Here is an 89190-nt window from a genome sequence, read left to right on the forward strand (position 1 = left end):
CGGCGCTGATGGACGCCTACGACCCGGAGCGCAAGATCGGCCTGGTGCTGGACGAGTGGGGCACCTGGTGGGACGTGGAGCCGGGCACGAACCCCGGATTCTTGTTCCAGCAGAACGCGATGCGGGACGCACTCGTGGCGAGCCTGCACTTCGATGTGTTCCACCGGCACGCGGAGCGGCTGGTGATGGCGAACATCGCGCAGACGGTGAACGTGCTGCAGGCGATGCTGCTCACCGATGATGACGGGGGCCTGGTGCGGACGCCGACGTACCACGTGTTCGAGATGAACAAGGGACACCAGGACGCGCAGGCGCTGCCGGTGCACGTGGTCGAGGGTCGCACCTACGATCTCGACGGTACGGCGATGCAGCTGGTCTCGGCGTCGGCGTCGGTGAAGGACGGGCGGGCGCTGGTGTCGCTCAGCAACCTCGATCCGGAGGCGGCGCTCGACGTCGTCCTCGACCTGCGCGGCGCGTCGTCGTGGGAGTCGTCGGGACGGTTGCTGACGGCATCGAAGCCGCAGACGCACAACACCGTCGCCGCCCCGGACGCGGTGGCCCCGGTTCCGCTCGAGGTGGAACCGGAGTCGCGCGGCCTGCGGGTGACGCTCCCGCCGCACTCGTTCGCGACGGTCAGCTTGACCTTGTGACCGGGATCTGGAACTCGTGCACCCAGTTCGCCGGGTTGTCCATGTCGAACTGGAGCGTGACCTCCCGGGCGTACCCCTGGCTCCGGTAGCCGTTGTCCTCGATCCAGCGGGCCAGCGTCTGCATGCTGCGATCGGCCTCCATCATGTCGCCCTGGTGGACGATCGTGGCGGCCTGGGTGAGCTCGGGGAGCTCGAGGATGTCGACGTCCGCCGCCGTACTGGTCTCTACGGGTACGGCGGCGTGCACGCGGATCGTCTCGTTCCCGGCGTCCTCGTAGTACGCGACCGGCGAACCGCACGGGTCGATACCGGCCGCGCCGAGGCGTTCGAAGAGCTGGCCGAACAGGGGCTGGAGCACCGGGCCGATGTCCGCACCGTCGTAGCTCGGTGAGATCGCGGACAGTTCGGCGACCCGGGTCGCGGCGATGGTTTTCAGGACGACGTCGTCGGTGGGCATGTGACCTTCCCTCTCGATGAGCCGGAGCCTCGCCTCGACGCTCGTCAGCCGGGCCGCACTACGGGCCAGCTCGTCCTCGAGTTGCGCCTGCCGCAGCCGCAGCATGCCGCGCAGTTCCTCGGCCGACAGCTTGGCGTCGACGATCTCGCCGACCTGCTGCAGGCTGAACCCGAGGTCCTTGAGCGCGACGATCCGGTTCAGCCGGCTGAACTGGTCGGCCGAGTAGTACCGGTACCCGGTGGCCTGGTCGACCACGGCCGGCCGCAGCAACCCGAGCGCGTCGTAGTGCCGCAACATCCGCGCGGACACCTGTCCGAACGCCGCGAAGTCTCCGATGGTGAACATGCAGCCACCTTCCGGCTTGACACAGTGTGAAGGTCAAGCGTGCCGTCGCACGACCGACTTTGAGCCCCCACCAACCATCTTCCGGCCTGCGAAACGGTTGGTGAGGGCTCAAAGAGAGGGGTCAGGAGGTGACGCGGGTGCGGCGGTCGCGGATCGCGGCGAGTGAGACGGCGGTGACGGCGAGGGCGACGCCGCCGGCGCCGAAGCCGGCGACCAGGGTGCCGCGGCTGCCCAGCCGGGCGTCGCACTGCATCGGCGTGATGCCCTTGTCGGGCTGGAAGACCGATCCGCAGGCGTCCCCGCCGGCGTGCACCGGCCGGACGGCGAGCACCACCCCGACGATCAGCAGGACCGCACCTACTGCGCCGAGGACCTTGCTCAGCACCGGCCGCCCTCTCCGGACGAGAGGCGTACGGCAGCCGGGACCGACCGCGGACGGCGGGTCAGCTCCAACATACGCACGCGCACGCTCCCTGGCAGGTCGGTCAGATTTGATCAAATCTAACGCAGCTAGCAGGCACCGTTGAAGCCGGGCGGCGCCCGCAAGTGGAATCTTCACCCAGTTCTAACGCTCTCCGGCCCGCGGCGGTTCAGTTAATCGAGCACGGTGACCAGGGACCCGCTCGCGCGGCCATGGGCGACGTCGGCGAGCGCCTCGTCGACGGCGCCGAACGGGACAACGGTCGTGTGCGCCGTCACCGGCAGCCGCGCGATCAGGCGGAACAGTTCCTCGCCGTCACGACGCGTGTTCGAGGTGACGCTGCGCAGGTCGCGCTCGTGGAACAGGTACCGCTCGTAGTTCAGCCCCGGTACGTCGGACAGGTAGATGCCGGCGACCGCCGCGGTCCCGCCCGGCTTCAGCGCCTCGAGCGCGTACGGTACGACATCGCCGGCCGGAGCGAACACGATCGCCGAGTCCAGCGGTGCCGGCGGCCGATCGGCAGTCTCGCCGACGAAGGCGGCGCCGAGCTCCGCGGCCAGGGCACGGTTCCCCTCGCCGCGGCTCATCACGAACAGCTCGGCGCCCTGGGCCAGCGCGAGCTGCGCGGTGAGATGGGCGCTCGACCCGAAGCCGTAGATGCCGAGCCGGCCGCCGGGCGGGAGGTTCGCGCGGAGCAACGAGCGGTAGCCGATGATCCCGGCGCACAGCCACGGCGCGAGTTCCGCCGCGGGCCGGTCGGCCGGCAGCGCGTACGCGTAGTCCTCGGGCACCACGGCGTACTCCGCGAAGCCCCCGTCGGCGTCCCAGCCCGTGTACGTCGACCGCGGGCAGAGGTTCTCGGCGCCCTGCCGGCAGAACTCGCACACGCCGCAGGTCCCGCGCAACCAGGCGATCCCGACACGGTCCCCGGCCGCGAAGCGACCGCCCGGCCCGACGACGGTGCCGACCACCTGATGACCGGGGATGACGCCGGGCCGCTTCGGCTCGAGGTCGCCCTCGGTCAGATGCAGGTCCGTCCGGCAGATCCCGCACGCCTCCACCTTCACCAGGACCTCACCGGCGCCGGGCTCCGGGACGGTCCGGCGAACCTGCTTCAGCGGACCGCCGTCGATCGGTCCGGGACGATCCACCGCCCACGCCTGCATCTGGTCCATACGTCCATCATGCGACGCGCCGGAGCGCGCGCTCGCGACGCTCGGCGACTCGAGGCGTCAGGGCAGGATGGTTCGGAGCAGGCGGCGGGTCAGGCCGCCGTCCGCGAGGCCTAGCTCGACTAGATCGTCGAAGACGTGCTGGTCGGCCGCGGCGGCCCGGATCCCGGCGTCGAGGATCCGGTCCGAACGGCTGAGCTGGGCGACCACCGCGGTGTCGCGAAGGTGCCGGGACAGCAGGCGGGACGTGCGACGGCGGTACGGCGTCCCCGCGTCCGGGCTGCCTGCTCGGAGGGCGTCGGCGATCGCGCGGCCGGCGAGCAGACCGGTCGCGACCGCGTAGTAGATGCCCTCCCCCGTCATCGGGTTGATCAGCCCGGCCGCGTCGCCGGCGAGCAGCACCGGTCCGCGGTGCGGCCGCCACGTCCAGCCGGCGAGCGGCAGGTGGTGTCCCCACCACGACTGCCCGCCGTCGGTCGCTCCCGGCAGCAGCTTCTCCAGGTTGTTCAGCAGGTCGGTCCGGGTCGGGCGGGTGCCGGCCAGGAGTTCGCCGTACCCGACGTTCGACCACCCGTCGCCGCGGTCGAAGGACCACGCGTACGACGGCTGCCGGCCAGGCCCGTACGCGATCACCTGGCTCGCGGCCCGCGCCGGCGGGGTCGGCGCGTAGCCGCGGATCGCGAGCGCCACCGGGCCCGACTTCAGGCCGAGCTCCCGCCGTACGACGGAATGCGCGCCGTCGGCCCCGACCACGAAGCGGGCCTCCAGGTCGTCGACGCCGACCGACCCTGGCCGGATCGCGAGGCCGCGGACCCGGCGGCGGACGAACTGCGCGCCGGCCGTACGCGCGGCCTCGACGAGCCGCTGGTCGAAGACGGTGCGCGGGACCACCCACGTCGGCCGGGACAGCTCGCGGTCCACCCCCACAGCACCCCGGTTCAGCACGAAGCGCCGTACCGGGGTCCAGTCGTCGAGGATGCCGGTGACGCCGACGCCGGCCAACAGGTCCAGGACGTGCGGCGCGATGCCGTCACCGCAGGCCTTGTCCCGGGGGAACTCGTGCCGGTCGAGCAGCAGCACCGACAAGCTCGGGTCCGCCGCCAACGCCCCGAGCGCGGCCGAGGCCCCCGCCGGCCCGGCTCCGACAACCACCAGATCCCACACAGACACCCTCCCCTGGTCGGGCCCCAGTCTCGCAGTTCCGGGCACCGTCCGCGCGCCGGCCGGAGACGCCGGACAGGGGTCGACGGCACAGGGCCTAGGTGCCGGGGCGGCGGCCTGGTTTGCTGACACGGCGCACGGTGGTCCGGCGGGCGCGTGGAGTGTGCGATCCGACGGGGCCGGAGCCGGACACCGGGCGGGCCTCGTCGAGGTCGACGATCTTCGGCGGCGGCGGGACGAAGACCGCGACGGTCTCCTCCTCGTCGACGGCCGCGGGCGGCTCGACCGGCGGGGCCGGCTTGGCGCGCGCGGCCGACTCCTTGCTCACCCGCGGCCTGACGGCGGCGACCGCGGGCGCGGCGAGCGGGCTGCGGGGCGGGCGGCGATGCGGGAGCCGGGTCCGCAACTCGATGCCGAGCACATCGATCAGCTTGCGGCAGGCAACGATCGAGAGCGCGACCGCGAACACCGTGCACCCGGCGAACAGCACTGCCTGGCCGCCGGCCGCCCAGTTCGACGGGTCGGTCCGGGTCATCGCCGCGATCATCGCGACGACTATCGCATTGGTGATGCCGAAGGCAACGGCCACGCCGACGGTCCGGAGCACGACGCGTCGATCCAGCCCGACATCGTCGGCCGCCGCGACCAGCCCGGCGATCAGTCCGGCCAGCACCGGCACTGTATAGACAAGTGCGAGCGTCAGTCCCGGACTCGCGACCAGGTAGAAGACGTCGAACACCAGCGCGGTGCCGGTCAGTGCGGCCGCGAAGCACACCACCATCGGCGGATACGCGCGCAGCACCGCGACCGCGTCCGCGGGCACGGTCCTGAACATCCGCAAAGCCAACCGCAACGACTCATCCCCTCGTCTTCCACCCATTGTGCAGCTACCTGGCACCGTCGGTGAGACTCAGCGCCCAGCGAGTCGCCGGCGAGGTGTGGACGGAGGGGAGGTCACGCCGGCCCGTCGCAGTTTTCGTCGACGACGGACCGGCGGAACCTCGAGTTGTGTACTGCGGACCCGCGACCGCCTAGGCGGCGGCCTGGAGCGGAGTCAGCTTCTTGCGGAGGTCGTCGAGGATCCGGCGAAGGACCCGCGAGACCTGCATCTGGCTGACGCCGATGTCCTCGCCGATCTCGGACTGCGTCCAGCCCTCGACGAACCGCAGCTGCAGGATGCGGCGGTCCCGTTCGCCGAGATCGGCGAGCACCGGCTGCAGCATCTCGACCGTTTCCAGCTGGTCGATGCTCGCGTCCTCGTCGTCGGCGACCACGTCGGCGAGCGTGAGCTCGGCGTCGGCCTCGGCGGGCCGGTCCAGCGAGAGGACGTTGAAGCACCCGCGCGCCGCGAGCGCCTGCTCGACCTCGGTGACCTCGACCTCGAGGTGATCGGCCAGTTCGGCCGGGGTGGGTTCGCGGTTCAGCTGCTGCTCCAGCTCCGGCAGCTTGTTCGCGATGGTGCCTTGCATCTCCTGCAGCCGGCGTGGGATCCGCACCGTCCAGGCGCAGTCGCGGAAGTACCGCTTGACCTCGCCGCGGATGGTGGGGATCGCGAACCCGATGAACGGGGTGTCGGCCTCCAGCCGGTAATGGTGGGCGGCTTTCACCAGCCCGAGATACGCGACCTGCTCCAGGTCGTCGGCCTCGGCGCCCCGGCCGCGGAAGCGGCGCGCGATGCCTTTGGCCATTTCGAGGTTGAGCTCGACGACCTGTTCGAGAATTTCCTGACGCTCGACCTCGTCGGTGCTGGCAGCTCGCCGTTCCATCAGTTCCCGGGTAGCTGCTTCGCGGGCGGCCCGATCCGTGGGCGCTCCGCTGCGGGTGGATTCCCGCTCGATGGTGTTGATGACCATTGGTATGACCTCGCGACTGTCGTCACGGCGTGGCACTTCGCTGAACCACGGTCATGCCTGCACCAGGAACCGTACCCCACAGTTCTGGAAGTCATGCACAGAAGTTTTCCAACGGTCGGGCAACGGCTCTGCGACAGCCGGGCAACGGTCACCGATCGCGACCGGATCACCGGCCGAAACGCTCGCTTCACGGCACCACGATCACAGCACGTAAGGCAGCGGACACGTGAGCCCAAACCGTGTACGATGCAAATGCAAGGCCAAATGCACGTGCATATGCCAAGGACGTACGGAAGGTGCAGCTGATGACTGCGATCTACAACGGCATGCCCGGCGACTCGAACAGCGAGCTGATCTGGCGCAAGAGCCAGCGCAGCGGCCCCCAGGGCAACTGTGTCGAGGTAGCGAAGCTCCCGGACGGCGGTGTGGCGGTGCGCAACTCGCGCTTCACCGACGGCCCGGCGCTGGTGTTCACGAAGGCAGAGATCGAGGCGTTCCTCGGCGGCGTTCAGGATGGCGAGTTCGGCTACCTGATCTGAGCAGGACCCGGCACCACTGAGCAGCACAAGAGCAATACAGAGAAGTACAGGGCACCACAGAAGCAAGGGCCCCTTCGCCAGGCGAGTGACGAAGGGGCCCTTTCCTGTGCCCGGAGACCCGCGGGCCCGGACGGGGCCTCGCGCAGCGGCGTGACGACGCACAAAAACGCCAGGACCGACTCTCCGGCGAGAGTCGGTCCTGGTGTGCCCGAGGGGCGGGTACGGACTTACTGGACGGTGAGCGGCCAGAGCTGCTCGCTCGGCAGCTCGGAGGCCTTCCCGGTCGCCGCATTGTCAACGGTGATTCGCAATCCGGTGAACTTCGGCGTCATCACCCGCTGGTACCGCGACGCGCGGTCCGGCTCGGCGACGTACTCGGCGATCAGGTGATCACCCAGCCAGATCCGCACCATCTTCCGTCCTCCTGCTGCTCTGTCGGTGGTCATGGGGCCAGGCTCACGATCGGGTCGCCGTCGAGTTGGCGGACGCCGCGCAACCAGCCCTCGAAGGCCCAGCGCTGTTGCTCGGGGCAACGCGCGACCAGGTCCTGGATCTCCCGCTCCGTCAGCTCCTCGGGCGCACGGCTGCCGGCCAGCGCGGCGGTCTGCTCCACAACCTCACTGTCGTCGTCGTTCATCGACTCGGGTTCCCCAACCAGTCATGCCAACGGGGGGCCGTCGGCGCTCTGTAGGACCGGCCTGCCGGTTCACGCGATGTCACTTTTCGCGAGATCCAGCTCACCTTCTGTGCATGAAGCAATCATGGCGTCGGCACGCGACGAATGCAAGCGCCCGATGCACGTGCATCCGCACGTTTTCCATTTCGAGACCAGATTGGGCCTGTTTGCGCCTCAGCGAGGTGGGATGAGGCGCCGCCGAACGGTGTTCGACGGCGCGTCGGACCGCTAGTATGTACTGACAAAACAGGCGAACCACTCATCGGCTAGGCTTACGCTCCGTGATCGCCGATCCGGAATTGCCGCTCTTTTGTAAGAACTTCGGCAGATCAGCGCTCCGGCGTGCGATGATGTGCGTCTGCGGGTGAGGTTGCCGATGGAGACCGCTGGGGCCGCTGGGAGGTGGGTGTGACCGAGTCGGGCGCGCAGAGCGGACCGACCGCGCTGCGCATCATTCTCGGCGGGCATCTACGCCGGATGCGGGTGGCAGCAGGGATCAGCAGATCCGACGCGGGGTGGGAGATCCGGTCGTCGGAGTCCAAGGTCAGCAGGATGGAGCTCGGCCGCGTCGGCCTCAAGGAGCGCGACGTCCGCGACCTGCTGACGCTGTACGGCGTCGACGACGAGGAAGAGCGCGAGCGTCTCCTCGCGCTCACCCGGGAGGCGAACAACCCCGGCTGGTGGCACCGGTACGGCGACGTGCTGCCGAGCTGGTTCCACTCCTACCTTGACCTCGAGGCCGCGGCGCAGCTGATCCGTGTCTACGAGCTGCAGTTCGTCCCGGGTCTGCTGCAGACCCCCGACTACATCCGCGCGGTCATCCAACTCGGCCGCGGACTGATCCCGGCCGAGGAGGTCGAGCGCCGGGTCGCGCTGCGGACCGGCCGGCAGAGCGTCCTGACCCGCCCGGACCCGGTGCGGATCTGGGCAGTCGTCGACGAGGCGGTGCTGCGCCGGCCGATCGGCGGCGTGAAGGCGATGGTCCAGCAGCTCGACCACCTGATCGACGCGTCGCAGTACCCGAACGTCACGCTCCAGGTGATGCCGTTCAACGTCGGCGGCCACGCGGCCACCGGCGGCGCGTACAGCATCCTGCGGTTCCCGGAGCAGGACCTCCCGGACATGGTCTACATCGAGCACCTCAGCAGCGCCCTGTACCTGGACAAGCTCGAGGACCTCGATCAGTACACGGCCACCATGGAAGCCCTCTGCGTCGCGGCCCCGCCGCCGAACAGGACCCGCGACATCCTCACCACCATCAAGAAGGACTTCGAGTCCTGACCTCGACGATCAGGTGTTGTCGGTCAGCCAGGTGATCAGGGGTTTGGTGGCTCGCCAGTCTGCGCGGATCCGGTCGGCGAGGTCGGCGGTGTGGATGACGGGTTCGAAGCCGTAGCTCTTGCCGACCGTCAGGGACTTGTGGCGGAGCAGGTCGATCCGGGGGTGCTCGGGGTCGTAGCCGCGAGGGCTGGTCTTGAGCTTGTCGCCGCCGACCGTCCAGCCGGCCCTCGTCAGTTTGGCGAGCAGCTTCTCCAGTTGCTTCCCGCGGCGGTCGTCGTCGATGGCGGTGCGGACCCGGGCCAGGCGCTCCGACGACGCCTCGTAGAAGCCGGCCGCGACCCGGACGCCGGGTGCGGAGACCTGCACGTACCACCCGGTGGACGGCGCGACGTCGATGAACGCGCCCTGGTGGGTCTTGTACGGCGTCTTGTCCTTGGCGAAGCGGACGTCACGGTACGGGCGGAAGAGTTTCGCCATACCGAACTCCTCCTCGAGCTCGGCCAGCAGCGCGGCCATCGGCGCCCGGACCGACTCCTCGTAGACGTGCTTGTGCTCCGTCCAGAAGGTCTTGGTGTTGTCCATCTCGAGATCGTCGTAGAAGTCCAGCGCCGCAGCCGGAAACCCGGTAAAACTCATGCGGTCACGATAGTTCTCCCGTCCGATCCGACGGACGGCAGCCTCAAGCTCTGAAGAAGGCGCGGACGTCGGCGGCCAGCAGCTCGGGCACCTCGAGCGCGGCGAAGTGGCCGCCCCGCGGATGGCTGGTCCAGCGGACGACGTTGTCGGTGCCGGCGACCTTGTGCCGCAGCGGGATGAAGTTCTCGTGCGCGAGGTCGAGCAGCGCGGTCGGCGTCCGCGACGGCTCGGGCGGTTGACCCCAGTACGCCGCCTGCGCGCGCTCGTAGTAGATCGCCCCGGCCGAGCCCGCCGTCCTGGTCAGCCAGTAGAGCATCACGTTGGTGAGCAGCAGATCCCGGTCGATCGGGACGTCCGACCAGGTCGCGAACTTCTCCGCGATCCAGGCCAGCTGCCCGACCGGCGAATCGGTCAGCGCGTACGCCAGCGTCTGCGGCCGGGTCGACTGCAGGTCGGCGTACCCCTGCTGCTCGGACGCGAACTCCTGCTGCCGCCGCCACGACGCCCATGTGCGCTCGCGCTCGGCGGCGTCCAGCGGCGCGAGCTCCGCCGGCGTCGGCTCGGCCGTCGCGCCCGCGCCGGGGATCAGGTTGAGGTGTACGCCGAGCACCCGTTCCGGATCGATCCGCCCGACCTCGCGGGAGATCGCCGCGCCCCAGTCGCCGCCCTGGACGCCGTACCGCCGGTATCCGAGCCGCGTCATCAGCTCGGTCCACGCGCGCGCGACCCGGGTGAACTCCCACCCGGGCTCGCGGGTCGGGCCGGACAGCGTGAAGCCCGGGATGGTCGGGAGGATCAGGTGGAAGTCGCTCAGCAGCGGTGCGACGGAGGTGAACTCGACGACGGAGCCCGGCCAGCCATGGGTCAGCACCAGCGGGATCGCGTCCGGCGACGACGAGCGGAGATGCGCGAAGTGCACGAGCGCCCCGTCGATGACGGTGGTGTACTGCGGCCACTCGTTCAGCCGCGCCTCAGCCGCCCGCCAGTCGTACCCGTCCCGCCAGTAGCCGGCCAGGTCCCGCAGATACTCCAGCGGTACGCCGCGCGACCAGCCGGCGCCCGGAAGCTCCGACGGCCAGCGCACCAGGTCGAGTCGTTGCCGCAGGTCGTCCAGCTCGCTGTCCGGCACGTCCAGCCGGAACGGTTCGATCGTCACCCCGGCACCCTGACGCACCGGGGCGAGGTTCGCACCTGGTTTCAGGCGCTGACCTTCTCCTGCGCGCGGTCGTGGACGACCTTGATCGCGACGGCGCCGATCAGGCAGAGCACGCCGGCGCTGATCACGACCGTGGTCAGCGTGCTGGCGCCGCTGAGCGCGTTGTCGCAGGCCATCGGCGTGATCCCGCCGGCCGGCCGGAAGGCCGAACCGCAGTCGGCCCCGCTCGCCGACACCGACCGGAATCCGAGCAGCGCGCCGCCGACCAGCAGCACCAGGCCGGCCACGCCGAGAATCTTGTTCAGCGAAATCACGGTGAGACCGGCTCCGCTGATCGCGGGCATGCCGACGGCATGCCCCATGAGCCCCGTTGCACCTCGTTCACTCCTGCCTTCGTCGGACCACCCAGGTTCGACGGTACGGTCCGGCCCGCGATCGACCCACCCGAGCAGCCGGTCAGCACTGATTCTTCACACAGTCCTTACTCAGGACATGACCGGTTGTGACGGTGATCTCAGATCAAACGGCGGTGACTCTCAACCGAGACGTTCCTCCAAATGAACGGTGATCTCGTCTCCGGGCTGCTTGCCGAGCAGGGTTCGCAGCTCGCTCCTGACGGGCAGTTTGTGCGTACCGTCACCGAGCGCCATGAACGAACTCTCGAACGGGTGGCCGTCCATCGTGCCACGCACCTTGACCAGTCCGCGCGTCCCGAAGTACGCGGCCGAATCCGGCATCTGCACGTAGGTCCAGCCGCCCTTGGCGTCGCTCTTCAACAGCGGCGCGGTGAAGGTCTTGTCCAGCTTTCCGGTCTTCTTGCTCATCGTGAGCTCCTCTCTACACCCTTGGGTAGAGACTGCGGACGCGGTTTCGACATCTGCCGCCAACTTATTCTGGGCAGCGTGCAGATGACGATCCGCCGGGCCGGGCGGGACGACGTACCGGCCGTGCTGGCGCTCCTCGACGAAGCGACCGAATGGCTGGTCGCGCGCGGCCGGACCGACCAGTGGGGTACGGCGCCGCACTCGACGAGCCCGCGGCGGGTCGAGCAGATCACCGGCTTCGCCGACGACGGCGGCCTCTGGGTCGGTACGGCGGACCATCGGGTGGTCGGCGCGCTGGCCGTGGGCGCCGCGCTCGACTACGTGCCGCCGGCCGCCGAGCCGGAGCTGTACGTGCGGCTGCTCGTGACCGATCGCGCGTCCGCCGGGCAGAACCTCGGCGGGACGCTGCTCGACCACGCGCGCGGGCTCGCCCGCGCAGCAGGCGTACGGCTGCTGCGGGTGGACTGCTTCGCCGGCGGTGACGGTGCACTGGTCCGGTACTACGAGCAGCAGGGCTTCACGCGCGACACCGCGTTCGCCGTACCGCGCGTCAATGATGTGGATTGGCCGGGTCAGGTGCTGGTCCAGCGCCTGTGACCGCGCGGTGGACCGCACCGTGCGCGTCGCTGCAGTGCTCCGGGGCCTCGGCGCCGGCGTGGTCGACCTGGAGCGTGGAATGCGTCAGATGGTGGCGCTCGGCAAGCAACTGCTCGATCCGGACGCGGATCTGGTGGCAGTCGAGGCCCTCGGCAACCAAGATGTGCGCGGACGCGGCCGGCTCGCCGGAGGTGATCTCCCAGACGTGCAGGTCGTGCACCTCGACCACACCCGGCACCGCGCAGAGCTCGGCGCCGAGCGCCTGCGGGTCGATCGCGGCCGGCGCAGCTTCGAGGAAGATCCGGCCCGAGTCCCGGACCAGTGAGACGCCGGCCTTCAGCATCAGCACCGCGACCACGAACGCCGCGATCGCGTCCGCCCGGGCGAACCCGGTGAGCAGGACGACGAGACCGGCGATGGCGGTCGCGACGAACGCGAAGAGGTCGTTGAGGATGTGCTGGAAGGCGCCCTCTACGTTCAGGCTGGAGCGGTTCGCCTTGCTGATCAGCCAGGTGGCGAACAGGTTCACCACGATGCCGACGACGCCGGTGATCAGGACCAGCGCACCCTTCACCTCGGGCGGGTGGATCAGCCGGCTGACGGCCTCGTACACGAAATAGACCGCGAGCAGCAGCAGCGTGATGCCGTTCGCCTGTGCGGACAGGATCTCGACCCGCTTGAAGCCGTACGTGAACCCGCCGGCCGGCGGTTTGGCGGCGAGCCGGATCGCGAGCAGTGCCAGCGCGATGGCGATCGCGTCGGTGAGCATGTGCGCGGCATCGGTGACGAGGGCCAGCGAGCCGGCCGCGACGCCGACGATCACCTCGGCGATCATGAAGCCGACGATCAGCGCGAGCGCGCCGCTGAGCAGCTTCCGGTCCGCGTTCGCGCTCACGCCGTGCCCGTGGCCGTGCCCGTGTCCTGCCGCGGCGCCTTCCCCGTGGTCGTGACTCATGCTTGCGACCGTTCCGGGTGGATGGCGTCGGTGTGCTCGGTGTGCGCGACCGCGAGGTCCAGCAGCATCCGCACGTGCGCGTCGTCGAGCCGGTAGAAGGCGTTCCGCCCGTCGCGCCGGACGGCGACCACGCGGTGCGCCCGGAGCAGCCGGAGCGCGTGCGACGTCGCCGACTCGCTGAGGCCGGTGATCGCGGCGAGATCGCAGACACACAGCTCCCCGTCGAGCAGCGCGACGAGCAGCTTCAGCCGCCGCGGATCGCCGAGCAGCCCGAACACGTCGGCCGTGTCGACGATGTCCTCCTCGCCCGGCATCCTGGCATTGACGCTCGCCACCCGCTCCGGATCGACGAGCCGCACACTGCAGGCGTCCGGCTGCACATCTGCAGAACTCTTCATATATTCACGGTAGGCCAAGAAGCCGGCCCCCGGCAACACTGACCCCATGAACGGTTACCCAGAGGTCGCAGCCGGCGAGCGGCAGACGCTCGAACAGTTCCTGGACTTCCATCGCGCCGCCGTGCTGCGAACGCTCGACGAGGTCACCGACGCCGAGGCGGCCACCCGGCCGTTGCCCGCGACCGACCTGACCGTCGGCGGCATCGTCAAGCACCTCGCCGCGGTCGAGGACCTGTGGTTCAGCCACAAGTTCCTCGACGTACCGTCCGCCGAACCGTGGCGGTCGGCGCCGTTCGACCAAGACCCCGACTGGGAGTTCCACTCGGCCGCCGGCAACACGGTCGCCGAGCTACGCGACCTGTATCGATCAGCGTGCGCCACCAGCCGCACGATCACGGCGGGCGTCGAGTCGCTCGAGCATCTCGCCGTACGAGGGTCGTTCGGTGGGCAATTGGTGAGCCTGCGGTGGATCTACCTGCACATGATCGAGGAGACCGCGCAGCACCGTGGGCACCTCGACCTGCTGGTGGACGCAGTCCGTCAGCAGAGGTCGAACTGGTAGACACCCACCGCGCGGTCACTTCAGTCGCTTGCGAACAGGTCGAAGAAGGGCGGGAAGGTACCGAGCAGACCGAGGGCGATCAGGATCACGGCGGTGAGCAGCACGGCGCGGCTCATCACCGCGCGGCGGCGCAGCGTCGCGTGCAGGACGGCCCAGCTGAGCAGCCAGACGGCGACAGTCAGGATCGTCTTTCCCGACAGCGGACCGACCCGGTTGTACCAGTTGAGCCAGTCGCTCACCGACGTACTCATCTCCGCAACGGTCGTCACAACACCCAGCGTGAGGGCACCGATCCCGACGGCCAGCACGGCGGCGGCCGCCGGTCCCTCCGGCTTTCCGGGGGTCTCGTCGACCTCCGCGGCGCTCCGCGTCGGTTCCTCCACCACCTGCTCCGCGGTCCGCGGATCATCGAAGTCAGTCATGATCAGCTCCTCATTGCACCGGTGCGACCTTGGTGATCAGCGCACCGAAGGTTCCGGCGACCGCGGCGGTGGCGAACGCCGTGATGAACAAACCCATCGCGACGCGGCGAAGCCGGTCGTTACGCGCCAGGCCGGCTCCGTAGTAGAGCACCAGGAACGCGGCCGTGGTGGCGAGCATCGGGCTGAGCCAGGCGAGGTGCTCTTTCCACTCCATCCCGAACGTGTGCCATCTCTCGGTGTTGGGGTCGGCGAGCAACACCGACCGTGGGCTGGCCGGGTTCTTCTCCCGGTACCAGGGATAGACGATCCACGTTCCGGTGATGACGGTGCCCCACGCCGCCACTGCCATCGACGACACACCCAGCCGGAGCCGACGCGCCGAGGTCCGGATGCCGGCCGTTGTCTCGGCTGCGGGCCGCAAGGCATGCAGCTCGGCCAGTCCGCCCGCGAAACCCAGCAGGAACAGTGCGCCGAGCACCATCCCGTGAATCAGGCCCCACCACTCCCTGCTCGTGAGTTCCATCGCCGCTTCCTCCCCCTGCGACTGTTGGTCCTCTCATCAAGCGGCCGGTGGTCAGGGCCAACCAAGGATCTTGGGTCCCGTCCTGCCGGGACCAAAGACCCATTTCGCGGGGGACCGAGCCTGACCGCTCACTCGTAGCGGAGCGCGGTCGCGGGATAGGTGCGGGAGGCTTTGACGCTGGGCAGCCAGGTGGTCAGGATCGTCGAGATCACCACGACGACGAGGATGATCCCGAGCGCGGTCCACGGCGGTTTCAGTGCCAGGTTCTCCATCCCTGGCTGGTCGGCCGCGTCGGAGATGACGTTGGCTGCGACCACCAGCCCGAGTACGGCGCCGACGACCACTCCTGTCAGCGTGATGAACAGCGACTCGACCAAGAAGGTCATCTGGACCATCCGCGCCTGGAAGCCGATCGCCCGCAGTACGCCGATCTGCTGGCGCCGCTCGACCACCGAGCGGGCGCTGATCACGCCCAGCGCGGCGACGCCGATCACCAGCCCGAGGCCCAGGAATCCCAGGATCAGGTACTGGAAGGTCAGGCTCGCGCCGACCGCGTCCCGCTGCGCCTCCCGCTGCGCCGTGGCCTGCATCCCGTTGTCCAGGAACGCCGACTCCAGCTGCTGCGCCACGACCTCGGGGTCGGCGCCCGGAGCGGTCCGGAAGTACCAGACGCTCGGCGCCGCCGCCGCGCCCAGCGGCGCCACGGTCCGCTGCGCCGTCGAGATGCCGACCATGGCGAGCGGCACGGTGTCGGCCAGGACACCGATGACCGTGAGCCGGAGGGTCTTGCCGGACTGGATGTCGCGGACCTCGATCGGCACGGGCCGGAAGCTGTCGTCCTCCAGATGGAACCCGGTCAGCCCGAAGTCCGAGACCTTCGGCGTGCCGAAGTTGTCGCGGCGCGGCACGGAGTACGCGTCCACGACGGCCAGCCCGGGATGGGTGGCGACCGCGTCCCAGACCGCACGGTCGGAGCCGTACCCCGCGGCCCTGATCGCGAAGCCGTACGTCGTCGACCGGGTGAACTCGTCGTCGAGTCCCCTGAGGACGTACCCGCGGAAACCGCTCTGCCCGGCCTGACGAGCCTGCACGGGCAGGTACGACTGTCCGGCGACCGCGGTGATGTCGGAGCGGTCGATCCCCGGCGCGGTGGACAGCGCCTGGTTCATGTCCGTGATCGGGGTCAGCGGTGAGGTCTGCGCGGTGACGTCGTACCCGCCGCCGAAGGTCTCCTCGTCGTTGTACGCCGCCACGAACGAGCCGGAGGTGGCCGATCCCACCACCAGCGTGAACACGACCAGCATGAACAGCCCGATCGTCGCGCCGGTGCGGAACCGGGTCCGCAGCGGCTGGGCGATCGCCGTCCGGACGACCGGTGCGGCGTGCCGGGACCGGCCGAAGACCCACATCAGCGCGGACTGCACGGCGGTCGCGTTGTAGATCACGACCATGGTCGCGCCGGCCACCAGCAACAGCCCGGCCAGGACGAAGACCGAGAACCCCATCCGCAGCCCCGGCACGAGCTTCTCGTAGACCCAGAACGGCAGCAGGTTCCAGACCAGGACGCCGAGGCCCGCCACGGTGTAGGTCAGCCGTTCGCTACCGCCGAGGAGGCGGATCAGCGGAACCAGGGCGAAGATCACCAGGGTGCCGCCGGCGAGCAGCAGTTCGGCGCTCTTGCCGCGATACGACAAGGCGATGAAGGCGGTGCCGAGCAGGAGCGTCCAGGCGACGTGGACACCCCAGGACCTCCGGCGGCGCCGTCTTGGCGGCTGCGGAAGATTGCGGACCGCGCTGACGATGTTGAGCCGGCTGACCCGCCACGAGGCGATCAGCACCACCCCGAGGGTGAGCAGCACCCCGAGGGCGAACGAGACGATCAGGCTGGTCAGGGTCAGGTGGTACCGGATCGTGACCATACCGGGGCCGGACAACGCGCCGGCGATCGCCCGGACCATGCCCACCGACAGGGCGAGCCCCAGCACGGCGCCGACGACCGCGGCCAGGACGTCGTACGCGACCCCCTCGAAGACGAACATCTGCACCAGCTGGCGGCGCTGGGTCCCGATCGCGCGGGCGGTACCCATCTCACCGCGGCGCTCCGCGGCAAGCATCACGAAGACCAGGAAGATCAGCAGGACGCCGGCCGAGACGGTGAACGTGCCCATCGTCGAGAACATCGACAGGAAACTGGCGCCCTGCTCGTCGGCCTGGTCGAGCCCGTCGCGCTTGACCGGGTCGACGAACAGGCCGAGCGTGGCCGTCGTCGGCCGCAGCGCGGTGACGACCTCGTCGGTACGATCCGCGCCGCTGATCTCGTTGCCGTCGTTCGACACCAGGATCTGCTGGACACCGGACCCCACGCCGAGCAACTGCTGGGCGGTCCGCAACGGCATCAGCAAAGCACCACCGTCAGTGCCGGCGCCGTCGTACGTGACCACTCGCGCGACGGTGAGCCGCTGCTGACGGCCGCCCGCGAACACCACGAGCTCGTCGCCAGGGGCGGCCGCGAGGTCGTCCGCCGCCTCGGCGTTCAGGTAGGTCTGCCCGGCCGCGAGTTCGTCCAGCCGGAGGTTCTCACCTGATGTCGAACGGATCCGCCCGAAGACCGACGCCGGGTCGGTCGCGAACAGGGTCACGCTCGGCTCGCTCGTCCGGCTGCGCGCGTTCTGGACGGCGATCGACGCGCTGATCGCCGGCGCGACCGCGTCGACGGCCGGGACCCGCCCGGCCGCGGCGATCACGCGCGCCGCCTCGGTCGCGGTCAGGAAGCGGGCGCCCGCACCCTGGCCGAGCGTCGCGATGTCCGGTTCGTCGGTGGAGCGTGCCGAGATGATCTCGTCGGTCTGGCCGTACGTCGTGATCACCGACGTCCGGACCGTGTGCGAGATGATGTCGCCGAAGCCGAGGGCCGAGGCGATGATCATCGTCCCGAGCATCAGCCCGCCGACGATGATGGCGGTCCGGCCGCGGCGCCGGGCCATGTTGCGGACGCCCAGTTTGAACAGCACCCGGTTCCGCACCGCCAGTGCGGCCACGACGGCCAGCGTGACGACCACCAGCAGGCCGAGTACGACGGCCAGCGCCCTGACCGGAATTCCGAACAGCTCGGTCATGGCCGGCACCCCCTCAGTTCGCGGCAGGGGCGGTGGCTTCCACGGACGGCAGCTCGGCGAGCGCGATCTGGTAGCGCTCGCGTCCCGGCGGAGACCGGAAGATTGTCGTGTAGCGCTCCAGAACCTCGGCGTAGAAGCCTTGGGAGCCGGCCGCGTCGGCGGCCTCGGACGTCTCCCAGAAACTGATGATCGCGCCCAGGCCCTCCGGCGTGGCCATCACCAGCACGCCCGCGTACCCGGGCTGCTCGTGCAGCTCCGGGAGCACCTCGGCCCGGAACCGCTCGACCGCCGACGCGGTGTCGATCCGGACGGTGTCGATCTCAAGCAACGTGAGACGCGTGAACATGGCTGGGCTCCCTCCGTTCGTTCACGACCTGCTCGTCGACCACCCGGCCGTCGAGCATCCTGATGATCCGGTCGGTCCGCCGGCCGACGGCGATGTCGTGGGTCACGATCAGGAAGGTCAGGCCCCGCTCCCGGTTCAGCCGCCGCATCAGCGACGTGATGTCCTCCGCCGACTCGCTGTCCAGGTCGCCGGTCGGTTCGTCGGCCCAGACGATCGCGGGCTCGTTGACCAGGGCCCGGGCGATGGTGACCCGCTGCCGCTCGCCACCCGACAGTTCGTCCGGGACATGCGCGGCGCGGTCGGCCAGGCCGACCAGCTCGAGCGCTTCGATCGCGCGCTCGCGGGCGGGCTTCGGCGCCTGCCCGGCGAGCAGCAGCGACAGTTCGACGTTCTCCACCGCCGACAGCACCGGCATCAGGTTGTAGAACTGGAAGACGAACCCCATCCGCTCGGCCCGGTACCGGGTCCGCGCCCGGTCCGGCAGCTCGGTCAGATCGACGCCTTCGATCAGGATCCGGCCCCCGTCGATCTCGTCCAGCCCGGACAGGCAATTCAGCAGGGTGGTCTTGCCGCAGCCGCTCGGGCCATCACGGCGGCCATCTCGCCGCGCCGCAACTCCAGGTCGATGCCCTGGAGCGCGTCGACCCGGACCTGCCCGGTGTCGTACGTCTTCCGTACGGCGGTGGCAGAAACGATGACGTCGCTCGTGGTTTGCTCGGTACCCGACGGCCGACCGGCCCGGCGTTTCAGCATGGTGGTCCTCCTCACGGGCGCGGGCGGGAACGAGGGTTCGTTCCTTCCAGCCTTGGAGCCCCGGCACGCACCGGTCAGGGACGAACGTCCCGCGTACGACCCGACGAAGGTCCGTTCCGGACCGTCCGGGCCCGCCCGCGGCGGGCCCGGACGGTGATCACGCCAGCGACACCAGGTCGAGGTAGTCGTCGGACCACAGGTCCTCGGTGGCGTCGGGGAGGATCAGGACGCGGCCGGGGCGCAGAGCCTCGATCGCGCCCTCGTCGTGGGTGACCATCACGATCGCGCCCGGGTAGCTGCCGACCGCGCCCAGGACCTCGTCCCGGGAGGCCGGGTCGAGGTTGTTCGTCGGCTCGTCCAGCAGCAGCACGTTCGCACTCGAGTGGACCAGGCCGGCCAGGGCCAGCCGGGTCTTCTCGCCACCGGACAGGACGCCGGCGGGCTTGTCCACGTCGTCACCGCTGAACAGGAACGAGCCGAGCACGTTCCGCACCTCGCCGTCGGTCAGCCCGGGCGCGACCGTCGCCAGGTTCTGCCGGACGGTGCCGGCCAGGTCCAGCGTGTCGTGCTCCTGCGCGAAGTACCCGAGCCGCAGCCCGTGACCTGGTACGACGCGGCCGGCGTCCGGCTGTTCGCGGCCCGCGAGGAGCCGGAGCAGCGTGGTCTTGCCCGCGCCGTTCAGCCCGAGGATGACGACCCGGCTCCCCCGGTCCACGGCCAGATCCACACCGTCCAGGACCTGCAGGGCGCCGTAGGACTTCTTCAGGCCGACCGCGGACAACGGCGTCCGGCCCGACGGGGCCGGTGCCGGGAGACGGATCTTGGCGACCCGCGCGGCCCGGCGTACCGGTTCGAGGCCGCCGAGCAGCTTGTCCGCGCGGCGGGCCATGTTCCGCGCCGCGACCGCCGTGTTCGCACCAGCCTGCATCTTCGCCGCCTGGGCGTGCAGGACCGCGGCCTTGCGCTCGGCGACCGCACGCTCGCGCTGCCGGCGGCGCTCGTCCACGTCCAGCTGCTCGAGGTACTTCGTCCAGCCGGTGTTGTGGATGTCGACCGTCAGCCGCTGCGGGTCCAGGTGGAAGACCCGGTTGACCGTTGCCTTGAGCAACTCACGGTCGTGGCTGATGACGATCAGCCCGCCGGGGTAGGCCAGCAGGAACTGCCGCAGCCACAGCACCGAGTCGGCGTCGAGGTGGTTGGTCGGCTCGTCGAGCAGCAGCACGTCGTGCTGGGCGAACAGGATCCGCGCCAGCTCGACGCGACGGCGCTGACCGCCCGACAGTTCACCGATCGGCTGCTCGAGGGCACGGTTGGGCAGTCCGACGCCGGCCGCCAGCCGGGCCGCTTCGGCCTCGGCCGCGTAGCCGCCGCCGGCCTGGAACGCCGCCTCGGCGCGCGCGTACGCCGCCATCGCCCTGTCCTGCGCCGCGCCGGTCGCCGTACTCATCGCGGCCTCGGCCGCGCGAAGCTCCCGGACCGCGACGTCCAGGCCGCGCGCGGACAGGATGCGTGCCGTGACGGTGATGGCCGGATCGGCCGCGCGCGGGTCCTGCGGCAGGTAGCCGATCGACCCGGTCACAGCGATCTGTCCCGTTGCCGGACGGGCCTCGCCGGCCAGCGTCTTCATCAGCGTGGTCTTGCCGGCGCCGTTGCGGCCGACGAGTCCGACGCGGTCGCCCGCGCCGACAGTGAACGACAGCTCGGCCAGCAGCACCTGTGCACCGACCCGAATATCTACACCGCGAACGGTGATCATGATGGTTACTCTCCGTGTTAGCTAGTGGACGCACCTCACCTGCAGAAGCGGGTGCGCCAGCTAGACACAGAGGCAAGTAGCCATGCGCCCACGGTAGCCGGGGCGGGCCGGCGCCGTCAGCTGATTTTCGCGGGCAGCTCGACGACGAAGCGGGCGCCGCCGCCCGGACGGTCGGTGACCTGGATGGTGCCGTGGTGCCACTGCACATGGCGCGCGACGATCGCCAGGCCGAGTCCGACGCCCCGCCCGCGACTCGAGGTCTCGCCGCGGCCGAAGCGCTCGAAGATCCGGGTCCGGTCCTCCTCGGCGATCCCAGGCCCGGCGTCGTCGACGGTGATGACGACCCCCAGGCCGCCGGCCGCGACCCCGACGCCCTTGCAGCCGCCCGCGTGGTCCTCGGCGTTCTCGACCAGGTTCGCGATCACCCGCTCGAGCCGGCGCTTGTCGGCCTGCAGGGTGAGTCCCTCGGCCTCCGGCTGGACGTCCGTCACCTCGCGTCCGGCCGCCGCGTCGGCCGCGGCCCGGACCAGGTCGGCGATCCGCACGATCTCGCGGCTCCCCCGGTCGCCCCCGTCGTCGCGGGAGATCTCCAGCAGGTCGATCACCAGCCGCCGGAACCGGTCCAGGTCGTCGCCGAGCAGTTCCACCGGCTCCCGGACAGCGGCCGGCAGCTCGGCGCGGTGGTTCTGGATCAGCTGCATCGAGTTGAGCATCGTCATCAACGGCGTCCGCAGCTCGTGGCTCACGTCGCCGGCGAACCGGGCGTCGGCGGCCACCCGGCGCTCCAGCGCCGCCGCGGTCTGGTTGAACGACCGTGCCAGGCCGCCCAGGTCCTTGTCGTTCTCGGCCTGCAACCGCGCGTCCAGCTTGCCGCGGGCGACATGGTCCGCGACCCGGGTGAGTTCGGCCAGCGGCCGCAGGGCGAGTGTGCTGGCCAGCCGCCCGACCGCGAGCCCGAGCATCGCGGTCGCGATCGCCGCCGCGATCAGCGTGATCTTCATCCGCTGCAGCGTCGCGTCCAGGCTGGTCAGCGGATGCCACTCGAAGAACGCGTCGCCCTGCCGCCCGATCGGTACGCCGACCGCGAGCACCGGCTGCCCGCCCACGTCGATCCGGCGCTGCACGACGTTGCCGCCGATCGCGTCCTGGATCATGTCCGGCGGCAGGTCGGACGGCTTCCCGGTCAACGAGTACCAGTGGTCCTCGAGGTAGAGCATCGACGCCGCCGCGTCGGTGGACGGCAGGCTGTTCATCAGCTCCATCACCGAGACGCCCTTCTGCAGCGTCGGGCTGTCGCACTCGACCCGCTCGTGGCTCGGCCGGCACGCCTCCGGCGGACCGAACAGCCCGTACCGCAAGGCAGCGCCGTTGTCCGCCGTGATCGTCTCCGCCGCCGCCTCGCGCTGCTGGACGAGGTAGTCCGAGACCACACTCCAGGTCACCACCGACAGCACCATCGACAACCCGAGCGCCAGCATCCCGTACGCCAGCATCACCCGCCCCCGCAGGCTGAACCGCCCGAGCAAGGTCAGCTCACCAGTCGGTAGCCCAGACCGCGGGCGGTGACGAGGTGCTTCGGGCTGGCCGGGTCGCGCTCGATCTTCAGGCGGAGCCGCCGGATGTGGACGTCGACGATCCGGCTGTCCCCGAAGTACCCGTAGCCCCAGACCTTCGAGAGCAGCTGCTCGCGGCTGAGCACCTTGCCCTCGCCGCCGGCAAGCTCGGCGAGCAGCTTGAACTCGGTCCGGGTCAGCGGCAGCGCCTCGCCGTCCCGCGTCACCTCGCCGCCCGGTACGTCGATCCGCAGGTCACCGACCTCGAGCAGGTCGGCCTGCCGCGCGTTGGCCGGCTCGACCCGGCGCAGCAGCGCCCGGATCCGGGCCGACAGCTCCTTCGCGACCAGCGGTTTCGTCACGTAGTCGTCGGCGCCCGCCTCCAGCCCGGCGACCACGTCGTGACTGTCGGTCCGCGCGGTCACCATGATCACCGGTACGTCGCTGGCGCGCCGGATCTCCCGGCACACCGTGAACCCGTCGCGGTCCGGCAGCATCAGATCCAGCAGCACCACGTCCGGCGGTTCCCGGCGCAGGGCGGCCAGAGCGTCGTACCCGTTGGCCGCCTCCGCGACCTGGTACCCCTCGTCCTCCAGGGCGAGCCGCAGGACCCGCCGGATCCGCGGTTCGTCGTCGACCAGCAGCAAGCTGTGTGCCACGCGACCAGTGTCGCTCATCGCCGGGCCGGAGCCCGATGACAGCCGTCATGAATCCGTCATCTTCGCGCGGGGCCCGGTTGACGTCCTCATGACGGTTGCGTGACCCCGGGTCCCGGCGGGTCCGGGCGGCCTAGCTTCGGCGCTATCGAGTCCCGGAGGAGGACCAATGGCCAGAAGACGGCTGGCGGCAGTATCCCTTGCCGCCGCGGCGAGCCTGATCGCGCTCGCCGCCTGCAGCAACGGCGGCGGAACCGCGTCCGGATCCGGAGGCGGATCCGCCGGCACCGCGGTCACCGGCGGCACCCTGAACATGCTGGGCGCCGGCGACGTCGACTACATGGACCCCAACGTCAGCTACTACTCCGTCGGGTACCTGAACCTGCGGATGTGGAGCCGGCAGCTGTTCACCTATCCGGCCGATCCCGGCAGCGACAACACCAAGCCGGTGGCCGACCTGGCCACCGACATCCCGACCGCGGCGAACGGCGGGATCAGCGCCGACGGCAAGACCTACACGATCAAGATCCGGCCCGGGGCGAAGTGGAACACCACCCCGGCCCGCCAGGTGACCGCCGCGGACATGGTCCTCGGCGTCAAGCGCACCGCGAACCCGGTGCAGCCGTTCGGCGGCATCCCGGACTTCGCCAACCTGATCGTCGGGTACAAGGCGTTCGCCGACGGCTTCGCCAAGGCGCCGAAGACCGTCGAGGGGATCAAGAACTACATCGACAAGACGCCGCTGCCGGGCGTGTTCGCCAAGGACCAGACCACGGTCGAGTTCCACCTCACCCAGCCGGCCACGTACTTCGTCGACATGCTGACGCTGCCCGCCTTCTCACCGGCGCCGGTCGAGTCGCTCAAGTACCTCCCGGCCAGCACCGACCTGGGCAACAACTTCCCGTCCGACGGCCCGTACAAGGTCGACAAGTGGGTCCCGACGAAGTCGATCTCGTACTCCCGCAACTCCGCCTGGGACGCGGCGTCGGACCCGGTCCGCAAGGCGTACGTCGACAAGATCGAGGTCAACGAGACGGTCAGCCAGGACTCGATCCAGCAGCAACTGCAGACCGGGACGCCGGCCGCCGACCTCGAGTTCGACGTCGGCCCGCCACCGTCGCAGCTGCCGGCCCTGATCGCGAAGAAGGACCCGAACCTGAACCTGGGCATGACCGCGTCGAGCAACCCGTACGTCATCTTCAACACCGCGTCGCCGAACAACAACAAGGCGCTCGCGAACGTCAAGGTGCGGCAGGCTCTCAGCTACGCGATCAACCGTGACCACATCCTCCAGGTGATCGGCGGACCGACGATCAACCCGCCGCTGACCCACGTGCTGCCGGACAACATCGTCGGCTCGAAGCAGATCGATCCGTACCCGTACAACGTGGACAAGGCCAAGCAACTGCTCCAGGAGGCGGGCTACCCGCACCTGACGTTGAAGTTCCTGTACCGCAACGCGTCCGAAGGCAGCAGCAAAGCCTTCCAGACCGTCCAGCAGGACCTGTCCAAGGCCGGTGTCACCGTGACCGGCGTCCCGTCGCCGAACGCGGACTTCTACGTGAAGTACCTGCAGGTGCCGACTGTCGCGCGGCGCGGTGTCTGGGACGTGTCGCTGGCCGGGTGGGGTGCCGACTGGTACGGCAACGCGGCGCTGTCCTTCTTCAACCCGCTGTTCTCCGGCGAGCCGTCGTACCCGCCGATCGGCAGCAACTTCGGGCTGTACAACAGCGCGACCACCAACGGCCTCATCGAGCAGGCCGCGAAGGCGACCAGCCAGGACCAGGCGGCGGGCCTGTGGGCGAAGGCCGACGCACAGGTGATGGCCGACGCGCCGTTCTACCCGCTGACCAACCCGAAGAACGCCAACTACCACGCGGCGCAGGTCCACAACGCGGTCTACGTGCCGGCGATGCAGATGTTCGATCCGACCAATGTCTGGCTCGACAAGGACAAGCAGGGCTGACCCCATGGCCTTGTTGGAAGTAAGGGACCTCAGGGTCTCCTTCGACACCCCGGACGGCACCGTCCGTGCCGTCCGGGGGTTGTCGTTCGACGTGGAAGCCGGGCAGACCCTCGCCGTGGTCGGCGAGTCCGGGTCCGGCAAGAGCGTCGCCACCCAGACCATCACCGGCCTCACCCGCGGCGCGACCGTGTCCGGTACGGCGTACTTCGACGGCACCGACCTGATCACCGCGGACCAGGCCACGCTCCGGCGGCTCCGGGGCGCCCGGATCGGGATGATCTTCCAGGACCCGCTGTCCAGCCTGCACCCGCAGTACCGGATCGGCTGGCAGATCGTGGAGATGATCCGCGCGCACGACCTGGAGATCAGCAAGCAGGCGGCCCGGAAACGGGCCGCCGAACTGCTCACCCTGGTCGGCATCCCGCGGGCGGCGGAGCGGATCGACGACTACCCGCACCAGTTCTCCGGCGGGATGCGGCAACGGGTGATGATCGCGATGGCGATGGCGCTCGACCCGGCGTTGCTGATCGCCGACGAGCCGACCACGGCGCTGGACGTGACCGTGCAGGCGCAGGTGCTGAACGTGATGCGCCGGCTGCAGGAGCAGTTCGGTACGGCGATCATCCTGATCACCCACGATCTCGGCGTGGTGGCGGAGATGGCCGACGACGTGGTGGTGATGTACGCCGGCGCGGTGATGGAACGCGCGCCGCGCCGGGACATCTTCTACCGCAACCACCACCCGTACACGCAGGGCCTGCTGGCGTCGCTGCCCGCGCGCAGCGGGGACCGGCTGACGCCGATCGCCGGCGCGCCGCCCAGCCTGATCGGCCTGCCGAAGGGCTGCCCGTTCGCGGCCCGCTGCCCGCACGTGTTCGACAAGTGCTCGGAGCCGCCGCCGCTGACCGACGTGGGCGGCGACCCACGTCACCAGTCCGCCTGCTGGCTCCCCCACAACGTGAACGAGGCGGTAGCGTCATGAACGAAGTACTGCTGAAGGTCGACGACGTCCGGAAGGACTTCCCGACGTCCTCCAAGGAGGTGGTGCAGGCAGTCGCCGGTGTCTCGCTGGAGGTGCGCAAGGGCGAGACCCTCGGTCTGGTCGGCGAAACGGGCTGCGGGAAGTCCTCGCTGGCCCGCTGCATGGCTCACCTGTACGACGTGACGTCGGGCTCGGTGTGGTTCGAGGGCAGGGACATCACCAAGCTCTCCCGGAAGGCGATGCGGCCGCTGCGCCGCGACGTCCAGGTGATCTTCCAGGATCCGTACGGCTCGCTGAACCCGCGCCACCGGGTCGGCTCGATCATCGGCGACCCGTTCAGCATCCACAACATTGCTTCCGGCAACGAACGGAAGAAGAAGGTCCAGGAACTGATGGAGCTGGTCGGGCTGAACCCCGAGCACTACAACAGGTTCCCGGCCGAGTTCTCCGGCGGTCAGCGGCAGCGGATCGGCGTCGCGCGGGCGCTGGCGCTGCGGCCGAAGCTGGTGATCTGCGACGAGCCGGTGTCGGCGCTCGACGTGTCGATCCAGGCGCAGATCATCAACCTGCTGTCGGACCTGCAGCAGGAGTTCGACCTCACCTACGTGTTCATCTCGCACGACCTGTCGGTGGTCCGGCACGTGAGCGACCGGATCGCGGTCATGTACCTGGGCAAGATCGTCGAGCTGGCGCCGACCACCGAGCTGTTCGGGCAGACCCGGCATCCGTACACGAGGGCGTTGCTGTCGGCCCTGCCGGTCGCGGACCCGGACACCGCCGACAGCCGCGAGCAGATCATCCTCGGCGGCGACATCCCGTCGGCGACGAACCCGCCGTCGGGCTGCCGGTTCCACACCCGTTGCCCGAAGGCGCGGCTGGACTGTGCGGCCGAGGAGCCGGTGCTGGAGCCCGTCCTGGACGACCGGCCCGAGCACCGCACCGCGTGCTTCTACCCGTTGACGGTGGGCGAGGACTTGTCCACCGCCGTACCGGACCTGAGGGCATCATGAGCGAGCGAAGCGAGCTCATCAGAAAGCACAGCCCTCTTTGTGCCTCATCGGCGCCCGGAGCGAAGCGAGGACGTCGATGAGTACCGCGATCGAGATGGTCGACGTCGTCGACGAACCCCAGGTGATCGAGGGGCGAAGCCCGTTCGCGCTCGCGATGCGCCGGCTGCGCAAGGACAAGGTGGCGATGATCTCGCTCACCGTGATCGTGCTGATCGTGCTGATGGCGATCTTCGCGCCGGTGTTCGCGGCCGTGACCGGGCATCCGCCGAACGAGCAGTACCGCGACATCGGGCTGACCCCGGACGGCCTGCCGCGCGGGCCGAACGGCACGTTCTGGCTGGGCACCGACGACCTCGGCCGGGACATCTTGGTGCGGATCGCGTACGGCGCCCGGATCTCGCTGCTCGTCGGCGTGATCGCGACCGCCATCACGGTCGTCATCGGCGTCGTGCTCGGACTGGCGGCGGGCTTCCTCGGCGGGATCACCGACACGATCCTGGCCCGGCTGATCGACGTGGTGCTGTCCGTACCGTTCCTGCTGGTCGCGATCGCGCTCGTGTCGGTGACCGGGCCGAGCCTGACCGTCACGGTGCTGGTGATCGGCTGCTTCAGCTGGGCGTCGGTCGCCCGGATCGTCCGCGGCCAGGTGCTGTCGCTGCGCGAACGGGAGTTCGTCGAAGCGGCCCGCTCGCTCGGCGCCGGCGACACCCGGATCATGTTCGTCGACATCCTGCCGAACGTGATCGCCCCGGTGATCGTCTACACGACGCTGCTGATCCCGGTGGTGATCGTGACCCAGGCGACGTTGTCGTTCCTCGGGCTCGGCCTGCCGCCGCCGACGGCGGACTGGGGCGGGATGATCAGCGAGTCGCAGAACTACTACACGACCGCCTGGTGGTTCATCCTGTTCCCCGGTCTGGCGCTGCTGATCACCACGCTCGCCTTCAACCTGTTCGGCGACGGGGTCCGGGACGCCTTCGACCCCCGCGCAGATCGGACCTGACATGGCCATGTTCCTGCTTCGCCGCCTCGGTCACGGGATCCTGGTCCTGTGGCTGATCAGCATCGCGGTGTTCGGTCTGTTCTTCGTTGCTCCGAGCAACGTGGCGCAGACGCTCGCGGGCCGGCAGGCCACGCCGGAGACGATCGCGCTGATCAAGCACCGGCTCGGTCTCGACCTGCCGGTCTGGAGGCAGTACCTGGACTTCCTCGGCAACGCGGTGCGGGGCAATCTCGGGTACGACTACTACCACCAGGTGCCGGTGACGCACATCATCGGACAGGCGCTGCCGATCACCGTGTCACTGGCGCTCGGAGCCGCCGTACTGTGGCTGGCTCTGGGCATCTTCAACGGGGTGATCTCGGCGACCCATCCGCGATCGCTGGCGGACCGCGGGCTGACGTTGTTCTCGTTGTTCTTCTACTCGTTCCCGTCGTTCCTGCTCGGTCTGCTGCTGCTGTACTTCCTGTACTTCCGGCTCACGCTCAGCGGCTTCAGCTGGTTCCCGCCGGGCGGGTACTCGCCGATCACCGGCGGGATCGGGCCCTGGTTCCAGCACCTGCTGCTGCCCTGGGTCGCGCTCGCCCTGTTGCTGGCGGCAACGTATACCCGGCTGACCCGCGGCTCGATGCTGGACGTGCTCGGCGAGGACTACATCCGGACCGCGCGGTCGAAGGGGATCCGGGAGAGCCGGGTGGTCGTCCGGCACGGTCTGCGCAGCGCGCTGACGCCGGTGGTCACGCAGTTCGGCATCGATCTCGGGCAACTGATCGGCGGCGTGGTCGTCATCGAGACCGTGTTCAGCCTGCCGGGACTGGGGCAGACCGCGGTCGTCGCCATCAACCAGCAGGACCTGCCGGTGATCATCGGCATCGTCCTGTTCGCCTCGGCCGCGGTGGTGATCGCCAACCTGCTGGTGGACATCGCGTACGCCGTACTGGACCCGCGCGTCCGGCTGCACTGACGCCCGGGCGGCGGCCCCGGAGGGCAGGGGGTGTGATCCGTAGTGACCCGCCGGAACGGGTCAGGACGGGCCTCCTGCCCTCCGGCCTGCCGTGACCTTCGGCCTGGCCGGAAGGTCTTCGGCCTCTGCCCGGCGACGAACCGTGGACGGACGGTGGTGGTGACAGGACCCCCGCCCGTGTGCGGGCGCCGGTCGTCGGGTACCGGGCCTGTGGCCGGATTGGAGGCTCACCATGGGTGCAGCCATTGCATTGCCGCTGCTCACGATCGCTCTGATCTCGCTCGCTTTCGCGCTCTGGACGCTGTACGCCGTCGGAGTGGAAGCGTTCAGCTTCGCCAAGTTCACGCGGCGCCACGGGTCCGGCGAGACCGCGGCGCACTACGAACCCGGAGACCACCAGCACGTCTCGACGAAACCGCCGGAGGGATACGAGAAGAACTGACTCCTTCGGTACCTTGTCGGCGTGATCGCTGTTTACGGTGCGGGTGGCATCGGGTGCTACGTCGGCGGGCGGCTGGCCGCGGCCGGTACGCCGGTGACGTTCGTCGGCCGGCCGCGGACGGCCGCCGAACTGGCCGCGAACGGGCTGCGGCTGACCGACTACCTGGGGGCGGACCTCCGGGTCGAGGATGTGCGGTTCGAGACGACGCCGTCCGGTGCGGCCGGCGCGGATCTGGTGCTGGTGACGGTGAAGTCCGCCGCGACCGAAGCCGCTGCGGCCGAGCTCGCCGGCGTTCTGAAGCCGGGCGCGGTCGTGGTGAGCTTCCAGAACGGCATCCGGAACGGTGAACTGCTGCGGTCCAGGTTGACCGAGCAGGTGGTGATCGCCGGCATGGTCCCGTTCAACGTGCTGAACCGGGGCGCCGGCGTGTTCCACCAAGGCACCGAGGGTGCGCTCGACGTCCAACGGGACGCCGCGCTGACGCCGTACCTGAGCGCGTTCGAGCGGGCCGGGCTGCCGCTCACGCAACACGACGACATCCTCCCGGTGCAATGGGCGAAGCTCCTGCTGAACCTGAACAACCCGATCAACGCGCTGTCGAACCTCCCGCTGCGCGACGAGCTCTCGCAGCGCTCGTACCGCCGTTGCCTGGCCGCGGCACAGGCCGAGACCCTCGGCATCCTCGACGCCGCCGGGATCCGGCCGGCCCAGCTGCTGGCGATCCCGATGCACCGCTTCCCCACTGTCCTCCGGCTGCCCGATTTCCTGTTCCGGCGGCTGGCGAGCAAGGTCCTCGCGGTCGATCCGCTCGCCCGGACGTCGATGTGGGAGGACCTCGAAGCCGGACGGCCGACCGAGATCGACTACCTGAACGGCGAGGTCGTCCGCCTCGCGCGGTCGCTCGGCCGGACCGCGCCGGTCAACGAACGGCTCGTGGAGCTCATCCACGCGGCCGAGACGGACCGCCGCTCCTGGTCAGGACCCGAGCTCGTCCGGGAACTTCAGCGGTAGCTCCGCCCGCACGTTGACGCTTACCGTCCGGTAGGTGAAGCCGAGGTGCTCGTTCAGCCGCCGCATGTTCGCGTTGCCCTGCTGCGTCCACGTGTAGATCTCGGTGATGCCGTGCTCGGCCGCCCACGCCATACTCGACCGCTTCAGCGTCGACGCCACGGCCTTGCCGCGCCATTGCGGTACGACGGCGGTGTAGGCGACCTCGGCGCGCTCGGGCTTGTCGGTGTCGAGCATCAGACCGGCGACACCGATCACCTGGTCACCGGCCACGGCCAGGAACATCGCGGCCGGGTCGTTGATCCACTCCGTCGCCCACTCCTCGGCCGTCACGTCCATCGGGGCCGTGGTGTCGAGATCCGGGAGAGTCGGGACGGCGACCTGCTCGTACGCCGCGGCCCACAGCTCGGGGCGCTCCGAGACCTGCACGACGTCGTACTCCGTCGGCGTGGCCGGCCAGGGCTCGTCGGCGATCCGGCGGACCTGCTCGACCTGGCGGAGGTACTCGGTGTAGCCGAAACGCTTCGCGAACTCGAGCGAGCCGTCGTCGTCGATGCTGCAGCCGGCGATCGTGAAGCCCTGCGCCACCGCGTGCTCGGTGAGCGCTCGCAGCACCGCGGTTCCGATCCCCCGCCGGCGCGCCTCCGGGCGGACCCGCGCGATCACCGAGGCGCGATCCGCCTCGTTCGAGCGGTCGGAGGTGCCGTGCGCGGCGACCTCGCCGTCCAGCTCCGCGACCAAGAACAGCCGCTGCGGCGTCTCGGCCTTCCGGAGCTCGGCGATGCTCGGCGCACGCTCGTCGGGCAGCACGGCGAGGCGCACTTGACGCCAGGCTTCGTAGTCGGCGTCGGTCTCGACGGGCCTGATCCGGATCACCCGGTCATTAGGCTCCACCGGGATCTCACCCTGCTAACGAATTTCATATTATGAGATCAATTCTCTCGTATAATGAACATATGGATGTTGCGGTGATCGGTGGCAGCGTGGCGGGACTCCAGGCCGCACTGACCTTGGGACGGGCCCGGCGGCAGGTGGTGGTCTTCGACGACGGGCGGGCGCGGAACCGCGCGGCGTCCCACGTGCACAACTTCCTCGGCGCGGAAGAGCCGGCGCCGGATGAGCTGCTCGCGGCGGGGAGACGGCAGCTCGCGACGTACGACGTCGCCGTCCGCGATGGGCGGGTCGACGACGTCGACGTGGTGGACGACGGGTTCGTCGCCGGTGGTGAACACGTGCGAGCCGTGGTGCTGGCGACCGGGTTGCGGGACGAGCTGCCCGACGTACCGGGCGTCGCCGACGGCTGGGGGCAGTCGGTCGTCGCGTGTCCGCACTGCCACGGGTGGGAGGTCCGTGATCAGCCGTTGGTGCAGCTCGGGATGCGCGGAGCGCCTGAGCGTTCGGTGGCGCGGGCTGTCCTGTTGAGCCGTTGGAGCGACGACGTGACGCTGTGCACCGACGGAGACGAGCTGACCGCAGCTCAACGAGATCAGCTCGACCGGGCCGGAGTCGCGGTTCGCACCGAGCGCGTCGCGGAGGTGCGGGCCGGTTCAGTCGCGCTGACAGACGCCGAACTGCCGGCGCGGAGGGTTTTCGTCGTCGTCCGGCAGCATCAGCAGAGCGACCTGGCCGAGCGACTCGGGTGCCAGGTCACCGACGGTGCGGTCGTGACCGACGAGGGCGGGCGGACGACCATGCCGGGCATCTACGCGGTCGGTACGACGGCGAGTCCGGCGCTGCTCGCGATCGGCGCCGCAGGGCACGCGAGTATGGCGGCCGTCGCCGTCCACGCGGATCTGCTAGAGCTGGATCTGGGCAGCCGGCGGTAGCTGCGCCGGGTCGGCGATCGGCCACTCCAGCGGCGATCCCGGGAGCTCGTCGAGTTGCAGCAGGCACCAGGGCGAGAGATCCGGGAGGTCCCGGAGCTCGGACCAGTCGGCCCATCGGTAGTCCGCCACCTCGGCCGGGTTCGGCGTGGGGTCACCGCTCCACCACACCCGGTACACCGGGCAGATCTCGTTCTCGACCACGCCCGTCGGCATCTCGGCGCGGTACCGGAACTCCGGCAGCACCAGCTCCGCGGCGTCCACGACGATGCCCAGCTCGTCGGCGAGCCGGCGCCGGACCGCCTGCGCGGGCCTTTCGCCGGGGAGTGGGTGCCCGCAGCAACTATTGGTCCAGACGCCCGGCCAGGTCGGCTTGCCGAACGCCCGCTGGGTCAGCAGCACCCGCCCGGCCGGGTCGACCACATAGCTGGAGAACGCCAGGTGCAGCGGCGTCGCCGCGTGGTGGACCGTCGCCTTCGCCTCGGTCCCGACCGCACGCCCGCCCTCGTCCACCAGCACAACCCGCTCGTCGATCACGGGCCGAGCCTAGGGCATGTCTGATAGTCCAGCGCCGTCGCGAGGAGGTGCTCGGTGCGGTAGCTCGGCGTGCGGGAGCGAAGGTCTCGATGCGGCGCATCGTGGCCTTTGCTCCCGTGCGGCGAACTGCCGTGCCGAGTGCCCCGCAGTAGGCGCTGGATGATCAGACATGCCCTAATCCGGTTCCGGAGGCTCGGCGGCGGCTGTTAGCCTGGGAGTGTGACCAAGCACTGCGTGACCTATCGACCGGCTCTGGGAGGAGCCGGCCTTCGGTAGTCCCCGCAGTCGCTCCACCCAGAGCCTCCGAGGCAGGAACCGTCCGGTTCCTGCCTCTTTCCGTTTGCCGGAGGCACTGGTGCACGGGTGCCTCGTCCCGAGAGGAACCCTCGTGAACGCTGTCATCGACCGGTTGCGCCGTACCACCGACACCGTCGTCGGCCTCGACGATCTGGAAGCCCGGCTGGAGTCCGGCCGGCCGTTGCGGATCAAGTACGGCGTCGACTGCACCGCGCCCGACCTGCATCTCGGGCACGCGGTCAACCTGTGGATGATGCGCCAACTGCAGGATCTCGGGCATCGGGTCGTGTTCCTGCTCGGCGACCTCACCACCCGCGTCGGCGACCCGACCGGGCGCTCCGAGACCCGGCCGGTGCTCACGCCCGCGCAGATCGAGGTGAACGCCGCGTCGTTCCTCGAGCAGGTGTCGCTGGTGCTGCGGACCGACCCGGAGGTGTTCGAGGTACGGCGGAACTCCGAGTGGTACGACGCGATGCCGATCGCCGAGCTGCTCGGCCTGTTCGCCCAGGTCACGCACGCGCAGTTGATGGCCCGGGACATGTTCCGGTCCCGGGTCGCGGCCGGGCGCGAGATCGCCGTACACGAGCTGGTGTACCCGGTGCTGCAGGGCTACGACAGCTTCGCGATGCGCAGCGACCTGACGATCGTGGGGTCGGACCAGCTGTTCAACGAGCAACTCGGGCGGCACTTCCAGCAGCGGCTGGGCGCGCCCCCGCAGGCCGTGATCACGACCACGATCACGCCCGGGATCGACGGCCGGGCCAAGCAGTCGAAGTCGCTGGACAACTACATCGGGCTGACGGACAGCCCGCGGGACAAGTTCGGGAAGGTGATGAGCATCCCGGACTCGCTGATCGAGGCGTACGCACGGGTCTACACCGAGCTGCCCCTGGAGACGGTCGACGCCCTCGCGGACGCCACCGGGCCGGCCGCCCGGGACGCCAAGCTCCGGCTGGCCGCCGCGATCGTCACCCGGTACCACGGGGCCGGCGCCGCCCGCTCCGAGCTGGCCGCCTTCCGTCACACGTTTCCGACCGTTCCGAACCGGCCGGGATGCCCAAGCTGGTCGTCGCCCACGACGTCACCACGGCCTTCGATCTGCTCCGCGCGGCCCGTCCCGGCGACAGCAACTCCGACCTCCGCCGGCTGCTGCGCCAGGGCGCGGTGACGATCAACGGCGTCCGGACCGACGATCCGGCGGCACCCGTCGACCTCGGCACGGAGGTCGTCCTGAAGTCCGGCGCTCGCACGTGGCACCGGATCAGGCGAGAGTAGGCGAATGGAGATCAGGACCGTGGAAGCGTTGGTCAGCGTCGGCGGCCGCTACGTCGGCCGGGCGCCCGCGTTCGAGGTCGAGCCGGCGTGGTGGGCCGAGGTCGAGGCGATCACCCGGCACCTCGACGCCCTGCTCGGCGTACGGACGCTGGTCCTGCGGCTGGTGCACGCGGACGAGGCCGTGATCGGGCGTGGCGGCCGGGTCGTCTACCACGTGCAGGCGCTGGAGGAGCCGCGGCCGGACGTACTCGACACCACGCCGCTGCCCGCGTGGGAGTCGATCGTCGCGGCGCATCCGCTGCGGTCGACGTGGGCCGAGGTGGACGGACCGAGCCGGCTGATCGAGTGGGCCCGAGGCATCCTCGGACCGCGCGACGCCGTCCAGGTGAAGACGTGGAACCTGTCGTGCCTGATCCGCTTTCCAGGTGCGTGGGCGAAGGCGACCGGCCGGTTCTGCGGTGTCGACGCGGACATCATCCAGCACGTCAGCCGGTACGACGCGACGCTCGTACCGGCTGTACTCGGTCAGTCGCCGGACAACCGATGGTCGCTCCTGGCCCACGCTCCGGGCATCGACTGCTGGGAACCGGACCGGGACACCATCGACCACGTCGTCTGTCGCTGGGTGGCCGTACAAGCCGCCCTGGCGGCCGAGGCCGACGAGCTCGCGGCGCCGAGTGTGTTGCCGCACGACCTCGTCGCCGACGTCACCCGGCTCCTGCCCCGCGTCGACCTCACTGCGAACGAGGTGGCCGACCTCGATCGGCTGATCGCTGGGCTCCCCGACGTCGTCGACGAACTCGACTCGGCCGGACTGCCGATCACGCTCGTCCACGGCGACTTCCACCCGGGCAACTGGCGCTCGGACGGATCGACCCGCAGGATCGTCGACTGGGCCGACGCCTTCGTCGGCCACCCAGCGATCGACATCAAGCGGCTGCAGGACTTCCTGCCCGAGGAGCGCCGTTTGCACCCCGCTGAGATCTGGGCACAGGCCTGGCGGCGCGAGGTGCCGGGGTCCGAGCCGCTGCGTGCGCTGCGGCCGATGAGCGTGCTGAGCCCGCTCACCTACGCGCTGACCTACCAGCGGTTCCTCGACAACATCGAGCCTGACGAGCGCGTCTACCACGCGGGCGACCCCGGGATCTGTCTGCGCGCGGCCCTGCGCGCGTGGCAGGCTGTGCGGGTCGAGGCGAGAGGGTGGGGATCATGACCGTTCTGGTGACCGGGGCGACCGGGAACGCCGGTGGTGCGGTGGTCGGGGCGCTGGCGGAACAGGGGATTCCGGGGCGGGCGCTGATTCGGTCGGAGCGGCGGCTGCCGGGCGGGATCGAGCCGGTGATCGGCGACCTCAACCGTCCGGAGACGTTCCTGGACGCGTTGCCCGGTGTGACCGGGATCTTCCTGATGAGCGGCTACGAACGACTGGACGAACTGCTCGCGAACGCCGTCCACGCAGGGGTCCGGAAAGTCGTCGTCCTGTCGAGCAGTTCGCTCGACGGCGACGTGACGAACGCGGTCGCCGCGTACCACCACGCGACCGAGGAAGCGGTGCGGGCGTCGGGTCTGGCCTGGACGTTCCTGCGGCCGAACTCGTTCATGTCGAACACGCTGCGCTGGCGGGATCAGTTGCGGGCCGGTGACGAGGTGCGGGTCCAGTTCCCCGACGTCGCGGTGTCGACGATCCATCCGCGCGACATCGGCGACGTCGCGGTGCGGGCCCTGCAGGGCGGGCACGACGGCCAGGTACTGCGGCTCACCGGGCCGGTCGCGCTCACCCCCGTCGAGCAGGTCGCAATCCTCGCCGATGCCCTCGGCCGCCCGCTGACGGCGTACCCGATGAGCCGCACGGAGACCCACGACGCCCTGTTCGCGTCGATGCCGGAACCGTACGCGCAGGCCATCGAAGCCTTCTTCGGCGACGGCGCCATCGACGAGACCACCGTCAACGGCACCGTCGCCGAAGTCACCGGCCACCAGCCCCGGACTCTCCAGGCATGGGCCCGGGAAAACGCTGCACTTTTCGGTTAGCTCAGCGCCTTCAGGTACTCCTCACTCGTGCAGTTGGCGCCGATGCGCGGGAAGACGTACGAGACCGCGAAGTCGTGGGCGTGGTCGTCGAGGCCGGTCATCGCGTCGGTGACGAAGAACGTCTCGTAGCCGAGGTCGGACGCGGCCCTGCCGGTCGACTCGACGCCGAAGTTCGTGGCGATACCGGCCAGCACCACGTTCGCGATGCCGCGGGACCGGAGCTCGGCGTCGAGCGGCGACTGCCCGAAGGCGCCGATCGTTCGCTTGACGACCTCCAGGTCGCCCTCCTGCGGCACGACCTCGGGCGCGAACTCGCTGCCCTCGGGCTGCACGTCCACCCCGGGCCGCTCGACCCGGACGTTCACCACCAGCCCGCCCGCCGACCGCGTCGCCGCGGCCAGCGCCACGGATCGCTCGAGCACGACCGGTCCGCCGAGCGGCGCGGTCTGCAGCGCGACGATCCGTGGCATCAGGTCGATCAGGATCAGTGCGGTACGGCGAGGCTCCAAGGGATTCACGGGGTGAGCTTAAGGTCGAGCAGATCCACACCGACCAGGTAGCCGGTCGCTGCCGCGTGCCGTAGCCGGCCGCCGTCGTCAGCACGGCCGACAACTCGTACTTCGTGGGGGCAATCGATTTCTGAGATGGGTACCATCGTTGCCACCGCTTTGAGAAGGGCTCACCGCTGTCCAGTTGCCGAGCCCGCTGCAGACCGGGGTTGCCGTTCGCGGGAGACTTGGTCCCGCACACAACTTGAGACTGCGGGAGATTTCGATGAGTTCTGGCAAGGCGCAAATCGGCGTAACAGGCCTCGCGGTGATGGGCCGCAACCTGGCCCGGAACCTCGCGCGCAACGGGTTCCGCGTCGCCCTGCACAACCGCTCCCAGGCCCGGACCGACGCGCTGGTCGCGGAGTTCGGCTCCGAGGGCGAGTTCGTGCCGTCGACGGACCTCGCGGGCTTCGTCGAGTCGCTGGAGCAGCCGCGCAAGGTGATCATCATGGTCAAGGCCGGCGCGCCGACCGACGCGGTCATCGACGAGCTGGTGCCGCTGCTCGACGAGGGCGACATCGTCGTCGACGCCGGCAACGCGCACTTCGTCGACACCCGGCGCCGGGAGGCGGCACTGAAGGAGAAGGGCCTGCACTTCGTCGGCAGCGGCGTCTCCGGCGGCGAGGAGGGCGCACTGAACGGCCCGAGCATCATGCCGGGCGGCTCCCCGGAGTCGTACGCGGCGCTGGAGCCGATGCTCACCAAGATCTCCGCCCACGTGAACGGCGAGCCGTGCTGCGTGCACGTCGGACCGGACGGTGCCGGTCACTTCGTGAAGATGCTGCACAACGGCATCGAGTACGCCGACATGCAGCTGATCGCGGAGGCGTACGACCTGCTCCGGCACGTCCTCGGCCTGGCCCCCGCGGAGCTCGCGGACGTGTTCCGGGACTGGAACACCGGCGACCTCGAGTCGTTCCTGATCGAGATCACCGCCGAGGTGCTCAGCCAGACCGACCCGACGACCGGCGGCGCGTTCGTCGACATCATCCTCGACCAGGCCGAGCAGAAGGGCACCGGCCGGTGGACGGTGCAGTCGGCGCTCGACCTGGGCATCCCGGTCAGCGGCATGGCCGAGGCCGTGTTCGCCCGGTCGCTGTCGGGTGACGTCGTACGGCGGGAGGCTGCCGCCGGCGTACTGCCCGGTCCGTCGGAGACGAAGGCGGACGTCGACCGGGACGCGTTCATCGACGACGTACGGCACGCGCTGTACTCGTCGAAGCTCGTCGCGTACGCGCAGGGCTTCGACGCGATCCGCGCCGCCAGCGACGAGTACGGCTGGAACATCGACCTCGGCGCGATGGCGACGATCTGGCGCGGCGGCTGCATCATCCGGGCGCGGTTCCTGGACCGCATCAAGGAGGCGTACGACCGGAACCCGGACCTGCCGTCGCTGCTCGTCGACGACTACTTCCGGGACGCGGTCGCAAGCGGGCAGGAGGCGTGGCGCCGCGTGGTGGCGACCGCGGCGACCGTCGGCGTCCCGGCTCCGGGCTTCTCGGCCGCGCTGTCGTACTACGACGGACTCCGCGCCGAGCGCCTGCCGGCCGCCCTGATCCAGGGCCTGCGCGACCTCTTCGGCGCCCACACCTACAAGCGCGTCGACCGTGAGGGCAGCTTCCACCTCGAGTGGTCCGGCGACCGCTCCGAGAGCACCCAGTAGACGGCGACCGCAGCCACACACAGGAAGCCCGCCGCTCCGACGCCGGCCACGTTGAACCCGTGGACGACGTCGGAGTGGGCGGCCACTGTCCCGGCGACGGTGCTGAGCAACGCCGTACCCAGTGATGCACCGACCTGCTGCGACGTCATCACCATGGCGCCCGCGACCGCGCTGTCCGAGCCTGCGCCGAGCGTGGCCGTGCTGTTGGCCGCGACCAGTACCCATCCGGTCCCCAGGCCGACCAGCAGGAACACCGGCATGATCTGCAGCCAGTAGTTGCTGTCTGAGCGCAAGAGGCCGAGCAGGGCGAGACCTGCTGCGATGGTGAGCAGTCCGGGGCAGATGAGTGTGCGGACGCTCGCCTGGGCCAGCAGCCGGCTCACAGCGCGCACTCCGACCATCAGCCCGACTGTCAGCGGCAGGAAGCCAAGTCCGGCCCTGATCGGCGAGTAGTGGCGGACCGTCTGCAGGTAGAAGGTCAGGAAGAACAGCGCGGCGAACATGCCGATGGCCAGGCTGAACACAGCCAGGTACGAGCCGCCACGCTTGCGGTTCGTGACGATCCGCAGCGGCAGGAGTGGGGATTTAACGCGGGCCTGCACGGCCAAGAACGCGGCCAGCAGTGCCACGCCGGCGGCCAATGGCGCGTACGTCGCGGCTGCGCCCCAGCCGTCCGACTCAGCTCTCGCAAATCCCAACACCAGTGCCATCAGACCCACCGTGGCCAGCAGAGCACCCAGTACGTCGACTCGTACGCTGGCGCGCTGCACCGCAGGTACGGCGTAAAGCACACCTGCTGCGGCGAGTGCAGCGATCGGGAGGTTCACGTACATGGACCAGCGCCAGTCCAGGTACTCCGTCAGCACACCACCGGCCAGGACACCCAGTCCGGACGCACTGCCCATCACAGCGCCGTAGATTCCGAACGCCTTGCCACGCTCGGCCGGCGACGGAAAAGCGGCTGCCAGCGTCGCCAGCACCGCTGGAGTCAGCAGCGCACCGAAAACGCCTTGCAGTCCACGCCCGGCCAGCAACATGGCCCCGTTGGCAGCCGCTCCACCAAGCGCCGAGGACAGCGCGAAGCCGGTCAATCCGACGAGGAGTGCCCGCCGCCGTCCGATCAGGTCGCTCATCCGACCGCCGAGCAGCAGGAAGCCGCCGTACCCCAACGCGAAGAGCGTGATCACCCACTGCCGCGACGGATCCGACAGCCCCAGGTCCTGCTGCATCGACGGCAGCGCGATGTTCACGATCGTCAGATCGATCCCCACCATCAACTGCCCCGCAGCCACCGCCCCCAACGCCCACCAACGCCTCGTACCGACCTGGGCCGGCACCTCCGTGGTCGCCACTAGAACATACCGTTCGAGTTCGCCGCCGTGTCCGGGATCGGCTGCATGACATCCCAGTGCTCGACGATCCTGCCCTCCTCGTCGAGGCGGAAGATGTCCACGATCGCCGTCCCCGGCTGCCCCGGCACCCGCACTCCGTGCACGTGGGCCATGACGTGGTCGCCGTCGGCGAAGAGTTGCTTGACCTCGGCCTTCAGGTCGGGAAAGTCCCTTCGCAGGGTCGCCAGGAAGGCCTCGAGACCGTCGATGCCGTCGGCGATTCGCGGATTGTGCTGGACGTAGTGACCGCCGATCAGCTTGGCCGCGGCGTGGAAATCCTTCCGGTTCAGGCCGGCCTCGTAGAAGTCGCGGACGGTCTGCTTGTTGCGTTCGCTCATCGTCATCCTTAAGTGAACAGCTGTAGTGCTACGACTGTAAGGCAACGTGCGTTGCAATACAATCGGCGGTATGGACGCTGGGACGACGCGGAGCCGGAACCGGCGCGGGCAGGGTGAGTTGCTGCGCCGCGAGATCATCGACGCGGCACTGCGGATGCTGAACGAGCTCGGTGACGACGAGGCGCTCTCGCTGCGCGCGGTCGCCCGCGAGGTCGGGATCGCCGCGACCTCGGTGTACATCCACTTCGCCGACCGCGACGAACTCGTGTTCGCCGCCCTCGAACAGTGCACCGCCGACCTCTTGCGCGACCTCGAGGAGGCGGAGACGAGCGCGGGTGACGATCCGGTACGGCGGCTACGCGCGCGGCTGCTCTTCCTCGGCGCCTGGACGCGCGACTACGCCGGCCTCTACAAGGTGCTGCACGAGAGCACGCTGAACCGGCGGATGCGCCTGGTCTTCAAGGAGGAACTGACGGTCCGCGCGAAGGCCGCCGTCCAGGCCTGCATGGACGCCGGACTCGCGCCGCCCGACGACGCGGCGGCCGTGGCGCTCGATCTCCGCGCGGCCGTGCACGGCGCGGTCTCGATCCGGATCAACGAACCGGAGGTGGAGCTACCACCGCTGGAAGCGCAGATCGATCGCTTCCTGGTCAGGCTGGTTGGTGTGCGAATCGAACATGTGTTCTAATAGTCGCACAGCGCCATTTCGAAGGAGATCGCCGCAACGATGACTGTAGACACTCTGGCAGTAGAGACGCCGTCCGACGTCGCCGACACTCCCGACCTGATCAACTCGTCGGCCACCACGCCCGAATCCGCGGCGCCCGAAACTCCGGCGCCGGTGACCGCCGACGCGTCTGACGCCGCCTCGGCCGAGGTCGCGAAGCCGAAGAAGGCGCCGGCGAAGAAGGCCGCGAGCAAGAAGACCAAGACCCTCGAGCTCACGCTGACCGTCACCGGGACGGCCGACGGCGAGTGGCGGGCCGAGCTCAAGCAGGGCACGACGTATCTGGCTCGCGACCTGGCCGTCGCCGCGGCCGCGGTGTCCCGCGCGGCCAAGGAGCTGCACGAGGACCTGTCGACCCCGATCGACGAGGTGATCGAGGAGGCCCGCGCGCAGCAGGCCGCGAAGGTGGCCGCCCTCGAGGCCGAGCTGGAAGCAGCCCGCAAGGCCCTCGCCGACCTCGACTGAAGACTCCCCGTGGTCGGTCACCTTCCCTGACCACCACGGGCAGAAAATGCAGAACCCGTCCGCAACCGTGTGAGGTGGTTGCGGACGGGTTCTGATGTTTCAGACTGCGTCACAGACTCTCGCCGGGCTCGCGACACACTTGCCTGCGGCAACCACGTGGGTCAGTGGTCGGCGGTTGCGGAGGACGGCGTGGCGGGGCGGTCCTCGGCGGCGGCGGCCAAGGCGTTGGTGACGGTGATGGTCAGCAGGAGCACGGCGGCCAGCACGGCCACCAGCGTCCAGCGGGCTGCGGTGTTGCTCATGTCCTGATGGTCCCGCCGGCCCCCACCGTCCGGAACCTCTGTCGGGCGGTTTCAGGGCTCGCTCCGGGATCGCCTCCGGCGGAGTCCTGAGCAGCGAACAGGACATGAACCGGGACATGAACACGGACATGAACACGGTGTGACTGAAACGGCACGCCGTAGTGCTGGGCGGGGGTCGGTCATTGCCCTTACCGTGGGTGCCCTGCGGGATTTGGCCGCTCCGGGGTGAGAAGGGGTCAGATGAGCACTTTCCAGGACTTGGGTTCGCTGCTGCTGGTGCGCGGCGCCGACGAGATCGACCATGCGGGCGGAAGCCTGTATGTCCACCTGCACCGCGTCGCCAAGCGCCTCGGCTCCATGGGTGCGTCCGACACTCTGGTGCTGGCCGGCCTGGCCCACGCCGCGTACGGCACCGACGGCTTCCCGACCCATCTGTTCGACTGGCGGACCGAGCGCCCGGTCCTGGAGTCGGTGATCGGTACCGAGGCCGAGCTGATCGTCTACCGGTACGGCGCATGCGACCGGGAGACCACGTGGCGTGACCTCGCCGAGCACCGGACGGTGACGGACCGCTTCACCGGCACCTCGGAGGAGCTCGGCACCGAGGAGCTCCGCGACTTCGTCGACCTGACGATCGTCAACGAGCTCGACGTCCTCGACCACGACGCCGAGCGGGCCGTGCAGCTGCGCCCGTTCCTCCAGGAGCAGATCCCACGCTGGCAGTCTCTCGCCTCACCCGCGGTGCTGACCGAGTCCCAGCGGATCCTGCAGCTCTAGATGTCAGACTGGGGGCCGTGAAACGGTTCCTGTGGCGGGGGTTCCTGGGACTTCTCGGGCTCTGGCTGATCGTCACCGCAGCTTCACTCGGCTACAACCTCGCCACCAACGGAACCGCCGCGCCGCCGCCCGGCCTCAAGTACGTGCAGGCGGCCGGCATCAACACCCGCTACGACACGTGGGGTACGTCGGGAGCGCCCGTCGTCCTCGTCCACGGTTCGGCGGAGTCCGTCGACACCTGGTCACGGGTCGTGCCGCTGCTCGCCGCCAACCACCGCGTGTACGCGTACGACATCACCGGCTACGGATACTCCGAGCGCAAGGGGCCGTACACGGTCGAGCATCTCGCGGCGCAGCTGCTCGGATTCCTCGAGGCGATGCACCTCGGCGGGCCGGGTGAACCGCGGCCGCTCCTGGTCGGGCACTCGCTCGGCGCCGGGATCGCGGCCGAGGCGACGCTCGAGGCGCCGGACCGGATCGGCGGGATCATGTTCCTCGACGGCGACGGGCTGCCGTTGCCGGGCGGTCAGGCCGGGCCGCCGCGCTGGCTGGTGGTCCCGCCGTACCGGACCTCGCTGTTCCGGCTGGTGCTCGACCAGGGCTGGCTGCTGAAGCGGATCTACAACAGCGTCTGCTCGCCCGCCTGCCCGGAGATGGATGTCGACCAGTGGACGCGCCCGTTCCGGCAGCCCGGCGCGGAGCAGGCGATCTGGCAGATGACGGCGCACGGTATCCCGGCGGTCTCCCCCGACCGGCTGGCGATGCTCAGTGCGCTGAAGCTCCCGAAAGCGGTCGTTTTCGGCGCCGAGGACACCAACGGCGGGAACCCGGACGAGACCGCGACCCGCATCGGCGCCCCCGCGCCGACGGTGATCCCGGGCGCCAACCACCTCACGCCGATCTCCAGCCCGGCCGCCGTGGCGGCGGCGATCGACCGACTTCGCTGATCGCAGATTCCTGGAATTCCGATGCCGGCCGACGGATGATCGGAGCATGGCCCGATACGAAGTGGTTGCGCGCGCGAAGCCTGATCGCCGACTGTCCAACGCCGCCTACATCGACCTCGCGCTGAACTCGTGGTCCCTGGACAAGGGCCTGCGTTTCCAGCGGATCGAGGACCTGCCGGACGGCACGGTCGCGATCGTCCTGCAGCAGAAGATGTCGCCGCGCAAGCACGACGCGGCCTGCGAGATGGCCAACCGGAGCCTCGCCCAGCTCGGCATCCGGGCCGCCCAGGTCCAGCAGATCGACCTGCACCGGCTGACCCGCAAGGGCGGCCGCGCGCTGGTCCGCTCCTGGGTCGGGCCGAACAACCCGCCGGGCCCGGGCACCGCCGGCGACCGCGAGCCACGCCGCCCGAAGCCGACGCCGCCGCACCTGCGCGCCTACCTCACGGAGTGAAGACCTCGAACCGCGCGCCGTACTTCGTGCCGAGCTGGGTGCCGGCCGGGCGGGACGTGCCTTCGAGGAACTCCTCGGCGTCGAAGCTGCGGTTCAGCCCGTCGATGTAGGCCTTGTGCGCCTGCAGCGACCGGACGCCGACCTCGAACGTGCCGGTGGTGTCCACACCGTGCCGCGAGTTCGGTGAGCCGGCTGCCCAGACCTGGCGGACGCCGTCCCACTTGTCGCCGGCGTCCGGGAAGATCCAGCGGTTCGCGGCGTCGCGGACGGCGTCGAGCGTGGCCCGGCCGGTGCTGATGTGGTCGGCCTGGTTCAGCAGCACGTCGCCGTCCCAGGTGTCGCGGAAGTTGTTCGTGATGACGATGTCCGGCTGGTGCCGGCGGATCGCGGCGGTGATCAGGCGGCGCAGCGCCACGCCGTACTCGATGGTGCCGTCCGGCTGGCCGAGGAACTCGACCACGGAGACTCCGACGATCCGGGACGACTCGATCTGCTCGGCCTCGCGCAGCGGGCCGCACTCGGCCGGGTCGACGCCGTCGATCCCCGCCTCGCCGGAGGTCAGCAGGCAGTAGACGACCTGCTTGCCCTGCCCGGTCCACCGCGCGATCGCGGCCGCGGCGCCGAATTCCAGGTCGTCCGGGTGGGCGACGACAGCGAGCGCCTTCTGCCAGTCTTCGGTCACCGGCTCGAGCGGTTGCGGTTCACTCATGGTCGCAGGCTAGCCGCCGAAGACCTGGCGGGTGTAGGGGTTCTCGAACGTTCGCTGCGGATCCAGCCGGTCGCGGACGGCGAGGAAGTCGTCGAAGTGCGGGTACCGGCCGCGCAGCTCGGCGGCCGTCAGCGTGTGCAGCTTGCCCCAGTGCGGCCGGCCGTCGTAGTCGGCGACGATGTCCTCGAAGGCGCGGAAGTACGGGTCGTGCGGCAGCCGGTGGTACTGGTGGATCGCGACGTACGCCGTCGCGCGGCCGGACGCCGTGGACAGCCAGATGTCGTCCGGCGCGGCCACCCGGACCTCGATCGGGAACGGGATCCGCGACCCGGACGCGTCGATCCACTCGCGCAGCCGGCGGATCACGTCGACGACGTGCGCACGCGGCACGGCGTACTCCGACTCGCGGAAGATCACGTTGCGCTCGGAACAGAACACCTTGTACGACGCGTCGACGTACTCGCGGGCGGACAGCGCGCGGGAGGCGATCCGGTTGATCCGCGGCACCGTCCCGGGCCGCCGCACGGCGAGCCGGTTGGTCAGCTCGAAGACCTTGTTGGACAGCAACTCGTCGTCGATCCAGCCGCGGACCCGGCCGACCGGCGACGCGCCGACGCCGGGGCCGACCCGGTTGTTCCGCTTGGTGAGCGCGATATCGGTGTGCGGGAACCAGTAGAACTCGAAATGGTCGTTGCCGTCGGCAAGCTCGTCGAAACCGTCCAGGACCTCGCCGAGCGGCAGCGGCATCTCCTGCGCGCGCAGCAGGAACGCCGGCACGCACTGCAGCGTCAGCGAGCTGATCACACCGAGCGCGCCGACCGACACCCGGGCCGCGGCGAACACGTCCGGGTTCTCGTCGGGCGAGCAGTGCAGCACCGAACCGTCGGCGGTGACCAGGTCGAGCGCGGCGATCTGCGTGGCCAGGCCGCCGAGCCGGGCGCCGGTCCCGTGCGTGCCGGTGGAGATCGCGCCGGAGACGGTCTGCTTGTCGATGTCGCCGAGGTTCGCCATCGCCAGGTCGAAGGCCGCGAGACCCTCGTTGAGCTTCCGCAGACCGGTGCCCGCGCCGACGGTCACCCGGCCGGACTCCTGGTCCGCATGGGTGATCGAGGACAGACCGTCGAGGCGGATCATCACCTCCTGCGGCACCGAACAGCCCGTGAACGAATGCCCGGAGCCGACCGCCTTGAGCTTCTTACCCTGCTCGGCCGCGGACTTGACCGCCGCCGCGAGCTCGTCGACAGAACCCGGACGCAGGGTCTCGATCCCGGTCGCCGACTCGGTGCCGGCCCAGTTCCGCCAGGTGCTCATCCGAAGTTCTTCCCTTCGCCGCGGTAGGTGACCAGCTCGGTCACCTGGTCGCCGTCGATTGCCTGCACGACGTCGAACCGCTCCAGCATCTCGCCCGCCTTCGCGTAGCGCATCCACACTCTGTCTCCGAGACGCAGCCGATCGGCCGATTGACCCTGGACCGGCGTCTGCACCTCGCCCGCGCCTTCGGTGCCCAGCAGCTTCAGGCCGGACGGAGCGGCGGGCAGCGGCAGCCGTGACTTCTTCGCCGGTCCGGACGCGACGTACCCACCGCCGAACAGCGTGGCGATCCGCGGCGCGGGGCGACGAACGACGTCCAGCGCGTACGCCATCGCGTGCTCGGGCTGGAACACGTCGTACTTGTCGAAGAGGGTCGGGCCATAGAGGCCGGAGCCCGCGGTCACCTCGGTGACGACCGGGTCGGCGCTGCTGATCTCGAGGCTGCCGGTGCCGCCGCTGTTGACGATCCGCAGCGGCGCGACCTGCTTGACCGCGTCGACGACGGCGCCGCGCCGGTCGGCCAGCTCGGCGGCCGACCGGCGCTTGACCCAGCGGACCGCCGGCGACGTGTCCGGCAGACCGGCGATCTGCGCCTCGTAGAACATCACCCCGGTCAGCTCGAATGTGTCGTCCGCGGCGACCGTCCGGGCGAGCGCCGCGACCTCGGCCGGGGTGCGCAGCGGGGACCGCCGGACGCCGAGGTGCCGGCCGAGGACCCGCAGCGAGGCGTCGACGTCGAGGCAGACCTGGATCCGGGCGGGGCCGGTCGCGGCGGCCTTGATGTACCCGAGGTGCTCCGGCGAGTCGATCATCAGCGTGATCCGGGAGGCCGCCCCGGGATCCGCCGACAGCTCGCGGAGCGCGGCCCGATGCGTCGTCGGGTAACCGAGCAGGATGTCGTCGACACCGTTGCGCGCCAGCCAGAGCGCCTCGGGGAGCGCGTAGCTCATCACGCCGCGGAAGCCGGGCCGCTCGAGCGCGGCCGCGATCAGCGCGCGGCAGCGGACCGACTTGGACGCGATCCGGATCGGCGTCCCGGCGGCGCGCCGGACCAGGTCGTCGGCGTTGCGCCGGAACGCGGCGAGGTCGATCACCGCGTACGGCGCGTCCAGCCGCGCGGTGAGCCGGGCATACCTGTCGAAGTCACCCATAACCGGAGTGTAGGTCACGAAATACTGAAAGGTAATACAACTTCTGGTGTGGTGTGCGGCCGGACCAGTGGATCTCACGGGTTCGAGCGGTGCCCGGCCCGGGCGAATCTGAGGGCGAACCGACCAGACCCGACCAGACCCGACCAGAGAGGTCTCCATGAACGTCAGCCGCCGCACCCTCCTCCGGACCACCGGCGCCGCCGCGCTCGCGGCCGGTGTCGTCCCGCTCGTGACCGGCGGCGCAGCCGCGACCCCCAAGCTGCCCTTCGGCCCGGTCAAGCAGATCGACGCCGGTGTCCTCGACGTCGGCTACGTCGAACTCGGCCCGGCGCACGGCGCCCCGGTGCTTCTGCTGCACGGGTTCCCGTACGACATCCACAGCTTCGAACAGGTCGCCCCGCTGCTCGCCCGCCGCGGCTACCGCGTCGTCGTCCCCTACCTGCGCGGCCACGGAAGTACGACGTTCCGCTCGGCCGGCACGCCCCGCAACGTCGACCAGGCCGCGTTCGCGCTCGACATCGTCGCGCTGATGGACGCACTCGGCATCCAGTGCGCTGTGCTGGCCGGCTACGACTGGGGCTCACGCACGGCGGACATCATCGCGGCGCTCTGGCCGGAGCGGGTGAAGGCGCTGGTCTCGGTCACCGGGTACCTGATCACCAACCTCGAGGCGAACTTGAACCCGCTGCCGCCCGCGGCCGAGAACGCCTGGTGGTACCAGTACTACTTCGCCACCGAGCGCGGCGTGAAAGGGCTGCACCAGTACAAGCGGGAGCTCGGCGACTTCATCTGGAAGTTCAACTCGCCGACCTGGAAGTACAGCCCGGAGACGTACGCCCGGACCGCGGCCGCCTTCGACAACCCGGACTGGGAGACCATCGTGATCGGTAATTACCGGTGGCGGCAGAGCCTGGCCCCCGCCGAGCCGGAGTACGCCGAGCTGGAGGTCCAACTGCAGAAGGCTCCCAAGATCGGCGTTCCCACGATCACGATCGACGGGCGATACGACCCGTTCACGCCGGCCGGCAACGGCTCGTCGTACCGGGACCACTTCATCGGCCGGTACGAGCACCGGACGTTCGACGTCGGGCACAACGTGCCGCAGGAGGCGCCGCGCGAGTTCGCCCAGGCAGTAGTCGACGCTAGTCGATGACGGCCTCCAGGGCCGGTACGACGGCGTGTGCCCAGTCGGCCTGTTTGTCCGGTTGTGTGGAGGTCGTCGCGAGCAGGGCGACTGTCGAACCCTTCACGACCGACACGTCGACGTAGGACTCCGCTCCGGCGTACGTGCGAACAGCGGTCGCAGCTGTGGCGGAGTCCCAGAGCTGCTTGACGCTCAGATCGCCACCGGTGCCGCAGGCCTTCATACGGGTCTCGTAGCCGCGGTAGTACGCAGTGGCCGCCTCTGAGGTGCCGAAGCGGAGCAGGAGAGCCGTGGCAGGTAAGGCGTCGGCGGTACGGTAGTTGCCGGTCAGTGCGTACTGCGGGATCGGGAGGGATCCCTTGACCGGCTGGCCGGCGCAACCGGAGGGCAGGGCCTCGTACGACGCCTGGTGTGGGTCGCGGCGGCGAGTCCACGTGTTGTTGCCGATGAAGCCCGCCTCTGCGCCACCGGGGTCCGTGTACGTCTTCCACCCTGTGCCCAGCTTGTCCGGGGCCGGGAGGTTGTGGGCGGTCAGCGGGCCGGCGCTCGCCGGAGGCGGCGCGGTCGCCTGCTCCGGTACCTCGGGTGGGACGGCGGCGTCAGTCGGGTTGCTGCTGGGCAGTGTGGTCGGCGGCACCGGCACCGTCCCGCTGACCGTGCTGGGGATCACCGGCGTCGGCGTCGAACTCGGTGCTGGTTGTTCAGCAGCCGACTTGGAGCTGCAACCGACCAGGACCGCGGCCAGGACACCGGCGACTACAACGGCCTTCACTTCGGCTGGAAGTGCTGGTAGTCGGGCTTGGCCCAGCCGGCACCCCAGAAGTACCCCTGTCCGATCAGGGCCTTCGTGGCGACGCTGCTGGAGAACAGCATGCCCGGGCGCACCACGGACCGGTTGCGGTACGTCAGCCCGTTCGACGGGTACCAGACGCCGTTCGCGGCCAGGTACGGGTTCTCGACGGTGTTGATGTCGATCGCCCAGCCGTACGAGTGCGGCGACAACGAGTACGGGTCGCCCGTGACGCGGCGGCAGTTGAACGCCGACGTGTTGTCGGCCGCCATCGACTTGATGTCGCTGCCGCCGAACACGTCCACCCGGCGCATCTGCCGGATCGGGAACTTGGACGTGAACGTCGAGGTCCACACGGTGATCATCTTCGCCACCGCGGCGTCCCGCAGGATCAGCTCACCCCGGTGCACGCGGCCGTCGAAGCCCCAGTAGTTCAGCTGCAGCAGCCGCAGCGACGAGGGCCGCACCGGGCACCCGCTGCGATAGGTGTAGGGCACCATCGCGGCGGACACGGCGTACACCTTCGGGTTCAGGGCCGCCTTGATCACGATCGTCGCCAGGCCGGAGTACTCCATCGCGGGCTGCGTGACGTACCGCGTGACGACGCGGACCGTGCGGGTCTTGGGCAGGTCGTCGGGGACTCTCAGCCGGAAGTTGCCGGCCGCATCCATCTTCGCGATGTTCAGCAGTGCCCAGCGGCCGCTGCCGAGGTACTCCTGTAGCGCGAGTTCCTTGCCCGGTTCGGCCGGCACCATCCGGCCGGTGACCGAGACGCCGGTCAGCGTTGCGTACCAGGAGGCCGGGGTGTTGATCAGGATCTTCCGGTCCTGGATCGGCACCGTCCGGTAGTCCGAGATCGCGAGGGCCGTCTCCGCCTTGACGCCGATCATCGTGCGGAACGCCCACGTCCCCGTGTACGCCGAGACGTAGCTGAACCGGTAGACGCCGCCGGTCGTGGTCCGGGTCGACGCGCGCAGCACCCAGGCACCCGGGACGCGCTGCCACAGCGTGATGTACGACCCGGTGATCGGCTGGCTGATCTTGCCGGTGAAGACCGTCGGCTTGTCCTCCCACGAGGCCGCCGGCTGGTCCAGCGTGATCGACCAGGCCGCCGCCGGGGTCACCGCAGCCGACTGCGTGGGTGTCGGCGTGGGTGTCGGCGTGGGTGTCGGCGTGGGAGTCGGGGTCGGCGTCGGCGTTTCAGCTGGTGTCGCCGACGGAGTCACACTCGGCGAGGGAGTCTCGTCCGCATGGGCCACACCGACGGACCCGAGACTCAGTACAACCGCTACCGCCACCCCAACGAAGCGCCTCATCCGCCTCACCCTCCCCTCGACAACACCTACCCATATAAGAGGTAGTCACACAGGGAGACGTCACACGAAGGCGAGAAGTTCTTTTACTCCTGCAGTCGCTTCACGGCGGCGTCGACGCGCTCGTCGGTTCCGGTGAGCGCGACGCGGACGTGCCGCTCGCCCGCGGTCCCGTAGAACACGCCGGGCGCGACGAGGATGCCCCGGTCCGCCAGCGCACCGACGGAGCCGTACGCGTCGTACGACGGGTGTGACGCCCACAGGTACAGCCCGCCGTTCGACAGGGTGATCTCCCAGCCCGCGTCGGTCAGCGCGTCCCGCAGTACGGCGCGGCGACGCAGGTAGCGCGCACGCTGCTCCTCCACGTGGGCGTCGTCGGCGAACGCGGCGGCCATCGCGGCCTGGATCGGCGACGGCACCATCAACCCGGCGTGCTTGCGGACGGCGAGCAACTCGGCCACGACCGTCTCGTCGCCGGCCACGAAGCCGCCGCGGTACCCGGCGAGGTTGGAGCGCTTGGACAGCGAGTGCACCGCCAGCAGGTTGTCGAAGCTGCCGCCGGACACGTCCGGGTGCAGCACGGACACCGGCTTCTCGTCCCAGCCGAACTCCGTGTAGCACTCGTCGCTGACCAGCAGGACGTCGTTCGCCCGCGCCCACTCGACCGCACGCCGCAGGTCGTCCGGCGAGGTGATCTCCCCGGACGGGTTGCGCGGCGAGTTCAGGTACGCGATCCGGACCGGGCCGTCGTACGTCGTCGGGTCCGCGACCGGCACGCTGGCCGCCCGCGCGAGCGCCGCACCGGCCTCGTACGTCGGGTAGGCCAGGTCCGGGATCAGGACGGTGTCACCGGCCCCGATGCCGAGCAGCGTCGGGAGCATCATGATCAGCTCCTTGGTGCCGATCACGGGCAGGACGCCGCGCTGCGGGTCCACCCCGGTCACCCCGAGCCGTCGCGCCATCCAGTCCACGGCCGCCTGCCGCGCCGCCGACGTACCGATCGTCGTCGGGTACGCCGGGGCGTCCGCGGCGTCGGCCAGCGCCTGCTTCACCAGCGCCGGCACCGGGTCCACCGGGCTGCCGACCGACAGGTCGACGATGCCGTCGGGGTGCGCGGCCGCCTTCTGCTTGAAGGGGTCGAGCTTGTCCCACGGGAAATCGGGCAACCGGCTGGAGGTCTCGAAGATCACGCGCCCATTCTCCCCTACCCGCTCGGCAGGTGAGATCGACTGTCCACTTCACTACGATCTGTGCGGACAGGGGGTGACCGGATGACGTACGACGTGGCGGTGGTCGGTGCCGGTGCGATGGGGTCGGCCGCTGCGCGCGCACTGGCCGCGGCGGGACGAGAGGTCGTCGTCCTGGAGCAGTTCACGCTCGGGCACGAGCGGGGCGGGTCGCACGGGGCCACCCGGCTGTTCCGGCCGGCTGCGGACGACGCGGAGATCGCTGAGCTGACCGAGCGGGCCCGGCCGCTGTGGCGGGAGCTGGAGGCGGAGTCGGGCGAGACCCTGCTCGAAGAGACCGGCGGGATCGACCACGGGATGAGCGACGCGGCGGTCGCCGTCTTCCGCTCGTTGCACGCGGCAACCGGCTCGGTGCTGACCGCGGCAGAGGCTGCGGAGCGCTGGCCGGGATTCCGGTTCGAGACGCCGGTGCTGTACCAACCAGGGTCGGGCCGGCTGTACGCCGATCGGACTGTGCACGCGCTACAGGCCGTCGCTGCTCGGTTGGGCGCCGAGTTCCGTGTGCAGTCGCCGGTGCGGGCGCTGCGGACGTACGACGGGCTGGTCGAGCTCGACGTCCCGGGCGGGGCGGTGCGGGCGCGGCACGTCGTACTGACGGCCGGGCCGTGGACCCCACGACTGGCGGACGGTCTGGTGACGCTGCCGCCGTTCAAGGTGACGCAGGAGCAGCCCAGGTTCTTCACGCCCGTGTCGGACGAGCTGGAGTGGCCGAGCTTCGTGCACCACGGCCCCACCAGCTACGGCCTCTACGAGCCCGGCTCCGGCGTCAAGGTCGGTCTGCACGCGACCGGGCCGGAGGTGGACCCCGACACGCGGGACTTCCAGCCGGAGCCCGAGCGCGACGCGACCCTGCGGCGGTACGTCGAGGGGTGGTTCCCGGGGCTCGACGCGGGACGGTCCACGGCGATCAGCTGCGTCTACGACAACACGCCGACGTCCGACTTCGTCATCGACCGCGCCGGGCCGGTCACGGTCGCGGCCGGGTTCTCCGGGCAGGGATTCAAGTTCGTGCCGCTGGTCGGCGCCTTCGTCCGCGACCTGGTCACGGGTGCGGCGAAGACGCCGGGGCGGTTCGGATTCCAGAGATACCTTTAGAGGTAGTTCAGAGGTAATTCAGAGGTAGTTCAGAGGTAGAGGCCGGTCTGGCCGTCCTCCAGGCGGCCGGCGGCCACCGCGTGCAGGTCCCGCTCGCGCAGCAGGATGTAGTCGTCGCCGCGCACCTCCACCTCGGCCCGGTCCTCAGGGTCGAACAGCACCCGGTCGTCGACCTCGACCGTGCGCACGTTGGCGCCGATCGCGACGACCTTCGCCCAGGCCAGCCGACGGCCCATCTGCGCGGTGGCGGGGATCAGGATGCCCGCCGACGACTTGCGCTCGCCCTCCTGCTCGAGGGAGACCAGGACGCGGTCGTGCAGCATCCGGATCGGCAGCTTGTCGTCGGAGAGCCGCTTGCGTGGAGTCACCGGCGACCCACCAGGCGACGGATCACGAGAAGCACACCGACCACACCGGCCACGGCGCCGACGACCGCGAGGAGCTTCTGGGTCCGCAACTGACCCTGCTCGTCGAAGACCTGCGACTTGGCCTGCTCGACCTGGCGCAGGGCCAGGTTCTTCGGGTTGGCCCGGTCGACCAGCTCGTCCACGGTCGAGGCCAGGCGCGCACGGGTGGCGGCGATATCCGCCTCGATCTGCTCGGCGGTCCGAGCGTTCGTGTCCGACACGAGTCGGCGCTCCCTTCCATCGGCGGGGCAGCTCGGGGCCTGGCCCGGTCTGCCCTTCGTCACCCACCATCCTCGCAGGTCATCGCAGCAAGTCCACGACCACCTTGATGTCATCCGGTTCCCGCACCAATGCGGCCGGCCAATCGGACAGCGGGACGCTCCGGGTGACCAGCCGCTCCAGCCAGGCCCGGTCCGCCGCGAGCAGCGCGTCGACCGCGGCCGCATAGTGGCGCTTCCCTGCGTTCACGGTGCCGACCAGTGCGGCGTTGCGGACCACCAACTGCCGGACCAGTGCGTCGAGCTGCACACTGACGGTCGCAGGGCCGGGGTGGATCCCGGCCAGGCACATGACCCCGGCCGGCGGCAGCAGCGACGCACAGTCGAACACCAACTGCCCGGCGCCTGTTGCCTCGATCACCACATCCGGTACGGCGTCCAGCTGCCCCAGGTCGGTGATGTACGTCCCGCCGAGCGCCCGGACCAGCTCCGGTTTCGGCCCGTCCACGACCCGGTCCAACACGTGTACGTCGTACCCGCGCTGCCGGGCGATCAACGCGGCCAGCAGCCCGATCGGACCGGCGCCCGTCACCAGCACGTGCCGTGGCGCGAACCACGACCGGGCCCCGACCTGGTCCACCTGCTCCCACGCCTTGGTGAGGATGCTGGCCGGCTCCACGAGGACGCCGAGCTCTCCCAGCTCAGCAGGCACCGGTACGGCGAAGTACGGGTCGACCCGCCAGCGCTCGGCGCCGTACCCGTCCATCTCCTTGATGCCGCGCTCGGTGTACTGCCCGTTGCGGCAGAAGTCCCACTCGCCGCGAGCACACGCGACACAGGGCACCGGGTCGGGGCGACGGACGACGCCGGCGACCAGGTCGCCGCTCGCGAAGCCCGAGCCCACCGGCGCCTCCAGCACCCGTCCGAGCGACTCGTGCCCGATGACGAGCCGGTCCGCACCGGGGCGACCGCTGCCGAACGCTCCGGACACCAGCTCGAGGTCGGTCCCGCAGATGCCGGTCAGCAGGCCCTCCACCAGCATCGATCCGTCGGCGACGGGAGGCTCCGGCACGTCACCGACTGCCGCCGAGTCGGCTTTGCCCGGCGTCACTGTCATGGCCCGCATCGGCTCAGGCTAACCGGGTCATGCCGACGGTCACCTCGGTGGCTCTCGCCAACGACCTTCTCACCCACGACGGTGCTCGCACCTGCGGCGGAGGGCAGCCTTCGCGGACGTAACATTGCGCGCAGTAGACCAACCCGTGGAGGTCCTGATGTCCGATCGTCTGTCCGTCGGCGACACCGCACCCGACTTCACCCTGCCCGATGCCGACGGCAACGACGTGGCGTTGGCCGGCCTGCGCGGCAAGAACGTGATCGTCTACTTCTACCCGGCCGCGATGACGCCGGGCTGTACCAAGCAGGCCTGCGACTTCCGCGACTCGCTCGACTCGCTGCAGGCCGCCGGGTACGCCGTCCTCGGCATCTCCCCCGACAAGCCGGCCAAGCTGGCCAAGTTCCGCGACCGCGACGGCGTGACGTTCCCGCTGCTCAGCGACCCGGACAAGGAAGTGCTGACCGCGTACGGCGCGTTCGGCGAGAAGACCATGTACGGCAAGAAGGTGACCGGCGTGATCCGGTCCACGTTCGTCGTCGACCCGGACGGGAAGATCGCGGTCGCGCAGTACAACGTGAAAGCGACCGGCCACGTCGCCAAGCTCCGCCGCGACCTGGGCCTGTGAACTGGGCCGATCCGAGGTGTGAAAAGGCACCTGGTTGTACCGTCCGGCGGAGGAAAACCTTCGACCGTTTCATGACGACGGTCCATGGAACGGTCGTTTGAGCAAAGTCCCGCTGTGATTTGGGTCACACGAAAGTCTCAGCACACCGCAGCGGAGCCGGTACGTAGGGTGACTTTTTAAGCGTTCCTGTGAAAGAGCCGTACTCCGGGGACGGTTCCGGTTCAGCGACGGGTGTGTCACGACCTTTGCCGGCCTTCGCCGTGACATGCGGAAACCGGGTAATCTGCGCGCGCAGTCAGCCTCTGGGAGGGAGGGACCTGCCGCGATGGGAAAACATTCCTCTGCGGTGACGCGTAGTAACAACAACCGTCGCTCGGTGTACATCACCGCGGTCGGACTACTGGTGCTTTCACTCGGCGCCGTCTTCGTGGTCCGCTCCTTCGGGTCCGAATCGGGCGCCGACGGGTTCCTCGGTTCCGGTAAGGCCTGCGCCGACCCGACGCAGATCCAGCTGTCCACCACGCCCGAGATGCAGGCGCCGCTCGAGGCGGCCGCCAAGGCGGTCGCGGCCAAGGGCGGCAAGGACGGTGCCCCGTGCCTGCAGGTCACCATCAGCGCGGCGCCGTCGGCCCAGGTCGCACGGGACGTCGCGCACGGCAGCGACAACCGGCCCGACCTGTGGGTGCCGGACTCCTCGCTGTGGGTCGCCCAGGCCGACGACGGCCAGAGCGTCCCGAACATCGCGGTCGCCTCGATCGCCACGTCGCCGATGGTCATCGTCGGCCGACGGGACAACTTCGCCGACACGTCGTCCTGGCTGCGCGTCCTGGGCGCTAGCGAGCCGGCCCTGCTCGACCCGCTGAACTCCTCCCCCGGCGCGCTGACGCTGCTGGCGGTGCAGATGGAGCGGCAGAAGACGTCCGCGTCCGACGGCCAGGTGTCGCAACTCGTCGTACCGCTCGCGCAGCACCTCGGGTCGATGGCCAAGCCGTACTCCGACGTGAACGCGCTGTTCGGCCGCGCCGACCAGGACGGCAGCAAGACCGTCGTGCCGGCGACCGAGCAGAGCTTCCTGAAGTACCAGGAGTCGCACCCGGACACCCAACTGCGCGCGATCCAGCCGAGCACGGGCACGCTGTACCTCGACTACCCGATCGTCGTCACCGCGAAGTCCGACACCGACGCGGCGAACGGGGCCGCGCAGGCGCTGGCCGGCGAGTTGCTGACCGACAGCGCCGGACAGGCCCGTGACCAGGCCGGCTTCCGGGACACCACGTTCAGCCCGCTGAGCGGCGGCCGTGGCGTCGGGGACATGACCCAGCTGACCAAGCCGACCAACCAGGCGATCAACACCACGCTGCAGAACTGGACCCGGCTGTCGCTGTCCACGCACTCGCTGGCCGTCATCGACGTCTCCGGCTCGATGGCCGAGAAGGTCGGCGGCAAGACCCGCATGCAGCTCACGATCGAGGCGGCGATCGGCGGCCTGAACCTGTTCCCGGACAGCGCCCAGCTCGGCCTGTGGACGTTCTCCACCAAGATCGGCAAGCTCGGCGCCGACTACAAGCCGCTGGTGCCGATCGCACCGCTGTCGAAGGTGCAGCGCGGCAAGATCACCGCCCAACTGAAGATCCAGGGCCCGATCCCGAACGGCGGCACCGGGCTCTACGACACCGCGATCGCCGCGGTCACGCAGGTCCGGCAGGAGTACAAGTCGAACGCGGTCAACACCGTCCTGCTGTTCACCGACGGCAAGAACGACGACCCCGGCAGCCCGACCCTCGCCCAGGCCGTGCAGGCCCTCCGCAGCCTGCAGGACCCGGCCCGCCCGGTCCGCATCATCGCCCTGGGCATGGGCCCCGAGGCGAACGCCGACGAGCTCAGCGCCCTCGCCGGAGCCACCGGCGGCGCGGCGTACGTCGCCCGCAACCCCGGCGACCTGAAGAGCGTCTTCATCGACGCCCTCCAAAGCCGCTGACAGACCAGATTCCAGCCCCTCTCTCAGCCTCCCCTAGGATGTCCACCTAGGGGAGGCGACCCTCCCCCAGCCAGAGTGGTGGAACGGCAGACACACCGGCTTTAGGTGCCGGCGCCCCCGGGCGTGCGGGTTCAACTCCCGCCTCTGGCACAGCCCTTCAGATGGACGACGCCGGTCGTGCCGTTGATGGTGATTGTGGTGCCGGTCGGGATTGTTGTGGTGGCTGCTTCTACGGCCAGGACTGCGGGGATGTTCTTCTCGCGGGCGACTATGGCGGCGTGGGAGAGGGTGCCGCCGGTTTCGGTGACTACGCCGGCGGCGATGGACAGGAGTGGGGTCCAGGCGGGGTCGGTGTGGGGGCAGATGAGGATGTCGCCGGGGCGGACGGTGGGGAAGTCGGCTGGGCCGCGGACGACTCTTGCGGGGCCGGTTGCGGTGCCGTGGCTGCCGGGGATGCCGGTCAGGGGTGCGGGGTGTGCGGCGGTGGGGGTCGGGGGCTCGGCTGTGATGGGCCGGGCCTGCAGGAGCCACGGGACGCCGTCGACGAGAGCCCACTCGATGTCTTGCGGAGCGCCCAGCACTGCGGTGACCGTGTGGCCCAGGTCGGCCAACTGGGAGGCGGTCGCGTCGGAGAGGGTCGGCGTACGGCGCTGGCCGGGTGGGACGCGGCGTACGACGAGGCCTGAGCCGTTGCGGTCGAGGGACGTGTGCTTGTCGGCGATCGTGCGGGTCACGGAGCCGTCCGCGACCAGATAAGAGTCGGGGGTCACGCGGCCCTCGACGACGCTCGGGCCTAGTCCCCACGAGGACTCGATGAGCGTGGAGCCGTCAGCCCGCGTGAACATCACGCCGGCCACGTCCGCATCCAGATGACGCTGGACGATGACCGCCATCGCCGGAGCCTCGGCCCCGACACGGTACGTCGTCGCGCGCGTCGACCACACCGACGCGCGACAGGCCCGTACGGCGTCCAGGACCGCGGCAACCCCTTGTACGCCGAGGAAACTGTCGTGCTGCCCCGCCGCCGACGCCAACGCGCCGTCCTCGTTCGCAGCCGACGACCGCACCGCGACCGGCGGATCCCCGACACTCGCGAGCCAGTCAGCCACCGGCGGCACCAAGTCACCCGCCAGACCGAACGGGATGACGATGCCGTCCGGGACCGGGAGGTTCTGCCGGAGGAGGGTGCCGAGGGTGGCGGCTTTGGCGCCGCAACGGTCGACGGTGGCGGCGGCCAGCGGCACCAGCATCCAGGTCTCCTATCAACGAAACGTTGGCAATATAATGTTGACAACGTTCTGTTGATGATCCACTGTGGACGGATGCGACGCAAGCACGACGCGGACCAGCAGCAGGCCGACCGCCAGCGCGAGGCCCGGGAGCAACTGCTCGAGAAGGGCGCCAAGGACCTGCCGTCACGCCCGTGGCGCCCGGCGCCGATCCCGTTGTCCGCGGTGGATCTCACCCAGTTCGCCGCCTGGCGCGCCGCCGAGCTGAGCGACGACGACCTGCTGGCCGCGCTCGCGTTGCTGCCGGCCGCCCGGGCCGAGGTCGACGAGGTCGAAGCCGGCCTGCTGTTCATGGCCCGGAGTTCGGGGCTGACCTGGGCGGACATGGCCGACGCGATGGGGTTCAGCTCGCCGCAGGCTTGTCAGCAGCGATTCAACCGGCTGGCCGCGCGGCAGGAGTCATGACGCACCTGGTCCTGCACGCCGTCCGTCTCCTGGGCTTCGCGGACACGGCCGCCGTCGCCGCGCGATTCGACCAGGGCGATGTCGAGCCGACGTTGCGGGACGCCGAGGCGCGCGGCTGGGCGACGTACAGCAGCTTCGCAGGCACCTCGGGCTGGTCGCTCACCGAAGCGGGCCGCGCCGAGAACGAGCGCCTGCTGAAGGCCGAGCTGACCGGCAACGAGGACGCCGTGCAGGAGCTGTACGAGGAGTTCCTGCCGCTCAACGCCCTCCTCCAGCAGGCGTGCACCGACTGGCAACTGCGGCCCACGGCAACCGACCCGCTGGCCGCCAACGACCACACGGATGCGGCGTGGGACGCGGGTGTGTTGCACGAACTGAAGATGATCGACCGCGCCCTGGCCTCGATCGCCGCGCGGCTGAGCGCCGTCCTCCCGAGGTTCCGAGGCTACGACGTGCGGTTCACCAACGCGCTGGAGCGTGGCTGGGTCGACCGCAGCGACGTCGACTCCTGCCACCGCGTCTGGTTCGAGCTGCACGAGGACCTGCTGGCGACCCTCAACCTGCGCCGCTAGGGCCTAGTTGCCCTCAGCATCCAGGTACGCGGCGCCACGGGGCGAGAGCCGGTACCCGACCTCGAGACTGTAGGTCAGCCCAAGGTTCTTCAGCTTGCGTACGTCGAGCTTGAACGGCGCCGTCTCGCGCCCGACGGCAGCGGCGAGGTCGGCGGCCCGGACAGCAGGCCGGGTCTGGATGAGCCGGAGCGTCTCGAGAGTCCAGGCCCCGTGATGGCTGAGCTCGTCGAACTGGGCCAGCCGCGCCCGCAGGTCGGCCAGGTCCTCGGCCGACAGCGATGTCTGGGCGGCCAGCTCGTCCCGCGGATCCGGCCCTTCGACGAGATGGAACCGGATCAGGAACGTCGGCAGCGACTCGTCGCCGCGCAACCGGCGCCGGACGTCGCGTGCGTTCTGGCGATCGGCCAGCTCCAGGTCGGCATCGCCGTCCGCGATCAGGTCCGGATTCACCTGGCGGATGCTGTCGATCTCGATCCGCCCGGCGTTCGTCCGGTAGATCCGCCCCTCGACGACCCGCGGCTCGGCCCACCGCCGGTACGCCACGGTGATCCGCCCCTCGGCGACGCCGTCCTTGTCCGATCCTGCGAACAACATCTCTAGCTCCCCAACGCCTTCGCCACGATCGGGGCCAGTTCGCGCAGGGCCTTGCCGCGGTGGCTGATCGCGTCCTTCTCCTCGATCGACAGCTCGGCCGTGGTGCGGTCGTACCCCTCGGCCTGGAACAGCACGTCGTACCCGAACCCGCCCGTTCCGCGCAACGACCGGATCACCGAGCCGCGCATCTCGCCGAGCACCAACTCGTCCGGGCCGTCCGGCCGGACGAACGCGACCGCCGCCACGAACGACGCGCCGCGCCGCTCGTCCGGCACGTCCTCGAGCTGCCCGAGCAGCAGCAAGTTGTTCGCGTGGTTGTCCTTCGCCGGCCCTGCCCAGCGCGCGGACAGCACGCCGGGCATACCGTTCAGCGCGTCGACGCAGATCCCGCTGTCGTCGGCGATCGACGGCAGACCGGTCGCGGCGAGCGCGGCGTGCGCCTTCAGCAACGCGTTGCCCTCGAAGGTCGGCTCGGTCTCGGCCGGCTCGTCGTACGGCGGGACGTCGCCGAGCCCGAGCACCTCGATGCCCGGCACGATCGGGGTCAGGATCCGGCGCAGTTCCTCGAGCTTCTTCTGGTTGTTCGACGCGAGCAGCACCCGGGTCACGCGAGCGCCTCCTGCTGGATCTTGGCAAGCTCCGCGCAGCCGGCGACGCCGAGCTCCAGCAGGCTGTCCAGCTCGGCGCGGTCGAACGGCGCGCCCTCCGCCGTGCCCTGCACCTCGATGAACTTGCCGTCGCCGGTGATCACCAGGTTCATGTCGGTCTCGGCCCGGACGTCCTCCTCGTAGCAGAGGTCCAGCATCGGCGTCCCGTCGATGATCCCGACCGAGACCGCGGACACCGTGCCGGTCAGCGGCTCGCTCTTCAGCAGCTTCCGCTCGCGCAGCCAGGAGACCGCGTCGGCGAGCGCGACGTACGCCCCGGTGATGGCCGCCGTCCGGGTGCCGCCGTCGGCCTGCAGGACGTCGCAGTCGAGCAGGATCGTGTTCTCGCCGAGCGCCTTGTAGTCGATCACGGCCCGCAGCGACCGGCCGATCAGCCGGGAGATCTCGTGGGTGCGGCCACCGATCCGGCCCTTCACCGACTCGCGGTCCGAGCGGGTGTTGGTGGACCGCGGGAGCATCGCGTACTCCGCGCTCACCCAGCCGAGGCCGGAGCCCTTGCGCCAGCGCGGCACGCCCTCGGTCACACTCGCCGCACACAGCACCCGGGTGCGCCCGAACTCGACCAGCACCGAGCCCTCGGCGTGGTCGAGCCAGTTCCGGGTCACCTGCACCGGTCGGAGCTGGTCAGCATTACGTCCATCGATACGGGCCATGCAGCAGACCCTATGCCTCCACTCGTCGGACCTCCGCATCGAGCGGACCCGACCGGACCTGGCTGATCGCCATCCGCGCGGCCCAGGGCAGCAGGTCGTGGGCGCGGCGGCCGACCCAGGGCACGCCCTCCCGCGCGAGCCAGACCGCGTCCGCCCACCGGCTCGGCGGCCGGTACGCGCAGTCCAGGTCCGGTGGCGCGTCGATCGGCACGCCCCGCGCCGCCAGTCCGTCGGCGAACGCGCGGGCCAGCGTCCGGTGCCCGCGTTCGCCCGGATGCAGCCGGTCGATACTCCAGAAGTCCCGCCGGTACACCTCGGGGTAGTCGGCCAAGTCCAGCCGGATGCCGCCGTACCGCGCGTGCAGGTCGTCGAACGCGACGTTGACCTGCTCGATCCGCTGCCACAGCGGCCGTCGCAGCCAGCGCGGCAGGCCGAACACCTTGCCGTGGTCGTGGAAGCGGACGGTCAGCAGCAACGCGCCGCGGGCGGTCAGCTGCTCCGCGCACTCGTACAGGTGGTGGCGGATCCGGCCCGCGTCGAACGTGGACCGCAGGGTGTCGTTGACGCCGACGACCAGCGAGGCGAGGTCGATCGGGCCGTCGCCGATCGAGGGCAGTTGCTCGGTCGCGACGACCGGCACCGTGGCGCCGCTGGTCGCGAAGTTGGAGAACGTCACACGGTGGGTGCCGGCCAGGGAGTCCGCAAGCAGCGCGGCCCAGCCGCGCCAGCCCTCCCCCGGCCGCGCACCGGCACCGGACAGGTCCTTCGTACTGCTGCCGTTCAGCGGGTCCCCGACCCCTACTGTGGTCGAGTCCCCCAGTGCCACGTAGTGGAGGCTCACATTCCGCCATGGTGACGGCACGGAGCGAGACCTCGATGTGCGGTGGATGACGGGCAGCCCAATTCCAGCTGGAGGATCGGTGATTGCTAGCCAGAATTGCTCGGAGTTAGGCTGTTGCAAACAACTATGTGCAGGAGTTGCCTGGTATGACTGATCTTCGGTTTGGCGTCGTGGGTCTCGGCGCCCGCAGCCGCATCGCGCAGTACGCGCACCGTCCCGGCGAGGGGTCCGAGGTCGTGGCCGTGGCCGACCCGTCCGCACCGCAGCGGGACGCGGCGCTCGAGCTGTACCCGGAGGCGAGCGGGCACGCCGACCACACCGACCTGCTCGACGCCAAGCTCGACGGCGTCTTCCTGACCACGCCCGACGACCTGCACGAGGGTCCGGCGATCGACTTCCTCGAGGCGGGCGTCTCGGTGTTCGTCGAGAAGCCGCTGGCGATCACCACCGAGGGCTGCGACCGGGTCCTGCGCGCGGCGTACGAGTCCGGCGCCCGGCTGTACGTCGGCCACAACATGCGCCACATGCCGGTCGTCCTGACGATGCGCCAACTGATCCAGGACGGCGCGATCGGCGACGTGAAGGCGATCTGGTGCCGGCACTTCGTCGGCCACGGCGGCGACTTCTACTTCAAGGACTGGCACGCGGACCGCCGCCGGACGACCGGACTGCTGCTGCAGAAGGGCGCCCACGACATCGACGTGATGCACTGGCTGGCCGGCGGCTACACGACCCGGGTGAACGCGATGGGCGCGCTCACGCTGTACGGCGGGATCACCGACCGGCAGGACCGGACCGGCCAGCGGTTCAAGGACTTCGTGTCCAGCGACAACTGGCCGCCGCTGGAGCAGAAGGGCCTGGCGCCGGTGATGGACGTCGAGGACATCTCGATGGCGAATCTGCTGCTCGACAACGGCGTCTTCCTGACCTACGAGCAGTGCCACTACACGCCGGACTACTGGCGCAACTACACGGTGATCGGCACCCACGGCCGGCTGGAGAACTTCGGTGACACCGCCGGCGGCGTGGTGAAGGTGTGGAACAGCCGCCGCTCGGGCTACCGCGAGGACGCCGACCAGGTCGTCGAGATCGCCGGCGAGACCGAGCACCACGGCGGCGCCGACCCGCACCTGGTGGCCGAGTTCGTCAACTTCGTCCGCAACGGCGGCGCGACCCTCACGTCCCCGGTCGCCGCCCGCGCCGCGGTCGCGGCCGGCTACGCCGCCACCGAGTCGCTGCGCGCGAACGGCGTACCGCAGGACATCCCCGCGCTCGACCCGGCCCTGGTGGCGTATTTCGACAACGGGCAGGCCAGGTGAGGGTGCTACGCTCGTGGACGTGACCAGGTACGCCGCGATGCGAATGCTGAGCCCTCGATGCGGGAGGACTTCAGCGGCGTAGGCACGTGTGCTTGCAGCGAGAGGCCCCCGATGTCGGGGGCCTCTTTCGTTTTCCACGACCCGCTGCACACCACAGGAGCCTTTCGCCATGTCCCCGATCACCTACATCACCGACTGTTTCGACGGCAACGCCCGCGCCAGACTCAGCACCCGGATCGGCGCCCTGTTCGGCCAGTCGCCGACGATCGTCGCCGCCGACGGACCCGATCCGGAGTCGTTCGCCGCGCTCACCCTGCTCGACTGCCTGATCGCCACCACGGCACTGGGCGAGGACGGGCATCCGACCATCACGCTGCTGAACATCGCACCGCGCGACGGCGGCTGGCCGAACGGCGTACCGTTCTGCTTCTTCTACTTCGGCAAGCACCTGGTCGCGAGCACCTTCAACCCTCGCGTCCTGTCGCTGGTACGGCGTGAGCTCGGCATCGACCACGTCCGCGTCACCGACATCCGCGAGGCCGTCACGGCAGCCGGCTTCGGCGCGGACGACGTCGACAAGATCGCCGGCACGCAGTTCCGCAGCCTCTGGTACCTGCCGCTACTGGCGAAATGGGTCGCCGACGGCCGCCCGGTGCCGGCGACCGAGACCGCCGTACCCGAACTCGCCGACGACGAGCCGACCGTGACCGTGGTCGACAACTTCGGCAACTGCAAGCTGGACCGCCGGCTCGACCTCGTCCCCGGCGACACCCTTTCCGTTGCCCGACGCAACGACGACGGCAGCACCGCGTACGTCGACGTGACCTGCTACCCGCACCTCACCGCCGTACCCCGCCTCACCCCGGGCATCGTCCCCGGCAGCTCCGGCACCGGCTTCACCGAACTCGTCATCCGCGGCGGATCGGCAGCCGAGCACTTCGGCCTCCGACCGGGCGACGCCTTGCTGGAAACAGTCCGTGCGCAGGTGGCGTGAGCATCAGGAGATCCGGAGCCGGACCAACTCGCGGTGCTGCGTAGGATGCTGAGCCGGGTGGACGACCAGCTCGGTCAGCGATGCGTCCGGTTCGGCACCTAGTTCACGCTGCAGCAGACTGCGGTACCGCGTGTACGCGCGGGCCGCTTCGGCGAGATTGTGCTCGGCCAGGTGACACTCGATCAGGGCGCGCTGCGCAGTCTCGCGGAGCGGGTCGGCGCAGACGATGAGCAGGGCGACGTCAAGGGCCTCGGCGTACCGGTCCCGGGCGAGCAGCCGCCGGCTCTGCGCCTCGAACGCGTGCAGCAGCCGCTGCCGGATCCGCTCGCGCTCGAACAGGACCCAGTCGTCGGACAGCCCCGGCAGCAGCTCGAGCGCGTTCACGTCCCGCGGCACCGCAGCCAGGTCCTCGGGGACCTCGTGGTGGCCGATCAGGCGGTTGGCCCAGTCGTCCACGACGTCGAGGTCGACGACGACGTTCTGCGCGACGGCGAGGGCGTGCCGCCGGGTCTCGACGAACCGCACGCCGTAGCCGTTGAGCCGCCACAACGCCGACCGCAGGTTCGCCGCGGCACGGTCGTCGTCGCAGTCCGGCCACAACGTCCCGGCCGCGTGCCTCCGGCTGACGGCGCCCTGATGCACCGCGACGAACGCGCACAACCGCTTGCTCGTGTCCGGGATGCGGAGCGGGCGAGCTCCGAGGGAGGTCTCCGGGCCGCTGAAGAGCCGCAGAACCGGCGGGCTTCCGCGCACCGCACGGCTCACGAGCCAACTCACGAAATCCGGCGACATGATCGCCCTCCCCCGGCCATCGGCTCCCCCCGAAGCCCCTGCTTCCTTTGATAGCACGGTCCGCACACCGCGTCATCGCCCCTGCCGGGTGCTCCGGGCATGAACAAGCGTTGGACCTTGCGCGAGTGACGCCGTGGTGACGCTGCGCTGGCAGCGTCCGCAGCGCCGGCTAACGCAAGGGAGGGCGTCATGGCCGAACGAAGGACTCGGACGACGAAGGAGAAAGCAGGCGGCGGGGGCAACCGCGGAAGTCGTACCGGCGGCACCAGCGGCGGCAACAGCGGCGGCGGCAGCGGCAGCGACGGGTCTGGCACTCCGTCCGCGTCCCTGCGGCCGGAGCGGGAACTCATCGTGGTGGCGGAGCCGTCTGCCAGGTTGCGGGCCGCGCCGTACGCCGTCGCGTCACTGGCCGGTGCGGACACCTCACAGCTGTCGGCGGTACTGACCGCCGAGGAGATCACCCTCGAGCCGGTGTTCGGGCCGGACGAGGAGACGATCCGGGCGCGCGGCGCCGCGGCACCCGCAGCAGGTACGGCGGGGCTCGCGGAGTTCTACCGGGTACGCGCCGGCGACGACCGGCTCGACGCGCTGGCCGAGCGGCTCGCGGCCGCGGAACACGTGTCCGCCGCGTACGTGAAGCCGGCGGCGGAACCGGCCTCGGTCGAGGCCCCGCCCCGTCTCGAGGTACTGCAACCACCCGCGGCGACGCCGGACTTCACCCCGTTGCAGGGGTACCTCGGCCCGGCGCCGGGCGGTGTCGACGCGCAGTGGGCGGCCACTCAGGCCGGCGGCCGCGGCGCCACCATCCGGATCATCGACGTCGAGGGCGAGTGGCTGTTCACCCACGAGGATCTCCTCCTCAATGCCGGCGGCGTGCTGACCGGGAACCCGCCCGGGGACCTCGGCTGGCGTAACCACGGCACCGCGGTGATCGGCGAGATAGGTGCCGATGACAACGGTATCGGCGTGCTCGGGATCGCCCCCGACGCCGTCGTCCGCGGTGCGTCGATCTTCGGCAACCCCGGATCGGCGACCTGCATCCAGCAGGCGGCCGACGCGCTCGGCCCCGGCGACATCATCCTGCTCGAGCTGCACCGGCCCGGCCCGCGGTTCGACTTCGCACCGCGCGGGGACCAGCGCGGGTACATCGCGATCGAGTGGTGGCCCGACGACCTCGCCGCCGTACGCTACGCGGTCGGCAAGGGCATCATCGTCGTCGGCGCCGCGGGGAACGGCGCGGAGAACCTCGACGACGCCCTGTACGACACCCCGGCGGCCGGATTCCCGGCGACCTGGCAGAACCCGTTCAACCCCGCCAACCCGTCGTCCGGCGCGGTGATCGTCGGAGCCGGCGCGCCGCCCTCGGGCACCTTCGGCCCCGACCGGTCACGGCTCGACTTCTCCAACTACGGCGCCCGGGTGGACGCCCAGGGCTGGGGCCGCGAAGTGGTGACCACCGGGTACGGCGACCTGCAGGACGGGGCGGACGAGAACCGCTGGTACACCGAGCGGTTCAGCGGTACGTCGTCCGCGTCGCCGATCGTGGTCGGCTCACTGGCCGCGATCCAGGGCATGCAGGCAGCCGCGGGCCGGGCGAAACTGACACCGGCGCAGGCACAGAACCTGCTGCGGACCACGGGGTCACCGCAGCAGGACGGACTCAACGGACCGGCCACCCAGCGGATCGGCAACCGTCCGGATCTGCGCCAGGCGATGGCGGCGCTCGTACCGGTGGTGACGGAGAGCGGTATCGCCAGCCAGTACTGGGACGAGCTGACGCCGTACCCGGCCGGTAGCGCACGCAGCTTGTGGTTCTTCGTCAACTCGGCCTGGCGGCATCTGGACGACCCGAACGCGGTCATCCAGGACATGGTCCAGCGCGCGTTCCTCGGCTCCGGCTCGACCGTCCAGGTCTGGCACCAGGGCGACGTCGTCGTCGGCCTGGTCGTCTCCGGCACTTGATCTGCTGAATTCGGTACATACTTTGCTCAAGGAGTTCTCATGACCACGACCAATCCAGTCATCCAGTCGAGCAACGGCGGTCCGGCCGCGGCTGCCGGCCGTGCTGCCACCACCACACCGACTGCCGGACAGCCGATGCGGGCTGCGACACCCGATGCGGTGGCAGCAGTCACCTCCGCGATCGCCACGCAGTACTGGATGGAGCTCGTCCCGATTCCGTCCGGCCCGATGCGGCTGTGGTTGTTTGCCGACAACGGCTGGCGGGCTTTGACCAACCCGACGGCGATCCAGTGCGACATGGTGCAGCGGGCCTTCCTCGGCAGCGGCAGCACGGTCCAGGCCTGGTACGACGGCGGCACCGTGGTCGGCCTGGTGGTGTCAGGTTGACCGTTGTCGCGAGACTGTCCGGCGACGACCCTGAAGCGGTCGTCGCCGCGGCAGCTGCGCTCGGCATCGAGCTGCGCCCGCTCCATCCCGGCGTCCAGGACGCGGAGCTGTCCGCCTGGTTCACGGCCGGCGAGGGCGACGCCGAGGACACGATCATGGTCCGCGCTCTCCGCACGCTTCCCGGTGTCGTCTCCGCGTACGCCAAGCCGCCCGACGAACCCGCGGGCGCACCCTAGGCCGGCGTCCGGCGTCAGATGTCGAAGACGGCGTGCGGTGTGGCGAGTTCGACGGGACCGGGGAAGGTACGGCGGGCGTTCTCGGCCTGCGTGACGCGGTCGTACCACGGCGGGACGTGGGTGATGACGAGCCGCTTCACGCCGGCCTTCTTGGCGTGCTCACCGGCGTCGGACGGCGTCAGGTGCAGGTCGACCGGGTTGTTCGGCTCGTTGTCCGGCAGCGCGGCCTCCGACAGCAGCACGTCGGCGCCGCGGGCGAGCTCGATCAGCGCGTCGTTCGGCCCGGTGTCGCCGGTGTAGACCAGCGACTTGGTCCCGTGCTCGACCCGGATCGCGTACGCCGGCACCGGGTGCACCATCCGCGCGGTGCGGATCGTGAACGGCCCGACCTGCTGGACGTCCTGCCAGGCGTGGAATTCCAGCTCCTCCTCCATCCCGGGCTCGAGCGGCAGGTCGTACGCCAGCGCCATGCGTTCCGACGTACCGGGCGGCCCGAACACGGGGATCCGCGGGATCGGCGCCCCGGGCGCGTAGCGCGCCGCGACGTACAGCCCGCACAGATCCATGCAGTGGTCAGGATGCAGGTGGGACAGGCCGATCGCCCCGATCTCCGGGACGGCGATGTGCCGTTGGAGCGAACCGAGCGCGCCACTGCCGAGGTCGAGGACCAGGTTGAACCCGTCGGCGGTGACCAGATAGCTCGAGGCGGCCGAGTCCGGCCCGGGCACAGACCCGGAGCAACCGATCACGGTGAGCTTCATACCTGGAACCCTACCGGCGAGTCTCGGCCTTCGCAGGACGACCGGAGGCGTCGATTCGGTTACTGCACAGGCATCCCGGCCGCGTCCGGTGCCTTGGACAACGGCCGGGTGCGATCCAGGTCACAGTCAGCGGACCCAGGCGAACTGGTCGACGTTCGCCAGCGCGGGGCCGAGGAAGCGCGAGCCGATCGCCGCGAACTCCGCGGGGTTTCCGGTCGTGACGAACCGGTGCTCGGGGGCGGGCAGGTTGTCGGGGCGGAGCAGGCCGGTCTTCGTCAGTACGCCGTAGACGTCCTTGGCGCACTCCTCCGCGCTGCTGACCAGCGTGACGTTGTCGCCCATCACGTACGAGATGACGCCGGTGAGCAACGGGTAGTGCGTGCAGCCGAGGATCAACGTGTCGACGCCGGCCTCGACCAGCGGGTCCAGGTACTCATGGGCGGCCTCGAGCAACTCCGGCCCGGACGTCACACCGGACTCGACGAAGTCCACGAACTTGGGGCACGCATGAGTGAACAGCTCCACCTGCGGCGCGGCCGCGAACCCGTCCTCGTAGGCGAGCGACTGCGCGGTCGCCTTCGTGCAGATCACGCCGACGCGCTGGTTCCGCGTCGCGGCGACGGCCCGGCGCGCGGCCGGCAGGATCACCTCGACGACCGGTACGTCGTACCGCTCGCGGGCGTCGCGCAGCATCGCCGCACTCGCGGAGTTGCACGCGATCACCAGCATCTTCACGCCGGCCTCGACGAGATGATCGAGACACTCCAGCGCGTACTCACGCACCTCGGCGATCGGCTTCGGACCGTACGGCTGGCGGGCGGTGTCGCCCAGATACAGGATCGGCTCGTGCGGCAACTGGTCCAGAACCGCGCGGGCGACGGTGAGTCCCCCGAAGCCTGAATCGAAGATCCCCACCGGTGCGTCAGCCACGGGAAAAGCCTATACGGGTCCGAGTACGGGCAGACGCGAAGTGCAGCCTTACCTAACGGTCCTGAACGACACGCCGAGGTTATCCACATCTTTACGTTATGGAATTGCCTTTTCGCGTGATGCACGCCACTCTGGAGCGATGTTTGTTCGACCGCCCCTCGTGATGCCATGAACCTGACGCATCACCTCGCGGTGGTGTTGGGAACCACCGCAGCACCAACTCCACAGCCCGACCACGTGCAGGCCGCAGGGCAGGCCGCGAGTCAGGCCACGGAGTCGACCCCGGGCACCGCAGCCGATATCGCAACGGCCCTCGGGCCGGTGGGATTGATGTTGCTCGTCCTCATGGCGGCGTTCGCTGCGTACGTCGTCTCGCTGTCGCTGCACCCGAATGCCAAGTGCAACCGGTGCAAGGGTGCCGGCCGGCACCGCGGCAGCATCTTCAGTTACGCCCAGCGCCCGTGCAACAGCTGCAAGGGACGTGGCGTCCACCCCCGACTGGGCCGCAAGGTCCTCTTCAAGCAACCGTAGGCGGACATGACGTAGAACTCGCAGAAGGTGCCTAAGGCAACGATAGGCACTCGACGGCACGGACCGGCCCTCCGCCCGCCGGCCCGGCCACTCCCCTGATCCTGCACGAACCCCTGCACCCCCGGACCCGCTGGTTTCAGCGCCCGGTCCGGCCGTCCAGCTGTTCCCGCAGGATGTCGGCATGCCCCGCGTGCCGGGCGGTCTCCTCGATCAGATGCACGAGCGTCCACCGCCGCGACGGCGCGCTCGACCTTCCCGGCCTGGGCCCCGGCGCCTCGAGGTCGTCCCACGTCGCGACCTCCGTGTTCGCTTCGGCGGTTGTCCCGCAGTACGCCGCGAGCACCTCCGCCGCCGTCTCGTCCGCACGCGCGCGGAACGTCGCCGGCCAACTCCGCACCGGCTGCCCGAGCACCCAGTGCCGCTCGACGGCGGTCAGGTGCTTGATCAGCCCGAGCACGTTGGTCCCGGACGGTACGCCGGGTTGCCGCACGAGCTCGTCGGCCAGGCCCTCGGCCTTGGCCGCGATCGACGTCCGGAGGTAGTCGAGGAAACCGACGAGCACGTCCCGCTCACCCGGCCCGGTCGCCGGCGGTCCGGCATCGCGTCTCTGCACCGGACCAGCCTGGCGACACAGCGCCGAAACAGCACGCGAACTTGCCGAACCGGCAAGCGCTCAGGCCCAGAGCTGACCCTCGAGCCGGTCCTCCGCCTCGTCGATCGTGCCCTCGTAGGCACCGGTCGACAGGTACTTCCAGCCGCCGTCGGGCACCACGAACGCGATGTCCGCGGTCTCGCCGGCACGCACGCACTTGGCCGCCTGGCCGAGCGCCGCATGCAGGATCGCGCCGGTCGAGACGCCGGCGAAGATGCCCTCGTTGTCGAGCAGCTCCCGCACCCGGCGGACGGCGTCGCGCGGACCGACCGAGAAGCGGGCGTCGATCAGCGTCTCGTCGTACAGCTCGGGGACGAAACCCTCGTCGAGGTTGCGCAGGCCGTAGACCAGCTCGCCGTACCGCGGCTCGGCGGCCACGATCTTCACCGCGGGTTTGTGCTCGCGGAAGAACCGGCCGGCGCCCATCAGCGTCCCGGTCGTGCCGAGGCCGGCCACGAAATGCGTGACCGAGGGGAGGTCGTCGAGGATCTCCCGCGCGGTGCCGTCGTAGTGCGCGAGCGCGTTCGACGGGTTGCCGTACTGGTACAGCATCACCCAGTCGGGGTGCTCCTCCGCGACCTGCTTCGCGACCCGGACCGCCTCGTTGGAGCCGCCCGCGGCCGGGGAGGAGATGATCTCCACACCCCACATCCGCAGGATCTGGCGGCGCTCCTCGGAGGTGTTCTCCGGCAGCACGCAGACCATCCGGTAGCCGCGCAGCTTGGCCGCCATCGCCAGCGAGATGCCGGTGTTGCCGGACGTCGGCTCCAGGATCGTGTTGCCCGGGCGCAGCCGACCGTCCTTCTCGGCGTCCAGCAGCATCCGCAACGCGGCCCGGTCCTTGATCGACCCGGTCGGGTTGCGGTCCTCGAGCTTCGCCCAGAGCCGGACGTCGGCCGACGGCGACAACCGCGGCAGCCCGACCAGCGGGGTGCCGCCGACCGAGTCGAGCAGGCTGTCGAAACGCATCAGGCTCAGCCGCCGGCGACGGCCGGCAGCACGACGACGACGTCGCCGTCCTTGACCTCGGTCTTCAGGCCGCCGGTGAACCGGACGTCCTCGTCGTTCACGTACACGTTCACGAACCGGCGCAATTCCTCCGGGTCGCCCTCCACGATGCGCTCCTTGAGACCCGCGTGGGTCCCGTTCACGTTGTCGATGAACTCGGCCAGGGTCGCTCCGTCGCCGGTGACCGCCTTCGCCCCACCCGTGTAGGTGCGCAGGATCGTCGGCACGCGCAGCTCGATCGCCATATCAGTCTTCTCCTTCAGGGCTTTCTCCATAGGAACCAACCACGCGTACTTCTTCTTCCGTGACCTCGCCGTCGACGATCCGGTACGACCGGAACTCGACCGGCCCGTCGTACGCCGGGGAGTCGGCGCCGTCCCGCGTCGAGACCAGCACGTAGTGGGCGCCCGGCTCCTGGGCCAGGTTGATATCGGTCCGCGACGGGTACGCCTCGGTGGCGGTGTGTGAGTGGTAGATCACCACCGGCTCCTCGTCCCGCTCGTCGAGCTCCTTGTAGAGCCGGAGCAGGTCGCCGGAGTCGAACTCGTAGAACGTCGGCGACATCGCGGCGTTCAGCATCGGGATGAACCGGGTGGCCCGGTCACTGCCCTCCGCGCCCGCGACCACACCACACGCCTCGTCGGGATGATCCCGCCGCGCGTGCGCCACGATCGCGTCGTACGTCGCCTTCTCGATGACCAGCACGTCTCCACGGTACGGCGAGCGCCGCGCCGGCCTCGCCAACCGCGGAGTCGGTCCAGAATGCGGACAGCGCCCTACCAGCGGTCGTGAATCTGGGGGCGGATCAGGGTGTCGTAGGTCTCCTGGACGGCGGTGAGCTGATCGGGGGTGAGTGGGGGCAGGGTGGCGGCGGAGATGTTGCCGGCTACCTGGGCTGGGTTGCGGGCGCCGGGGATGACGACCGAGACGCCGGGTTGGTCGAGGATCCAGCGGAGGGCGAACTGGGCCATCGTGGTGCCGGCCGTGAGCCAGGGCATCAGGCGGCGGACGGCTTCCAGGCCGGCGCCGAAGTCGACGCCGGAGAACGTCTCGCCGACGTCGAACGCCTCGCCGTGGCGGTTGTAGGTGCGGTGGTCGTCGGCAGAGAAGGTGGTGTGTTCGTCGTACTTGCCGGACAGCAGCCCGCTGGCGAGCGGGACGCGGGCGATGATGCCGACGCCCGCCTCCCGCGCCGCGGGCAGCACCTCGTCGAGCGGCTTGAGGCGGAACGCGTTCAGGATGATCTGCACCGACGCCACGTTCGGCCGGGCGATCGCGGTCAGCGCCTCCGCGCAGGTCTCGACGCTGACGCCGTACGCCGCGATGCGCCCCTCGTCGACGAGCGTGTCGAGCGCGTCGAAGACCGCGTCGTCGGAGTACACCGGCGTCGGCGGGCAGTGCAGCTGGACCAGGTCGATGGTGTCGACGCCGAGGTTCTGCCGCGAGCGGTCGTTCCAGCCGCGGAAGTTCTCCAGTGTGTAGTTCTCCGGCACTTGCTCGACGCGCCGGCCCATCTTGGTCGCCACCGTCAGCCCGTTGCGCGACTCCAGCACCTGCCCGACGAGCCGCTCGCTGCGCCCGTCGCCGTACACGTCCGCGGTGTCGATGAACGTCACGCCACCGTCGACCGCAGCCTGCAGCACCGCGAGCGCGTCGCCCTCGTCCACCGCGCCCCAGTCCGCCCCGAGCTGCCAAGCCCCGAGCCCGACCACCCCAACATCCCGCCCGGTCCGCCCGAGCCGCCGCGTCTCCATGACCGCAACCCTAAGCGCAGCCCCTGGCGGCCGATCACTCACGATCAGGTCCGACGGTCGCCGAGCCCACCGGTGCGGTTGCCGCCAGCAGCACGTCTCTTCACCCACGAAGCCGGCACCACTTCGCGGTCCCCGCATAAATATCCGCCCGCGCCAACCAACTCCACCCCGGTCGCCCCCTGACACGCCCGCGCCGAAGGCGCCAACAAACACCCGCCGCCGAAGGCGCTCCCCCTTCCGCCGAACCACACTCACCCCACCAACCACCAAGCACGCCACCGCCGGAGGCGCCAACGGTCAGCCGCGGCTGAAGACGGTGTGCTGCCGCCCGAGGCAGCACACGCCGACGGAGGGCGGTGCCAGGTCGCGCTTCCCCCGGAGCCACATCCGTCCGCGCCAACCACCTCCGCGCGTCACGACCCCTCTCGCGCCGAAGGCGCCAACAGTCAGTCGCCGCCGAAGGCGGTGTCCTTTCGCGTCGACGGAGGGGGTGGGCGTGGTGTTACGGGCGCATGTTGTGGAGGAGGGCGGACTGGAGGTAGCCGAGCCAGTCGTAGAGGTCGTAGGTGAGGCGGCGCGGGTCGTCGTCGGCGAGCTTCTCCCAGGTGGAGTAGTCGTCCTCGTCCTTGATGTCGAGGCGGGTGCCGATCGCGAGGCGGAGATCGTTCAGCGCGCGCAGCCAGGAGAGCTGTTCGTCGGGCTCGAGCGCGATCTCGTCGGCGCCGGACTGCTCGAGCGCGGACAGCACCCGCTTGGCGTCGCTGACCTTGCCCTCGCGCAACCCGCGCTCGGTGAACCGCCGGAACTCGGCCGCCGCCATGTCGTCCTGCTTGTACGCGTCCGGGAGCAGCCGCTGCAGGACGACGTCCTCGGGCGGCGACGTCGGGCCGTCGGAGTCCAGCAGCGCCGCCAGCGGGTCGCTGGACTCGGTCGCGCGCGGCGGCAGCCCGTCGTACAGCAGCTCGACCAGGTTGCGGAGCAGGTTCGCCAGGATGTCCGCCTCGTGCTCGGCGAAACTGACGACGACGGTCTTGCGGCGCTTGCGGAACCGCGTCACGACTTCTCGCAAGTGGCCCACAGGCCGTAGGTGTGCATCGCTTCCACGTCGCGTTCCATCGCTTCCCGATTGCCGTTCGAGACCGCCGACTTGCCTTCCTGGTGCACCTGCAGCATCAGCTTCTCCGCCTTGGACTTGGAGTAGCCGAAATAGGTCTGGAAGACGAACGTGACGTAGTCCATCAGGTTGACCGGGTCGTTCCAGACGACGGTCACCCAAGGTGGGCTCAGCTCGATCGCCTCATCGACCTCGGGGCTCTCGAGTTCGCTCGGTGCGGTGGTCACCTGTCCATTCTCTCCATCATCGGTTCCGCTGTCGCAATAGGCTGCACCTGTGACCCACACAGAGGCCAACTCCACGGCGCTCCTGACCGACCACTACGAGCTGACCATGCTGCAGGCCGCGCTGGCCGACGGTACGGCGCAGCGCCGCTCGGTGTTCGAGCTGTTCGCGCGCCGGCTGCCGGACGGCCGCCGGTACGGCGTGGTCGCGGGCGTCAACCGCCTGCTGGACGCACTCGAGCGGTTCCGGTTCGACGAGCAGACGATCGCCTTCCTGGCCGATCGCGGCGTCGTCGACCAGGCTACCCGGGACTGGCTGGCGGAGTACCGGTTCACCGGCGACATCTCCGGCTACGCCGACGGGGAGATCTTCTTCCCGGGGTCGCCGGTGCTCGTGGTGGAGTCGTCGTTCGCCGAGGCGGTGCTGCTGGAAACCGTTTTCTTGTCGATCCTGAACCACGACTCCGCGGTCGCCTCGGCGGCGTCCCGGATGACCTGGTGGGCCGGCGGGCGGCCCTGTATCGAGATGGGCTCGCGGCGCACCCACGAAGGCGCCGCGGTCGGCGCGGCGCTGGCGGCGTACATCGCGGGGTTCAGCGCGACCTCGAACCTGGAGGCGGCCCGCCGGTTCGGCATCCCGAGCACCGGGACCGCGGCGCACGCGTTCACGCTGCTGCACGACCGCGAGGAGGACGCGTTCCGGTCGCAGGTGAACGCGCTCGGCAAGGGGACGACGCTGCTCGTCGACACGTTCGACGTCGCCGCGGCGGTGCGTACCGCGATCGAGCTGACCGGCCCCGAACTGGGCGCGGTCCGGCTGGACTCGGGCGACCTGCCGTCGCTGGCCGGTCAGGTCCGGGAACAGCTGGACTCCCTCGGCGCGACGAAGACCCGGATCATCGTGACCAGCGACCTGGACGAGTACCAGATCGCCGCGCTCGCGCCGGCGCCGGTCGACGGGTACGGCGTCGGTACGTCGCTGGTCACCGGCTCCGGCTACCCGACCTGCGGGTTCGTGTACAAGCTGGTCGCGCGCGAGGACGCGAGCGGTGACCTGGTGCCGGTGGCGAAGAAGAGCCCGGACAAGATCTCGATCGGCGGCCGGAAGTGGGCGCTGCGGCGGCGTTCGGCCGCCGGCGTCGCGGAGGTCGAGCTGATCGGCGTCGGTGAGCGGCCGACCGACGACGGCGACGACCGCGACCTGCTGAAACCGCTCGTGGAGTCGGGCAAGATCGTCGGCCGGACCACCCCGCAGGAGTCGCAGGCCCACCACCAGAAGGTCCGCGACGAGCTCCCCCGCTCCGCCAGCCAGCTCAGCCGGGGCGAGCCGGCGATCCCGACCGACTACATCGGCGACTTCAACTCCCGCAACCCGTTCCTCCCGCGGAGTCACACGTGACCGCCACCGACGGCGGGTGGTCGCCGGAGGCGCCGGCCGACGAGGCGGACGTGCTGGTCGCATTGCGGTTCGCGGAGCGGGCGGCACGGAAGGCGGTGGCCGACGAGCTGGCGGGGACCGTGCTGCACACGGGCCAGGAGCTCGTGCTCGCCAAGCTGCTGCACCACGGGTCGTTGCCGGTGGCTCGGCTCGCGAAGGTGCTCGACGTCGAGGTGCCGACGGCCACCAGGACCACGCAGCGGATGGAGGCCGCCGGGCTCGTACGGCGGGTGAAGAGCACGACCGACGCGCGGCAGGTCGGCATCGAGCTGACCGAGCACGGCGTCGAGCTCGCCCACACGGTCCAGGAGATCTACGACCGGGCCGGCCGCCGCGCCCTCGCCCAGCTCACGCCCGAGGACCGCCGTGTCCTCCGCAATCTGCTGTGGACCATCACCGGCACCCTCGAGGACCTCGCTCAGCTCTAACCGGGCAGGAAGGTGTCGAGGTAGGGGTTGCGGAACTTGCCGGCCGGGTCGTACTTCGCGGCCAGGGCGACGAAGTCCGGGACGCGGGGGTAGCGCTCGGCGAGCGTGGCGGCGTCGGCGGCGAAGACCTTGCCCCAGTGCGGGCGGGCGTCCAGCGGCGCGAGCCGTTCCTCCAGCTCAGCGACCACCGGGCGTACGGCGGTCTCGTCCTGGATCCAGGTGAAGTGCAGGGCGACCGTGTCGCGGCCCTGGCTCGGGCTCAGCCACAAGTCGTCGGCAGCGATCGTGCGGACCTCCGACACCTGGATCACCGGCGCGAACCGGTTGCCCAGGGCCCGCAGTACGTCGAACGCCTCGGCGGCCCGCCCACGCGCCACGAAGTACTCCGACTGCAACTCGTCCCCGTTGCTCGGCGTGAACTCCAGCCGGAAGTGCGGCAGCCGCTCGTTCCACGGGCCCGGTACGCCGCCCTGCTGGGTCGCGTAGTCGGCCGGCATCACCTTGATCGGGTGCCGCGGCCCGTCGGCGAGCGAGGCGCCCAGCCACTGCGGCTCGGGCGCGGTCAGTTCGCGGCGCTTGCGCCAGACCATGACGTCGGGGTCCACCCAGTCGGTGAACGCGCTCACGCTGTACGCGCTGCCCATCACCGCGTCCAGGTCCGACCCGAGCCGCTCCACCGGCAGCCCGTCGTACACCACCTGGCTGATCTCGTACGACGGTTGCACGTCGAGCGTCAAGCTCACGGTCACCCCGAGTGCGCCGAGCGAGACGACCGAGCCGGCGAAGTCCGGGTCGTCGCGGGTCAGCGTCACGAGTTCGCCGCGCGCGTCGACGAACGTGATCGCGCTGACCGCGTCCGCGAGCGGGCCGTTGGTGTCGCCGGAGCCGTGCGTACCGGTCGAGCACGCGCCCGCGACCGAGATGTGCGGCAGTGACCCGAGGTTGTGCAGCGCGAGTCCCTGGGCCTGCAGCGCGGCGGTGATCTCGCCGTACCGGAGGCCGGCCGAGACCGTCACGCCGCGCTCGCCGACCTCGACGACCTGCGGCAGGTCCTGCACGCTGACCAGCACACCGGTGCTGTCGGCGATCCGGTTGAACGAGTGCCCGGTGCCGAGCACCCGGACCTTCTCGGCCGCCGCGACCAGCTCCTGCAGTTCCTCGACGGTCCGCGGCCGCTGCAGCGCACTCGCAAAGCTGACGTTGCCTGCCCAGTTCGTCACCTGGCTCACGTCCGACCACCGCCTCTCTCGACCACCCGACCCGTCCGCCCGAGCCTCGCACACCGGCCCGCGCCGCGCCTCGGTCCGTCCACACCGCGAACGACCGCGCGAGCTGTCCGGGCGGCGCCCCGCCCTGCCTCCCCCCGCTCGGCGACGGAGCGTGCTTTGATGACGCCCGATGGTCATCTGCTTCGGGATCGCCGCCTTCTGGTTCCTCGTCTTCGGCGTCAGCTTCCTGCGCGACCGGCGCCTGTTCAAGAACGGGATCTTTCTGGTTCTCGCGCTGATGTTCGCCGGCCTCGGGCTGATCTTCGCGGTCGAGAGCGTGAACGCGACCGCCGGGCGCTGGCTGGCGGTCGCGGTGCTGGCCGCGATCCCGCTCTCGATCGCGGTGCTCGCCGTGTTCCTGGTGATCAACGGCGTCACGATGCTGCGCCGGGAGCGCCGCCGGCTGTCCAACCTGCTGTCGCTGCTCGTCGGGCTCGGGATCATCGGTTTCGTGGTGTTCAGCGTGCTGGTGGAGAAGATCGGCTGGGAGCCGCTGGCCGCCGTACGGTCGGTGCTGCTCGGCGTGCTGACCTACATCTCGTTCCTGTTCCTGTGCTTCCTGGTGTACGCGTTCGTCTACAGCCGGGTCCGCTCGTCCCGGAAGGTCGACTTCGTCGTCGTGCTCGGCTCGGGCCTGATCGGCTCCCGGGTACCGCCGTTACTGGCCGGCCGCCTCGACCGGGCGAAGCAGGTGTACGAGCGCGCCGTCCGCAGGGGCCGCTCGCCGCTGCTCGTCACGTCCGGCGGCCAGGGGCCGAACGAAGACCTGCCCGAGTCGCACGCGATGGCGGCGTACCTGGTCGAGCGCGGCGTCCCGGACGAGCAGATCCTGCGCGAGGACAAGTCGACGACCACCTGGGAGAACCTGACCTTCAGCCGTGACCTGATGGCCGGCCTACGACCGCAGTACCGCTGCCTGATCGTCACGAACAACTTCCACGCGTTCCGCGCCGCGCTGACCGCCCGCAGGGCGAAGGTGAACGGCCAGGTGATCGGCTCCCCGACGGCGGCGTACTACTGGCCGACGGCAACGATCCGCGAATTCGTCGCGATCCTGGTCAGCCACCCGTACCTCAACGGCGGCATCTGCCTGCTGATCGCGCTCAGCGCGATCCTCCCGCACCTCTAGAACCGGCGAGGTCGCACCAGCCCGGACTCGTACGCGGCGATCACCAACTGGGCCCGGTCGCGGGCGTGGAGTTTGGCGAGCAGGTGCCCGATGTGGGTCTTGACGGTGCCGCGGCCGACGTGGAGGTGGTCGCAGATCTCGTCGTTCGACAGGCCGCGCGCGATCAGCGACAGCACCTCGCGCTCGCGATCGGTCACGCCGTCGAGGCCGGTCAGGGGCGCCTGCCCGGGCTCGGCCAGCCGGGCGAACTCCGCGATCAGCCGTCGCGTGATCGACGGCGCCAGCAGCCCGTCGCCCGCCGCGACGACAGTGATTGCCTGCAGCAACTCCACGGGCGGGACGTCCTTCAGCAGGAAGCCGCTCGCTCCGGCTCGCAGACCGGCGTACACGGCGTCGTCGAGGTCGAACATCGTCAGGATCAGCACCTTCGTCCCGGCCGTCTCCGGTGCGGAACAGATCTGCCGGGTCGCCTCGATCCCGTCCAGCTTCGGCATCCGGACATCCATCAGGACGACGTCCGGCCGCTCGCGGCGCGCGAGCTGGACGGCCTCGGCTCCGTCGGCCGCTTCGCCGATCGCGGTCAGGCCGGGTGTGGTGTCGATCAAGACCCGGAAGCTGCCGCGCAGCAACGCCTGGTCGTCCGCGACCAGCACCCGGATCTCACTCATGCGGCAGCCGTACGACGACCTCGAACCCGCCGGTGGTCCGCGGCCCGGCCCGGTACGAACCGCCGTACACGCCGGCCCGTTCGCGGATCCCGATCAGACCGTGCCCTTCCACCGCTGCCCCACCGACGCCGTCGTCGATCACCTCGAGCTGTACGGCGTTGGCGCTGCCGGTGATCGTGATGCTGCAGCAGCGCGCGTGGGCGTGCTTCGTGACGTTCGTCAGGCACTCCTGGACGATCCGGTGGACGGTGAGCGCGACGGCGTCCGGGAGCGGTTCGGGGACGTCGACCTGCAGCTCGACCTGCACGCCGGTCGACTCGACCCGCGCGACCAGCTCCGGCAGCGCGGCGAGACCCGCCGGCGGTGCGAGGTCCGCTGGTTCGCCGGGGGCCCGCAGCAGGCCGAGCATGTGCCGAAGCTCGACGAGAGCGTCGCGGCTCGTGGACTCGATCACCGACAACGCGTCGGACACCTCCTCGGGACGGACCTGCAGGACATGGTTCGCGACACCGGCCTTGACCGCGATCAATCCCATGCTGTGGGCAACGATGTCGTGCAGCTCGCGGGCGATCCGCAGCCGTTCCGCGGCGACCGCCTGCTCGGCCAGCACCTGCGCCGCACGGGCGGCGGCAGCTCGTCGGTCGCGCACGACCTGTCCCAGGATCCAGGCGCCGTACAAGGCGGCGATCCCGGTGAGCACGAGCGCGGCGCGGGACTGACCGGCCGGCGCGCCGGCCACCGCGGCGAGGACGAGCACGACGAAACCGACTCCGCCGGCCAGACCGATCAGGCGCCGGCATGACAGCGGGCGGTTCGACGAGCGGGTCAGCGCGACGACGTACAGCACGTAGGCGGCGGCGAGCAGCGGATCGCGCAACGCGTCCACGAAGTACGCGATCACCGACGCGACGGCGACCACGGCGAGCGCCGGCAGCGGCCAGATCCTGCGGACCGCGATCGGCAGCGCGAGCCCGACCGCGACGAGCCCCGGGCCGGTGGAGGACGTGAGCAGGACGAGGGCGGCGTACCCGACCGCGACCAGGCAGTCCGCGGCGATCAGTTGCCGCCGGCTCAGTCCGTACTCCACACGCCGAACCTAGCCGAGCCGATGGACCACCACCTCGGACCGTGGGCCGTCGGACTCCGGTCCGATGTGCGGGCGGCGCATCCGCGAAACCGTGGGCGGCATGCTGAAACTACTCTCGCTCGCGGCGAGCGGCCTGCTGACGGCCAACGCTCTCACCCCGCCCGCCCCGACTCTCGACTGGGGCGAATGCCCCGGTGGACCAGGAACCGTCGGCATCGAGTGCGCCAGCCTGCAGGTGCCGGTCGACTGGAACCGTCCCGCCGGCCGGAAGATCACCCTGATGGTCGGTCGCCTACCAGCCACTGGGCCGAAACGCGGATCCGTGCAGGTCAACCTCGGCGGGCCGATGGGGATGAACATCGACCTGCTGCGCTCGTACGGCGGCGCGAATGCCTTCGCCGGTCTGCGCCGGAGGATGGACATCATCACCTGGGATCTCCGGGGCGGCCCCAACCTTGCCGGGATGAGCACCAATCTGCCCTGCGAGTGGACCGGTGTCCGGCAGCCGCGGGTGCCGCGCGACCAGGCCGCGTTCGACGCGCTCGCCGCCGCCAATCGGGCGGTTGCGGAGAAGTGCCAGGCGAAGGATCCGGAGCTGTTCGCGGCGATGGACTCGGGGAGCCACGCCCGCGACCTCGACGCGATCCGGCGGGCGCTCGGCGAGTCGACGGTCAACTTCTACGGCGCGTCGTACGGCGGTTTCATCGGCCAGTCGTATGCCCGGTTGTTCCCGCAGCACGTCCGGTCGATGGTGCTAGACGGCACGTGGAACCACAGCACCGACAACTGGGACCGCGAACTCACCGAGCTCGCCCGCGACGTGCAGACGTTCATGACCCGCTTCTTCGACTGGTGCCGTTGCGCGGCGTCGTGGCGACAGGTGGTGGCCCGGGCACAGCGCCATCCGCTGCCGGCCGGGAGCACGACGTACGACGGCAACGAGATCCGGTGGACCGGGCTGCGGCTCGCGCGGCTCGGCGAGGCGACGTACCCGAAACTCCTGGCCGCGCTGAAGAAGGCCGCGGCGACCGGTGACGCGTCCGGGTTCGTGCCGGAGCCGCCGAACGCTCCGTTCCCGTCCGCGCCGTCTCCGGGCGTCGTCGAGTGCACGGACTGGCCGCATCCGACCAGCCAACGACAACTGCAGCAGCAGGTACGGCGGATGGAAGCCGCCGCGCCCTCTACCGGGGCCGCCGGCACGATCCAGCTCGCGATGCTGTCCTGCGTCGGGTGGCCGGTGCCGGTCCGCAACCCACCCGCCGCTCTGCCCGCCGGCCTGCCGCCGCTGCTGATGGCGGGCAACTGGAGCGAGTACGACACCGCGTCCCGCGTCGTCGACCAGGTGCCGGGCAGCGGCTCGATCTACCACGACGGTCCGGGGCACACGCTCTACCAGTCCAACGAATGCGCCCGCGCCAAGATCGACGGCTACCTCGTGGACCTCGTCGTACCGCGTCGAGGGACCAGGTGCTGATCAGCGAACCTTCACGCTGACCGTCGGGCTCTTCTGGACGTTGCGGCCGTCGCTGACCTCGACGTGGTACGACAACGTCTGACGGCTCGTCAGACCGGAGTCGGTGACCGAGGTGACGGTCGGCTTCGTCCAGGAGTTCGACGTCCGCGACCAGCTGCCGATCCGGGTGCTGCCGCGGTACACCGAGTAGGTGAGCGTGAGGTTGTCGCGGTCCAGCACCGTCTCGAAGGCGATCGTCACCTTGTTCGCCCGCGCGCTGGCGACCTTCGGCGCCGCCGGCCTGGCCGGAGCCGCGCCGCCCGGGGTGGTGGTGAACCGGGTCAGCCCTTCCTGCGGTGTGCCGTTGACCTCGACGAAGTCACCGCCGGCCCACAGGTCGTTGCCGCCGCACGCGAACGACAACGGGCCGACGAGCGTCTCGCCGCCGGCTGTGGCGTTCGGGAACCACGGGCCGAGCTTGCCGGTGATCGCGCTGTAGACCAGCAGGTGGTGCATGCCGGTCTTGTCCGGGAACCCGCCGTCCGCGCTGCAGTCGTGCGCGTGCGACCCCTTGTAGAGCCAGTTGCCGATCGCCTTGATCGCCTCGGTCGCGCCCAGGCAATGGCTCTGCCAGATCAGCTTGCCGGTCTTCGCGTCCGCGGCGAGCACGCCGTCGTAGCAGCCGATCCCTGATCCCGCGTTGGCCGCGAACACCTTGTTTCCCTGGACTTCGATGTCCTTCACGCGGCTGTCGCAGTCCGGGGTCAGCGGCGGGATCGCCTCGGCGGCCGGCATGTCGTACGCCGCGCCGGTGGCCGGGCTCAGCATCGCCAGCGAGTGCGAGGACCGCCCACCGATCTCGACGAAGCCGCCACCGACGAAGACCCGCGTCCCGTCGGTGGACACCTCGATCGCGTGGACGTCGTCGTCGGCGTCCGGGTCCCAGGGCAGCAGCGCGCCGGTGCTCAGGCTGACCGCCGCGATGCGGTGCCGGGCCACCTTGTCCACACTGCCGAACGATCCGCCCAGGTAGACGATGCTGCCGGTGACCTTCAGCGCCGCGACCCGGTAGTTGACCACCGGGTCCCAGCCGGCCACCAGCTTGCCGGTGCCGACATCGAACATCGCCACCCGCGACCGCGGCGCCCCGTCCACGACGGTGAAATCACCGCCGATCACGACCCGCTTGCCGTCCGGAGAGGTGGCGACGCTCCACACCGGCCCGTTGACTTTCGGCGCGAACCGGGTCGGCACGCCGGTGGTCCGGTCGAAGACCGCGAAGTACTTCCGCGCCGCGTCGCCCACACCGCGTGCCTTCCCCGGCGGCCGGACGCGGGTGAACAGCCCGCCCGCGAACACCAGGTTCCCGGCGACGGCGACCGCGTTCACGCTCGCGTTCGTCTGCCAGGACGACTGCTGCACCGACGACAACGCCGACCCGAACCCCGGCGGCGCACTGGCGGCGCTACGGGTTGCGGCCTGCACCGACGGCCCGGACGGAACGAGCGCCGCGGCGACGACCGCCGCCGCCGTGACGACACCCAGGACAGCCTTCTTCATGAGCGAACCCCCAAGGGCCCGCTCCGGCGGAAGATACCGGCCCCATGACTCGATGACAATGCGCGATCAAACGATAACTCCCGGCACATATCGCCACACAATCGGTTCCGCCGGCCAGACCCACCCCCGGGGACCAACAGCGTCCGACATTCTAATGATTTGACTTGCTCTGTATCGTTAGAAATCTAGCGAGAGCTCGGGGAAATCCTCGTTCCCCTAACGACCACGACAGACGACGACCATTAGGAGGCTGGCGATGGGTGCCAGGTTTGCCCAGTTGGCGTTCACCGACGCGGTGCAGGCGCAGCAGCGGCTGCACGGCAGCGATCGCGCCTACCGCCGGATGCTGGAGGGCTCGGCGAGCGGTGACGTTCTCGGTCCCGACGAAGCGGCGTTCGTCGAGCAGCGGGACAGCTTCTACATCGCCAGCGTCGGCGAGACGGGCTGGCCCTACCTCCAGCATCGCGGCGGGCCGCGCGGCTTCCTGCGCGTCCTGGACGAACGCACGCTGGGGTTCGCGGATCTTCGCGGAAACCGGCAGTACATCACCCGGGGCAACCTGGACCACTCCGATCGCGTCGCGCTGTTCCTGATGGACTACGCCCTGCAGGCACGCCTGAAGCTCCTGGGTCATGCCCGGGTCACCGAGGATCCGGATATCCTGCGCGAGCTGGTCGTCCCGGACTACCCGGGGAAGGTGGAAGGGGCCGTTCTCATCGAGATCGAGGGATGGGACTGGAACTGCCGGCAGCACATCCCGCAGCTGTTCGGCCGCGACGTCGTGGAGCAGGCCATCGGCTCGCTGCGGGACCGGATCACCGCGCTCGAGCAGGAGAACGCCCGGTTGCGGTCCGACCTGCGTCACGACGGGAGCCGGTGAAGGCGATGTCCGTGCCCGTGCTCGGCGAACCGCTGCCGATCGAGCTGGCCAACACCGCGTACGCCGTCCGGGGCGAACCGCGCGACGGCCTGGAGAACGTCGAACTGTTCACCGAATGGCTGGCGGCCATAGCGGACCGGTTGCCGTGGCGGCTCTCGGCCGAGGAAGTCGCCGCGATCGGCGACTTCGAGCTGACGGCGGCCCGGGAACTTCGCGAGGCCGTCCGCGACATCGCCCAGGCGATCACCGGACGCGACGCCGCTCAGGTGGCCGCCGGGAGCATGGCGGGCGCTGCTCCGTCAGTCGGGGCTGTCGAGGCGCTCAACCGCCACGCGCGCTGGGCGCCGTACTGGCAGGAGCTGCGGTGGCAGGGCGAGCCGGCCGCACAGGTGCGTAGCGCGGCGCCGCCAGTCACGGCGATCCTGTCCTTCATCGCCCAGGAAGCGATCGACCTGTTCGTACGCCGGCACGCGGACCTGCGCGCCTGTCAGGGGCCGGGCTGCGTGCTGTTGTACCTCCAGGATCGTCCGCAACGACGGTGGTGCTCGGCCGCCTGCGGTAACCGTGCCCGCGCCGCCCGCCACTACGCCCGCCACCACTGAGCCCGATCCGCTAACCCCGCTCCCGCCATCAGCCGAGACGTCGTCGACGTCTCGGCAATCGAGCCTGCCCTCATCCCGTCCGTCCCGGCGACAGCCGTGCCCTCGGAAAGTGTGAAGACACAGATGACCCAGCTGAAGCGATCATGAGAACGACCTTCGCCGCCCTCGCGGCTATGACAGTCTCCTTCGGACTGAACTTCTCCGCGGGTGTGTTCTTCGCCCCCGCCGCCGCTGAGTACGGACTCAACGCCTCGGCCCTGACGACGGCTGCCGCGCTGAGCACACTGCTCACCGGCGCCGCGCAGCCGCTCGTAGGCCGCCTGCTGGACGGCGCCGGCGCCAAGCGAATCCTCGTGCTCGGACTGATCTTCATCTCGGCGAGCTACCTGGTGCTCGCCGTGGTCACGCAGACGTGGCAGTTCATCGCGGCGTACACGATCCTCGGCGGCCTCGGCTTCGCGGGTTCCTCCAGCCTGACCGTCAGCACCTTGATCGGTCGGGCGTACGGCGCCGACGCCGGGCCGGCACTCGCTCGCGCCGCCGTCGGGATCAACCTGGGACAACTCCTCATGCCCTGGGCAGCGACGTCGCTGTTCGTCCCGATCGGCGTCCGCGGAACCTATGCCGTACTGGGAGGTGTCGGCCTGGCCGTGACGGCAGTCCTCGTCTGTGTCCTGCCCAATGATCCGGCGGCGACGAGCCTGTCCGGTGACAAGACGCGCGAGAGCCTGCGCGGCCGTGGTCGGGTACTGACTTCGTTCGGTCTGCATGCCGCGACGATGTACGTCGTCGTGCTCATGCTGCCCAAGCACGCCGCCGAGCTCGGCTGGTCAGTCGCCGGCGCAGGCCGCCTGGTCGCCGTCGCCGCACTGTCGGCCGGCATCACGTCGGCCGTCGTCGCGAGCCTGTTGCGCCGGGGCCGGCGCCCCGAGGACCTCTTGCGCCTGCTCCACCTACTGCGAGCACTGTCGCTCGGTCTGCTCACCGTTGCGCAGGCTCCGGCCGGACTCGTCGCCGCCGCGGTGATCTTCGGAATGTCGTCGTTCCCGATCATTCCGCTCACCATGGCCGTGCTGTCCCGAGGACTCGACCCGCACCGGATGGGCCGGACACTCGCCCCCGCCTGGGTCACCCATCAGGCCGCGGCCGCGAGCGGGCTCGCCATCGCGGTCGTCATCGACCGTCTCACCGGCAGTTATCGCGCTTTCTTCGCCCTCGGCCTCGGCCTCGCCGCGGCCTGTCTCGTCTTGCTCCGACCCCACCACGAAGTACTCGTCAAGAATCAGGAGAGCACCCATGAACGCAGTGCGGTACGGCACCGTTGACATCGACGGACAGCCGATCTTCTACCGGGAGGCGGGCGACCCGGCCAACCCCACCGTCGTGCTGCTGCACGGCTTCCCCACGAGTTCTGCCATGTTCCGCAACCTGCTCCGCGATCTCGCCGACTCGTACCACCTCATCGCACCCGACCACCTCGGCTTCGGCCAGTCCGGCATGCCGTCGGTGGACGAGTTCGCCTACTCGTTCGACGCCCTCACCGAGCTCACCCTGGGACTGCTGGACAAGCTGGACGTGCAGCAGTTCGCCCTCTACATCCAGGACTACGGCGCACCGATCGGACTCCGCATCGCCAGCCGCCACCCCGAACGCATCACCGCCCTGATCACCCAAAGCGGCAACGCCTATCTCGACGGGTTCACACCCTTCTGGGAACCGCTGTTCAACCACGCGAAGGACCGGGCCACCTACGAACCCGACGTACGTTCACTGCTGACAGCGGAAGCGACGCGCTGGCAATACACCCACGGCGTACCGGCCCAGTTCCTGGATCGGATCAGCCCCGACACCTGGGCCCTGGACCAGTCGTACCTCGACCGGCCCGGTAACCAGGAGATCCAGCTGCAACTGTTCCACGACTACCAGCACAACCTCGACGAGTACCCCGCGTTCCAGCAGTACTTCCGCCGCCACCAGCCGCCGACGCTGGTTGCCTGGGGCAAGCATGACGAGATCTTCGGCGCCGCCGGAGCCACCGCGTTCGCCCGCGACCTGCCCGACGCCGAGATCCACCTCCTGGACGCCGGACACTTCGCCCTGGAGACCCACGGCGACGAGATCGCCGCGCTGATCCGCGATTTCCTCCAGCGGGTGCTGCCATGATCTGACGCCCACAGCTTGCCGCTGCTTTGTTAGTCGGCTAAGTTTTCTGCTTAGCCGACTAACTATAAGCAGGAGGACGGGTCATGGACCTGGGATTCAAGGACGCGGCGGTGCTCGTGACGGGCGGGTCGTCCGGGATCGGGCGGGCGACCGCGGTCGCGTACGGGCGGGAGGGGGCGCGGGTCGCGATCACCTACAACTCCCGGAAGGACGCGGCCGAGACGGTCGCCGAGGAGATCGAGGCGGCGGGCGGCGCGGCGTACGTCGTACCGATGGATCTCAGCGCGCCGGAGACGATCGCCGCGGCCGTCGCGTCGACGGTGGAACAGTGGGGCGGGCTGGACGCAGTCGTCGCGAACGCCGTCGACTGGGGACCGCTCGACGGGCGCACGGACAAGATGGAGGACGCCTCGCCGGAGTGGTGGACCCGGATCGTCCGGGCGAACCTCGAGGGCAACATGCACCTGGCGCAGCAGGTGGCACCCGCCTTGCGGCGATCCGCGCACGGCCGGCTGGTGCTGGTCTCGACCGACCTGGCGGAGCGCGGCATGGGCGGCGGAGCCTGGGCGTACGGCGCAGCGAAAGCCGGGCTGCACGGCCTGGCAGCGAGCCTGCAGCACGACCTCGGCGCGGACGGCGTCCTGGTCAACGTCGTCCTCCCCGGCATCACCCTCGAGAACGGCGTACACCGCATCATCCCGCGCGAAGCACTGGACAAGATCACCGCCGGCTTCACCGCCCGGCACCTCCCCGACGTCTCCGAGCTCGCCGACGCCATCCTGTTCCTCACCTCACCCCGCACCAAAGCCGTCCAGGGCGAACACCTCCACATCACCGGCGGCCACCTGATCCCCGCCTGACCCTTCCGCGGGGCCGCCCGCCCCGCCGAGGGGCGGGCCGGTCGGTGGCGGACTGATGGTCAATGCGGCGCCGGTGGCGTCGACGCTTGTACGGTGGGCTCAGGAGTACTCCGGAGAAGGAGGCGTCGCGATGGCCAGGGCACTGATCGTGGTTGATGTGCAGAACGACTTCTGCGAGGGCGGGAGCCTGGCCGTGGCCGGTGGTGCCGACGTCGCGTTCCGTATCGGCGAGCTGTTGCACAAGTGGCACGAGGCCGAACCACAGGACCGCCGGTACGACTACGTGGTCGCCACCCGCGACCACCACATCGACCCCGGCGACCACTTCTCCCGCGAACCCGACTTCGTGAACTCCTGGCCACCGCACTGTGTGGCCGGAACCGACGGCGTCGGCTTCCACCCCAACCTCGACCCGCAACCCTTCGACGCGATCTTCGACAAGGGCGAGTACGCCGCCGCCTACTCCGGCTTCGAAGGCAAGTCCCACGAAGGCGGCCACACCCTCGCCGACTGGCTACGCGCCAAGTCCGTCACCACCGTGGACGTCTGCGGCATAGCCACCGACTACTGCGTCAAAGCCACCGCCCTGGACGCCCGCAAAGAAGGCTTCACCACGAGAGTCCTCACCACCCTCACCGCCGGCGTAGCCGAACCCACCACCCAACAAGCCCTGACCGACCTCCGCAACGCCGGCGTGACCCTCACCTAGAGCACACATCTCGGGGTTCTCGGCAGCTCGACAGTACGTATACGCCCACTGCGGGCCGGCGGGCGGAGGGCTGAGCGTGCGGCCTGGTGGTCTCGGGCGACACCTCCTAATGAGAGTTATCGGGTCGCCGTCGGGCAGACTCGGTAGCTGGTAGGCCGCCGGTGGGTGAGCACTCTAGACCTCCTGGACGTTGAGTCCTGTCGACAGAGCGTGCCCCTGCCGGTGACCGGGAGAGTTGATCGCTGATGGGATGTCGTGCCCGGCTCGCCGTGTGGTGAGGCGTGAGCACTGCTTCATTAGGTCGCTGATGGTTCTCCCGACCGGCTTGCTGACGAACGAGCGGTTTCGAGCGCGGGAGAAGAAGTTGAAGTTCTTTGTCGGAGATGACTGGGCCGA

Annotated in this window: 102 protein-coding genes and 1 tRNA gene (1 of these 103 only partly in view); 46 read left to right on the forward strand and 57 right to left on the reverse strand. The window is 70.0% G+C overall.

From position 1 onward, the window contains the following. A protein-coding gene (locus ABZX12_RS27490) for an alpha-L-arabinofuranosidase C-terminal domain-containing protein (RefSeq protein ID WP_355697690.1) crosses the window boundary here: on the forward strand, positions 1-650 show its end. It extends 862 nt beyond the left edge of the window; the window shows 650 of its 1512 coding nt (coding positions 863-1512); its start codon lies off the left edge, out of view; the stop codon is at positions 648-650. On the opposite strand, the gene ABZX12_RS27495 is transcribed toward ABZX12_RS27490, so the two are convergent. The 6 genes from ABZX12_RS27495 to ABZX12_RS27520 form a co-directional block, all read right to left on the reverse strand. Continuing rightward, on the reverse strand, positions 634-1452 hold the full coding sequence (locus ABZX12_RS27495; RefSeq protein WP_355697691.1) for a MerR family transcriptional regulator: 819 nt from the start codon (positions 1450-1452) through the stop codon (positions 634-636). The genes ABZX12_RS27490 and ABZX12_RS27495 overlap by 17 nt on opposite strands. A 121-nt stretch (positions 1453-1573) precedes the next feature. Beyond that, positions 1574-1837 (reverse strand): hypothetical protein, encoded by a 264-nt coding sequence (locus ABZX12_RS27500; protein WP_355697693.1) that lies wholly within the window; start codon positions 1835-1837, stop codon positions 1574-1576. A gap of 209 nt (positions 1838-2046) precedes the next feature. Further along, positions 2047-3048, reverse strand: coding sequence for a zinc-dependent alcohol dehydrogenase family protein (locus ABZX12_RS27505; RefSeq protein WP_355697695.1), 1002 nt, complete (start codon positions 3046-3048; stop codon positions 2047-2049). A 57-nt stretch (positions 3049-3105) separates the two neighbouring features. Beyond that, on the reverse strand, positions 3106-4209 hold the full coding sequence (locus tag ABZX12_RS27510; RefSeq protein ID WP_355697697.1) for a geranylgeranyl reductase family protein: 1104 nt from the start codon (positions 4207-4209) through the stop codon (positions 3106-3108). A 94-nt stretch (positions 4210-4303) separates the two neighbouring features. After that, positions 4304-5041 carry a hypothetical protein gene (locus ABZX12_RS27515; protein ID WP_355697699.1) on the reverse strand — a complete coding sequence of 246 codons (738 nt, stop codon included), beginning with the start codon at positions 5039-5041 and terminating at the stop codon, positions 4304-4306. A gap of 196 nt (positions 5042-5237) precedes the next feature. Then, entirely contained in the window at positions 5238-6059 is an 822-nt protein-coding gene (locus tag ABZX12_RS27520) for a SigB/SigF/SigG family RNA polymerase sigma factor (RefSeq protein WP_355697701.1), read from the reverse strand. 305 nt (positions 6060-6364) lie between these two features. Between ABZX12_RS27520 and ABZX12_RS27525 the strand changes: the two genes are divergently transcribed. Beyond that, on the forward strand, positions 6365-6598 hold the full coding sequence (locus ABZX12_RS27525; RefSeq protein WP_131293596.1) for a DUF397 domain-containing protein: 234 nt from the start codon (positions 6365-6367) through the stop codon (positions 6596-6598). A 227-nt stretch (positions 6599-6825) separates the two neighbouring features. Here the strand turns inward: ABZX12_RS27525 and ABZX12_RS27530 are convergent, their stop codons facing one another. Further along, positions 6826-7044 (reverse strand): hypothetical protein, encoded by a 219-nt coding sequence (locus ABZX12_RS27530; protein ID WP_355697703.1) that lies wholly within the window; start codon positions 7042-7044, stop codon positions 6826-6828. Next, positions 7041-7235: a hypothetical protein gene (locus tag ABZX12_RS27535; RefSeq protein WP_355697705.1), complete on the reverse strand. Its 195-nt coding sequence runs from the start codon at positions 7233-7235 to the stop codon at positions 7041-7043. The genes ABZX12_RS27530 and ABZX12_RS27535 overlap by 4 nt, the downstream gene beginning before the upstream one ends. A gap of 447 nt (positions 7236-7682) precedes the next feature. On the opposite strand from ABZX12_RS27535, the gene ABZX12_RS27540 reads away from it, so the two are divergent. Then, entirely contained in the window at positions 7683-8555 is an 873-nt protein-coding gene (locus ABZX12_RS27540; protein WP_355697707.1) for a helix-turn-helix transcriptional regulator, read from the forward strand. Between the two features lie 9 nt (positions 8556-8564). Here the strand turns inward: ABZX12_RS27540 and ABZX12_RS27545 are convergent, their stop codons facing one another. The 4 genes from ABZX12_RS27545 to ABZX12_RS27560 all read right to left on the reverse strand — a co-directional run bounded on the left by ABZX12_RS27545 (position 8565) and on the right by ABZX12_RS27560 (position 11171). After that, positions 8565-9191: a DUF2461 domain-containing protein gene (locus ABZX12_RS27545; RefSeq protein WP_355697709.1), complete on the reverse strand. Its 627-nt coding sequence runs from the start codon at positions 9189-9191 to the stop codon at positions 8565-8567. Between the two features lie 43 nt (positions 9192-9234). Next, entirely contained in the window at positions 9235-10347 is a 1113-nt protein-coding gene (locus tag ABZX12_RS27550; RefSeq protein ID WP_355697710.1) for an epoxide hydrolase, read from the reverse strand. A gap of 41 nt (positions 10348-10388) precedes the next feature. Then, positions 10389-10709 (reverse strand): hypothetical protein, encoded by a 321-nt coding sequence (locus tag ABZX12_RS27555; RefSeq protein ID WP_355697712.1) that lies wholly within the window; start codon positions 10707-10709, stop codon positions 10389-10391. Between the two features lie 174 nt (positions 10710-10883). Further along, positions 10884-11171, reverse strand: coding sequence for a DUF1905 domain-containing protein (locus tag ABZX12_RS27560; protein ID WP_355697714.1), 288 nt, complete (start codon positions 11169-11171; stop codon positions 10884-10886). 84 nt (positions 11172-11255) lie between these two features. Here ABZX12_RS27560 and ABZX12_RS27565 point away from each other — a divergent pair, with 84 nt between their 5' ends. Beyond that, positions 11256-11768 (forward strand): GNAT family N-acetyltransferase, encoded by a 513-nt coding sequence (locus tag ABZX12_RS27565; RefSeq protein ID WP_355697854.1) that lies wholly within the window; start codon positions 11256-11258, stop codon positions 11766-11768. On the opposite strand, the gene ABZX12_RS27570 is transcribed toward ABZX12_RS27565, so the two are convergent. Then, positions 11722-12723, reverse strand: coding sequence for a cation diffusion facilitator family transporter (locus ABZX12_RS27570; protein WP_355697716.1), 1002 nt, complete (start codon positions 12721-12723; stop codon positions 11722-11724). The two genes, ABZX12_RS27565 and ABZX12_RS27570, sit on opposite strands and share 47 nt — an antisense overlap. Then, the gene (locus tag ABZX12_RS27575) at positions 12720-13121 is read right to left on the reverse strand and encodes a metalloregulator ArsR/SmtB family transcription factor (RefSeq protein ID WP_355697718.1); all 402 of its coding nucleotides are present in this window, start codon (positions 13119-13121) and stop codon (positions 12720-12722) included. The genes ABZX12_RS27570 and ABZX12_RS27575 overlap by 4 nt, the downstream gene beginning before the upstream one ends. Before the next feature lie 46 nt (positions 13122-13167). Between ABZX12_RS27575 and ABZX12_RS27580 the strand changes: the two genes are divergently transcribed. Further along, complete coding sequence (locus ABZX12_RS27580) at positions 13168-13683, forward strand: DinB family protein (RefSeq protein ID WP_355697720.1); 516 nt, start codon at positions 13168-13170, stop codon at positions 13681-13683. 20 nt (positions 13684-13703) lie between these two features. Here the strand turns inward: ABZX12_RS27580 and ABZX12_RS27585 are convergent, their stop codons facing one another. From ABZX12_RS27585 to ABZX12_RS27625, 9 genes are all read right to left on the reverse strand, one after another. After that, positions 13704-14105: a hypothetical protein gene (locus ABZX12_RS27585; RefSeq protein WP_355697722.1), complete on the reverse strand. Its 402-nt coding sequence runs from the start codon at positions 14103-14105 to the stop codon at positions 13704-13706. 10 nt (positions 14106-14115) lie between these two features. After that, positions 14116-14628 carry a hypothetical protein gene (locus ABZX12_RS27590; RefSeq protein ID WP_355697723.1) on the reverse strand — a complete coding sequence of 171 codons (513 nt, stop codon included), beginning with the start codon at positions 14626-14628 and terminating at the stop codon, positions 14116-14118. 128 nt (positions 14629-14756) lie between these two features. After that, complete coding sequence (locus tag ABZX12_RS27595) at positions 14757-17744, reverse strand: FtsX-like permease family protein (RefSeq protein ID WP_355697725.1); 2988 nt, start codon at positions 17742-17744, stop codon at positions 14757-14759. 13 nt (positions 17745-17757) lie between these two features. Then, positions 17758-18090 (reverse strand): hypothetical protein, encoded by a 333-nt coding sequence (locus ABZX12_RS27600; protein WP_355697726.1) that lies wholly within the window; start codon positions 18088-18090, stop codon positions 17758-17760. Beyond that, on the reverse strand, positions 18065-18649 hold the full coding sequence (locus ABZX12_RS27605; RefSeq protein ID WP_355697856.1) for an ABC transporter ATP-binding protein: 585 nt from the start codon (positions 18647-18649) through the stop codon (positions 18065-18067). Before ABZX12_RS27605 ends, ABZX12_RS27600 begins: the two co-directional genes overlap by 26 nt. Beyond that, entirely contained in the window at positions 18643-18843 is a 201-nt protein-coding gene (locus tag ABZX12_RS27610) for a hypothetical protein (RefSeq protein ID WP_355697863.1), read from the reverse strand. Before ABZX12_RS27610 ends, ABZX12_RS27605 begins: the two co-directional genes overlap by 7 nt. Positions 18844-19000: 157 nt before the next feature. After that, positions 19001-20599 (reverse strand): ABC-F family ATP-binding cassette domain-containing protein, encoded by a 1599-nt coding sequence (locus tag ABZX12_RS27615; protein WP_355697728.1) that lies wholly within the window; start codon positions 20597-20599, stop codon positions 19001-19003. A 116-nt stretch (positions 20600-20715) separates the two neighbouring features. Next, complete coding sequence (locus ABZX12_RS27620; RefSeq protein ID WP_355697729.1) at positions 20716-22125, reverse strand: HAMP domain-containing sensor histidine kinase; 1410 nt, start codon at positions 22123-22125, stop codon at positions 20716-20718. A gap of 2 nt (positions 22126-22127) precedes the next feature. Continuing rightward, positions 22128-22811: a response regulator transcription factor gene (locus ABZX12_RS27625; RefSeq protein ID WP_355697730.1), complete on the reverse strand. Its 684-nt coding sequence runs from the start codon at positions 22809-22811 to the stop codon at positions 22128-22130. Positions 22812-22977: 166 nt separating this feature from the next. Between ABZX12_RS27625 and ABZX12_RS27630 the strand changes: the two genes are divergently transcribed. From ABZX12_RS27630 to ABZX12_RS27660, 7 genes are all read left to right on the forward strand, one after another. After that, entirely contained in the window at positions 22978-24774 is a 1797-nt protein-coding gene (locus tag ABZX12_RS27630) for an ABC transporter substrate-binding protein (RefSeq protein WP_355697732.1), read from the forward strand. Between the two features lie 4 nt (positions 24775-24778). Then, positions 24779-25756, forward strand: coding sequence for an ABC transporter ATP-binding protein (locus ABZX12_RS27635; protein WP_355697734.1), 978 nt, complete (start codon positions 24779-24781; stop codon positions 25754-25756). Then, a complete protein-coding gene (locus ABZX12_RS27640) occupies positions 25753-26766 on the forward strand; it encodes an oligopeptide/dipeptide ABC transporter ATP-binding protein (RefSeq protein ID WP_355697735.1) in 1014 nt (337 codons plus the stop codon). Before ABZX12_RS27635 ends, ABZX12_RS27640 begins: the two co-directional genes overlap by 4 nt. A 76-nt stretch (positions 26767-26842) precedes the next feature. Then, entirely contained in the window at positions 26843-27769 is a 927-nt protein-coding gene (locus ABZX12_RS27645) for an ABC transporter permease (protein WP_355697737.1), read from the forward strand. 1 nt (position 27770) lies between these two features. Continuing rightward, positions 27771-28730: an ABC transporter permease gene (locus ABZX12_RS27650; RefSeq protein WP_355697739.1), complete on the forward strand. Its 960-nt coding sequence runs from the start codon at positions 27771-27773 to the stop codon at positions 28728-28730. A 232-nt stretch (positions 28731-28962) separates the two neighbouring features. Next, positions 28963-29172 (forward strand): hypothetical protein, encoded by a 210-nt coding sequence (locus ABZX12_RS27655; RefSeq protein ID WP_355697741.1) that lies wholly within the window; start codon positions 28963-28965, stop codon positions 29170-29172. A gap of 21 nt (positions 29173-29193) precedes the next feature. After that, the gene (locus tag ABZX12_RS27660) at positions 29194-30183 is read left to right on the forward strand and encodes a 2-dehydropantoate 2-reductase (protein WP_355697743.1); all 990 of its coding nucleotides are present in this window, start codon (positions 29194-29196) and stop codon (positions 30181-30183) included. Here the strand turns inward: ABZX12_RS27660 and ABZX12_RS27665 are convergent. After that, positions 30148-31074: a GNAT family N-acetyltransferase gene (locus tag ABZX12_RS27665; RefSeq protein WP_355697745.1), complete on the reverse strand. Its 927-nt coding sequence runs from the start codon at positions 31072-31074 to the stop codon at positions 30148-30150. The genes ABZX12_RS27660 and ABZX12_RS27665 overlap by 36 nt on opposite strands. A gap of 62 nt (positions 31075-31136) precedes the next feature. On the opposite strand from ABZX12_RS27665, the gene ABZX12_RS27670 reads away from it, so the two are divergent. Continuing rightward, entirely contained in the window at positions 31137-32006 is an 870-nt protein-coding gene (locus tag ABZX12_RS27670; protein WP_355697747.1) for an NAD(P)/FAD-dependent oxidoreductase, read from the forward strand. On the opposite strand, the gene idi is transcribed toward ABZX12_RS27670, so the two are convergent. Next, on the reverse strand, positions 31977-32540 hold the full coding sequence (gene idi / locus ABZX12_RS27675) for an isopentenyl-diphosphate Delta-isomerase (RefSeq protein ID WP_355697749.1): 564 nt from the start codon (positions 32538-32540) through the stop codon (positions 31977-31979). The two genes, ABZX12_RS27670 and idi, sit on opposite strands and share 30 nt — an antisense overlap. A 388-nt stretch (positions 32541-32928) precedes the next feature. Here idi and tyrS point away from each other — a divergent pair, with 388 nt between their 5' ends. From tyrS to ABZX12_RS27695, 4 genes are read left to right on the forward strand one after another with little or no spacing between them, the layout of a single operon-like run. Next, positions 32929-34005: a tyrosine--tRNA ligase gene (gene tyrS, locus ABZX12_RS27680; protein WP_355697750.1), complete on the forward strand. Its 1077-nt coding sequence runs from the start codon at positions 32929-32931 to the stop codon at positions 34003-34005. Further along, complete coding sequence (locus ABZX12_RS27685) at positions 33987-34112, forward strand: hypothetical protein (RefSeq protein ID WP_355697858.1); 126 nt, start codon at positions 33987-33989, stop codon at positions 34110-34112. The genes tyrS and ABZX12_RS27685 overlap by 19 nt, the downstream gene beginning before the upstream one ends. 4 nt (positions 34113-34116) lie before the next feature. Next, positions 34117-35325: an aminoglycoside phosphotransferase family protein gene (locus ABZX12_RS27690; protein ID WP_355697752.1), complete on the forward strand. Its 1209-nt coding sequence runs from the start codon at positions 34117-34119 to the stop codon at positions 35323-35325. Next, positions 35322-36143 (forward strand): NAD(P)H-binding protein, encoded by an 822-nt coding sequence (locus ABZX12_RS27695; RefSeq protein ID WP_355697754.1) that lies wholly within the window; start codon positions 35322-35324, stop codon positions 36141-36143. The genes ABZX12_RS27690 and ABZX12_RS27695 overlap by 4 nt, the downstream gene beginning before the upstream one ends. Here the strand turns inward: ABZX12_RS27695 and ABZX12_RS27700 are convergent. Beyond that, entirely contained in the window at positions 36140-36661 is a 522-nt protein-coding gene (locus ABZX12_RS27700) for an isochorismatase family protein (RefSeq protein ID WP_355697755.1), read from the reverse strand. The two genes, ABZX12_RS27695 and ABZX12_RS27700, sit on opposite strands and share 4 nt — an antisense overlap. Before the next feature lie 256 nt (positions 36662-36917). On the opposite strand from ABZX12_RS27700, the gene gndA reads away from it, so the two are divergent. After that, positions 36918-38357, forward strand: a complete 1440-nt coding sequence (gene gndA / locus ABZX12_RS27705) for an NADP-dependent phosphogluconate dehydrogenase (RefSeq protein WP_355697757.1) — start codon at positions 36918-36920, stop codon at positions 38355-38357. Here gndA and ABZX12_RS27710 read toward each other — a convergent pair. Both ABZX12_RS27710 and ABZX12_RS27715 read right to left on the reverse strand, forming a co-directional pair. Then, on the reverse strand, positions 38285-39709 hold the full coding sequence (locus ABZX12_RS27710; protein ID WP_355697758.1) for an MFS transporter: 1425 nt from the start codon (positions 39707-39709) through the stop codon (positions 38285-38287). The two genes, gndA and ABZX12_RS27710, sit on opposite strands and share 73 nt — an antisense overlap. Then, a complete protein-coding gene (locus ABZX12_RS27715; protein ID WP_355697760.1) occupies positions 39709-40086 on the reverse strand; it encodes an ester cyclase in 378 nt (125 codons plus the stop codon). The genes ABZX12_RS27710 and ABZX12_RS27715 overlap by 1 nt, the downstream gene beginning before the upstream one ends. A 70-nt stretch (positions 40087-40156) precedes the next feature. Between ABZX12_RS27715 and ABZX12_RS27720 the strand changes: the two genes are divergently transcribed. Beyond that, entirely contained in the window at positions 40157-40774 is a 618-nt protein-coding gene (locus ABZX12_RS27720) for a TetR/AcrR family transcriptional regulator (protein ID WP_355697761.1), read from the forward strand. A gap of 39 nt (positions 40775-40813) precedes the next feature. Further along, the gene (locus ABZX12_RS27725) at positions 40814-41278 is read left to right on the forward strand and encodes a DUF6319 family protein (RefSeq protein WP_355697763.1); all 465 of its coding nucleotides are present in this window, start codon (positions 40814-40816) and stop codon (positions 41276-41278) included. 161 nt (positions 41279-41439) lie between these two features. On the opposite strand, the gene ABZX12_RS27730 is transcribed toward ABZX12_RS27725, so the two are convergent. Continuing rightward, entirely contained in the window at positions 41440-41580 is a 141-nt protein-coding gene (locus ABZX12_RS27730; protein WP_355697765.1) for a hypothetical protein, read from the reverse strand. A 240-nt stretch (positions 41581-41820) separates the two neighbouring features. Between ABZX12_RS27730 and ABZX12_RS27735 the strand changes: the two genes are divergently transcribed. From ABZX12_RS27735 to ABZX12_RS27745, 3 genes are read left to right on the forward strand one after another with little or no spacing between them, the layout of a single operon-like run. Beyond that, positions 41821-42357, forward strand: coding sequence for a DUF6817 domain-containing protein (locus ABZX12_RS27735; protein WP_355697767.1), 537 nt, complete (start codon positions 41821-41823; stop codon positions 42355-42357). Between the two features lie 17 nt (positions 42358-42374). Then, positions 42375-43304, forward strand: coding sequence for an alpha/beta hydrolase (locus tag ABZX12_RS27740; protein WP_355697769.1), 930 nt, complete (start codon positions 42375-42377; stop codon positions 43302-43304). A 46-nt stretch (positions 43305-43350) separates the two neighbouring features. Next, on the forward strand, positions 43351-43758 hold the full coding sequence (locus ABZX12_RS27745; RefSeq protein WP_355697771.1) for a hypothetical protein: 408 nt from the start codon (positions 43351-43353) through the stop codon (positions 43756-43758). Here the strand turns inward: ABZX12_RS27745 and ABZX12_RS27750 are convergent. Genes ABZX12_RS27750 through ABZX12_RS27760 form a run of 3 tightly spaced genes read right to left on the reverse strand, consistent with a single transcriptional unit; the run spans position 43748 to position 46929 of the window. Further along, positions 43748-44467 carry a PIG-L deacetylase family protein gene (locus ABZX12_RS27750; RefSeq protein ID WP_355697773.1) on the reverse strand — a complete coding sequence of 240 codons (720 nt, stop codon included), beginning with the start codon at positions 44465-44467 and terminating at the stop codon, positions 43748-43750. The genes ABZX12_RS27745 and ABZX12_RS27750 overlap by 11 nt on opposite strands. Before the next feature lie 9 nt (positions 44468-44476). Further along, positions 44477-45778: a D-arabinono-1,4-lactone oxidase gene (locus tag ABZX12_RS27755; protein ID WP_355697775.1), complete on the reverse strand. Its 1302-nt coding sequence runs from the start codon at positions 45776-45778 to the stop codon at positions 44477-44479. After that, positions 45775-46929 carry an amino acid deaminase/aldolase gene (locus ABZX12_RS27760; protein WP_355697777.1) on the reverse strand — a complete coding sequence of 385 codons (1155 nt, stop codon included), beginning with the start codon at positions 46927-46929 and terminating at the stop codon, positions 45775-45777. Before ABZX12_RS27760 ends, ABZX12_RS27755 begins: the two co-directional genes overlap by 4 nt. A 157-nt stretch (positions 46930-47086) precedes the next feature. Here ABZX12_RS27760 and ABZX12_RS27765 point away from each other — a divergent pair, with 157 nt between their 5' ends. Further along, complete coding sequence (locus ABZX12_RS27765) at positions 47087-48082, forward strand: alpha/beta hydrolase (RefSeq protein WP_355697778.1); 996 nt, start codon at positions 47087-47089, stop codon at positions 48080-48082. On the opposite strand, the gene ABZX12_RS27770 is transcribed toward ABZX12_RS27765, so the two are convergent. The 3 genes from ABZX12_RS27770 to dapC all read right to left on the reverse strand — a co-directional run bounded on the left by ABZX12_RS27770 (position 48072) and on the right by dapC (position 51363). Beyond that, positions 48072-48845: a hypothetical protein gene (locus ABZX12_RS27770; protein ID WP_355697780.1), complete on the reverse strand. Its 774-nt coding sequence runs from the start codon at positions 48843-48845 to the stop codon at positions 48072-48074. The two genes, ABZX12_RS27765 and ABZX12_RS27770, sit on opposite strands and share 11 nt — an antisense overlap. After that, positions 48842-49987 carry a M15 family metallopeptidase gene (locus ABZX12_RS27775; protein ID WP_355697781.1) on the reverse strand — a complete coding sequence of 382 codons (1146 nt, stop codon included), beginning with the start codon at positions 49985-49987 and terminating at the stop codon, positions 48842-48844. The genes ABZX12_RS27770 and ABZX12_RS27775 overlap by 4 nt, the downstream gene beginning before the upstream one ends. Positions 49988-50262: 275 nt before the next feature. Next, a complete protein-coding gene (gene dapC / locus ABZX12_RS27780) occupies positions 50263-51363 on the reverse strand; it encodes a succinyldiaminopimelate transaminase (RefSeq protein WP_355697860.1) in 1101 nt (366 codons plus the stop codon). A gap of 84 nt (positions 51364-51447) precedes the next feature. Here dapC and ABZX12_RS27785 point away from each other — a divergent pair, with 84 nt between their 5' ends. Continuing rightward, complete coding sequence (locus ABZX12_RS27785) at positions 51448-52518, forward strand: FAD-dependent oxidoreductase (RefSeq protein WP_355697783.1); 1071 nt, start codon at positions 51448-51450, stop codon at positions 52516-52518. Positions 52519-52547: 29 nt separating this feature from the next. Here ABZX12_RS27785 and ABZX12_RS27790 read toward each other — a convergent pair whose 3' ends face one another. The 3 genes from ABZX12_RS27790 to ABZX12_RS27800 all read right to left on the reverse strand — a co-directional run bounded on the left by ABZX12_RS27790 (position 52548) and on the right by ABZX12_RS27800 (position 54269). Continuing rightward, positions 52548-52841 carry a co-chaperone GroES gene (locus tag ABZX12_RS27790; protein WP_131362142.1) on the reverse strand — a complete coding sequence of 98 codons (294 nt, stop codon included), beginning with the start codon at positions 52839-52841 and terminating at the stop codon, positions 52548-52550. 41 nt (positions 52842-52882) lie between these two features. Further along, complete coding sequence (locus ABZX12_RS27795) at positions 52883-53146, reverse strand: DUF3618 domain-containing protein (RefSeq protein ID WP_355697785.1); 264 nt, start codon at positions 53144-53146, stop codon at positions 52883-52885. A gap of 79 nt (positions 53147-53225) precedes the next feature. Then, positions 53226-54269, reverse strand: a complete 1044-nt coding sequence (locus tag ABZX12_RS27800; RefSeq protein WP_355697787.1) for a glucose 1-dehydrogenase — start codon at positions 54267-54269, stop codon at positions 53226-53228. A gap of 148 nt (positions 54270-54417) precedes the next feature. On the opposite strand from ABZX12_RS27800, the gene bcp reads away from it, so the two are divergent. The 3 genes from bcp to ABZX12_RS27815 all read left to right on the forward strand — a co-directional run bounded on the left by bcp (position 54418) and on the right by ABZX12_RS27815 (position 57013). Further along, positions 54418-54885 carry a thioredoxin-dependent thiol peroxidase gene (gene bcp / locus ABZX12_RS27805; RefSeq protein ID WP_355472747.1) on the forward strand — a complete coding sequence of 156 codons (468 nt, stop codon included), beginning with the start codon at positions 54418-54420 and terminating at the stop codon, positions 54883-54885. A 346-nt stretch (positions 54886-55231) separates the two neighbouring features. Then, on the forward strand, positions 55232-56863 hold the full coding sequence (locus tag ABZX12_RS27810; RefSeq protein WP_355697788.1) for a substrate-binding domain-containing protein: 1632 nt from the start codon (positions 55232-55234) through the stop codon (positions 56861-56863). A gap of 69 nt (positions 56864-56932) precedes the next feature. Continuing rightward, positions 56933-57013 (forward strand) — tRNA-Leu (locus ABZX12_RS27815). Here the strand turns inward: ABZX12_RS27815 and ABZX12_RS27820 are convergent. Then, complete coding sequence (locus ABZX12_RS27820) at positions 56995-58113, reverse strand: PEP/pyruvate-binding domain-containing protein (protein ID WP_355697790.1); 1119 nt, start codon at positions 58111-58113, stop codon at positions 56995-56997. The two genes, ABZX12_RS27815 and ABZX12_RS27820, sit on opposite strands and share 19 nt — an antisense overlap. 72 nt (positions 58114-58185) lie before the next feature. On the opposite strand from ABZX12_RS27820, the gene ABZX12_RS27825 reads away from it, so the two are divergent. Then, positions 58186-58557, forward strand: a complete 372-nt coding sequence (locus ABZX12_RS27825; RefSeq protein WP_355697792.1) for a hypothetical protein — start codon at positions 58186-58188, stop codon at positions 58555-58557. Continuing rightward, positions 58554-59129, forward strand: coding sequence for a transcriptional regulator (locus ABZX12_RS27830; RefSeq protein ID WP_355697794.1), 576 nt, complete (start codon positions 58554-58556; stop codon positions 59127-59129). Before ABZX12_RS27825 ends, ABZX12_RS27830 begins: the two co-directional genes overlap by 4 nt. A 3-nt stretch (positions 59130-59132) precedes the next feature. Here ABZX12_RS27830 and ABZX12_RS27835 read toward each other — a convergent pair whose 3' ends face one another. The 4 genes from ABZX12_RS27835 to ABZX12_RS27850 are packed head-to-tail and all read right to left on the reverse strand — an operon-like array spanning position 59133 to position 61885. Continuing rightward, positions 59133-59723: a hypothetical protein gene (locus ABZX12_RS27835; protein WP_355697795.1), complete on the reverse strand. Its 591-nt coding sequence runs from the start codon at positions 59721-59723 to the stop codon at positions 59133-59135. 2 nt (positions 59724-59725) lie between these two features. Further along, positions 59726-60331 (reverse strand): RdgB/HAM1 family non-canonical purine NTP pyrophosphatase, encoded by a 606-nt coding sequence (gene rdgB / locus ABZX12_RS27840; RefSeq protein ID WP_355697797.1) that lies wholly within the window; start codon positions 60329-60331, stop codon positions 59726-59728. Next, positions 60328-61044 (reverse strand): ribonuclease PH, encoded by a 717-nt coding sequence (gene rph, locus ABZX12_RS27845; RefSeq protein WP_355697798.1) that lies wholly within the window; start codon positions 61042-61044, stop codon positions 60328-60330. Before rph ends, rdgB begins: the two co-directional genes overlap by 4 nt. Positions 61045-61054: 10 nt before the next feature. Then, complete coding sequence (locus tag ABZX12_RS27850) at positions 61055-61885, reverse strand: SGNH/GDSL hydrolase family protein (RefSeq protein ID WP_355697800.1); 831 nt, start codon at positions 61883-61885, stop codon at positions 61055-61057. 146 nt (positions 61886-62031) lie between these two features. Between ABZX12_RS27850 and ABZX12_RS27855 the strand changes: the two genes are divergently transcribed. Together ABZX12_RS27855 and ABZX12_RS27860 are read left to right on the forward strand one after the other, a co-directional pair. Beyond that, positions 62032-63204, forward strand: coding sequence for a Gfo/Idh/MocA family oxidoreductase (locus ABZX12_RS27855; RefSeq protein ID WP_355697802.1), 1173 nt, complete (start codon positions 62032-62034; stop codon positions 63202-63204). Positions 63205-63373: 169 nt separating this feature from the next. Continuing rightward, complete coding sequence (locus tag ABZX12_RS27860) at positions 63374-64198, forward strand: SAM hydroxide adenosyltransferase (RefSeq protein WP_355697803.1); 825 nt, start codon at positions 63374-63376, stop codon at positions 64196-64198. Between the two features lie 3 nt (positions 64199-64201). Here the strand turns inward: ABZX12_RS27860 and ABZX12_RS27865 are convergent, their stop codons facing one another. Then, entirely contained in the window at positions 64202-64990 is a 789-nt protein-coding gene (locus tag ABZX12_RS27865; protein WP_355697805.1) for a bacterial transcriptional activator domain-containing protein, read from the reverse strand. Positions 64991-65179: 189 nt separating this feature from the next. On the opposite strand from ABZX12_RS27865, the gene ABZX12_RS27870 reads away from it, so the two are divergent. The 3 genes from ABZX12_RS27870 to ABZX12_RS27880 are packed head-to-tail and all read left to right on the forward strand — an operon-like array spanning position 65180 to position 67575. Next, entirely contained in the window at positions 65180-66952 is a 1773-nt protein-coding gene (locus ABZX12_RS27870; RefSeq protein WP_355697806.1) for a S8 family peptidase, read from the forward strand. Between the two features lie 39 nt (positions 66953-66991). Then, positions 66992-67339 carry a hypothetical protein gene (locus ABZX12_RS27875; protein ID WP_355697807.1) on the forward strand — a complete coding sequence of 116 codons (348 nt, stop codon included), beginning with the start codon at positions 66992-66994 and terminating at the stop codon, positions 67337-67339. Then, complete coding sequence (locus tag ABZX12_RS27880) at positions 67336-67575, forward strand: hypothetical protein (protein ID WP_355697809.1); 240 nt, start codon at positions 67336-67338, stop codon at positions 67573-67575. The genes ABZX12_RS27875 and ABZX12_RS27880 overlap by 4 nt, the downstream gene beginning before the upstream one ends. 14 nt (positions 67576-67589) lie before the next feature. Here the strand turns inward: ABZX12_RS27880 and ABZX12_RS27885 are convergent, their stop codons facing one another. Further along, positions 67590-68336, reverse strand: a complete 747-nt coding sequence (locus tag ABZX12_RS27885) for an MBL fold metallo-hydrolase (RefSeq protein WP_355697810.1) — start codon at positions 68334-68336, stop codon at positions 67590-67592. A gap of 126 nt (positions 68337-68462) precedes the next feature. Next, positions 68463-69266, reverse strand: a complete 804-nt coding sequence (gene murI / locus ABZX12_RS27890; RefSeq protein ID WP_355697812.1) for a glutamate racemase — start codon at positions 69264-69266, stop codon at positions 68463-68465. Positions 69267-69434: 168 nt separating this feature from the next. Here murI and ABZX12_RS27895 point away from each other — a divergent pair, with 168 nt between their 5' ends. Continuing rightward, positions 69435-69797: a hypothetical protein gene (locus ABZX12_RS27895; RefSeq protein ID WP_355697814.1), complete on the forward strand. Its 363-nt coding sequence runs from the start codon at positions 69435-69437 to the stop codon at positions 69795-69797. Between the two features lie 136 nt (positions 69798-69933). Here the strand turns inward: ABZX12_RS27895 and ABZX12_RS27900 are convergent, their stop codons facing one another. The 7 genes from ABZX12_RS27900 to clpS form a co-directional block, all read right to left on the reverse strand. Next, the gene (locus ABZX12_RS27900; RefSeq protein WP_355697816.1) at positions 69934-70410 is read right to left on the reverse strand and encodes a DinB family protein; all 477 of its coding nucleotides are present in this window, start codon (positions 70408-70410) and stop codon (positions 69934-69936) included. 60 nt (positions 70411-70470) lie between these two features. Further along, a complete protein-coding gene (locus tag ABZX12_RS27905) occupies positions 70471-71421 on the reverse strand; it encodes a pyridoxal-phosphate dependent enzyme (protein ID WP_355697862.1) in 951 nt (316 codons plus the stop codon). Between the two features lie 2 nt (positions 71422-71423). Continuing rightward, positions 71424-71702: a MoaD/ThiS family protein gene (locus ABZX12_RS27910; RefSeq protein WP_355697818.1), complete on the reverse strand. Its 279-nt coding sequence runs from the start codon at positions 71700-71702 to the stop codon at positions 71424-71426. A gap of 1 nt (position 71703) precedes the next feature. After that, a complete protein-coding gene (locus ABZX12_RS27915; protein WP_355697819.1) occupies positions 71704-72162 on the reverse strand; it encodes a M67 family metallopeptidase in 459 nt (152 codons plus the stop codon). Between the two features lie 71 nt (positions 72163-72233). After that, positions 72234-73211 (reverse strand): aldo/keto reductase, encoded by a 978-nt coding sequence (locus ABZX12_RS27920; protein WP_355697821.1) that lies wholly within the window; start codon positions 73209-73211, stop codon positions 72234-72236. A 502-nt stretch (positions 73212-73713) separates the two neighbouring features. Next, positions 73714-74268 (reverse strand): DUF2017 domain-containing protein, encoded by a 555-nt coding sequence (locus tag ABZX12_RS27925; RefSeq protein ID WP_355697823.1) that lies wholly within the window; start codon positions 74266-74268, stop codon positions 73714-73716. Next, complete coding sequence (gene clpS / locus ABZX12_RS27930; protein WP_355472792.1) at positions 74265-74552, reverse strand: ATP-dependent Clp protease adapter ClpS; 288 nt, start codon at positions 74550-74552, stop codon at positions 74265-74267. The genes ABZX12_RS27925 and clpS overlap by 4 nt, the downstream gene beginning before the upstream one ends. 49 nt (positions 74553-74601) lie before the next feature. Here clpS and ABZX12_RS27935 point away from each other — a divergent pair, with 49 nt between their 5' ends. Both ABZX12_RS27935 and ABZX12_RS27940 read left to right on the forward strand, forming a co-directional pair. After that, entirely contained in the window at positions 74602-75948 is a 1347-nt protein-coding gene (locus tag ABZX12_RS27935) for a nicotinate phosphoribosyltransferase (protein WP_355697825.1), read from the forward strand. Beyond that, complete coding sequence (locus ABZX12_RS27940) at positions 75945-76415, forward strand: MarR family transcriptional regulator (RefSeq protein WP_355697827.1); 471 nt, start codon at positions 75945-75947, stop codon at positions 76413-76415. The genes ABZX12_RS27935 and ABZX12_RS27940 overlap by 4 nt, the downstream gene beginning before the upstream one ends. On the opposite strand, the gene ABZX12_RS27945 is transcribed toward ABZX12_RS27940, so the two are convergent. Continuing rightward, the gene (locus ABZX12_RS27945) at positions 76412-77644 is read right to left on the reverse strand and encodes an FAD-binding protein (RefSeq protein ID WP_355697829.1); all 1233 of its coding nucleotides are present in this window, start codon (positions 77642-77644) and stop codon (positions 76412-76414) included. The two genes, ABZX12_RS27940 and ABZX12_RS27945, sit on opposite strands and share 4 nt — an antisense overlap. Before the next feature lie 169 nt (positions 77645-77813). Between ABZX12_RS27945 and ABZX12_RS27950 the strand changes: the two genes are divergently transcribed. Further along, positions 77814-78812: a YdcF family protein gene (locus ABZX12_RS27950; RefSeq protein WP_355697831.1), complete on the forward strand. Its 999-nt coding sequence runs from the start codon at positions 77814-77816 to the stop codon at positions 78810-78812. On the opposite strand, the gene ABZX12_RS27955 is transcribed toward ABZX12_RS27950, so the two are convergent. Continuing rightward, positions 78809-79480 (reverse strand): response regulator transcription factor, encoded by a 672-nt coding sequence (locus ABZX12_RS27955; RefSeq protein ID WP_355697833.1) that lies wholly within the window; start codon positions 79478-79480, stop codon positions 78809-78811. The two genes, ABZX12_RS27950 and ABZX12_RS27955, sit on opposite strands and share 4 nt — an antisense overlap. Further along, entirely contained in the window at positions 79473-80567 is a 1095-nt protein-coding gene (locus ABZX12_RS27960) for a histidine kinase (RefSeq protein WP_355697835.1), read from the reverse strand. Before ABZX12_RS27960 ends, ABZX12_RS27955 begins: the two co-directional genes overlap by 8 nt. Positions 80568-80667: 100 nt before the next feature. Between ABZX12_RS27960 and ABZX12_RS27965 the strand changes: the two genes are divergently transcribed. Continuing rightward, positions 80668-82041: an alpha/beta fold hydrolase gene (locus tag ABZX12_RS27965; protein WP_355697837.1), complete on the forward strand. Its 1374-nt coding sequence runs from the start codon at positions 80668-80670 to the stop codon at positions 82039-82041. On the opposite strand, the gene ABZX12_RS27970 is transcribed toward ABZX12_RS27965, so the two are convergent. Beyond that, complete coding sequence (locus tag ABZX12_RS27970; protein ID WP_355697838.1) at positions 82042-83580, reverse strand: fibronectin type III domain-containing protein; 1539 nt, start codon at positions 83578-83580, stop codon at positions 82042-82044. Between the two features lie 256 nt (positions 83581-83836). Here ABZX12_RS27970 and ABZX12_RS27975 point away from each other — a divergent pair, with 256 nt between their 5' ends. From ABZX12_RS27975 to ABZX12_RS28000, 6 genes are all read left to right on the forward strand, one after another. Next, positions 83837-84460 (forward strand): pyridoxamine 5'-phosphate oxidase family protein, encoded by a 624-nt coding sequence (locus tag ABZX12_RS27975; protein ID WP_355697840.1) that lies wholly within the window; start codon positions 83837-83839, stop codon positions 84458-84460. A gap of 5 nt (positions 84461-84465) precedes the next feature. Next, on the forward strand, positions 84466-85062 hold the full coding sequence (locus ABZX12_RS27980) for a CGNR zinc finger domain-containing protein (protein WP_355697842.1): 597 nt from the start codon (positions 84466-84468) through the stop codon (positions 85060-85062). Positions 85063-85205: 143 nt separating this feature from the next. Next, entirely contained in the window at positions 85206-86387 is a 1182-nt protein-coding gene (locus ABZX12_RS27985) for an MFS transporter (RefSeq protein WP_355697844.1), read from the forward strand. After that, on the forward strand, positions 86359-87225 hold the full coding sequence (locus ABZX12_RS27990; RefSeq protein ID WP_355697846.1) for an alpha/beta hydrolase: 867 nt from the start codon (positions 86359-86361) through the stop codon (positions 87223-87225). Before ABZX12_RS27985 ends, ABZX12_RS27990 begins: the two co-directional genes overlap by 29 nt. A gap of 83 nt (positions 87226-87308) precedes the next feature. Continuing rightward, positions 87309-88085 (forward strand): SDR family oxidoreductase, encoded by a 777-nt coding sequence (locus ABZX12_RS27995; protein WP_355697847.1) that lies wholly within the window; start codon positions 87309-87311, stop codon positions 88083-88085. 130 nt (positions 88086-88215) lie between these two features. Beyond that, complete coding sequence (locus ABZX12_RS28000; RefSeq protein WP_355697849.1) at positions 88216-88794, forward strand: nicotinamidase; 579 nt, start codon at positions 88216-88218, stop codon at positions 88792-88794. Positions 88795-89190 lie beyond the last annotated feature (396 nt).

This window comes from Kribbella sp. NPDC003505, from assembly GCF_040610875.1.
Classification (GTDB): Bacteria; Actinomycetota; Actinomycetes; order Propionibacteriales; family Kribbellaceae; genus Kribbella.

Bases quoted from the DNA above. Each gene is read 5' to 3' on its own strand.
- ABZX12_RS27495 (WP_355697691.1), bottom strand. From the start codon at position 1,452: ATGTTCACCATCGGAGACTTCGCGGCGTTCGGACAGGTGTCCGCGCGG.
- ABZX12_RS27505 (WP_355697695.1), bottom strand. From the start codon at position 3,048: ATGGACCAGATGCAGGCGTGGGCGGTGGATCGTCCCGGACCGATCGAC.
- ABZX12_RS27515 (WP_355697699.1), bottom strand. From the start codon at position 5,041: ATGTTCAGGACCGTGCCCGCGGACGCGGTCGCGGTGCTGCGCGCGTAT.
- ABZX12_RS27520 (WP_355697701.1), bottom strand. From the start codon at position 6,059: ATGGTCATCAACACCATCGAGCGGGAATCCACCCGCAGCGGAGCGCCC.
- ABZX12_RS27525 (WP_131293596.1), top strand. From the start codon at position 6,365: ATGACTGCGATCTACAACGGCATGCCCGGCGACTCGAACAGCGAGCTG.
- ABZX12_RS27530 (WP_355697703.1), bottom strand. From the start codon at position 7,044: ATGACCACCGACAGAGCAGCAGGAGGACGGAAGATGGTGCGGATCTGG.
- ABZX12_RS27535 (WP_355697705.1), bottom strand. From the start codon at position 7,235: ATGAACGACGACGACAGTGAGGTTGTGGAGCAGACCGCCGCGCTGGCC.
- ABZX12_RS27545 (WP_355697709.1), bottom strand. From the start codon at position 9,191: ATGAGTTTTACCGGGTTTCCGGCTGCGGCGCTGGACTTCTACGACGAT.
- ABZX12_RS27555 (WP_355697712.1), bottom strand. From the start codon at position 10,709: ATGGGGCATGCCGTCGGCATGCCCGCGATCAGCGGAGCCGGTCTCACC.
- ABZX12_RS27560 (WP_355697714.1), bottom strand. From the start codon at position 11,171: ATGAGCAAGAAGACCGGAAAGCTGGACAAGACCTTCACCGCGCCGCTG.
- ABZX12_RS27565 (WP_355697854.1), top strand. From the start codon at position 11,256: ATGACGATCCGCCGGGCCGGGCGGGACGACGTACCGGCCGTGCTGGCG.
- ABZX12_RS27570 (WP_355697716.1), bottom strand. From the start codon at position 12,723: ATGAGTCACGACCACGGGGAAGGCGCCGCGGCAGGACACGGGCACGGC.
- ABZX12_RS27575 (WP_355697718.1), bottom strand. From the start codon at position 13,121: ATGAAGAGTTCTGCAGATGTGCAGCCGGACGCCTGCAGTGTGCGGCTC.
- ABZX12_RS27580 (WP_355697720.1), top strand. From the start codon at position 13,168: ATGAACGGTTACCCAGAGGTCGCAGCCGGCGAGCGGCAGACGCTCGAA.
- ABZX12_RS27585 (WP_355697722.1), bottom strand. From the start codon at position 14,105: ATGACTGACTTCGATGATCCGCGGACCGCGGAGCAGGTGGTGGAGGAA.
- ABZX12_RS27590 (WP_355697723.1), bottom strand. From the start codon at position 14,628: ATGGAACTCACGAGCAGGGAGTGGTGGGGCCTGATTCACGGGATGGTG.
- ABZX12_RS27595 (WP_355697725.1), bottom strand. From the start codon at position 17,744: ATGACCGAGCTGTTCGGAATTCCGGTCAGGGCGCTGGCCGTCGTACTC.
- ABZX12_RS27600 (WP_355697726.1), bottom strand. From the start codon at position 18,090: ATGTTCACGCGTCTCACGTTGCTTGAGATCGACACCGTCCGGATCGAC.
- ABZX12_RS27610 (WP_355697863.1), bottom strand. From the start codon at position 18,843: ATGCTGAAACGCCGGGCCGGTCGGCCGTCGGGTACCGAGCAAACCACG.
- ABZX12_RS27615 (WP_355697728.1), bottom strand. From the start codon at position 20,599: ATGATCACCGTTCGCGGTGTAGATATTCGGGTCGGTGCACAGGTGCTG.
- ABZX12_RS27630 (WP_355697732.1), top strand. From the start codon at position 22,978: ATGGCCAGAAGACGGCTGGCGGCAGTATCCCTTGCCGCCGCGGCGAGC.
- ABZX12_RS27635 (WP_355697734.1), top strand. From the start codon at position 24,779: ATGGCCTTGTTGGAAGTAAGGGACCTCAGGGTCTCCTTCGACACCCCG.
- ABZX12_RS27640 (WP_355697735.1), top strand. From the start codon at position 25,753: ATGAACGAAGTACTGCTGAAGGTCGACGACGTCCGGAAGGACTTCCCG.
- ABZX12_RS27645 (WP_355697737.1), top strand. From the start codon at position 26,843: ATGAGTACCGCGATCGAGATGGTCGACGTCGTCGACGAACCCCAGGTG.
- ABZX12_RS27650 (WP_355697739.1), top strand. From the start codon at position 27,771: ATGGCCATGTTCCTGCTTCGCCGCCTCGGTCACGGGATCCTGGTCCTG.
- ABZX12_RS27655 (WP_355697741.1), top strand. From the start codon at position 28,963: ATGGGTGCAGCCATTGCATTGCCGCTGCTCACGATCGCTCTGATCTCG.
- ABZX12_RS27670 (WP_355697747.1), top strand. From the start codon at position 31,137: ATGGATGTTGCGGTGATCGGTGGCAGCGTGGCGGGACTCCAGGCCGCA.
- ABZX12_RS27690 (WP_355697752.1), top strand. From the start codon at position 34,117: ATGGAGATCAGGACCGTGGAAGCGTTGGTCAGCGTCGGCGGCCGCTAC.
- ABZX12_RS27695 (WP_355697754.1), top strand. From the start codon at position 35,322: ATGACCGTTCTGGTGACCGGGGCGACCGGGAACGCCGGTGGTGCGGTG.
- gndA (WP_355697757.1), top strand. From the start codon at position 36,918: ATGAGTTCTGGCAAGGCGCAAATCGGCGTAACAGGCCTCGCGGTGATG.
- ABZX12_RS27715 (WP_355697760.1), bottom strand. From the start codon at position 40,086: ATGAGCGAACGCAACAAGCAGACCGTCCGCGACTTCTACGAGGCCGGC.
- ABZX12_RS27720 (WP_355697761.1), top strand. From the start codon at position 40,157: ATGGACGCTGGGACGACGCGGAGCCGGAACCGGCGCGGGCAGGGTGAG.
- ABZX12_RS27725 (WP_355697763.1), top strand. From the start codon at position 40,814: ATGACTGTAGACACTCTGGCAGTAGAGACGCCGTCCGACGTCGCCGAC.
- ABZX12_RS27730 (WP_355697765.1), bottom strand. From the start codon at position 41,580: ATGAGCAACACCGCAGCCCGCTGGACGCTGGTGGCCGTGCTGGCCGCC.
- ABZX12_RS27735 (WP_355697767.1), top strand. From the start codon at position 41,821: ATGAGCACTTTCCAGGACTTGGGTTCGCTGCTGCTGGTGCGCGGCGCC.
- ABZX12_RS27745 (WP_355697771.1), top strand. From the start codon at position 43,351: ATGGCCCGATACGAAGTGGTTGCGCGCGCGAAGCCTGATCGCCGACTG.
- ABZX12_RS27750 (WP_355697773.1), bottom strand. From the start codon at position 44,467: ATGAGTGAACCGCAACCGCTCGAGCCGGTGACCGAAGACTGGCAGAAG.
- ABZX12_RS27755 (WP_355697775.1), bottom strand. From the start codon at position 45,778: ATGAGCACCTGGCGGAACTGGGCCGGCACCGAGTCGGCGACCGGGATC.
- ABZX12_RS27760 (WP_355697777.1), bottom strand. From the start codon at position 46,929: ATGGGTGACTTCGACAGGTATGCCCGGCTCACCGCGCGGCTGGACGCG.
- ABZX12_RS27765 (WP_355697778.1), top strand. From the start codon at position 47,087: ATGAACGTCAGCCGCCGCACCCTCCTCCGGACCACCGGCGCCGCCGCG.
- ABZX12_RS27785 (WP_355697783.1), top strand. From the start codon at position 51,448: ATGACGTACGACGTGGCGGTGGTCGGTGCCGGTGCGATGGGGTCGGCC.
- ABZX12_RS27790 (WP_131362142.1), bottom strand. From the start codon at position 52,841: ATGCTGCACGACCGCGTCCTGGTCTCCCTCGAGCAGGAGGGCGAGCGC.
- ABZX12_RS27800 (WP_355697787.1), bottom strand. From the start codon at position 54,269: ATGCGGGCCATGACAGTGACGCCGGGCAAAGCCGACTCGGCGGCAGTC.
- bcp (WP_355472747.1), top strand. From the start codon at position 54,418: ATGTCCGATCGTCTGTCCGTCGGCGACACCGCACCCGACTTCACCCTG.
- ABZX12_RS27820 (WP_355697790.1), bottom strand. From the start codon at position 58,113: ATGCTGGTGCCGCTGGCCGCCGCCACCGTCGACCGTTGCGGCGCCAAA.
- ABZX12_RS27825 (WP_355697792.1), top strand. From the start codon at position 58,186: ATGCGACGCAAGCACGACGCGGACCAGCAGCAGGCCGACCGCCAGCGC.
- ABZX12_RS27830 (WP_355697794.1), top strand. From the start codon at position 58,554: ATGACGCACCTGGTCCTGCACGCCGTCCGTCTCCTGGGCTTCGCGGAC.
- ABZX12_RS27835 (WP_355697795.1), bottom strand. From the start codon at position 59,723: ATGTTGTTCGCAGGATCGGACAAGGACGGCGTCGCCGAGGGGCGGATC.
- rph (WP_355697798.1), bottom strand. From the start codon at position 61,044: ATGGCCCGTATCGATGGACGTAATGCTGACCAGCTCCGACCGGTGCAG.
- ABZX12_RS27855 (WP_355697802.1), top strand. From the start codon at position 62,032: ATGACTGATCTTCGGTTTGGCGTCGTGGGTCTCGGCGCCCGCAGCCGC.
- ABZX12_RS27860 (WP_355697803.1), top strand. From the start codon at position 63,374: ATGTCCCCGATCACCTACATCACCGACTGTTTCGACGGCAACGCCCGC.
- ABZX12_RS27865 (WP_355697805.1), bottom strand. From the start codon at position 64,990: ATGTCGCCGGATTTCGTGAGTTGGCTCGTGAGCCGTGCGGTGCGCGGA.
- ABZX12_RS27870 (WP_355697806.1), top strand. From the start codon at position 65,180: ATGGCCGAACGAAGGACTCGGACGACGAAGGAGAAAGCAGGCGGCGGG.
- ABZX12_RS27875 (WP_355697807.1), top strand. From the start codon at position 66,992: ATGACCACGACCAATCCAGTCATCCAGTCGAGCAACGGCGGTCCGGCC.
- ABZX12_RS27885 (WP_355697810.1), bottom strand. From the start codon at position 68,336: ATGAAGCTCACCGTGATCGGTTGCTCCGGGTCTGTGCCCGGGCCGGAC.
- ABZX12_RS27895 (WP_355697814.1), top strand. From the start codon at position 69,435: ATGAACCTGACGCATCACCTCGCGGTGGTGTTGGGAACCACCGCAGCA.
- ABZX12_RS27910 (WP_355697818.1), bottom strand. From the start codon at position 71,702: ATGGCGATCGAGCTGCGCGTGCCGACGATCCTGCGCACCTACACGGGT.
- ABZX12_RS27920 (WP_355697821.1), bottom strand. From the start codon at position 73,211: ATGGAGACGCGGCGGCTCGGGCGGACCGGGCGGGATGTTGGGGTGGTC.
- ABZX12_RS27950 (WP_355697831.1), top strand. From the start codon at position 77,814: ATGGTCATCTGCTTCGGGATCGCCGCCTTCTGGTTCCTCGTCTTCGGC.
- ABZX12_RS27955 (WP_355697833.1), bottom strand. From the start codon at position 79,480: ATGAGTGAGATCCGGGTGCTGGTCGCGGACGACCAGGCGTTGCTGCGC.
- ABZX12_RS27965 (WP_355697837.1), top strand. From the start codon at position 80,668: ATGCTGAAACTACTCTCGCTCGCGGCGAGCGGCCTGCTGACGGCCAAC.
- ABZX12_RS27970 (WP_355697838.1), bottom strand. From the start codon at position 83,580: ATGAAGAAGGCTGTCCTGGGTGTCGTCACGGCGGCGGCGGTCGTCGCC.
- ABZX12_RS27975 (WP_355697840.1), top strand. From the start codon at position 83,837: ATGGGTGCCAGGTTTGCCCAGTTGGCGTTCACCGACGCGGTGCAGGCG.
- ABZX12_RS27980 (WP_355697842.1), top strand. From the start codon at position 84,466: ATGTCCGTGCCCGTGCTCGGCGAACCGCTGCCGATCGAGCTGGCCAAC.
- ABZX12_RS27985 (WP_355697844.1), top strand. From the start codon at position 85,206: ATGAGAACGACCTTCGCCGCCCTCGCGGCTATGACAGTCTCCTTCGGA.
- ABZX12_RS27990 (WP_355697846.1), top strand. From the start codon at position 86,359: ATGAACGCAGTGCGGTACGGCACCGTTGACATCGACGGACAGCCGATC.
- ABZX12_RS27995 (WP_355697847.1), top strand. From the start codon at position 87,309: ATGGACCTGGGATTCAAGGACGCGGCGGTGCTCGTGACGGGCGGGTCG.
- ABZX12_RS28000 (WP_355697849.1), top strand. From the start codon at position 88,216: ATGGCCAGGGCACTGATCGTGGTTGATGTGCAGAACGACTTCTGCGAG.